This is a genomic window from Streptomyces sp. NPDC020983, assembly GCF_044333485.1.
In the GTDB taxonomy this organism is placed as follows: domain Bacteria; phylum Actinomycetota; class Actinomycetes; order Streptomycetales; family Streptomycetaceae; genus Actinacidiphila.
Map to the genome: position 1 here is coordinate 400,399 of NZ_JBIRRA010000004.1, position 114,100 is coordinate 514,498.

96 protein-coding genes and 1 pseudogene (2 of these 97 running past the window's edge) are annotated in these 114,100 nt (G+C 73.1%); 59 read left to right on the plus strand and 38 right to left on the minus strand.

Annotated features, from left to right (window positions below; all coding sequences use genetic code 11):
• From hrcA to ACH4SE_RS10810, 8 genes are all read left to right on the plus strand, one after another.
• A protein-coding gene (gene hrcA, locus ACH4SE_RS10775; RefSeq protein WP_398542972.1) for a heat-inducible transcriptional repressor HrcA crosses the window boundary here: on the plus strand, positions 1-166 show its 3' portion. The gene continues 851 nt to the left of window position 1, outside the view; only the last 166 of its 1,017 coding nucleotides appear in the window; its start codon lies beyond the left edge, outside the window; it ends in the stop codon at positions 164-166.
• The gene (gene dnaJ / locus ACH4SE_RS10780; protein WP_398542973.1) at positions 167-1,300 is read left to right on the plus strand and encodes a molecular chaperone DnaJ; all 1,134 of its coding nucleotides are present in this window, start codon (positions 167-169) and stop codon (positions 1,298-1,300) included.
• Positions 1,301-1,642: 342 nt separating this feature from the next.
• A complete protein-coding gene (locus ACH4SE_RS10785) occupies positions 1,643-2,710 on the plus strand; it encodes a nitronate monooxygenase (RefSeq protein WP_398542974.1) in 1,068 nt (355 codons plus the stop codon).
• Positions 2,707-3,450: a 16S rRNA (uracil(1498)-N(3))-methyltransferase gene (locus tag ACH4SE_RS10790; protein ID WP_398542975.1), complete on the plus strand. Its 744-nt coding sequence runs from the start codon at positions 2,707-2,709 to the stop codon at positions 3,448-3,450. The genes ACH4SE_RS10785 and ACH4SE_RS10790 overlap by 4 nt, the downstream gene beginning before the upstream one ends.
• Positions 3,451-3,799: 349 nt before the next feature.
• A complete protein-coding gene (locus ACH4SE_RS10795; RefSeq protein WP_398542976.1) occupies positions 3,800-4,183 on the plus strand; it encodes a hypothetical protein in 384 nt (127 codons plus the stop codon).
• A 19-nt stretch (positions 4,184-4,202) separates the two neighbouring features.
• Positions 4,203-7,511, plus strand: a complete 3,309-nt coding sequence (locus ACH4SE_RS10800) for a S41 family peptidase (RefSeq protein ID WP_398542977.1) — start codon at positions 4,203-4,205, stop codon at positions 7,509-7,511.
• Between the two features lie 88 nt (positions 7,512-7,599).
• On the plus strand, positions 7,600-7,956 hold the full coding sequence (locus ACH4SE_RS10805) for a histidine triad nucleotide-binding protein (protein WP_398542978.1): 357 nt from the start codon (positions 7,600-7,602) through the stop codon (positions 7,954-7,956).
• A 9-nt stretch (positions 7,957-7,965) separates the two neighbouring features.
• Positions 7,966-8,871 carry a ribonuclease Z gene (locus ACH4SE_RS10810; RefSeq protein ID WP_398542979.1) on the plus strand — a complete coding sequence of 302 codons (906 nt, stop codon included), beginning with the start codon at positions 7,966-7,968 and terminating at the stop codon, positions 8,869-8,871.
• A 26-nt stretch (positions 8,872-8,897) separates the two neighbouring features.
• Here the strand turns inward: ACH4SE_RS10810 and ACH4SE_RS10815 are convergent, their stop codons facing one another.
• Both ACH4SE_RS10815 and ACH4SE_RS10820 read right to left on the minus strand, forming a co-directional pair.
• A complete protein-coding gene (locus ACH4SE_RS10815; RefSeq protein WP_398542980.1) occupies positions 8,898-9,689 on the minus strand; it encodes an HAD family acid phosphatase in 792 nt (263 codons plus the stop codon).
• A 164-nt stretch (positions 9,690-9,853) separates the two neighbouring features.
• Positions 9,854-11,155, minus strand: coding sequence for a 6-phospho-beta-glucosidase (locus ACH4SE_RS10820; protein ID WP_398542981.1), 1,302 nt, complete (start codon positions 11,153-11,155; stop codon positions 9,854-9,856).
• Between the two features lie 58 nt (positions 11,156-11,213).
• On the opposite strand from ACH4SE_RS10820, the gene ACH4SE_RS10825 reads away from it, so the two are divergent.
• The 6 genes from ACH4SE_RS10825 to ACH4SE_RS10850 all read left to right on the plus strand — a co-directional run bounded on the left by ACH4SE_RS10825 (position 11,214) and on the right by ACH4SE_RS10850 (position 19,236).
• A complete protein-coding gene (locus ACH4SE_RS10825) occupies positions 11,214-12,335 on the plus strand; it encodes a PfkB family carbohydrate kinase (protein ID WP_398542982.1) in 1,122 nt (373 codons plus the stop codon).
• A 135-nt stretch (positions 12,336-12,470) separates the two neighbouring features.
• A complete protein-coding gene (locus tag ACH4SE_RS10830; RefSeq protein ID WP_398542983.1) occupies positions 12,471-13,547 on the plus strand; it encodes a PhoH family protein in 1,077 nt (358 codons plus the stop codon).
• A gap of 15 nt (positions 13,548-13,562) precedes the next feature.
• Entirely contained in the window at positions 13,563-14,057 is a 495-nt protein-coding gene (ybeY, locus tag ACH4SE_RS10835) for an rRNA maturation RNase YbeY (RefSeq protein WP_398542984.1), read from the plus strand.
• A gap of 33 nt (positions 14,058-14,090) precedes the next feature.
• Positions 14,091-15,431 (plus strand): hemolysin family protein, encoded by a 1,341-nt coding sequence (locus ACH4SE_RS10840; protein WP_398542985.1) that lies wholly within the window; start codon positions 14,091-14,093, stop codon positions 15,429-15,431.
• A gap of 107 nt (positions 15,432-15,538) precedes the next feature.
• Positions 15,539-18,220, plus strand: a complete 2,682-nt coding sequence (locus ACH4SE_RS10845) for an ATP/GTP-binding protein (RefSeq protein ID WP_398542986.1) — start codon at positions 15,539-15,541, stop codon at positions 18,218-18,220.
• Between the two features lie 50 nt (positions 18,221-18,270).
• Complete coding sequence (locus ACH4SE_RS10850; protein ID WP_398542987.1) at positions 18,271-19,236, plus strand: phosphotransferase; 966 nt, start codon at positions 18,271-18,273, stop codon at positions 19,234-19,236.
• A gap of 19 nt (positions 19,237-19,255) precedes the next feature.
• On the opposite strand, the gene ACH4SE_RS10855 is transcribed toward ACH4SE_RS10850, so the two are convergent.
• Positions 19,256-19,450: a hypothetical protein gene (locus ACH4SE_RS10855; protein WP_398542988.1), complete on the minus strand. Its 195-nt coding sequence runs from the start codon at positions 19,448-19,450 to the stop codon at positions 19,256-19,258.
• A gap of 127 nt (positions 19,451-19,577) precedes the next feature.
• Here ACH4SE_RS10855 and ACH4SE_RS10860 point away from each other — a divergent pair, with 127 nt between their 5' ends.
• Positions 19,578-19,955 (plus strand): cytidine deaminase, encoded by a 378-nt coding sequence (locus tag ACH4SE_RS10860; protein WP_398542989.1) that lies wholly within the window; start codon positions 19,578-19,580, stop codon positions 19,953-19,955.
• 84 nt (positions 19,956-20,039) lie between these two features.
• On the opposite strand, the gene ACH4SE_RS10865 is transcribed toward ACH4SE_RS10860, so the two are convergent.
• Together ACH4SE_RS10865 and ACH4SE_RS10870 are read right to left on the minus strand one after the other, a co-directional pair.
• A complete protein-coding gene (locus ACH4SE_RS10865; protein WP_398542990.1) occupies positions 20,040-20,378 on the minus strand; it encodes a P-II family nitrogen regulator in 339 nt (112 codons plus the stop codon).
• Positions 20,375-21,721 (minus strand): ammonium transporter, encoded by a 1,347-nt coding sequence (locus tag ACH4SE_RS10870; protein WP_398542991.1) that lies wholly within the window; start codon positions 21,719-21,721, stop codon positions 20,375-20,377. The genes ACH4SE_RS10865 and ACH4SE_RS10870 overlap by 4 nt, the downstream gene beginning before the upstream one ends.
• A gap of 176 nt (positions 21,722-21,897) precedes the next feature.
• Here ACH4SE_RS10870 and era point away from each other — a divergent pair, with 176 nt between their 5' ends.
• Positions 21,898-22,848, plus strand: a complete 951-nt coding sequence (era, locus tag ACH4SE_RS10875; RefSeq protein WP_398542992.1) for a GTPase Era — start codon at positions 21,898-21,900, stop codon at positions 22,846-22,848.
• Positions 22,849-22,966: 118 nt separating this feature from the next.
• Here the strand turns inward: era and ACH4SE_RS10880 are convergent, their stop codons facing one another.
• Positions 22,967-23,971, minus strand: coding sequence for an Lrp/AsnC family transcriptional regulator (locus ACH4SE_RS10880; RefSeq protein ID WP_398542993.1), 1,005 nt, complete (start codon positions 23,969-23,971; stop codon positions 22,967-22,969).
• A gap of 274 nt (positions 23,972-24,245) precedes the next feature.
• Between ACH4SE_RS10880 and ACH4SE_RS10885 the strand changes: the two genes are divergently transcribed.
• The 3 genes from ACH4SE_RS10885 (at position 24,246) to ACH4SE_RS10895 (ending at position 29,409) form a co-directional block, all read left to right on the plus strand.
• Positions 24,246-25,682 (plus strand): MFS transporter, encoded by a 1,437-nt coding sequence (locus tag ACH4SE_RS10885; RefSeq protein ID WP_398542994.1) that lies wholly within the window; start codon positions 24,246-24,248, stop codon positions 25,680-25,682.
• Positions 25,683-26,006: 324 nt separating this feature from the next.
• On the plus strand, positions 26,007-26,840 hold the full coding sequence (locus ACH4SE_RS10890; RefSeq protein ID WP_398542995.1) for a transglycosylase SLT domain-containing protein: 834 nt from the start codon (positions 26,007-26,009) through the stop codon (positions 26,838-26,840).
• A 172-nt stretch (positions 26,841-27,012) separates the two neighbouring features.
• Positions 27,013-29,409 carry an ATP-binding cassette domain-containing protein gene (locus ACH4SE_RS10895; RefSeq protein ID WP_398542996.1) on the plus strand — a complete coding sequence of 799 codons (2,397 nt, stop codon included), beginning with the start codon at positions 27,013-27,015 and terminating at the stop codon, positions 29,407-29,409.
• 61 nt (positions 29,410-29,470) lie between these two features.
• On the opposite strand, the gene ACH4SE_RS10900 is transcribed toward ACH4SE_RS10895, so the two are convergent.
• Positions 29,471-29,989, minus strand: coding sequence for a YcxB family protein (locus ACH4SE_RS10900; RefSeq protein WP_398542997.1), 519 nt, complete (start codon positions 29,987-29,989; stop codon positions 29,471-29,473).
• 43 nt (positions 29,990-30,032) lie between these two features.
• Positions 30,033-35,030 carry a LamG domain-containing protein gene (locus ACH4SE_RS10905; protein WP_398542998.1) on the minus strand — a complete coding sequence of 1,666 codons (4,998 nt, stop codon included), beginning with the start codon at positions 35,028-35,030 and terminating at the stop codon, positions 30,033-30,035.
• A 364-nt stretch (positions 35,031-35,394) separates the two neighbouring features.
• Here ACH4SE_RS10905 and ACH4SE_RS10910 point away from each other — a divergent pair, with 364 nt between their 5' ends.
• Positions 35,395-42,207, plus strand: a complete 6,813-nt coding sequence (locus tag ACH4SE_RS10910) for an RHS repeat-associated core domain-containing protein (RefSeq protein WP_398542999.1) — start codon at positions 35,395-35,397, stop codon at positions 42,205-42,207.
• Positions 42,208-42,219: 12 nt separating this feature from the next.
• The gene (locus ACH4SE_RS10915; RefSeq protein WP_398543000.1) at positions 42,220-42,627 is read left to right on the plus strand and encodes a hypothetical protein; all 408 of its coding nucleotides are present in this window, start codon (positions 42,220-42,222) and stop codon (positions 42,625-42,627) included.
• Between the two features lie 36 nt (positions 42,628-42,663).
• Here the strand turns inward: ACH4SE_RS10915 and ACH4SE_RS10920 are convergent, their stop codons facing one another.
• Entirely contained in the window at positions 42,664-43,032 is a 369-nt protein-coding gene (locus tag ACH4SE_RS10920; protein ID WP_398543001.1) for a VOC family protein, read from the minus strand.
• 76 nt (positions 43,033-43,108) lie between these two features.
• Here ACH4SE_RS10920 and ACH4SE_RS10925 point away from each other — a divergent pair, with 76 nt between their 5' ends.
• On the plus strand, positions 43,109-43,624 hold the full coding sequence (locus tag ACH4SE_RS10925; protein ID WP_398543002.1) for a DinB family protein: 516 nt from the start codon (positions 43,109-43,111) through the stop codon (positions 43,622-43,624).
• 73 nt (positions 43,625-43,697) lie between these two features.
• On the opposite strand, the gene ACH4SE_RS10930 is transcribed toward ACH4SE_RS10925, so the two are convergent.
• On the minus strand, positions 43,698-46,313 hold the full coding sequence (locus ACH4SE_RS10930) for a hypothetical protein (RefSeq protein WP_398543003.1): 2,616 nt from the start codon (positions 46,311-46,313) through the stop codon (positions 43,698-43,700).
• Between the two features lie 976 nt (positions 46,314-47,289).
• On the opposite strand from ACH4SE_RS10930, the gene ACH4SE_RS10935 reads away from it, so the two are divergent.
• The 3 genes from ACH4SE_RS10935 (at position 47,290) to ACH4SE_RS10945 (ending at position 49,921) form a co-directional block, all read left to right on the plus strand.
• Positions 47,290-48,114, plus strand: coding sequence for a helix-turn-helix domain-containing protein (locus ACH4SE_RS10935; protein WP_398543200.1), 825 nt, complete (start codon positions 47,290-47,292; stop codon positions 48,112-48,114).
• Positions 48,115-48,215: 101 nt separating this feature from the next.
• Positions 48,216-49,034: an SAM-dependent methyltransferase gene (locus tag ACH4SE_RS10940; protein ID WP_398543004.1), complete on the plus strand. Its 819-nt coding sequence runs from the start codon at positions 48,216-48,218 to the stop codon at positions 49,032-49,034.
• A gap of 68 nt (positions 49,035-49,102) precedes the next feature.
• Positions 49,103-49,921, plus strand: a complete 819-nt coding sequence (locus tag ACH4SE_RS10945) for an SAM-dependent methyltransferase (RefSeq protein ID WP_398543005.1) — start codon at positions 49,103-49,105, stop codon at positions 49,919-49,921.
• Positions 49,922-50,007: 86 nt separating this feature from the next.
• Here ACH4SE_RS10945 and ACH4SE_RS10950 read toward each other — a convergent pair whose 3' ends face one another.
• Entirely contained in the window at positions 50,008-50,280 is a 273-nt protein-coding gene (locus ACH4SE_RS10950) for a DUF397 domain-containing protein (protein WP_398543006.1), read from the minus strand.
• Complete coding sequence (locus ACH4SE_RS10955; RefSeq protein ID WP_398543007.1) at positions 50,277-51,140, minus strand: helix-turn-helix domain-containing protein; 864 nt, start codon at positions 51,138-51,140, stop codon at positions 50,277-50,279. Before ACH4SE_RS10955 ends, ACH4SE_RS10950 begins: the two co-directional genes overlap by 4 nt.
• 141 nt (positions 51,141-51,281) lie before the next feature.
• On the opposite strand from ACH4SE_RS10955, the pseudogene ACH4SE_RS10960 reads away from it, so the two are divergent.
• Positions 51,282-51,741, plus strand: a pseudogene (locus tag ACH4SE_RS10960) (ATP-binding protein).
• Between the two features lie 243 nt (positions 51,742-51,984).
• A complete protein-coding gene (locus tag ACH4SE_RS10965; RefSeq protein WP_398543008.1) occupies positions 51,985-52,917 on the plus strand; it encodes a hypothetical protein in 933 nt (310 codons plus the stop codon).
• Here ACH4SE_RS10965 and ACH4SE_RS10970 read toward each other — a convergent pair.
• Complete coding sequence (locus ACH4SE_RS10970; protein ID WP_398543009.1) at positions 52,908-55,472, minus strand: tetratricopeptide repeat protein; 2,565 nt, start codon at positions 55,470-55,472, stop codon at positions 52,908-52,910. The genes ACH4SE_RS10965 and ACH4SE_RS10970 overlap by 10 nt on opposite strands.
• Before the next feature lie 468 nt (positions 55,473-55,940).
• Here ACH4SE_RS10970 and ACH4SE_RS10975 point away from each other — a divergent pair, with 468 nt between their 5' ends.
• From ACH4SE_RS10975 to ACH4SE_RS10995, 5 genes are all read left to right on the plus strand, one after another.
• The gene (locus tag ACH4SE_RS10975; RefSeq protein ID WP_398543010.1) at positions 55,941-56,288 is read left to right on the plus strand and encodes a peptidoglycan-binding protein; all 348 of its coding nucleotides are present in this window, start codon (positions 55,941-55,943) and stop codon (positions 56,286-56,288) included.
• A gap of 207 nt (positions 56,289-56,495) precedes the next feature.
• Entirely contained in the window at positions 56,496-57,242 is a 747-nt protein-coding gene (locus ACH4SE_RS10980; protein WP_398543011.1) for a hypothetical protein, read from the plus strand.
• Complete coding sequence (locus ACH4SE_RS10985; protein WP_398543012.1) at positions 57,239-57,577, plus strand: winged helix-turn-helix domain-containing protein; 339 nt, start codon at positions 57,239-57,241, stop codon at positions 57,575-57,577. The genes ACH4SE_RS10980 and ACH4SE_RS10985 overlap by 4 nt, the downstream gene beginning before the upstream one ends.
• 628 nt (positions 57,578-58,205) lie before the next feature.
• A complete protein-coding gene (locus ACH4SE_RS10990) occupies positions 58,206-58,556 on the plus strand; it encodes a peptidoglycan-binding protein (protein ID WP_398543013.1) in 351 nt (116 codons plus the stop codon).
• A 37-nt stretch (positions 58,557-58,593) separates the two neighbouring features.
• Positions 58,594-58,944, plus strand: a complete 351-nt coding sequence (locus tag ACH4SE_RS10995; RefSeq protein WP_398543014.1) for a peptidoglycan-binding protein — start codon at positions 58,594-58,596, stop codon at positions 58,942-58,944.
• Positions 58,945-59,030: 86 nt separating this feature from the next.
• Here the strand turns inward: ACH4SE_RS10995 and ACH4SE_RS11000 are convergent, their stop codons facing one another.
• A complete protein-coding gene (locus tag ACH4SE_RS11000) occupies positions 59,031-59,960 on the minus strand; it encodes a hypothetical protein (protein WP_398543015.1) in 930 nt (309 codons plus the stop codon).
• Positions 59,961-60,155: 195 nt separating this feature from the next.
• Between ACH4SE_RS11000 and ACH4SE_RS11005 the strand changes: the two genes are divergently transcribed.
• Positions 60,156-60,620: an RICIN domain-containing protein gene (locus tag ACH4SE_RS11005; RefSeq protein ID WP_398543016.1), complete on the plus strand. Its 465-nt coding sequence runs from the start codon at positions 60,156-60,158 to the stop codon at positions 60,618-60,620.
• Between the two features lie 232 nt (positions 60,621-60,852).
• On the opposite strand, the gene ACH4SE_RS11010 is transcribed toward ACH4SE_RS11005, so the two are convergent.
• The 6 genes from ACH4SE_RS11010 to ACH4SE_RS11035 all read right to left on the minus strand — a co-directional run bounded on the left by ACH4SE_RS11010 (position 60,853) and on the right by ACH4SE_RS11035 (position 64,838).
• The gene (locus ACH4SE_RS11010) at positions 60,853-61,314 is read right to left on the minus strand and encodes a hypothetical protein (RefSeq protein ID WP_398543017.1); all 462 of its coding nucleotides are present in this window, start codon (positions 61,312-61,314) and stop codon (positions 60,853-60,855) included.
• Positions 61,298-61,579, minus strand: a complete 282-nt coding sequence (locus ACH4SE_RS11015) for a hypothetical protein (RefSeq protein WP_398543018.1) — start codon at positions 61,577-61,579, stop codon at positions 61,298-61,300. The genes ACH4SE_RS11010 and ACH4SE_RS11015 overlap by 17 nt, the downstream gene beginning before the upstream one ends.
• A gap of 2 nt (positions 61,580-61,581) precedes the next feature.
• Positions 61,582-62,979 (minus strand): C2 family cysteine protease, encoded by a 1,398-nt coding sequence (locus tag ACH4SE_RS11020; RefSeq protein WP_398543019.1) that lies wholly within the window; start codon positions 62,977-62,979, stop codon positions 61,582-61,584.
• Positions 62,976-63,296 carry a hypothetical protein gene (locus ACH4SE_RS11025; RefSeq protein WP_398543020.1) on the minus strand — a complete coding sequence of 107 codons (321 nt, stop codon included), beginning with the start codon at positions 63,294-63,296 and terminating at the stop codon, positions 62,976-62,978. Before ACH4SE_RS11025 ends, ACH4SE_RS11020 begins: the two co-directional genes overlap by 4 nt.
• A gap of 147 nt (positions 63,297-63,443) precedes the next feature.
• The gene (locus tag ACH4SE_RS11030; protein WP_398543021.1) at positions 63,444-63,707 is read right to left on the minus strand and encodes a protealysin inhibitor emfourin; all 264 of its coding nucleotides are present in this window, start codon (positions 63,705-63,707) and stop codon (positions 63,444-63,446) included.
• A 9-nt stretch (positions 63,708-63,716) separates the two neighbouring features.
• On the minus strand, positions 63,717-64,838 hold the full coding sequence (locus ACH4SE_RS11035) for a M4 family metallopeptidase (protein ID WP_398543022.1): 1,122 nt from the start codon (positions 64,836-64,838) through the stop codon (positions 63,717-63,719).
• A gap of 305 nt (positions 64,839-65,143) precedes the next feature.
• Here ACH4SE_RS11035 and leuA point away from each other — a divergent pair, with 305 nt between their 5' ends.
• From leuA to ACH4SE_RS11070, 7 genes are all read left to right on the plus strand, one after another.
• Entirely contained in the window at positions 65,144-66,907 is a 1,764-nt protein-coding gene (leuA, locus tag ACH4SE_RS11040) for a 2-isopropylmalate synthase (protein WP_398543023.1), read from the plus strand.
• A gap of 247 nt (positions 66,908-67,154) precedes the next feature.
• The gene (locus ACH4SE_RS11045) at positions 67,155-67,859 is read left to right on the plus strand and encodes a TerB family tellurite resistance protein (RefSeq protein ID WP_398543201.1); all 705 of its coding nucleotides are present in this window, start codon (positions 67,155-67,157) and stop codon (positions 67,857-67,859) included.
• A 335-nt stretch (positions 67,860-68,194) separates the two neighbouring features.
• The gene (locus tag ACH4SE_RS11050; RefSeq protein ID WP_398543024.1) at positions 68,195-70,189 is read left to right on the plus strand and encodes an MMPL family transporter; all 1,995 of its coding nucleotides are present in this window, start codon (positions 68,195-68,197) and stop codon (positions 70,187-70,189) included.
• A 95-nt stretch (positions 70,190-70,284) separates the two neighbouring features.
• On the plus strand, positions 70,285-71,589 hold the full coding sequence (locus ACH4SE_RS11055) for a sensor histidine kinase (RefSeq protein ID WP_398543025.1): 1,305 nt from the start codon (positions 70,285-70,287) through the stop codon (positions 71,587-71,589).
• Between the two features lie 13 nt (positions 71,590-71,602).
• Positions 71,603-72,301 carry a response regulator gene (locus ACH4SE_RS11060; RefSeq protein WP_398543026.1) on the plus strand — a complete coding sequence of 233 codons (699 nt, stop codon included), beginning with the start codon at positions 71,603-71,605 and terminating at the stop codon, positions 72,299-72,301.
• Positions 72,302-72,370: 69 nt separating this feature from the next.
• Positions 72,371-73,165 (plus strand): DNA repair protein RecO, encoded by a 795-nt coding sequence (gene recO / locus ACH4SE_RS11065; RefSeq protein ID WP_398543027.1) that lies wholly within the window; start codon positions 72,371-72,373, stop codon positions 73,163-73,165.
• A gap of 13 nt (positions 73,166-73,178) precedes the next feature.
• Complete coding sequence (locus ACH4SE_RS11070) at positions 73,179-73,997, plus strand: isoprenyl transferase (protein ID WP_398543028.1); 819 nt, start codon at positions 73,179-73,181, stop codon at positions 73,995-73,997.
• Positions 73,998-74,153: 156 nt separating this feature from the next.
• Here the strand turns inward: ACH4SE_RS11070 and ACH4SE_RS11075 are convergent, their stop codons facing one another.
• Genes ACH4SE_RS11075 through ACH4SE_RS11090 form a run of 4 tightly spaced genes read right to left on the minus strand, consistent with a single transcriptional unit; the run spans position 74,154 to position 77,200 of the window.
• Positions 74,154-74,630: a Fur family transcriptional regulator gene (locus ACH4SE_RS11075; protein ID WP_398543029.1), complete on the minus strand. Its 477-nt coding sequence runs from the start codon at positions 74,628-74,630 to the stop codon at positions 74,154-74,156.
• Positions 74,599-75,465, minus strand: a complete 867-nt coding sequence (locus ACH4SE_RS11080) for a metal ABC transporter permease (protein ID WP_398543030.1) — start codon at positions 75,463-75,465, stop codon at positions 74,599-74,601. The genes ACH4SE_RS11075 and ACH4SE_RS11080 overlap by 32 nt, the downstream gene beginning before the upstream one ends.
• Positions 75,453-76,217 (minus strand): metal ABC transporter ATP-binding protein, encoded by a 765-nt coding sequence (locus ACH4SE_RS11085; protein ID WP_398543031.1) that lies wholly within the window; start codon positions 76,215-76,217, stop codon positions 75,453-75,455. Before ACH4SE_RS11085 ends, ACH4SE_RS11080 begins: the two co-directional genes overlap by 13 nt.
• The gene (locus tag ACH4SE_RS11090) at positions 76,214-77,200 is read right to left on the minus strand and encodes a metal ABC transporter substrate-binding protein (protein WP_398543032.1); all 987 of its coding nucleotides are present in this window, start codon (positions 77,198-77,200) and stop codon (positions 76,214-76,216) included. The genes ACH4SE_RS11085 and ACH4SE_RS11090 overlap by 4 nt, the downstream gene beginning before the upstream one ends.
• 159 nt (positions 77,201-77,359) lie before the next feature.
• Between ACH4SE_RS11090 and ACH4SE_RS11095 the strand changes: the two genes are divergently transcribed.
• A complete protein-coding gene (locus ACH4SE_RS11095) occupies positions 77,360-78,742 on the plus strand; it encodes a glycine--tRNA ligase (protein WP_398543033.1) in 1,383 nt (460 codons plus the stop codon).
• A gap of 230 nt (positions 78,743-78,972) precedes the next feature.
• On the opposite strand, the gene ACH4SE_RS11100 is transcribed toward ACH4SE_RS11095, so the two are convergent.
• Positions 78,973-80,445: an MFS transporter gene (locus ACH4SE_RS11100; protein WP_398543202.1), complete on the minus strand. Its 1,473-nt coding sequence runs from the start codon at positions 80,443-80,445 to the stop codon at positions 78,973-78,975.
• A 110-nt stretch (positions 80,446-80,555) separates the two neighbouring features.
• Here ACH4SE_RS11100 and ACH4SE_RS11105 point away from each other — a divergent pair, with 110 nt between their 5' ends.
• Together ACH4SE_RS11105 and ACH4SE_RS11110 are read left to right on the plus strand one after the other, a co-directional pair.
• Entirely contained in the window at positions 80,556-81,488 is a 933-nt protein-coding gene (locus tag ACH4SE_RS11105) for a helix-turn-helix transcriptional regulator (RefSeq protein WP_398543034.1), read from the plus strand.
• Positions 81,489-81,497: 9 nt separating this feature from the next.
• Positions 81,498-82,100 carry a TetR/AcrR family transcriptional regulator gene (locus ACH4SE_RS11110; protein ID WP_398543035.1) on the plus strand — a complete coding sequence of 201 codons (603 nt, stop codon included), beginning with the start codon at positions 81,498-81,500 and terminating at the stop codon, positions 82,098-82,100.
• A gap of 21 nt (positions 82,101-82,121) precedes the next feature.
• Here ACH4SE_RS11110 and ACH4SE_RS11115 read toward each other — a convergent pair whose 3' ends face one another.
• Both ACH4SE_RS11115 and ACH4SE_RS11120 read right to left on the minus strand, forming a co-directional pair.
• Complete coding sequence (locus tag ACH4SE_RS11115; protein ID WP_398543036.1) at positions 82,122-82,616, minus strand: MarR family winged helix-turn-helix transcriptional regulator; 495 nt, start codon at positions 82,614-82,616, stop codon at positions 82,122-82,124.
• Positions 82,613-84,052 (minus strand): MFS transporter, encoded by a 1,440-nt coding sequence (locus ACH4SE_RS11120; protein WP_398543037.1) that lies wholly within the window; start codon positions 84,050-84,052, stop codon positions 82,613-82,615. Before ACH4SE_RS11120 ends, ACH4SE_RS11115 begins: the two co-directional genes overlap by 4 nt.
• Before the next feature lie 176 nt (positions 84,053-84,228).
• Here ACH4SE_RS11120 and dusB point away from each other — a divergent pair, with 176 nt between their 5' ends.
• On the plus strand, positions 84,229-85,398 hold the full coding sequence (gene dusB / locus ACH4SE_RS11125; RefSeq protein WP_398543038.1) for a tRNA dihydrouridine synthase DusB: 1,170 nt from the start codon (positions 84,229-84,231) through the stop codon (positions 85,396-85,398).
• 557 nt (positions 85,399-85,955) lie between these two features.
• Positions 85,956-88,667 carry a pyruvate, phosphate dikinase gene (gene ppdK / locus ACH4SE_RS11130; protein WP_398543039.1) on the plus strand — a complete coding sequence of 904 codons (2,712 nt, stop codon included), beginning with the start codon at positions 85,956-85,958 and terminating at the stop codon, positions 88,665-88,667.
• A gap of 181 nt (positions 88,668-88,848) precedes the next feature.
• On the opposite strand, the gene ACH4SE_RS11135 is transcribed toward ppdK, so the two are convergent.
• Positions 88,849-89,250: a MarR family winged helix-turn-helix transcriptional regulator gene (locus ACH4SE_RS11135; RefSeq protein WP_398543203.1), complete on the minus strand. Its 402-nt coding sequence runs from the start codon at positions 89,248-89,250 to the stop codon at positions 88,849-88,851.
• 204 nt (positions 89,251-89,454) lie between these two features.
• On the opposite strand from ACH4SE_RS11135, the gene ACH4SE_RS11140 reads away from it, so the two are divergent.
• The 3 genes from ACH4SE_RS11140 to ACH4SE_RS11150 all read left to right on the plus strand — a co-directional run bounded on the left by ACH4SE_RS11140 (position 89,455) and on the right by ACH4SE_RS11150 (position 92,325).
• The gene (locus ACH4SE_RS11140; protein ID WP_398543040.1) at positions 89,455-90,294 is read left to right on the plus strand and encodes a nitroreductase/quinone reductase family protein; all 840 of its coding nucleotides are present in this window, start codon (positions 89,455-89,457) and stop codon (positions 90,292-90,294) included.
• 149 nt (positions 90,295-90,443) lie between these two features.
• Positions 90,444-91,532, plus strand: a complete 1,089-nt coding sequence (locus tag ACH4SE_RS11145) for a LacI family DNA-binding transcriptional regulator (RefSeq protein ID WP_398543041.1) — start codon at positions 90,444-90,446, stop codon at positions 91,530-91,532.
• 232 nt (positions 91,533-91,764) lie between these two features.
• Positions 91,765-92,325, plus strand: coding sequence for a cellulose binding domain-containing protein (locus ACH4SE_RS11150; protein WP_398543042.1), 561 nt, complete (start codon positions 91,765-91,767; stop codon positions 92,323-92,325).
• A 27-nt stretch (positions 92,326-92,352) separates the two neighbouring features.
• On the opposite strand, the gene nirD is transcribed toward ACH4SE_RS11150, so the two are convergent.
• Entirely contained in the window at positions 92,353-92,727 is a 375-nt protein-coding gene (gene nirD, locus ACH4SE_RS11155) for a nitrite reductase small subunit NirD (RefSeq protein ID WP_398543043.1), read from the minus strand.
• Positions 92,724-95,318 carry a nitrite reductase large subunit NirB gene (gene nirB / locus ACH4SE_RS11160; protein WP_398543044.1) on the minus strand — a complete coding sequence of 865 codons (2,595 nt, stop codon included), beginning with the start codon at positions 95,316-95,318 and terminating at the stop codon, positions 92,724-92,726. Before nirB ends, nirD begins: the two co-directional genes overlap by 4 nt.
• Before the next feature lie 255 nt (positions 95,319-95,573).
• On the opposite strand from nirB, the gene ACH4SE_RS11165 reads away from it, so the two are divergent.
• The 5 genes from ACH4SE_RS11165 to ACH4SE_RS11185 all read left to right on the plus strand — a co-directional run bounded on the left by ACH4SE_RS11165 (position 95,574) and on the right by ACH4SE_RS11185 (position 99,726).
• Positions 95,574-96,158 carry a cysteine hydrolase family protein gene (locus tag ACH4SE_RS11165; RefSeq protein WP_398543204.1) on the plus strand — a complete coding sequence of 195 codons (585 nt, stop codon included), beginning with the start codon at positions 95,574-95,576 and terminating at the stop codon, positions 96,156-96,158.
• The gene (locus ACH4SE_RS11170) at positions 96,155-97,063 is read left to right on the plus strand and encodes a GlxA family transcriptional regulator (RefSeq protein WP_398543045.1); all 909 of its coding nucleotides are present in this window, start codon (positions 96,155-96,157) and stop codon (positions 97,061-97,063) included. Before ACH4SE_RS11165 ends, ACH4SE_RS11170 begins: the two co-directional genes overlap by 4 nt.
• Before the next feature lie 185 nt (positions 97,064-97,248).
• Positions 97,249-97,935: a vancomycin high temperature exclusion protein gene (locus tag ACH4SE_RS11175; RefSeq protein ID WP_398543046.1), complete on the plus strand. Its 687-nt coding sequence runs from the start codon at positions 97,249-97,251 to the stop codon at positions 97,933-97,935.
• A gap of 269 nt (positions 97,936-98,204) precedes the next feature.
• The gene (locus ACH4SE_RS11180) at positions 98,205-99,050 is read left to right on the plus strand and encodes a GH25 family lysozyme (protein ID WP_398543047.1); all 846 of its coding nucleotides are present in this window, start codon (positions 98,205-98,207) and stop codon (positions 99,048-99,050) included.
• Between the two features lie 112 nt (positions 99,051-99,162).
• Entirely contained in the window at positions 99,163-99,726 is a 564-nt protein-coding gene (locus ACH4SE_RS11185) for a hypothetical protein (protein WP_398543048.1), read from the plus strand.
• A gap of 19 nt (positions 99,727-99,745) precedes the next feature.
• Here ACH4SE_RS11185 and ACH4SE_RS11190 read toward each other — a convergent pair whose 3' ends face one another.
• From ACH4SE_RS11190 to ACH4SE_RS11200, 3 genes are all read right to left on the minus strand, one after another.
• A complete protein-coding gene (locus ACH4SE_RS11190) occupies positions 99,746-100,237 on the minus strand; it encodes an OsmC family protein (RefSeq protein ID WP_398543049.1) in 492 nt (163 codons plus the stop codon).
• A 14-nt stretch (positions 100,238-100,251) separates the two neighbouring features.
• The gene (locus tag ACH4SE_RS11195; protein WP_398543050.1) at positions 100,252-100,875 is read right to left on the minus strand and encodes a GntR family transcriptional regulator; all 624 of its coding nucleotides are present in this window, start codon (positions 100,873-100,875) and stop codon (positions 100,252-100,254) included.
• Positions 100,876-101,182: 307 nt separating this feature from the next.
• Complete coding sequence (locus ACH4SE_RS11200) at positions 101,183-102,112, minus strand: LysR family transcriptional regulator (RefSeq protein WP_398543051.1); 930 nt, start codon at positions 102,110-102,112, stop codon at positions 101,183-101,185.
• A 148-nt stretch (positions 102,113-102,260) separates the two neighbouring features.
• On the opposite strand from ACH4SE_RS11200, the gene ACH4SE_RS11205 reads away from it, so the two are divergent.
• On the plus strand, positions 102,261-103,172 hold the full coding sequence (locus ACH4SE_RS11205; RefSeq protein WP_398543052.1) for an SDR family oxidoreductase: 912 nt from the start codon (positions 102,261-102,263) through the stop codon (positions 103,170-103,172).
• 157 nt (positions 103,173-103,329) lie between these two features.
• Here the strand turns inward: ACH4SE_RS11205 and ACH4SE_RS11210 are convergent, their stop codons facing one another.
• The 3 genes from ACH4SE_RS11210 to ACH4SE_RS11220 all read right to left on the minus strand — a co-directional run bounded on the left by ACH4SE_RS11210 (position 103,330) and on the right by ACH4SE_RS11220 (position 105,934).
• On the minus strand, positions 103,330-104,628 hold the full coding sequence (locus ACH4SE_RS11210) for a deoxyguanosinetriphosphate triphosphohydrolase (protein ID WP_398543053.1): 1,299 nt from the start codon (positions 104,626-104,628) through the stop codon (positions 103,330-103,332).
• Positions 104,629-104,666: 38 nt separating this feature from the next.
• Positions 104,667-105,419, minus strand: a complete 753-nt coding sequence (locus tag ACH4SE_RS11215; protein ID WP_398543054.1) for a sirohydrochlorin chelatase — start codon at positions 105,417-105,419, stop codon at positions 104,667-104,669.
• 101 nt (positions 105,420-105,520) lie between these two features.
• Positions 105,521-105,934: a hypothetical protein gene (locus tag ACH4SE_RS11220; protein WP_398543055.1), complete on the minus strand. Its 414-nt coding sequence runs from the start codon at positions 105,932-105,934 to the stop codon at positions 105,521-105,523.
• A 1,146-nt stretch (positions 105,935-107,080) separates the two neighbouring features.
• Between ACH4SE_RS11220 and ACH4SE_RS11225 the strand changes: the two genes are divergently transcribed.
• From ACH4SE_RS11225 to ACH4SE_RS11245, 5 genes are all read left to right on the plus strand, one after another.
• The gene (locus tag ACH4SE_RS11225; RefSeq protein WP_398543056.1) at positions 107,081-108,343 is read left to right on the plus strand and encodes an NAD(P)/FAD-dependent oxidoreductase; all 1,263 of its coding nucleotides are present in this window, start codon (positions 107,081-107,083) and stop codon (positions 108,341-108,343) included.
• Between the two features lie 41 nt (positions 108,344-108,384).
• Positions 108,385-108,840 (plus strand): GNAT family N-acetyltransferase, encoded by a 456-nt coding sequence (locus ACH4SE_RS11230; RefSeq protein WP_398543057.1) that lies wholly within the window; start codon positions 108,385-108,387, stop codon positions 108,838-108,840.
• Between the two features lie 54 nt (positions 108,841-108,894).
• Entirely contained in the window at positions 108,895-110,814 is a 1,920-nt protein-coding gene (dnaG, locus tag ACH4SE_RS11235; RefSeq protein WP_398543058.1) for a DNA primase, read from the plus strand.
• Between the two features lie 181 nt (positions 110,815-110,995).
• On the plus strand, positions 110,996-112,156 hold the full coding sequence (locus ACH4SE_RS11240) for an RNA polymerase sigma factor (RefSeq protein ID WP_398543059.1): 1,161 nt from the start codon (positions 110,996-110,998) through the stop codon (positions 112,154-112,156).
• A gap of 79 nt (positions 112,157-112,235) precedes the next feature.
• A complete protein-coding gene (locus ACH4SE_RS11245) occupies positions 112,236-112,643 on the plus strand; it encodes an SgcJ/EcaC family oxidoreductase (protein ID WP_398543060.1) in 408 nt (135 codons plus the stop codon).
• 9 nt (positions 112,644-112,652) lie between these two features.
• Here ACH4SE_RS11245 and ACH4SE_RS11250 read toward each other — a convergent pair whose 3' ends face one another.
• Both ACH4SE_RS11250 and ACH4SE_RS11255 read right to left on the minus strand, forming a co-directional pair.
• Positions 112,653-113,513, minus strand: coding sequence for a DUF1684 domain-containing protein (locus ACH4SE_RS11250; RefSeq protein ID WP_398543061.1), 861 nt, complete (start codon positions 113,511-113,513; stop codon positions 112,653-112,655).
• 57 nt (positions 113,514-113,570) lie between these two features.
• Positions 113,571-114,100 carry the final stretch of an LLM class flavin-dependent oxidoreductase gene (locus tag ACH4SE_RS11255; RefSeq protein WP_398543062.1) on the minus strand. 610 nt of this gene lie beyond the right edge of the window, so only the last 530 of its 1,140 coding nucleotides appear in the window; its start codon lies beyond the right edge, outside the window — the gene reads right to left on this strand; the stop codon is at positions 113,571-113,573.

Genomic DNA, 114,100 nt, shown 5'->3' on the forward strand with positions numbered 1-114,100 from the left:
CGAGGGCCTCAACTCCACCTCGGTCGTGGCCGTCGGCTACGGTTCCGGCGACGAGGCAGTCGCCAAACTCGGCGTGGTCGGACCGACCCGCATGGACTACCCCGGAACGATGGGAGCGGTACGCGCAGTGGCACGTTACGTCGGACAGATCCTGGCGGAGTCGTAAGTGGCCACGGACTACTACGCCGTACTGGGCGTACGCCGCGACGCAGGTCCCGATGAGATCAAGAAGGCCTTCCGCCGTCTTGCCCGGGAGCTGCACCCTGACGTCAATCCGGACCCCAAGACGCAGGAGCGGTTCAAGGAGATCAACGCCGCCTACGAGGTGCTCTCCGACCCGCAGAAGAAGCAGGTCTACGACCTCGGGGGCGACCCGCTGTCCGCCACCGGCGGCGGGGCGGGCGGCGGCTTCGGCGGCGGTTTCGGAAACTTCAGCGACATCATGGACGCGTTCTTCGGCCAGTCGTCGCAGCGCGGTCCGCGCTCGCGCGTCCGGCGCGGCCAGGACGCCATGATCCGGCTGGAGATCGACCTCGAAGAGGCCGCCTTCGGCACCACCAAGGACATCCAGGTCGACACCGCGGTCACCTGCGGCACCTGCAACGGCGAGGGCGCCGCGCCCGGCACCGCCGCGCAGACGTGCGACATGTGCCGCGGCCGGGGCGAGGTGTCCCAGGTCACCCGCTCCTTCCTCGGCCAGGTCATGACCTCGCGGCCCTGCCCGCAGTGCCAGGGCTTCGGCACGGTCGTGCCCACCCCCTGCCCCGAGTGCGCGGGCGACGGCCGGGTCCGCTCGCGGCGCACCCTCACCGTCAAGATCCCCGCGGGCGTCGACAACGGCACCCGCATCCAGCTCGCGGGCGAGGGCGAGGTCGGCCCCGGCGGCGGCCCCGCCGGCGACCTCTACGTCGAGATCCGCGAGACCGCCCACCCGGTCTTCCAGCGCCGCGGCGACGACCTGCACTGCACGGTCACCATCCCGATGACGGCGGCGGCGCTCGGCACGAAGTGCCCGCTGGAGACGCTGGACGGGGTGGAGGAGATCGACATCCGGCCCGGCACGCAGTCCGGCCAGTCGATCCCGCTCCACCAGCGCGGCATCACCCACCTCCGCGGCGGCGGCCGCGGCGACCTCGTCGTCCACGTCGAGGTCGTGACCCCGAACAAGCTCGACGCCGAGCAGGAGGAGCTGCTCCGCCGCCTCGCCAAGGCGCGCGGCGAGGAGCGCCCCACCGGCCAGTTCGCCCCCGGTCAGCAGGGCCTCTTCTCACGGCTGAAGGACGCGTTCAACGGCCGCTGAGCGCGTGCCGCGGTGACCTGCCGCCCCTGCGGGGGCGGCGCGCCGTCCCCGCAGGGCGCGGCGCACGGCGCCGCCCCCGCCGCGCCGGGCAGCCACCAGGGGCGCGGGGACCGCGTGGGCAACCACCCACCGGGGCGCGCGGGCCGTCCCCGGCCCGAAGGGGCGGTCGCCGTCGTGTCCGGGCCTCCGGGCGGTGGCGGGCCGGTCACCTCCGGCTAGTGGTCGTGTCCGGGCCTCCGGCCGGTGGGCGCCGGTCACCACCGGCCGGTCCCGTAGTTTCCCGTGCCCCTGGCACCACCGCCCTCCGCGAGGGCGCCCCCGCGGGGCGCTTAGGGTAGGCGCATGGCTGCTGCGGCACACCTGCCGACATTCTCGGCACTTCCGATCGTGCAGGCCCCCATGGCGGGCGGCGCGGCGAATCCGCGCCTGGCCGCGGCGGTGGCCGCGGCCGGCGGGTTCGGCTTCCTGGCTGCCGGCTACAAGACGCCCGAGGCGATGTACGAGGAGATCCGCCAGCTCCGCGACCAGAGCACGCGGCCCTTCGGGGTGAACGTGTTCATGCCGCAGCTCCCGGCGACGGACCCCTCCGCCGTGGCGGTGTACGCCGAGCAGCTCGCGGGCGAGGAGGCCTGGTACGGGGTGCCGCTGGGCGACCCGGAGGCGGGCGGCCTCGACGACGCGTACGACGCCAAGGTCGCGATCCTGCTGGAGGACCCTGTCCCCGTGGTGAGCTTCACCTTCGGCTGCCCGGCCCGCAGGGTGCTGGACGCCTTCCGGAAGGCGGGCACGTACACCGTCGTGACGGTCACCACCGTGGCGGAGGCGCGGGCCGCGGAGGCCGCGGGCGCCGACGCGCTGTGCGTGCAGGGCGTGGAGGCCGGGGGCCACCGGGGCACGCATCGCGACGACCCGCTGCTCGACGGCACCGGCGACGGCCTGCTCGCGCTGCTGCCGCAGGTGCGCGAGGCGGTGGCGCTGCCGCTGTTCGCCGCCGGCGGGCTGATGCGCGGCGGGCAGGTCGCCGCGGTGCTCGCGGCGGGCGCGGACGCGGCGCAGCTCGGCACGGCGTTTTTGGTGTGCCCGGAGTCCGGGGCGAGCCCGCTGCACAAGCAGGCGCTGACGGATCCGGTGTTCACCCGCACCGAGATGACCCGGGCCTTCTCCGGGCGCCCGGCCCGGGCGCTGGTCAACCGCTTCGTCCGCGAGCACGGGCGGTACGCGCCGCCCGGCTATCCGCAGGTCCACCATCTGACCGCGCCGCTGCGCAGGGCGGCCGCGGCCGCGGGGGACGCGCAGGGCATGGCGCTGTGGGCGGGGCAGGGCCACCGGCTGGCCCGGGAGGAGTCCGCGGGGCGGCTCGTGGAGCTGCTCGCCGAGGAGATGCGGGCCGCGCAGGGGGCGGGGGCATGACCGCGCCGGTCTTCCTGGTCGGGCCGGACGCGCTCGACGGCGGCCCCGCGCTCGTCACCCTGGACGGGCCCGAGGGACGGCACGCCGTGTCCGTACGGCGGCTCCAGCCGGGCGAGGAGGTCGTCCTGACGGACGGGGCGGGGCGGGGCGCGTACGGCGTCGTCGCGGCGGCCCGCGGCAAGGACGAGCTCGACGTCGAGGTGCACGGGATCCGCGTCGAGGAGGAGCCGGTGCTCCGGATCACCGTCGTCCAGGCCCTCCCCAAGGGCGACCGCGGCGAACTCGCCGTCGAGACGATGACCGAGGCCGGGGTGGACGCGGTCGTGCCGTGGGCGGCGGGGCGCTGCGTCACGCAGTGGCGCGGGGAGCGGGGCGCGAAGTCGCTCGCGAAGTGGCGGGCGACCGCGCGGGAGGCCGCGAAGCAGGCCAGGCGGCTGCGGTTTCCCGAGGTCGCGGACCTCGCGTCGACGCGGCAGCTGTGCGGGCTGCTGCGTGCGGCGGACTTCGCCGGGGTCCTCCACGAGGAGGGCTCCCTGCCGCTGGCCACCGCGGCGCTGCCCGCCGCCGGGTCGGTCGTCCTCGTCGTCGGCCCCGAGGGCGGGGTGGCGCCCGAGGAGCTGGCCGCCTTCGCGGAGGCGGGCGCCTCCCCGTACCGCCTCGGCCCCACCGTGCTGCGCACCTCCACCGCCGGCGTCGCCGCCGTCTCCCTCCTCCAGACCCGCACCGGCCGCTGGTCCTGACGGTCCGGGCGCCGGGCCGCCCCGGGCGGTGACGTCCGCGATCCTCCCCCGGTGGGTGGCTTGTCGCGCAGTGCCCCGCGCCCCTGGCGGTCGCCCTCCGCGCGCAGGGTGAGCGTTCGCCCGGGGCGCGCTCAGGCCCACCGGGAAGCAGGCGCCATGCCACGTGGCGGTCACCCAGGGGCCCCGCGCGCGGAAGTCCGCGCAACGCACCTCGCGGGGCACCCGGTGGCGCGGAGCGGCACCCGCGGACGCGGCAACTCACCCCCGAAGGGGGGACCTTGCCCCGTAAGGGGTGAATCGGCCGCGCGGGGGATGGACCCGCGGGCAGCGCCGCAGCACCGTAGGGCGCATGGGAAAGGCCAGGAGAACGTGGGCGGTTGCCGCCCTCCTCACCGCGGCGGCGGCAGCCGCCACCGCGTGCGAGCCCGCCGACGGCCTCGGCAGCAGTGCCGTCTCCGTGACGACGGACCAGCTGGCGACGCACGCCCTCGAACACCGGGGCGTCGACGTCCAGTGGCTCTCGTGCAGCGCACGGTCCAGAACGCACAGCGCGGGCGTCGACTGCGTGGGGCGCACCGAGGACGACCGCAGGATCGCCGTGACGGGCAACGTCACCGAGCAGCTCGACGACCTGTGCGTGCGCGGCAGACTGACGGCGACGGTCGGCGCGGAGCGGGTCTTCTCCGTGGACGGGCTCGGGAACTGCGACGGACGGCATACTGCGGGGAGTTGATCGAAGTTAATGTGGTCGGGTGACGCAGCCGACACCGAATCACCAGCCTTCGTACCTGAGGCACCCGCACCCGCACGGTGAGCTGATCGCCTTCACGGCGGAGGACGACGTGTGGGTCGCGCCGCTGGACGGCGGCCGCGCCTGGCGGATCAGCGCGGACAACATGCCCGTGGGCCGCCCCCGTGTGTCGCCGGACGGCGCGTGCGTGGCGTGGACGTCGACGCGGGACGGCGCGCCCGAGGTGCACGTGGCGCCGCTGGACGGCGGCCCCTCTCGGCGGCTGACGTACTGGGGCGACCCGCGCACGGCGGTGCGCGGCTGGACGCCGGACGGCGCGCTGGTGGTGACGACGGGCCACGGCCAGGCGTCGGGCCGCCGCACGTGGGCCCGTACGGTGCCGCTGGACGGCGGACCGGGCGAGCTGCTGCCCTTCGGGCCGGTCGGCGACGTGGCGTACGGGCCGGACGGCGCCGTGCTGCTGCTCTCCGTGACGATGGGCCGGGAGGCGGCGTACTGGAAGCGCTACCGGGGCGGCACCGCGGGCAAGCTGTGGCTGGACGCGCGCGGTGACGGCGGCTTCGTGCGGGTGCACGCGGAACTGGACGGCAACATCGAGTGCCCGATGTGGGTGGGCGGCCGGATCGCGTTCCTGTCCGACCACGAGGGCGTCGGCGCGCTCTGGTCGAGCCTCCCGGACGGTACGGACCTGCGCCGCCACAGCGGCGCCGGGGACACCTCCCGGACAGGGCCCGGAGAGGGCTTCTACGCCCGCCACGCGGGTACGGACGGCTCCCGTGTCGCGTGGACGAGCGGCGGCGTCCTGCACGTCCTGGACAGCCTCGACGACGCGGAGCCCCGCCGTCTGGACGTCGCCCTCGGCGGGCAGCGCGCCGACCTCCAGCCGCACCCCGTGCGCGCGGCCCACTACCTGGGCGGTGCGCGGCCGGACCACACCGGGCGGGGCAGCGCGGTCGAGGTGCGCGGCACCACGCACTGGGTCACCCACCGCGGCGGCCCGGCCCGTGTGCTCGCGGCCGAGCCCGGGGTGCGCACCCGGCTGCCGCGGGTCTTCGCGCCGGGCGGCGCGGACGGCGAGCAGCACGTGGTGTGGGTGACGGACGCGGAGGGCGAGGACGCGCTGGAGCTGGCGCCCGCGCTGGGCCTGCCGCCCGGGACCGCGCCGCGGCGGCTCGCGGCGGGCCGGCTGGGCCGGGTGCTGGAGATGGAGGTGTCGCCGGACGGGCACCGGATCGCCGTCGCCTCGCACGACGGCCGGGTGCTGCTGGTGGAGACGCAGACCGGCGAGATCCGCGAGGTCGCCACGAGCGACGCCGGGGACGCGACGGGCCTGGCCTTCTCGCCGGACTCGGCGTGGCTGGCGTGGTCCGCGCCGGGACCGGGCGAGCTGCGGCAGCTCAAGCTGGCCTCGACGGCGGATCTGGCGGTGGTCGACGCGACACCGCTGCGCTTCGCCGACTTCGCGCCCGCCTTCACCTCGGACGGCCGCCACCTGGCCTTCCTGTCGGAGCGCTCCTTCGACCCGGTCTACGACGCGCACGTCTTCGACCTGGCCTTCACCAACGCCTGCCGCCCGTACCTGATCACGCTCGCGGCCACGACGCCCTCGCCCTTCGGCCCGCAGCGCCAGGGCCGCCCGTACGACGGCGAGGACGAGGCCCCGGGCGGCGCGGGCGAGGACGACAAGTCCCGTGACAAGGCCGAGGGCGAGGGGAAGGGTGACGGGCCGCGCGTCCCGGCGACCACCGTGGACACCGTGGGGCTCGCCGACCGCATCGTGCCCTTCCCCGTCGAGGCGGCCCGCTACTCGGGCCTGCGCGCGGCCAAGGGCGGCGTGCTGTGGCTGCGGCACCCGCTGACCGGCGTGCTCGGCTCGGGTCTGGCCACGCCGGAGGCGCAGCCGCCGGACACCGTGCTGGAGCGCTACGACCTGGCGCAGCTGCGGCTGGAGGAGATCGCCGACGACGCCGACGACTTCGCGGTCACCGGCGACGGCACCAGGGTGCTGCTGCGGGCGGGCGGGCGGCTGCGGGTGGTGCCCGCCGACAGCAAGGCCGACTCCGACGACGACTCGGGCAGCGCGGTCACCGTCGACCTGTCGCGCGTCCGGGTCACCGTGCGGCCGCAGGACGAGTGGCGGCAGATGTTCGCCGAGACGCACCGGCTGGCCCGGGACAACTTCTGGCGCCCGGACATGGGCGGCCTGGACTGGGACGGCGTCGCCGAGCGCTACCGCCCGCTGCTGGACCGCGTCGCGACCCACGACGACCTGGTCGACCTGCTGTGGGAGCTGCACGGCGAGCTGGGCACCTCGCACGCCTACGTCTCCCCGCCCGGCGGCTACCGCGACCCGCTCCAGCGGCAGGGACTGCTGGGAGCCGACCTGTCCCGTACGCCCGAGGGCCTGTGGCGGGTGGACCGGGTGCTGCCCGGCGAGTCCTCCGACCCGGCGGCCCGCTCGCCGCTGTCCGCGCCGGGTGTCGCGGTGCGCGCGGGCGACGTGCTGCTCGCGGTGGACGGCCACCCGGTGGACCCGGTGGCCGGGCCGGGGCCGCTGCTGGTGGGCACCGCGGGCAAGCCGGTGGAGCTGACGGTGCAGCCCGCGCAGGGCGGCGCCGTACGCCACGTGGTGGCGGTGCCGCTCGACGACGAGGAGCCGCTGCGCTACCACGACTGGGTGGCCGGCCGTCGCGCGCACGTCCACGCGGCGTCCGGCGGGCGGCTGGGCTATCTGCACGTGCCGGACATGGTCGGCAACGGCTGGGCGCAGCTGCACCGCGACCTGCGGGTGGAGGTGGCCCGCGAGGGCCTGGTGGTCGACGTGCGGGAGAACCGCGGCGGCCACACCTCGCAGCTGGTGGTGGAGAAGCTGGCCCGGCGGATCATCGGCTGGGACGTGCCGCGCGGCAGCCGGCCGATGAGCTACCCGCTGGACGCCCCGCGCGGTCCGGTCGTGGCGGTGGCCAACGAGTTCTCCGGCTCGGACGGCGACGTGGTCAACGCGGCCATCCGGGCGCTGAACATCGGCCCGGTCGTCGGCACCCGCACGTGGGGCGGCGTCATCGGCATCGACAACCGCTACCAGCTGGTGGACGGCACGGGCGTGACGCAGCCCAAGTACGCCTTCTGGCTGGAGGGCTACGGCTGGGACGTGGAGAACCACGGGGTCGACCCGGACGTCGAGGTGGTGTGCGCGCCGCAGCAGTGGGCGGCGGGCCAGGACCCGCAGCTGGACACCGCCGTGGAGCTGGCGCTGCGCGCCCTGGACGAGCGCCCCGCGAAGACCGCGCCGGAGCTTCCGCCGCTGTAGCCCGTACGGGCCGTACGCGCGCCGGGGGCACGCGTACGGCCGGTACGATGCGAAGCCCTGTAGCCCTGCGAGAAGGGAGCCCCGCGCCATGGCGGGAGAGCCCCAGGCCGACTGCCTGTTCTGCAAGATCGTCGCCGGTGAGATCCCGGCCACGATCGTCCGCGAGACACCCACCACGATCGCCTTCCGGGACATCGACCCGAAGGCGCCCACGCACGTCCTGGTCATCCCGCGGGTGCACTACCCGGACGCCGCCGCGCTCGCCGCGGGCGACCCGGGCGCGGTCGCGGACGTGCTGCGCGAGGCGGGCGAGGTCGCCGCGCAGGAGAAGGTCGACGGCACCGGCTACCGGATCATCTTCAACACCGGCTCCGGCGCGGGCCAGACGGTCTTCCACGCGCACGCCCACGTGCTGGGCGGGCGCGACCTCCAGCAGCTGGTCTGAGCCGACCCGATGCCCCGCGAACTCGTCGTCCTCGGCACCGCCAGCCAGGTGCCGACGCGGCAGCGCAACCACAACGGCTACGTGCTGCGCTGGGACGGCGAGGGCATCCTCTTCGACCCCGGCGAGGGCAGCCAGCGGCAGATGCTGCACGCCGGGGTCGCCGCGCACGACCTGACGCGGATCTGCGTCACGCACTTCCACGGCGACCACTCGCTCGGCCTCGCGGGCGTGCTTCAGCGCATCAGCCTGGACCGCGTCCCGCACCCGGTCACCGCGCACTACCCGGCCGGCGGCCAGGCGTACTTCGACCGGCTGCGGCACGCCACCGCCTACCACGAGGCGGGCGACATCCGCGAGCAGCCCGTCAGCGGCGAGGGCGGCGTCCTCGCCGTCACGCCCGCCTTCACGCTGGAGGCGCGCCGCCTGTCGCACCCCGTCGAGTCCTACGGCTACCGGCTCACCGAGCCGGACGGGCGCCGCATGCTGCCGGACAGGCTCGCCGAGCACGGCATCGCCGGGCCCGACGTCGGGCGCCTGCAGCGCGACGGCGAGCTGCGCGGGGTGACACTCGACGAGGTCAGCGAGCCGCGCCGGGGGCAGCGCTTCGCCTTCGTCATGGACACCCGGATGTGCCCCGCGGTGCCCGCACTCGCCGAGGGATGCGACATGCTGGTGATCGAGTCGACCTTCCAGGAGGCCGACGCCGCGCTCGCCGCCGAGCACGGCCACCTGACGGCGGGCCAGGCCGCGGCCGTCGCGCGGGACGCGGGCGTGCGCCATCTGGTGCTCACGCACTTCTCGCAGCGCTACCCCGGGCCGGACGGCTTCGCGGCCGAGGCCCGCGCCGCCGGCTTCGCAGGGGAGCTGACGGTGGCCGCGGACCTCGTGCGGGTGCCGGTGCCGCGCCGCGCCTGAGGGCTGCGCGGCACCGGACGTCCGGTCTACGGCAGGTAGTACATCGGGTTCGGCAGCTTGTAGGACGCGTCGGCGTGGCCGCCGGACAGGTCGCTGTACTGGTCGCCGAAGTTGCCGATGATGTCGTAGCCCAGCGACTCGATGTGCGCCCGCGTCCCGGACTTGTACTCGATCGTCGTGCACTTCGCGCCGCACGCCAGGTAGGCGGGCGGGTTCGCTGCGTTCTTCAGGTACAGGTGCGCGGTGTCGGGCGCCGCGGTGTAGCCGACCGCGGTCAGGTTCCGCACGGTGTCGGCGCGCTGCGCCTCGGGGCGGCCGGTGATCCAGAAGACCGTCACGCCCTGGTCCGCGGCCCAGTTGGCGAGGGTGTCCATGCCGAAGACCGGCGGCATGTCCTTGCTGTCCAGGTAGGCCTGGTTGCTCGCCGGCGTGTAGTTGAAGCCGACCTCCAGCTCGTAGTTGTACGTGAGCACGCTCGTGTCGTCGACGTCCAGCACGATCGCGGGCCTGGCGCCGTGCTTGTCGCCGTCGGAGTGCTTCAGCGCGTGCGTGAGGTCCGCCTTCGCCTTGGCCTCGATGCCCGCGAGCTGGCGGGCGTAGTTGCTGTCGGCGGAGGCGTAGTGCTCGCTGCCGACGACGGTGTCGCCGTAGTAGGCCTTGATGTCGTTGACGACGTTCGTGAGGTTGGGGATCTCCTTGTCGCTGCGCGGCACCGAGGGATCCGCCGTGGCGGCTCCGACGCCGTAGAAGGCGGCGCCCAGGGTGGCCGCGGCCGCGGCGAGCGCCAGCGTACGGCGGGAGGGACGGACGAGGGGCATGGCGGTGCTCCTTCAAACGCGGTTGGTGCGCGGCAAGTTAGACCCCCCGTTCCCGGCAGGTCAAGGATGGTCTACGCGCGTATCGTCACAACGCGGGTCAGATGGTGTTACCCCGGTGTTCCGGCGGGCGCCTTCCGTGCGCCCGCCGTGTGCCGTCGCGCGGCTCAGTACCCGGCCGCGTCGAGGATGCGGGCGGCGGCCGCGGGGGAGTCCACCAGCGGGTGCAGCGCCAGGGCGCGCAGTGCGGCCCTGCGGGAGCCGTCCAGCGCCGCCCCGATCGCCGCCCGCTCCACGGCCTTGACGGCCAGCATCAGGCCCGCCTGGTGCTCGTCCGGCGGCGCCACGGGCAGCGGGCGGGCCCCGGCGGCGTCCACCGCGCAGGGCACCTCCACGACGGCGTCGGCGTCCAGGAAGGGCAGCGCGCCGCCCGAGCGGACGTTGAGGATCAGCACCGTCCGCTCGTCGCGCGCGACGGCCCGCATGAGCGCGAGCGCGACCCGGTCGTAGCCGCCGCCGTCCAGGTCGTGCGCGTCGCGCTGCCAACCGCCGCTCGCCGCGCGGGAGTCGGCCCCGTAGGTCTCCTCGCGCTCGCGCCGGGTCGCTTCCCACAGCTCGTACGCGCGGCCGGGCTCGCGGGCGGCCGCGGCGAAGAACGCGCCCTGCTGCCGGTCCAGGAACTCCCCGCGGGTCTCGCCGGCCGACCGCACGGCGGCGAGCGTCTCGCGGCGGAAGTAGTAGTAGTGCAGGTACTCGTTGGGCAGTGCCCCCAGCGCGGCCAGGAAGTCCGGGCCGAAGAGCCGCCCCTCCTCGAAACCGCCGAGCGCCGCGGGGTCGGCGAGCAGGCCCGGCAGCAGGTCGCGGCCGCCGGAGGTCAGGCGGCGCAGCCAGCCGAGGTGGTTGAGGCCCACGTAGTCGTAGCCGAAGTCCGGTGCGTCGGGGTCGGCGCCCGCCGCACGGGCGGCCCGCCGCACCAGGCCCACGGGCGAGTCGCAGATGCCGGTGACCCGGTCGCCCAGCACCCGTGCCATCGCCTCGGTCACCATGCCCGCGGGGTTGGTGAAGTTGATCACGCGGGCGTCCGGCGCCAGCGCCCGTACGCGCTCGGCGATCCGCACCGCGACCGGCAGCGTCCGCAGCCCGTAGAGGACCCCGCCCGCGCCCACCGTCTCCTGGCCGAGGACGCCCTCGGCGAGCGGCAGCCGCTCGTCGCGCACCCGGCCCGCGGTGCCGCCCACCCGGATCGCGGAGAAGACGAAGTCCGCGCCGCGCACCGCGTCGTCGAGCCCGTCCGCGAGCCGCACCGCGGGGCCGCCCGCACCCGAGCCGGCGATCACCGCGGCGACGGCCCGCAGCCGCAGCGGATCCTCGTCGTACAGCACGACCTCGTCGATCAGGTCGTCGGCCGCCAGTGCCCGGTGCACGAGCGGCACCCGGAATCCGCCACCGCCCAGAACCGTGAGCTTCACCCGTACTCCGTTCCCTGGATGCTCGTCACTGTCAGTGTCATCGGGCACAGTGTCTTGCATGTACGACCAGCCCGTTCTCGATCCGCTCGGCGCGGTGCGCGCCGCGGGGGACCCGGCGACCGATGTCTACCTCACCGGCACCGTCTTCCTCGACATCATCTTCACCGGCCTGGACAGCGCGCCCGTACGGGGTACGGAGTCGTGGGCCCGCGGCATGGGCTCCAGCCCCGGCGGCGTGGCGAACATGGCGACGGCCCTGGCCCGGCTGGGCCTGCGCACGACGCTGGCCGCCGCCTTCGGGGACGACATGTACGGCGACTACTGCTGGGAGAGCCTGTCGCAGGGCGAGGGCATCGACCTCGGGCCCTCCCGCCGCATCCCCGGCTGGCACTCGCCGGTCACGGTGTCGATGGCGTACGAGGGGGAGCGCACCATGGTCAGCCACGGCCACCGGGCGCCGCCGCCCGAGAAGGAGCCGGTGCCCGCGTGCCCGCCGCCCGCGCGGGCCGCCGTCGCCTCGCTCGGGCAGCGCGACCGGGCCTCCGACGAGGAGCCCGCGCCCGACCCGGACCGCGAGTGGGTCGCCCGGGCGGCCGCGTCCGGAACGCAGGTCTTCGCCGACGTCGGGTGGGACGACACGGGCCGCTGGGATCCGGCGGATCTGGCCGAGCTGCGGCACTGCGCGGCCTTCCTGCCCAACGCCGAGGAGGCCATGCGCTACACCCGCACCGCGAGCCCGCGCGCGGCCGCGTACAGGCTCGCGGAGCTGGTGCCGCTCGCCGTCGTCACGCTCGGTGCCGAGGGCGCCGTCGCGGTGGACGCCGGCAGCGGGGAGACCGCGGAGGTGCCCGCGCTGATCGTGGACGCGCTGGATCCGACCGGCGCCGGGGACGTCTTCGTGGCCGCCTTCGTCACCGGCAGCCTCGCGGGCTGGCCGCTGACCGACCGGCTGGCCTTCGGCTCGCTGTGCGCCGCGCTGTCCGTCCAGGAGTTCGGCGGCTCGCTGTCCGCACCGGGCTGGACGGAGGTCGCCGCGTGGTGGACACGGGCGAAGGCCGACCCGGCCACCCCGGGCGAGGCCCTGCGCCGCTACGCCTTCCTCGACGCGCTGATCCCGCCCGCCCCGCGCCGCTGGCCGCTGCCCCGGGCGGTGCCCACGATCGGCTTCCGCCCGGCGTGAGCCCCGCCGGCTGCCGGGGGACAACGGCAAATCCCCTCGGCGGCCGACGCCCCACGTCGTAGGCTTGGGATACAAGGCCCCGACCGGGCTCCTCGACCAGCAGAAAGCGGGATGAGCAGGCCCTAGAGCCGGCCCATGACTCAGACACCGACAAAGCAGCAGCCGCAGCCGCAGCAGGCGCGCGCCCACTTCGTCGTACCGGCCAAGCACCCCATGGTGACCGTCCTGGGGTCTGGCGACGCTCTCCTCCGCGTGATCGAGCGGGCGTTCCCGGCTGTCGACATCCATGTGCGGGGCAACGAGATCACCGCCACCGGCGAGGCCGCCGAGGTGGCCCTCGTCCAGCGGCTGTTCGACGAGATGATGCTCGTCCTGCGCACCGGCCAGCCGATGACCGAGGACGCGGTGGAGCGCTCCATCGCGATGCTCCGCGCGAACGGCACGGCCGCCGGCCAGGACGCCGAGACCCCGGCGCAGGTGCTCACGCAGAACATCCTGTCCAGCCGCGGCCGCACGATCCGCCCCAAGACGCTCAACCAGAAGCGCTACGTGGACGCGATCGACAAGCACACCATCGTCTTCGGCATCGGCCCGGCCGGCACCGGCAAGACGTACCTGGCGATGGCCAAGGCCGTCCAGGCCCTCCAGTCCAAGCAGGTCAACCGCATCATCCTGACCCGCCCCGCGGTCGAGGCCGGCGAGCGCCTGGGCTTCCTGCCCGGCACCCTCTACGAGAAGATCGACCCCTACCTGCGCCCGCTCTACGACGCCCTGCACGACATGCTGGACCCCGACTCGATCCCCCGCCTGATGGCGGCCGGCACGATCGAGGTCGCCCCGCTGGCGTACATGCGCGGCCGCACGCTCAACGACGCCTTCATCATCCTGGACGAGGCGCAGAACACCAGCGCCGAGCAGATGAAGATGTTCCTGACCCGCCTCGGCTTCGACTCCAAGATCGTCATCACCGGTGACGTCACCCAGGTCGACCTGCCGAACGGCACCAAGAGCGGCCTGCGGCAGGTGCAGGACATCCTCGCGGACGTCGACGACGTCCACTTCGCGCGGCTGAGCAGCACCGACGTGGTGCGGCACAAGCTCGTCGGGCGCATCGTGGACGCGTACGAGCGGTACGACAACGCGCTCGCGGAGGCCGACCCCGCGGACGGCACCGGCGGCGGCAGCCGCGGCGCACGGCCCAAGAGAAAGTAGCCGGATCACACCATCATGGCGATCGACGTCAACAACGAGTCCGGCTGGGAGATCGACGAGCAGGCGGTGCTCGACGCCGCCCGCTACGCGCTGCACCGGATGCGCATCCACCCGCTGTCGGAGCTGTCGGTGATCCTGGTGGACGCGGACGCGATGGAGCAGCTGCACGTCCAGTGGATGGACCTGCCGGGTCCCACCGATGTCATGTCCTTCCCGATGGACGAGCTGCGGCCCGGCAAGGAGGACGAGGAGCCCGCGCAGGGGCTGCTCGGCGACATCGTGCTGTGCCCGGAGGTCGCCAAGAAGCAGGGCGAGGAGGCGCCGACCGGGCACAGCATGGACGAGGAGCTCCAGCTGCTCACCGTGCACGGCGTGCTGCACCTGCTCGGCTACGACCACGAGGAGCCCGAGGACAAGGCCGAGATGTTCGGTCTCCAGAAGGCGATCCTGGACGGCTGGCGGGCCGAGCGCGGCATGACGGGCCCCTCGCCGGCGCCCACCACCCACTGACGCGGGGGCACGGCTACCGCACGTGGACGCCTCATGATCGTCTCCGCCGTCCTGCTCGTCATCGTCGCCTGGCTCGCGGCCTGCGCCGAGACCGCGCTCGCCAGGATCTCCCGCTTCCGTGCCGAGGACGCGGTGCGCTCCGGCCGCCGGGGCGCCGCCAACCTGCTCGCGGTGGCCTCCGACCCGACCCGCTACCTCAACGTCGCGCTGCTGGTGCGGGTCGGCTGCGAGACCGCCGCGGCCGTGCTCATCACGGTCGTCTGCTACCGCGCCTTCACCGGCACGTGGGAGGTGCTGGTCGTCGCGACCGGCGTCATGGTGCTGGTGTCGTACGTCGCGGTCGGCGTCTCACCGCGCACCATCGGCCGCCAGCACCCGGTCAGCACCGCGACGGCCGCCTCGTACGTACTGCTGCCGCTGGCCCGGGTGATGGGCCCGGTGCCGGGGCTGCTGATCCTGCTCGGCAACGCGCTGACGCCCGGCAAGGGCTTCAGGCGCGGCCCGTTCGCGAGCGAGGCGGAACTGCGCGCGCTCGTCGACCTCGCCGAGTCGGAGTCGCTCATCGAGGACGACGAGCGCCGCATGGTGCACTCCGTCTTCGAGCTGGGCGACACCATCGTGCGCGAGGTGATGGTGCCGCGCCCCGAGCTGGTGATGATCGAGCGCTTCAAGACCATCCGGCAGGCCACCACGCTGGCGCTGCGCAGCGGCTTCTCCCGTATCCCGGTCACGGGCGAGAGCGAGGACGACGTCGTCGGCTTCGTCTACCTCAAGGACCTCGCCCGGCGCACCCACATCAACCGCGAGGCGGAGAGCGAGCCGGTCACGAGCGTGCTGCGCCCGGCGGCCTTCGTGCCCGACACCAAGAACGCCGGTGACCTGCTGCGCGAGATGCAGCGCGACCGCAACCACGTCGCCGTCGTCGTCGACGAGTACGGCGGCACCGCGGGCATCGTCACGATCGAGGACATCCTGGAGGAGATCGTCGGCGAGATCACCGACGAGTACGACCAGGAGACCCCGCCGGTCGAGGAGCTGGGGGAGGGCCGCCACCGGGTCACCGCGCGGCTCGACATCGGCGACCTGGGCGAGCTGTACGGGGTGCTTCTGGACGACGACGACGTCGAGACCGTCGGCGGCCTGCTGGCCAAGTCCCTCGGCCGCGTCCCGATCCCGGGCGCCACGGCCGTCGTCCCGCTCCCCGAGGACGGCTCGGGCGAGCGCCCCGCGGTCGCGCTGCGGCTGACGGCGGAGACGCAGGCCGGGCGCCGCAACCGGATCGGCACGGTGCTGGTGGAGCCCCTGACGGTGGAGGACCTGACACCGGAGCAGCCACCCCCACCGGACCCCGGGGAGGACGCGGCGGGGGAGTGAGCCGGGTGCCTGCCGCGTTCGGGCTGTCGCCGGGAGGGCCTGGTGCGCCCGCGCCGCAAGGCCTTCTCGGTTCCGGCCGGTGAAGCGGTCTCGTAAACTGACCGTACGTGGCTGTGTACGGTCAGCTGCCCCGCTCCTCGGAAGGGAACGCCGTGCCCCGGTCGGATCTTCGCTCGCTGTTCCGTTCCAACCACCCGGACCTGACCGCCGAGGACGTTTTCGCGGACCGCGTGGACGAGTGGGGCGCGGTCGCGCGCAGTCTGGCCTCGCACGCTGCTGCGATCCGCCAGCCCGGCTTCGATGTGGCGGACTTCGAGAGTCCGCGCCGCAACGTGCTCGTCTTCTACGGTGTCGGCGGCATCGGCAAGTCCACCTTTTCCCGGCGTCTGGAAGATCACCTGTCCGCCGACGGGCCGAGCACCACCCAGTGGGCACCGGTTCCGGACGGGGTGGGGCGCTTACTACCCGTGCGGATCGACCTCTCCCGGCAGTCCGGCCTCGACTTCGAGGACGTGGTGCTGGCGCTGCGGCTCACGGTCGGCCGGCTCGGGTGCCCCATGCCCGCGTTCGACCTGGCGCTGCGGCGCTACTGGGATGTCAATCACCCGGGCGACCCCTTGGAGGCGTATCTGCGCCGCCACGGCTATCTGCGGCGCTTCGCCACCGCCGTGTCCCTGCCCGAGCAGATCCAGTCCGTCCTGGGGGATGTCGCGCAGGCCGTCGCACTCCCCGGCACGCTCGGCGCACTCGTCGGTCAGAGCCTGCGTTCGGTGATCGGATCGCTCAGGGAGCACCGGCAGAACGTACGGGCGCTGGCCGGTTGCGCCCGGCTCGCGGATCTGCTGGAAGCCGACGCCGACCCGGACACGCTCTCGTACTACGCCCACCTGCTGGCATGGGATCTTGCCCAACTTCCCGCCGACAGGTCGGGGACCCCCGTGGTGATGCTCGACACCTTCGAGGACGTGGGGGACCGCAGCCACCGTGAGCTGGAGGGACTGATCCAGCGCGTCGCCTGGCTGATGCCCAACGCGCTCTTCGTCGTCACGGGCCGCAACCGTCTCCAGTGGGATGACGAACGTCTCGACGGCCAGCTCGACTGGGTCGGGCCGTCCGCCTGGCCGCAGCTCGCTCCCGGGACGACCGCGGAGCCCCGCCAGCACCGGGTCGGCTACCTCTCCGCCCAGGACTGCGAGCGCTACCTGTGCAGGCGCCTCACGCGCGACGGGCAGCCGCTGATGGCCGAGGGTACCCGCCACGAGATCGTCCGCCGCTCCCACGGGCTGCCCCTCTATCTCGACCTGGCGGTGATGCGCTACCTCGATCTGTATCAGCGCACCGGCCACCGGCCCGAGGCGGGCGAATTCCACTACGACTTCCCCGCGCTGGTCGCCCGCACCTTCCGTGATCTGTCCGCCGCCGAACGCCATGTGCTGCGTACGGTCAGCCTGTTCGATTCGTTCTCGGTCGACCTGGCGACCACCGCGTCCGGCATGGCGCAGGACGCACCCGCACTGCAACTGGTCGAGCGGCCGTTCATCGATTCCGACCCTGCGACACCCTGGCCCCACCACCTGCACAGCCTGATCCGTGAAGCAGTCCGCGATGCCGATGCCACTGCTGACGACCGCTGGTCCCCGGCGGACTGGAACCGGGCGGCGCAACGGGCGTTCGACGCGTTGGGCGCGCAGCTCCCGCGCCGCGGCGAGGACCGGGCACGAATGCTGGCGTGCCTCAACCAGGGGCTGCGGCTCGCCAGGGACCACGGGCTCGAACTCGGCTGGCTGGTGGACGCCGCGTACCGCTATGTCGCCGATTCCGTCTGGGAGCCCGTGGAGCTCCCGCCGGGTGCGGAGCCCGGTCCGGCGTCCGCGCTCGCAGCCACTCTCAGTGCGGTTGCGCGTCGGCAGCGCGTCCACCGGCAGGAGGTCGTCGACGAGCTCACCGCCGTTCTCGACGGCGGGCTTCTGCCGCAGCCCGCGCAGGATCTCGCCCGCTACTATCTCGCCGAATGCCAGCGGGACCTCGGCCGCCCTCGTGAGTCGGCCGCCGGTATGCGGCGGGTTGTCGCGGGGGGCGGCCCGCTGGCCGCGGACGCTGCCCGCGGACTCGTCCACCTCGGCCGCCGTATCGGTGACTTCCCCGCTGTGCTGTCCGCCGCCGAGAGACTCGGCACCGACAGCCGCCGCCACCGAACCCTCGGCGACCTGTGGTGGACCCAGGGCAGCATCGCTCTGGCCTGCTCCGCCTACGACGACGCCTGCCGCCAGGCGGAGGCCGAATCGGCCGACGGCGAGGCAGCGCTGAGCCGGGCTTGTCTCGCCTTCGCCTCCGCCTTCCAGGACAGGGCGCGTGCCGACCAGCAGATCCAGCTCGCGAGGCAGCTGCTTCAGAGCGCCCACATCCGCTGGGCCGACATCCAGACGGAGAACGCCACTTTGCTCAGGGACGCGGGCGCTGATCCCCACGTACCGGCACGGGCGGCCGAGGTCGAAGCCGAGGCCCGGGCCAGCGGCCTCACCTCGTCGGTGGCCTACGCCCGACTGGCCGTGTGCTTCCACCACGCCGTCCGGGCCGACGGGCCCGCACTGGACGCCGCCCGCGTGCGGCTCCGCAGCTGCGTCAACGGGGCGGAATTCGCCTACCTCGTGGAGATCACCCACTTCTTCGACTCCAGTGAACTCCCGGCCGACCTTCCCAGGGCGCGCTGGGTCGACGGGACGGCCGCGACAGCCGCCCGGTGGGCCGCCGTGGTGTCGGACCGCCGGGCCGCACTTGACCGACGCTGAATACGCCGCACCGCGTCCCGGCCGTTCCCGCGGGACGCTACGGTGCACTCGTGGCCACCTACACCGCTCTTGATGACCTCGATCTGCCTGCCATTGCTGCGCGGTACGGACTGCGGGAGCCGGTCGTACGGCCCATGAAGGGCGGTGCCGCGAACTCCAGCTTCCGCGTCGACACCCCGCACAACGGCCGTGCCTACGTGTTGAGCGCCCTGGACAATCACGATGAGGCCAGCGCACGCCACTTGGCAGCGGTCACTCGAGGAGTGGCGGCCTTCGGGCTGCCCACCGCGCAGGTCGTGGCCAACCAGGACGGCGAGGACGTGACCGTCGTCGGGGATCGGCCCTTTCTCCTCAAGGACCTGATCGCCGGCGAGGTCATGGACCCTCTGCCGAGCGCCCTGCTGCCGGCTGCCGGTGAGCTCCTCGCCACCCTGCACGGGTTTGCGCCGGAGAGCCTGGGCCTTCCCGTGGGAACGCGACGCCTCTCGCCCGGGCACCGAGCCGCCGCCGCGAGTTTTCCCGACCGGGAGTTCGCTGCGTGGCTGGACGGGCAACTGGCCGAGATCGACCGCCATGAAAGGGATCACCGGAGAAGGCCCACAGCGATCCACGGGGACCTGTTCGCGGACAACATCATTGTGCGGCCCGGCCGACGCCTGTCCGTCATCGACTGGGAGACGGCTTCTCTGGACGACCCGCTGCTCGATCTCGGCATGGCGGCGGTGGGGCTCTGCCAGGACGAGGCCGGGCGCCTTTCCCCGGACCGCCTGGAGCTGTTGGTGGAGGGGTACACAAGAGCACGGCCGCTGTCAGCCGAGGATCGGCGTGAGCTGCCCGTGGAGATCATCCACGCGGCAGTGATCATCGCCTTTCACCGCTACCACCGCCACAACGTGCGCTTTCCCGACCCTGAGCGCGCGGTGTACCACCGGCGGATGGTGGACTTCGTTCAGTCCGTTCCGCAGGCTGCGGGCGTCCGGGAACGGCCGCGGCGGCAGCTGGATGCGCAGGAGTGAGCAGCGCGCCCAGCCGGCCTCAGAGGGCGACGGTGCCGAGCATGCCCAGCAGGTTGGCGCTCGCGTCGTGGATCGAGCCCGCGAGGGCGGTGCCGGCCAGGGAGAAGCCGAGGGCGCCGCAGGCGAGGGCGTGGGTGGACTTGAGCGCGCTCTTGCGGGTGAGGAAGACCGTGGCGACGGCGAGCGCGAGGACGACGGGCATGTGCAGGAGCATGCGGATCACCCCGGACAAACTCATGGCGGATCTGCCCTTGCCAGGCTGGACGCGGGTCGCCGGGCGTGCATGTCCGGTGACTCGGCGCAATCCACAGGGGAGGAATGCGGGATGCGCGGAACGCCCTATGATCGCGCGTATGAGCGATCAGCAGCAGGCAGCCGAGCTGTCGGACCCGGAAGACCGCAAGCTCGTCACCCTCGCCCGCTCGGCCCGGGCGCGCAACGGGGTGGCCGAGGGCGCCGCGGTGCGTGACGAGACGGGGCGCACGTATGTGGCGGGCACCGTCGCGCTGGAGTCGCTGCGGCTGAGCGCGCTCCAGACGGCGGTGGCGATGGCCGTCGCGAGCGGCGCGAAGTCGCTGGAGGCGGCCGCGGTGGTGACGGAGGCGGCGGCCGCCGCCGACGCCGACCGCGCCGCCGTACGCGACCTGGGCGGCGCCGCCGTCCCGGTGATCGTGGCGGGCCCGGACGGCGCGATACGCACCACGGTCACGGCGGGCTGAGCGGGCGGCGGGCGCGCCGGCCGAACGCGGCGGCGTCCGGGTTCCGGCCCGGGGGCGCGGGGCGCGACGGCCCGTCCGGTGGGCTCAGAGGGCGTCGGGGCCGAATTCGCCGGTCCTGACGCGGACGGCCGTCTCGACGGGCACCGACCACACCTTGCCGTCGCCGATCTTGCCCGTGCGGGCCGCGGCGACCACGGCCGCGATCACCGCGTCCGCCTCCGCGTCCTCGACCAGCACCTCGATACGGGCCTTCGGCACCAGATCGACGCGGTACTCGGCACCCCGGTAGACCTCGGTGTGGCCGCGCTGCCTGCCATAGCCGCTGGCCTCGGTCACGGTCATGCCCTGTACGCCCATCTCCTGCAGGGCGGTCTTCACGTCGTCCAGCTTGTAGGGCTTGATGACGGCCGTGACCAGCTTCATCGCAAGGGGCTCCTGTCGTGCGCGGGGTGCGCGCCGGCGGCGTGCGCGGCAGCTGCGCCGTGCGACGTACCGTGCGTGAGTACGCCGTGATCGTAGGCGGTCTCGGCGTGCACGGTGAGGTCCAGGCCCCTCCTCTCGTCCTCCTCGCTCGCCCGGAAGCCCAGCAGCCGGTCGATGCCCTTGCCGATCGCGTACGTGACGGCGAAGGCGTACGCCCCGACCGCGCCGATCGCCGTGAGCTGGCGGCCCAGCTGCGCGAGGCCGCCGCCGTAGAAGAGGCCCTCCGGGCCGCCCGTCATGGACTCGGTGGCCAGCAGGCCGATCAGGGCGGTGCCGACGATGCCGCCCATCAGGTGGACGCCCACGACGTCCAGCGAGTCGTCGACGCCCCAGCGGAATTTCCAGCTCACGGCGTAGGAGCACAGCACGCCCGCGGCGAGGCCGACGAGTGCGGCGCCGGGGACGTCCACGCTGCCGCAGGAGGGGGTGATCGCCACCAGGCCCGCGACCGAGCCGGAGGCGGCGCCCAGCGTCGTGGCGTGCCCGTCGCGCCGTTTCTCGACCACCAGCCAGCCCAGCAGGCCCGTGCAGCCGGCGGCCTGGGTGTTGAGGAAGGCGGCGCCCGCCATGCCGTTGGCGCCGAGCGCGGATCCGGCGTTGAAGCCGAACCAGCCGAACCACAGCAGGCCCGCGCCCAGCAGCACCAGCGGCAGGTTGTGCGGCCGCATCGACTCCTTGCGGAAGCCCAGCCGCGGCCCCAGCACGATCGCCAGCGCGAGCCCGGAGGCGCCCGAGCACACCTCCACGACCGTGCCGCCCGCGTAGTCGAGGGCGTGCAGCTTCGCGACGACCCATCCGCCGTCGGCGAAGACCCAGTGCGCCACGGGCACGTATACGGCCAGCGTCCACACCGGGACGAAGACCAGCCATGCCCCGAACCGCGCCCGGTCGGCGACGGCCCCGCTGATCAGCGCGGCCGTGATGACCGCGAAGGTCAGCTGGAAGGTCGCGAAGAGCAGCGTCGGCACGTGCCCGTGCATCGCGGTCGGCCCGATGCCGTGCATGCCCAGGTGCCTCAGGTCGCCGATGAGGCCGAGGCCGCCCGCGTCGTGCCCGAAGGCCAGCGTGTATCCGGCGAGCAGCCACACCACCGTGACCAGCGCGATCGACACGAAGCTCATCATCAGCATGTTGAGGACGCTCTTGCTGCGGACCATGCCGCCGTAGAAGAGCGCGAGGCCGGGTGTCATGAGGAGCACCAGGGCGGTGGCGGCCAGCAGCCACGCGGTGTCGGCGGCGTTCACGGCCGTCTGGCCGGAGGGGCCGGAGGACAGCAGCAGCACGGGCGGGGTCCTTCCACGGGCGGGTACAAGGAAGCGTCACGGGTGCGCGTTTCCGGATGTGGGCGCGGGTGTTTCCGCCGTGTTTCGTGTTGCGTGGGCATTACGCCGTCCTCACGGTGCGTGGGCCTGCCGCTGCGGCCCGCGCCCGTCCGCGGGCGGCTCCGCCATCGGGGAGAATGAGGGCCATGAGCGCTCGCACCCCCGCCACCGGCCCCGCCCACCGGTCCGGCTTCGCCTGCTTCGTGGGCCGCCCCAACGCCGGTAAGTCCACCCTCACGAACGCTCTGGTCGGCCAGAAGGTGGCGATCACCTCCAACCGGCCGCAGACCACCCGGCACACCGTGCGCGGCATCGTCCACCGGCCCGAGGCCCAGCTCGTGCTGGTCGACACCCCCGGCCTGCACAAGCCCCGCACGCTGCTCGGCGAGCGCCTCAACGACGTCGTCCGCAGCACCTGGGCCGAGGTGGACGTCATCGGCTTCTGTCTGCCCGCGGACCAGAAGCTCGGGCCCGGCGACACGTACATCGCGCGCGAGCTGGCCGAGATCCGCAAGACGCCGAAGGTCGCGGTGGTCACCAAGACCGACCTGGTGGACCCCGAGGCCCTCGCCGGCCAGTTGCTGGCGGTGGACAGGCTCGGCCGCGAGCTGGGCGTCGAGTGGGCGGAGATCGTGCCCGTCTCGGCGGTCTCCGGCGAGCAGGTCGGCCTGCTCGCGGACCTGCTCGTCCCGCTGCTCCCCGAGGGCCCGGCCCTCTACCCGGAGGGCGACCTCACCGACGAACCCGAGCAGATCATGGTCGCCGAGCTGATCCGCGAGGCCGCGCTGGAGGGCGTACGGGACGAGCTGCCGCACTCCATCGCCGTCGTCGTGGAGGAGATGGCCCCCCGCGAGGGCCGCCCCGCCGACCGCCCCCTCGTCGACATCCACGCCAACGTCTACATCGAGCGGCCCTCCCAGAAGGGCATCATCATCGGCCCCAAGGGCGCCCGGCTGAAGGAGGTGGGCATGAAGTCCCGCCACCAGATCGAGGCCCTGCTCGGCACGCCGGTCTTCCTCGACCTCCACGTGAAGGTCGCCAAGGACTGGCAGCGCGATCCGAAGCAGCTGCGCCGCCTCGGCTTCTGAGGCGGCGGGGGAGGCCCCGTGCCGCTTTCGCCGCGCCCCCGGTGCGCCCGCCCGGCGGGCTCCCGGGGGAGGCCCGGTGCCGCTTTCGCCGCGCCCCCGGTGCGCCCGCCCGGCGGGCTCACCGCCCGGGCAGGAGGAAGGGCCCCGCGCCCTTCAGGGTGCGGTGGATGGGCGCCGTCTCCGTCCGGCGGACGCCGGGTAGCGCGGCCACCGGACCGGTGAGGTAGCGGTAGAGGGACGGCGCGTCCCGGCACAGCAGGCAGGCGTAGATGTTCGCCGTGCCCGTCGTCGCCGCGGCGAACGCCACCTCCGCGTGCCCGGCGATCGTCGCGCCCACCTCCGCGAGGTGCGCCGGTTCGACCTCCAGCCACAGGGACGTCCACAGCACGTTCGGATGCAGGCCCGGGCCGAAGTCGAGGTCGAAGTAGAGGACGCCGGACGCGCGCAGTTCGGCCATGCGGCGGCGGACCGTGGTGGGCGACCAGCCGGTGGCGGCCGCCAGTTCCGCCGCGGGGGTGCGGCCGTCGCGTGCCAGGAGCTCCAGCAGCCGCCGGTCGCCGTCGTCGAGGAGCGGCGGCTCGGCGCTCTCCGCCACGGCGGGCGGGCGCAGGGCGGCCACCTGGCCGGGGGTGAGCGGTCCGAGCCTGCCGTAGGGGCTGAGGTCGCCCCCGAAGAAGACGTGCAGCAGGGCGTGCGCGGTGACCTGGACCACGCGCGGGGTGCGCGGCAGCTTCTGGAGGAGCAGGGCGTGCGGGTCCTGGGCGGGGTCCGCGACATGGGTCATGCAGCCGATCTCGGTGCCGCCGGAGAGCAGGCTGACCCAGCGGGTGTCCGTACGCCGGGCCAGCGCCTCGCCGACCTGCTGGGCCGCGTCCGGCGCGCAGCGCACCCGGACGAACCAGGGCGTCAGCCCCATCCGCAGCGGTTCGGCCAGGCCGAGCACGCGCAGTCCCGCCGTCTCCCGGAGGCGGGCGTGGCGGCGGGCCACGGTCTGGTCGGAGACCCCGAGCACCTCGCCGATGCGCCGGTAGGGCGCGCGTCCGTCGAGTTGCAGGGCCTGGACGATCCGCTGGTCGAGCGGGTCGAATACGCGCAGGGGGGCCCACGTCGTGTCGGATTCCACGCGGGCAGCGTACTGCGTGTCGGATTACGCCGTGCAGGGCGGATCGGCCGAGGATTCCCGCCCCCGGGCCGCACGCTGGGACAGCCGGAGAGCGGGAGCAGCCGGGCGACCGCCGCGGAACGGCCGTCCGGCTGTCCGGGCGTGCGGCCCGGTACCGGAGCACCGGACCGCCGGCGCCACACGCACCAGCGGCCCACGACCCGGCCCGCACCCCGACCCGCACCCGCCCCGAGCCTGACCCGCACCGACCCGAGCCGAAAACGGAGCCCGTCCCATGCGCAAGTGGCTGCCCCTCGTGGCGATCTGCCTGGGCGCCTTCATCCTGCTGGTCGACGTCACGATCGTGAACGTCGCGCTGCCGCGGATGGCGTCCGATCTCGATGCACCCTTCTCCTCCCTCCAGTGGGTGGTGGACGTCTACGCCCTCGCCCTGGCCGCGCTGCTGCTGGTGGCCGGCTCGATGGGCGACCTCTTCGGGCACCGGCGGCTGTACGCGGCCGGGCTCGTCCTCTTCGCCGTGGCCTCCCTGGGCGCGGCCCTGTCGCCGAACGCCGCCGCGCTGATCACCGCGCGGGGCGTGCAGGGCGTCGGCGGGGCGGCGATGTTCGCCACCTCCGCCGCCCTGGTCGCCTCCAGCTACCAGGGGCGCGACCGCGGGGTGGCGTTCGGCGTGTGGGGCGCGGTCAACGGCGCCGCCGCCGCGGCCGGGCCGATCCTGGGCGGGCTGCTCACCCAGGGCTTCGGCTGGCAGGCGATCTTCCTGGTCAACCTGCCCGTCGCGGCGGTGGCCGTCGTCATCACGCTGCGTGTGCTGCCCCAGCGCGGCGGGCACGGCACGGGCCGCCTGGACCTCCCGGGAGCCGCGGCCTTCACGCTGTGCGTGGCCGCGGTCACCTACGCGCTGATCCGCGGCGGCGACGCGGGCTGGACGGACGGGCTGACCCTCGCTGCCTTCGCCGTGGGCGCGGCCGCCGCGGTCGGCTTCGTGGTGATCGAGGCGCGCTCGGCCCATCCGATGATCGACCTGGCGCTGCTGCGCCGCCCCGGCTTCAGCGGCCTGCTCGCGGGCGGCCTGCTCTACCAGGCGGCGGCCTTCAGCGGCTTCGTCTACTTCTCCCTGTGGCTGCAGAACGTGCTGGGCCTCAGCCCGATCCGCGGCGGCCTGGCCATGATGCCGATGGCGGCCACGGCCTTCGTGGTCGCGGCGCTCGCCGGGCGCGTGATGCACCGCTTCCCGGCGCGGCTGCCGATCGGGGCGGGCCTGATGATCATCGGGGTGGGCTGCGGCCTGCTCGCGCTGACCGTGCACACCTCGTCGGGCGCCGCGTCGCTGGCCGCCGGCTTCGCGGTGACCGGGGTGGGCGTCGGCCTGACCACGCCGGTGCTGGCCGCGGCCGCGGTGGACGCGGTGCCGCCGCACCGCGCGGGCATGGCGGGCGGCGCGCTGAACACCGCGCGTCAGCTGGGCATGACGCTGGGTGTGGCCGTCCTCGGCGCGGTCTTCACCGCCCGGCTGCGGCACGTCACCGGCGACGGCGGCTCCACGCACGCGGCCTACGCGGCGGCCCTGGACCGTATCTCGGTGTGGGCGGCGGTCGCGGCCCTGCTCGGCGGCCTGCTGGTGCTGGCGCTGGTCCGCCCCTCGCGTTCCGGTGGCAGGGCGGCGGCCGCACCCTCCGGTGCCCCGGAGCCCGAGCCCGCGGGCCGGTGAGGAAGGGGCCGCGCGCGGAATCCGGCGCCTTTTCCCATCCGTCCTGATTTCCGCGTGACCGCGGTCACAAAAACGGCTCCTTTTCGTTCACGGCGGGCGCCCCCGTTCTCACTCCCGGTGAGAGCGGGGGCGCCCCTTTGTGATGCCCTCGATAGGGCGTGGGTCACATACTAAGCCGCTTAGTGAACTCCGGCCGCCGTGTCACGGGGATATCCGGGGCCGCGCAATCGCACTACGAAAGCATGCCGTAGCGGGGGTCGTTGACCCGCGTATCGCCGGGCCCTAACAATTCAGGAGTCCCGCTACGGAAGAGGTAATTTCTCCATGCAGCTCCCCACGATCCCGAAGAAGCTCCCGACGTTCGCGAAGTTCAACCAGATGTCGAAGAAGCACAAGATCACCGCCGCCGGCGCAGTCGCCGCCGCAGCGGTCGTGCTGACCGTCACCGGGCTGGAAGCGACCGCCGGAGCCGGTTCGGCGACCGCGGCGGGCGACCCGACCGGGTTCTCCGTCTCCACCGGTACGCCCACCAAGGAACTGGGTGCGCAGACCGGTATGGCGTCGCAGAAGGCGATCAGCGGCTCCGCGCAGCAGAAGACCGCCCAGGCCGAGAAGGCGAAGAAGGAGGCCGCGGACGCGGCCGCCACGAAGAAGGCCGCTGTCGAGGCGAACGAGCGCGCGAAGGCCGGGGCCGCCGCGAACCGCTCGCACCAGCGTGCCGACGCCGTGCACAAGAGCACCACCGCGGCCGCGCCGAAGAAGGCCGCGGCCACCCCGAAGAAGCACACGACCGCGCCCCGGCACACCACGGCGTCCAAGCCGGCCGCCAAGAAGTACGCGAACAACCTGGACGGCTGGATCCGCGAATCGCTCGACATCATGCACAAGAAGGGGATCCCCGGTACGTACGAGGGAATCCACCGCAACATCATCCGCGAGTCGAGCGGTGACCCGAAGGCGATCAACCTGTGGGACATCAACGCCCGCAACGGCATTCCCTCGAAGGGTCTGCTCCAGGTGATCGACCCGACCTTCGACCGTTTCCACGTGGCCGGCACCTCGCACAACATCTACGACCCGGTCGCCAACATCACCGCGGCCTGCAACTACGCGGCCGACCGCTACGGCACGATGGACAACGTGAATTCCGCGTACTGATCCGTCACCGCCGGAAAGCGGCAGACGAAGGGCGGCGGGGCCTCACCGGCCCCGCCGCCCTTCGGCGTGCCCGCCCGCGCTGCGGCCGGAAGGTCAGGAACGGAGAAGCGTGCCGCGCCATTGCCCCGTTACGGTGTCGGGCAGCACAGCGGCACCGACGAGGGAGAGCAGGATGACGGGGACGGACGCAGGGACGGGCGCGGGGACCGGGCCGGACAGCCATGACGTGATCCGGGTGCACGGCGCCCGCGTGAACAACCTCAAGGACGTCCACGTGGAGATCCCCAAGCGCCGGCTGACGGCCTTCACCGGCGTGTCCGGCTCCGGGAAGAGCTCGCTGGTCTTCAACACGGTCGCCGCCGAGTCGCAGCGGCTCATCAACGAGACCTACAGCGCCTTCGTGCAGGGCTTCATGCCGACGCTCTCCCGCCCCGACGTGGACGTGCTGGAGGGCCTGACGACCGTGATCAGTGTCGACCAGCAGCGCATGGGCGCCGACCCGCGCTCCACCGTCGGCACGGCCACCGACGCCAACGCCATGCTGCGCATCCTCTTCAGCCGCCTCGGCTCCCCGCACATCGGCCCGCCCAGCGCGTACGCCTTCAACGTGCCCTCCGTCCACGCGGCCGGCGCGATCACCGTGGAGCGCGGCGCGAAGAAGGCCGTGAAGGCCACCTTCAACCGCACCGGCGGCATGTGCACCCGCTGCGAGGGCCGCGGCACCGTCTCCGACATCGACCTGACCCAGCTCTACGACGACTCGAAGTCGCTCGCCGAAGGCGCGTTCACGATCCCCGGCTGGAAGTCCGACAGCTTCTGGACGGTGCGGGTCTACGCCGAGTCCGGCCTGCTGGACCCGCACAAGCCGATCCGCGACTTCACCGCGCGGGAGATGCAGGACTTCCTCTACAAGGAGCCGACGAAGGTCAAGGTCGAGGGCGTCAACCTCACCTACGAGGGGCTCGTCCCGAAGATCCAGAAGTCGATGCTGTCGAAGGACAAGGAGTCCCTCCAGCCGCACATCCGGGCCTTCGTGGAGCGCGCGGTCACCTTCACCACCTGCCCCGAGTGCGACGGCACCCGGCTGGCGGAGGGCGCGCGGGCGTCGAAGATCGGCGGGGTGAGCATCGCGGACGCGTGCGCGATGCAGATCAGCGACCTCGCGGAGTGGGTGCGCGGCCTCGACGAGCCGTCCGTCGCCCCGCTGCTGGCGGCGCTGACGGCCACGCTGGACTCCTTCACCGAGATCGGTCTCGGCTACCTCGCGCTCGACCGGCCCGCGGGCACCCTGTCGGGCGGCGAGTCGCAGCGCGTGAAGATGATCCGGCAGCTCGGCTCGGCGCTGACCGACGTCACCTACGTCTTCGACGAGCCCACGGTGGGCCTGCACCCGCACGACATCCAGCGGATGAACGACCTGCTGCTGCGGCTGCGCGACAAGGGCAACACGGTGCTGGTCGTCGAGCACAAGCCGGAGACGATCGCGATCGCCGACCACGTCGTGGACCTGGGCCCGGGCGCGGGCTCCGCGGGCGGCACGGTCACCTACGAGGGCACGGTCGAGGGCCTGCGTGCCAGCGGCACGACCACCGGTCGCCACCTCGACGACCGCGCGGCGCTCAAGGAGGAGGTCCGCAAGCCGGCGGGCACCCTCGCGGTGCGCGGCGCGAAGGCGAACAACCTCCGGGACGTGGACGTCGACATCCCGCTCGGCGTGCTGTGCGTCGTGACGGGCGTGGCGGGCTCCGGCAAGAGCTCGCTCGTGCACGGCTCGCTCATGGGGAGCGCGCAGGCGGCGGAGGCGGGTGTCGTGTCGATCGACCAGAGCCCGATCCGCGGCTCGCGGCGCAGCAACCCGGCGACCTACACCGGGCTGCTGGACCCGATCCGCAAGGCCTTCGCGAAGGCGAACGGCGTCAAGCCCGCGCTCTTCAGCGCCAATTCCGAAGGCGCCTGCCCGGCCTGCAACGGGGCGGGCGTCGTCTACACCGACCTCGCGATGATGGCGGGCGTCGCGACACCTTGCGAGGACTGCGAGGGCAAGCGCTTCTCCCCGGAGGTGCTGGAGTACACCTTCGGAGGGCGCGACATCAGCGAGGTGCTGGCGATGTCCGTCGCCGAGGCCGCCGAGTTCTTCGCGGACGGCGAGGCCCGCACGCCCGCCGCCCACGCGGTCCTGACCCGCCTGGCGGACGTCGGCCTCGGCTACCTCACCATCGGCCAGCCCCTCACGACGCTCTCCGGCGGCGAGCGCCAGCGTCTCAAGCTGGCCACCCACATGGGGGAGAAGGGCGGTGTCTACGTCCTGGACGAGCCCACGACGGGCCTCCACCTCGCCGACGTCGCCCAGCTCCTCGCGCTCCTGGACCGCCTGGTGGACGCCGGCAAGTCCGTCATCGTCGTCGAGCACCACCAGGCCGTGATGGCCCACGCCGACTGGATCATCGACCTGGGCCCCGGGGCCGGCCACGACGGCGGCCGCGTCGTCTTCGAGGGCACCCCCGCCGATCTCGTCGCCACCCGCCCCACCCTGACCGGCGAGCACCTCGCCGCCTACGTGGGCGCCTGAGCCCGCGACGGCAGCGGGGCCCCGCCGGATCGCCCGGCGGGGCCCCGCTGCCGTGACCGGGTCAGAACCGCGGCATCCGCGGCGCGGGCAGCCGGGCCTTCCGGTACCTGCGCTGCGGCCAGCCCGACAGCAGCCGGGTGAACTCACCCGTCTGCGCCGGCGACAGGGCCCGGTGCGGCAGCATGAACACCTCCCGCGGATCCCTCGGCACGACGATCCATGCCGCGTCGGACCGCGTCACGTACGCGATCTCGTCCCACGGGTAGGCCGACTCGGTGCCGTTCTGGGCGAAGGCCGCCCGTGAGTCGGTGAACCGCACCGCGTACGGGTCGGCGAGCCGCACCGCGCTCTGCGCGATCCGCCGGGCGTCCCGCCGCCACTTCAGGTGCAGTCCCGCGACGACGAGGAAGGCCAGGCCGCACACGACGGCGACCACGGGCACGGTGAAGGCGGTGAGCACGGCCACCACCCCCAGGACCACGGCCCCGGGCAGCACGCGCATCACCTCCCACCGCTGGATGTGGAAGGAGGCCGCGGTGATGTCCTCCACCGTCATGCGGCTCTCGATCTGGATGTCCAAGTGTGTTGCCCTTCTCTGTACGTGGCCGGACGGGAGCGCCGGCTCAGCCGGCGAAGTAGCCGCTGCAGTCGACGATGAGAGCCAGCGTCCCGTTGCTGTGGTTGTAGAACGAGATCTCGCCGCCGTCGCTCGTGGGCACCACCGCGAGGTTCGCGTTGATGTCCCCTCCGGCCCAGTTCAGGTTGGACGTGACGGGACGGGTCCCGTCCGAGGGGTAGGCGGTGACGTACCCGGCGGCGGTCCCCGAGGCCTCGGTGAGCATCAGCGCCAGGGTGGGCCTGGGCGCCGTGGTGATCTCCCGGACGTCGGCCTGCGAGAGCACGTAGGTGTCCCCGCCCTGGATGGCGCCGACGGGTCCGCCGACCCCGTTCGCCGTCACCACCAGCCGGGTGGGGTTGACGGCGTGGTAGGTCTGCCCCGAGGTGCCCGCGACGTAGTAGCCGGAGACGTCCACGAGGACGGCGGTGACCCCGTTGTGGTTGTTGACGGTGATCTTTCCGTCGCTGCCCAAGGGGGTGTCCGCGGCCATGGACGCCTGGGGCCCGGCGGTGTCGTAGGTGAGGCTCGTGGTGAGGTCGGCCGGTGTGGTGCCGCTGGCGTACAGGCCCAGGTAACCGCCGCTCGTCGCGCCCGTGGTGGTGATGCTGAGGGCGGCCCCGGTGGCGTTGGCCGGTACGCCGTTCGCCCCGGCGACCTGGAGCGTGAACACCTTGCCGGCCGGCACGGTGCCGGTGGCGGTGAGACTGGTGCCGGCAGTGCTGCTGAGCGTGTTGAGGATCCGGCTCGCCGAGGTGAGCGGCACGTAGGTCTCGTCGCCGGTGAGCGCCGGATCGCTGGTGAAGTAGCCCGTCAGGTCGACGACGAGGGCGATGTTGCTGGTCGTGTTGCCGTGGGTGTAGAGGTCGATCTTGCCGTCCCCGCCGACGGGCACGATCTGGTACCCGGTCGTGGTGACCCCCGCGGCGAAGTTGGCGGACGAGCTCAGCGGCCGCTGGGCTCCGTCGGCGTAGGCGGTGACGTACCCGCTGTCCTGCTCGTTGGCCGCCGTCACGTCCACGGCGACGGCCGTGACGGAGGACGGCACCGCCTTCGGGGCCCCGGCGACCATGGGGGTGACGGCGTCACCGCTGATCTGGAGCTGGATGACGGAACCGCCGGGCACGGTGCTGGTGCCGGCCGTGATGTTGTGGCTCGCGTGGACGAGACCGGCCGTCGTGCGGGTGTCCAGGATCCGGGTGGGGGTGACGGCCTGGTGGTAGCCGGGCGGGGTCGAGGGCTGCGGGGGAGCGATCGCGTGGCCGGCCCAGATCTGGACGTCGGCCACCTGCCCGGCGTAGAAGTCGGCGCGGCTCTTGTTGACCAGGTCGCTGCCGAGGTGGAAGCCGCCGCTCGCGCCGGTGGCCGGTGCCGCGTGGGCGCCCGTGGCGACGTAGGTGTCGTTCACGTACAGGTCGGCGACCCCGATGGCGCTGTTGTAGGTGAGGGTCAGATGGGTCCAGGTGTTGAGCTGGGTCCGGCCGCCGGTGATGACGTCGGCGCCGCCGGCCGAGCCGTCACCGGTGTTGAGGCTCGCCTGCCAGCCGCCGGCGGTGGCGAGGATGCTGACGCCGGAGTAGGAACCGCCGTCCTGCGAGAGGACGGCCCCGCCGTACGCGGAAGGGTTCGCCCACAGGGAGACGGTGAAGCTCTGCTTCAGTCCGACGGCCGCGCCCGCGTGCAGGTCGCTCGCCGCGGTGCCGTTGAGGAGCACGTCCGGGCTGAACAGGTCGCCGGTGTTCCAGCGGGCGGCGGACGTTCCCGACGTCACCGGGGCGAGCGGGAGGGAACCGGTGCTGTCCGCGCTGCCGGTGAAGACCGCGCCGTCGTCGTTGTCGCCGATGTCCGCGAACTGCCAGGAGTGGTCGGCGGTGAGGAGCTTCGTGGTCGTGGCGTCGAACTGTGCCCCGTCGGCCAGCGCGGACGGGGTGGAGCAGGCGACCTCGCCGGTGGTGAGGTCGACGGCCCACAGTGACGGCACCCCGTTGCCGGTGAGGTCGGCGGCCCGCAGCGACAGGGGGCCGGACGGGTTCGTGTGCCAGCCGCTCTGCGCGATGCGGTACCGGCCGGTGGTCGTCAGGGAGGTGCCGTCCTGTGCCAGCGACAGGCCTGTCCACAGGTCGAGTTCGCCGGTGGACGGCTTCCACAGGTACATGGCGGTGCCGGATCCCAGCTGGGCGGTCGCGATCGTCCAGCTGCTCCAGTCCATGCCGCCGTCGGGGGAGGTGAAGGAGCTGAGGGCGTAGCAGTTCGCGCAGCCGCCCCAGTCGGGGTCGGACATGGTGCCGTACGCGTTGGCGGTGAAGCTGTAGGCGAGGTAGAGCTGGTCGCCGACGGTGGCGAGCAGGTCGGGGCGTCCCGTGCCGGCGCCGCTGGTGTCGCCCGCGGCGACGACCTGGGTGGCCGGGGTGCCGTCCGCGTCGGCGAAGGACCCCGCGGGGATCTCGTACGACGCCGACGACTGGCCGACCGTCGTGGGGCTGCCGGGTTCCAGCGGATCGCTGCTGCCGTCGTTGCAGACGATGTCGCCGCTGCCGTCGCCGCTGAAGTAGGCCAGGACGTCCTGGGCGCCGTTGCCGCAGAAGTCGCCGGTGACGGCCTGCGCGCCGTCCCAGTCGGCGGGTGGGGCGGTGGTGGCGAGACCGTCCTTCTGGAGGCCGTTGGCGCCGATGTCGGACGCCGCCTGGTTCACCGTGCCGTCCTGGTGGCCGGTGGCCAGCCACGCGCCCGAGGGCATGCCCGTTCCCGGACCGCCGACCGTCACGAGGTCGGGCGTGCCGTCCAGGTTGATGTCGCCGTCCCTGGCCGGCGGGGTGATCGCCGTCCCGGTGAACTCCACGAAGGTGGGCGAGCCCAGGTTCCCGCCGGGGGACACGGCGTTGACGGTGAGGGTGTTGACCAGCCGGCTGACCTGCACGGTGATGGTCGTCGGGCCGGTCGCGTCCACGGTGACGGGGGCCGACTGGTTGAGCTGGTACGCGTAGCCCGAGATGGTGCCGCCCGTGGGAGGGGTGACGTCGAACGAGCACCGGGCGCCGAGCGGCTGGGCCGATCCCGTGTCGGGCGCGTCGAGCGTCGGGCACGTGTGGCTGCCGTCGGGCGGCGAGGCCGCCGGATTCACGCCGGGCGCGCCGGGCCTGCTGGCGTCCCAGGAGAAGGCGCAGGTGGCGGACCAGGGCGAGGCGAGGGTGCCGTCGGAGGTCTGCACACGCCAGGTGAAGGACGTGTTCGCACCGGCCGCTTTGGCCTTGAAGAACGTTTCCGGAACCTTCAGCACGGCGTTCTGCCCCGAGGCGCCGTGGTACGTGTCGGCGGCGATCCCGTTCGCGGGCGTCAGCAGGTTGGTCTTCGCGGTGTCCGCGGTCTTGTAGAGCGTGAAGGTCGTCGTCAGTGCCGCGCCGGTCGGGGTGGAGACGGGGGCGTAAAGGCTGACGGCCGTGTCACCCAGGACCGTGTTCGAGCAGTTCGTGGGCGGTGAGGTGAAAAGGCCCTTGGGGGTGTTCGGGTATTTGTCGTAGGTGATGACGAGCTGCGCCGTCTTCGGGTTGAAGCGCTTGAGGGCGTAGTTGTCGGTACGGCTGTCCGCGCGCATGGCGAAGGTCTGTGCGGTGGTTCCGGCGGTTATGTCCTTCGTGATGGTGCTCGTGACGTCGAAGGGCGGTGCGCCGCCGGCCGGGCAGCTGCTGCTGTATCCCATGGCGAAGGACTGGGAGTCGACCTTGCTGCCGAGGCTGCCGGACCAGCTGTTCCAGGTGGCGTTGGAGGACGACAGGACTTTTGTGGGGGCGTAGAGGTCGACGGTCTGGTTGTGGCCGGACGTGAGGCACGCCCAGGAATACGTTTCGGTGATGTCGAAGTGGGCGCTGAAGATCTTCGCTGTTTTCAGGGCCGTGGTGACGGGGAAATTGAAAAGGCTTATCGCCTCGTCCTGGACGTCGCCGCTGGGGCCGACCTCCGCGTCTCCGGTGTAGGAAACGGAACTCTTCCAGAAGTTCTGGGAGGGCACGCCGGAGCCGGGGCTGGCCCAGCCGCTGGCGCCGTAGGCGGGCGAGTAGGTGGGGTCGAGGTAGACGGGCCAGCGGGTGTCGCTCGCGTCCAGCAGGCCGGCGGGCGGGGTCAGGGCGAGCTTGCCGCGTCCGGCGGTGACGCCGACTGGCAGGCTGCGGGCGGCGGCGCCGCGGCCGCGGGCCGAGGACGCGCGGGCGTCGGCGGTGCCGGGCTCGGCGGTGGCCGCCGTGGCGTCGGCGGAGTCCCAGGCCAGCGGGGTGGGGGCGGTGTAGACCGGGTGCCCGGCGGCGTCCCGGACCTGGACGTCGCCGTTGGCGTCGGCGGTCGTGGTGAGGCCGGGGGTGGTGGCGATGCCGGCGTCGAGCAGCGCGCCGAGCCGCGGGTTGTGGGCGGCCGCGGGGGTGTGGAGGGTGAGGACGTCGCTCACGCTGCCCGTGGGGCCGACGGTCACGGTGAGGTCGACACCGGGCAGGACGCCGGCATACACGGCGCTGGGCCCGGAGAGGGTGGGCCGGGGGAGCGCGGTGGGCAGGGTGAGGGTGAAGCCCTGGCCGCCCGTGTGCAGGGACAGCAGCGGACCGGTGCCGCCGCCGGAGAGGACCACGCTGCCCGGGACGGCCCCGGGCGAGAGGGTGCCGTCGCCGTTGGCGGTCAGGGTCGGGTCGATCGCGGTCCAGGCGCCGTCCTTCAGGACGCGGGTGGGGGCCGCCGTCTGGGTGAGGGTGAGGGTGCCGTCCGGATTGGCCGTGGTCTGCGAGATCGCGGTGGTGAGGGCCGAGGCGACCACCGGGCGGCCGGTCTTCTGCGCCTTCGCCGCCGCCTGGTCCGCCGAGAGGGGTCCGTGCGCGCTGCCGCCCGCGGACGGGGAGGCGGGAATTCCGCCCTCGGCCGCTGCGGGGCCGAGCGGAAGAGCCACGAGGAATGCCGCGGTGAGCGCACCGAGCGCGAGCCCGGCGGCCCCCTTTCTTGAGGCGTTTTTGCGTGGTCTGTTAGCCATGGTCCCTTCACTTCGCGATTGCCCGAGTTGGGCGCCTGGCATGTCGCGGCGAGTATTCCGGACCGCCTGCGGGGCCGATGAGTGTCCCGTGCGAAGGGGTGAGGAACGACGCCCCTTTTTGCCCCCGAATCTGCTCGGAATTTGGAGAGCGCTTTACTGTCGCCAGGGTTCGGCTTGAGATTTCCGCCGGTCGTCACGAAACGCTCACGAGAACTGCACGAAAGAGTGATGTACATCACAGGGATCATCTGATTCCATCCGCCCGGCGTCTGGCGATAACTTCCTCCGCTGATGCTCTGCGGCAAAAGCCTTGTGCCGCCGCGCAGTTGGTCCGGACGCTGTCCGGAGAAAGCGGGGGCGGGCTGTGCGGTCGAAGCTGTGGTGGAACAGAAACCGGTTCCTGTCGTTGCGGGTCGCACTGCTGGCGATCTTCGCGCTGGTCCTCCAGACCGCCGTCGCGTCCGCGCTGCCGGCCGCCCGGCCGCACGTGCACGCGCCGAAGCCGGTGCTCGGCGCGCCCGTCCCGGTGAGCGCGGTCCACCGCGCGGCCCCGAAGCCCGCCAGGCAGCCGAAGCCGTACAAGGCCACCGCGACCGCCTTCCCGTCCGCCGTGTCCGGCACCCTGGAGCTGACCTCCGCGCGGAGCAGCAGCCCCGGCAACCCGGTGTGGGCCCAGCGCGCCGACGCCGCTGGGGGCAAGGCCGGCGCGGCGGGCAGGAGCGGCGCCGACGGCGGCAAGGGCGGTCTGACGGCGCTGCACGTCAAGGTGCTCGACCGGAAGGCGGCCGCGAACGCCGGCGTCAGCGGCGTGGTCGCGCAGGTGACACCCGCCGGGGCGGGATCCGGCACGGTGCGCCTGGGCCTGGACTACGGGTCCTTCGCCCAGGCGTACGGCGGCGACTACGCCTCCCGCCTGCACCTCGTCCAGCTCCCGGCCTGCGCGCTGACGACCCCGCAGCTGCCCTCGTGCCGCAAGCAGACCCCGCTGCGGACCACCAACGACGCCGCCGCGCAGACGCTGTCGACCACCATGGCGCTGTCCGCCCCCGCCACCGGGGCCGCCGCCCCCGTCCTCCTCGCCGCCACCTCCGCCGCCTCCTCCGGTGACGGCGGCGGCGCGGGCGGCCAGTACGGGGCCACGTCGATGAAGCCGTCCGGCTCGTGGACGGCGGGCGGCTCGGCCGGCTCCTTCGACTACTCCTACCCGATCTCCGTGCCGCCCTCCGTCACCGATCTGGAGCCGACCCCCGACCTGTCGTACGACTCGGGGAGCGTCGACGGGCAGGTCGCCTCCACCCAGGCGCAGGCCTCGTGGATCGGCGACGGCTGGTCGGCCGCCGACTCCTTCATCGAGCAGTCCTTCACCTCGTGCGCGGACGCCGTCGCCGGCACGGAGCTGCCGAGCGCGGACGGCACGGGTGACATGTGCTACGCCGGCCCGCTGCTGACGCTCTCCCTCAACGGCTCGACCACCTCGCTGATCTGGGACGCCGCCAAGAAGGCCTACGAGCCCGCCAACGGCAGCGGCGACGTCGTCTCCCACAAGACGGACACCGGCAACGGCAGCGGCACGTACAACACCGACTACTGGACCGTCACCGACCGCTCGGGCACCGTCTTCTCCTTCGGCCGCAACGAGCTGCCGGGGTGGACGTCCGGCAAGCCCACCACCCACTCCGTCGACACCGAGCCGGTCTTCTCGCCGGACTCCTCCGGTCCCTGCCACAAGACCTCCAGCTTCGCCGACTCCGTGTGCACGATGGCCTACCGCTGGCACCTGGACTACGTCACCAACCTGCACGGCGGGGCGATGGCGTACTACTACAAGCAGGCCACCAACCACTACGGCGAGCGGGACGGCGCCGCGGACGGCAGCTACGTCCGGGACAGCTACCTCGACCACATCGACTACGGCTTCACGGACGGCAACGCCTACGGCACCGTGCCCGACCAGGTCGTCTACGCCACCGGCGACCGCTGCGGCCAGGACAGCTGCCCCGCGCTGACCAAGGACACCGCGTCCAGCTGGCCGGACGTCCCCTTCGACCTGCTGTGCGAGAAGACGTCCGGCTGCAACAGCTACAGCCCGGCCTTCTTCTCCACCGTGCGGCTCTCCTCGATCACCACGCAGCAGTGGGACGGCAGCACCTACCGCCCCGTCGACTCCTGGACGCTGGACCAGTCCGTCCCGACCACGGGCACCTTCAACACCTCCACCCTGTGGCTGAAGTCCATCGCGCACACCGGCTCCGACACCACCGCCGGCGGTCCCGCGGTCACCCTGCCCAAGGTGGTCTTCGCGCCGACGATGCTGGCCAACCGCGTCAACTTCACCTCCGGCACCGGCGGCGGCCTCGGCCCGTTCAACCGCTACCGCATCGGCTCGATCACCACCGAGACCGGCAGCGTCATCAGCGTCACCTACGGCCTGGTCTCGGCCTGCACGCCCAGCAGCATCCAGAACCTCGACCCCGCGGCCAACACCGCGTCGTGCTTCCCCGTCCGGTGGACCCCGGACGGGGTGTCGACGTCGTACCTGGACTGGTTCAACAAGTACGTCGCCACCTCGGTCGCGCAGTCCGACCCCTCCGGCGGCTCCGCGGGCCTGTACACGTCGTACAAGTACCTCGGCCCCGCCGCCTGGCACTACGACGACAACGAGCTGGTCAAGGCGAAGTACCGCACCTACGGCCAGTGGCGCGGCTACGGCGACGTCCAGGTCCGCACCGGCCAGGGCACCGATCCGCTCACGCTGTCCGAGTCCTGGTACTACCGCGGCATGGACGGCGACTGGCTGTCGTCGACGTCCAGCAGGTCCGTCACGCTCACCGACTCGCAGGGCGGCAAGCACCCCGACACCGACCAGTTCTCCGGCCAGACGCTGGAGAGCGCGACCTACGCGTACGACGGCGGCCCGGTCGAGCACTCCACCATCAACTCCTACTGGCTGTCGGCGTCCTACGCGAGCCGCACCCGCAGCGGGCTGCCGCCGCTGACCGCCCACGCCATGGGGCAGGTCGAGACGTGGGAGCGGCAGGCGGTCACCAGCACCAGCCCGACGACGTGGCGCACCACCGAGACGGACGTCAGCTTCGACACCGACACCGACTCGCCGACCTTCGGCCTGGAGAAGTTCTCCTACGCGCACGGCGATCTCGCGAAGGCCGGCACGACCGGCTCGCAGGAGACGTGCACGCGCACCACGTACGCCGCCGCGAACACCGCGCTCAACCTCACCGGCCTGGTCGCCGAGACCGAGACGGACGCCAAGCCGTGCGGCGGCTCCTCACCGGCCGGTGCCAGCGCGCCGACGGCCGCGCAGACCAACGCCCTGACCGCGCCGGCCGTACTGGACCGGGCCACCGACGTCATCTCGGACACCCGCACCTTCTACGACAGCCCGGCCATGGCGGCGACCTGGCCGCAGCCCGCGTCGCCGGTGTGGCCGCAGTCCGCCCCCACGCTCGGCGAATCGTCCGTGCAGCAGGACGCCGTCGGCTACGCGGCCGGGGCCTTCGTCTACCGGACGGATTCGGCCACCGTGTACGACGCGCACGGCCGACCGGTGGCCACCTACGACGGCAACGGCAACAAAACCACCACCGCCTACACCGACACCCCCTACCTGACCACCACCGCGGTCAAGGCCACGAACGCCCTCGGCCAGAGCACGACGTCCACGTACGACCCCGAGCGCGCGATCACGCTGACCGCCACGGACGTCAACGGCGTCGTCTCCACCGTCCACTCCGACGGGCTCGGCCGCACCGTCGCTGTCTGGCAGGACTCCCGCACCACCGACAAGCCCGCCAACCAGCTCTACAGCTACAGCATCCCGGCCGCGGGCACGACCGCGCCCGTCGTCGTCACGACCCAGGTGATGAACGACTCCGGCGGCTACACCTCGTCCACCAACCTCCTGGACGCGCTGCTGCGCACCCGGCAGACCCAGGACCAGGCGGTCACCACCGGCACCGGGCGGATCATCAGCGACACCTTCTACGACACGCACGGCTGGGTCGTCCAGACCAACGACGCCTACGAGGACGACACCTCCAACCCCAACGGGGTGCTGGAGCAGACCGCGGACAACAACGTCCACCAGCAGACGCTCACCTCCTACGACGGCCTGGGCCGCCCGACCGTCGTCACCGGCCTGGACGACAAGACCGTCCGGGAGGTCTCCTACAGCCAGTACCTCGGCGACCGCACCATCAGCGTCCCGCCGCAGGGGAAGACCGCGACCGCGGCCGTGTCCGACGCGATGGGCCGCACCACCGAGCTCGACCAGTACGACACCGCGCCCACGGTGACCACCGCGACCGCGGGCGGCTTCACCACCGCCAGGATCACCGGCGGCACCGTCCAGGCCACCCACTACACCTTCGACGCGCTGGGCCGCGCCTACCAGACCGTCGACTCCGCGGGCGACGTCTGGGGCACGCGCTACAACTTCCACGGCGACGTCGTCGGCTCGACCGACCCGGACTCGGGCAGCACCCCGGCGCAGTCCCCGATCCTCTACGACGGCGCCGGGAACCAGGTGCAGTCCACCGACCCGGCCGGGCACACCCTGTCGTTCGTCTACGACAAGCTCAACCGCAAGGTCGCCGAGTACGACGCGCCGCTGGCCGCGCAGTCGTCCACCAACGAGGTCGCCTCGTGGACGTACGACAACAGCGACAACGCCGTGCCCGGGATGACGTACGCCATCGGCCACCTCACGGCGTCGCGGTCCTACACCCCCGCGGGCGTCTTCGTCACCCAGGAGAAGGGCTTCAACATCTTCGCCGAGTCGCTCGGCGAGACGTACACCGTCCCCGGCACCAGCGCGCTCGCCGGCGACTACACCTACCAGCACAGCTACACCGACACCGTCGGGCGCCCCAAGGCGACGCTCGTCCCGGCGGCCGGCGGCATGGCCAAGGAGGTGCTGACCACCGGGTACTGCGGCTACAACGGCATCGACCAGGAGTGCACGCTCTCCGGCAGTCACGGCTACGTCCAGAACGTCGCCTACGACGCCCTCGGCCAGGCAGTGCAGCAGGTCGTCGGATCGGCGACGGCGAAGGCGCTCGTCACCAGCACCTACGACACGCACACCGGTGCGCTCATCGACCAGAACGTCGTCAACACCGCCGTCTCGGCGAGCCCGCTGGACCACACGAAGTTCGCGTACGACCCGTCGGGCAACATCACCTCGCAGACCGACATCCACGGCGGCGGTGCCACCGAGACCCAGTGCTACCGCTACGACGCGCTCGACCGGCTCACGCAGGCGTGGACCACCGGCAGCAGCGCCGCCGGCACCTGCGACACCGCGCCGACCCCGCAGACCGCCTCCGCCGTCGTCACCGACGGCATCGCGGGCGCCGCCTACTGGACGAGCTGGACCTTCGACGGCCTCGGCCAGCCGAAGCAGCAGGTGCAGCACTCGCTGACCGGCGGCGCCGACACCAGCACCGTCTACGCCTACGGAGGCAGCGCGTCCGGCTGCGCCGCCTCCAGCTCCGGCGCCCACACCCTCGCCACCGCCGCCACCACGACCGGCGCGACCACGACCACCAAGAACTACTGCTACGACAGCCTCGGCGACACCGTCTCCCGCCCCACCACCGCCGGGGCGCAGGCCCTCACCTGGGACGACGAGGGCCGCCTGAGCACCGCGACCACCGGCACCCGCACCACCGGCTACCTCTACGACGCCGACGGCGGCGTCGTCGAGCGCACCGATCCCGGCACCGTCACCGTCTTCCTGCCCGACCAGCAGATCACCCTCGACACCACCTCCGGCGCCCTGAGCAACGTCCGCTCCTACGACCTGCCCGGCGGCGGCCAGGCCGTCGTCACGAACAAGGGCTACGGCTTCGAGTACGGCGACCAGCACGGCACCGGCACCCTCGCCCTCGACGGCACCGCCGCCAACCCGTCCTGGCAGCAGTACACCCCCTACGGCGCCCCCCGCGGCCCGACGCCCGGCAGCAGCTGGCTCGACCCCAACGGCTTCCTCAACAGCCCGCAGGACCCCGACGACGAACTCACCACGATCGGCGCCCGCGAGTACGACACCGGCCTCGGCCGCTTCATCTCCCTCGACCCCGTCCTGGAATCCGACTCCCAGCAGCTCAACGGCTACACCTACGCGTCGAGCAACCCCGTCACCTTCAGCGACCCGACGGGCCTGGACAACTGGTGGGCCGACCCCACCATGAACGTCCCGACGGAGAAGGGCGGCAAGCCCATCTCCCAGAAGCTCGCCCACGACAACGGCTTCGGCGCCCTCTGCACCAAGAAGACCTGCAGCGGCTACAACGACGCCGTCGCCAAGGCCGACAGGCAGGCCGCGGACGCCGCCGCCAGGGCCTACGCCGCCGCCGTCAAGGCCGCCCAGGAAAGGGCCGAGGCCAAGGCCCGCGCCGCCGCGAGGGCCGCCGCGGCGAAGGCGGCCAAGCGCCACTGCGCCTGGTACAACGTCTCCTGCCAGGTCAAACGCCACCTGGACACGATCATCACCGCCGCCGCCATCGCGCTCGCGGCCGCCGCGATCGTCACGGCGATCGTGATCATGCCGGAGATCGCCTTCCCGATGGCGACCGCCTTCGCCGAGTCGTGGGTGGCATCCGGCTCCCTCGCCATGGCAGGCGTGGCCGCGGCCTCAGCCGGCCTGAGCGTGGCCGCGGAAGCCGCGGGCGCCACAACTTTGGCGGCGGGCGCCGCCGTGATGGCCAACCTGGCCGGCGCGGGCCACGCGGCGGGGGAGGGCGGTGGTGGAGGAGGTGGCCGGCCGAGTACCGCAAGCGTGGCGCACCCCGAGGACGATCGGCCGGACTTCAACTCCGACATGTCCGCCGGAGTCCATTACGCCAAACACGTCAAGGGCGTGGATATCAAGATCAGGAGGGGTGTGCAGCGCGAACCGCGAGCGGTTGACGCTGACATGCCCGAGTTCGACCGCCTCGGCGGTCGCAAGGCCTACCGTGACGCAGCACGCGACTTCATGGCCGGTGACGGTCCGGACGGATCCATCAATGTCTACACTCAAGGCGGGGGAGTCCACAGGTACGACCCCGCCACCGGCTACTACGGATATCGAAACAGCAGCGGAACCATCTCCACCTTCTTCCGCCCCGACGACGGCCTTTCGTACTTCCGTCGTTCCACGATGAAGTATCGCTAGTGGCATCCCCTGGTGCCGGAGGTCGAAGTGTCCTTCGTTGAACTTTTCAACGACGTTCTGCGGGAACTCGGCCGCCGTCAGCCGAGAACTCCCGGGCGCGCTCTGGAGATGTGGTCCGATTTCGTGGAGGACTGCGAGGAGGGATATTCCGCCACGCTTTTCGAGTACTGGGACGACCTGTCCGTGCGACGGTTCCTGCAGGCCGTGGTGGCCAGCCCGGGCATCGGGGACATGCCGGACGCGGCCTGGTTCCTCGACGAGGTGGCCGGGCTGGATCTCCGCCTCAAGAGCGTGCTCGAAGGGGGATTTGAGATGCACGGGGGTTGGGGTTGGTGGGAGCGGAGGATCCCTCGGTTCGCGGGCGAGGAAATGGCGAGGGACGTGCGGGAGCAGTTCGGGTTCGAGATGGAAGTGGTGTGACGCCCGGCGGAGGGGGGCCGCGTCGCAGGCGCCGGATCACCCCGCCGGGACCGGCTGGGTGAGGTTCAGGGGGTTGCCCTCGGGGTCCTTGGCGTGGGCCACGCGCTGGCCCCAGGGCATGTCGGTGGGGCCGCCGGTGTGCTCGCCGCCGAGGGAGACCAGGCGGGCGAGGGTGGTGTCCACGTCGTCGACGGCGACGCTGAGCAGCATCCGGGGAGCCGCCCCGAGGTCCGCGTCCGGCCTGGCCACCAGGCCGAGGTCGGTGTCGCCCACGCGCAGGCCGACGTAGAAGGCGGGGCCCTTCTCCGGGGTGCGGAAGGTCTCCTCGGCGGCGAACAGCCGCGTGTAGAAGCCGAGCAGGACGTTCAGGTCGGCGGCGAGGATCACGGGCTGGATGGTGGACATGGCACTCCTGTCGGGAACGGTCGCAACATCCGGTAGACCGTTCGGGGACGGAGAACTCATCGGAAGGGCTGGGGCCATGACGTGGAGGGCGCCGGAGGTCGAGCGGGGTGGGTGGATCGGGGAGCTGGCCGTCGTCCCGGAACGGGCCATGCTGGAGGGCTGGCTGGACTGGCAGCGGGACACGCTGCTCGCGAAGTGCGCGGGGCTGGACGGCGAGCAGCTCGCGCGGGTCGTGGCGGAGCCGTCCTCCCTCAGCCTCCTGGGCCTGGTGCGGCACATGGCGGAGGTGGAACGCGCCTGGTTCCGGCGCCGGGTCGCGGGGGAGGACGTGGGGGACGTGTTCGAGGGCGACGAGGGCTTCGCCGGGGTCGAGGCGGCCCGCGCCGAGCGGGATTTCGGGCGGTACCGGGAGGAGGTCGCGGCCGCGCGGGCGGCGGTGGCCGGGCGCGGGCTCGACGAGACGTTCGCCGCGTCGTCGGGGAAGCGGCTGAGTGTGCGGTGGGTGTACGTCCACATGATCCAGGAGTACGCCCGCCACAACGGCCACGCCGACCTGCTGCGCGAGCGCACGGACGGACGCGCGGGCACCTGAGGCGCCTTCAGCGCGCAGGCCCCCGCCCGTGGTGCGGGCGGGGGCCTGGCGGGGTGGCGGGGCGGTCACGGGGTCACGCGGCCGCCTTCGGGGGGCAGGGCTTGCCGTAGGTGTCGTGGCAGGGTTCCGGTGTCGGCCTCGGCTCCGGCGGGCAGGGCTTGCCGTACGTGTCGTGGCAGGGTTCCGGCTTCGGCTCCGGCGGGCACGGCTTGCCGTACGTGTCGTGGCAGGGCTTCGGCGGGCACGGGTGTTCCGCGGGCTCGACGGTGACCGTCGCCTGGTCCTGGTTGGAGCGCACGGTGCCGTTCTCGGCGGTGGCGACCGCGGTGTTGGTGACCGATCCGGCGTCGGCGTCCTCGGCCGTGACGGTGTACGTGCCCGTGCAGGTGGTCGTCGCGCCCGCGGCGAGGGTCGTCTCGGCGCAGGTCACGCCGGTGACGCGGTCGTCGGTGACGGTGATGCCGGTCAGCTCCGTGTCGCCGGTGTTGGTGACGGTGTAGGTGTAGGTCACGTCGTCGCCCACCTGGTGGGTGCGCGGGTCGTCGACGGACTTGGTGAGCCGGAGTGCCTGGCGGGCGGCGGCCCGGAGGGTCACGCTGTCGGGTTCGGAGACGACCTCCCGGTCCCCGTACCGCCCGTGTGCGGCGGCCACGTTGACGACCGTCCCGCGCGCCGCGTCGTCGGCGGTGACGGTGTAGGTGCCCTCGCAGGTGGTGGTGGCGCCCGGGGCGAGGGTGTCGGCGGCGCAGGTGACGTCCTGCACGAGGTCGTCGTCGACCCCGATCCCGGTCAGCGTGCGGTTGCCGGTGTTGGTGACGGTGTAGTGGTACGTCACCTCGTCCCCGGCGTGGTGGACGCGGCTGTCGTCGGCCGACTTCTCCAGCCGCAGCCCCAGTTCGGAGGCGACGATCACGGTCGCGTGGTCGGGCGGCGAGGTGACCTGCACGTCGTCGGCCTGCCCCTGCGCGGTGGCGGTGTTGGTGACCGACCCGGCGTCCGCGTCCGCGTCGGTGACGGTGTACGTGCCCTCGCAGGTGGTGCTGTCGCCGGGCTCGCCGGCCGGTGCGAGGGCCGTCGTGGCGCAGGTCACCGTGGCCACGCGGTTGTCGGTGACGGCCACGTCGGTGAGCGTCTGCGGGCCGGTGTTGGTGACGGTGTAGTGGTACGTCACGTCGTCGCCCGCCTGGTACTCGCGGCGGTCGTCCACCGACTTCTCCAGCCGGATCCCGGGCCCGGACTGGACGGGGAGCGTGACGCTGTCCGGGGGCGACTCCACGGGTGTGTCGTCGGCCCGGCCGTGCGCGGTGGCGGTGTTGGTGAGCGTGCCCGCGGCGGCGTCCTCGTCGGTGACGGTGTACGTGGCCGTGCAGGTCATGGTCTCACCGGCCGCGAGGGTGGTCCGCGGGCAGGTGACGTCGCCGGCCCTGTCGTCGGTGACGGTCACGCCGGTCAGTTCCGTGGTGCCGCTGTTGGTCACCACGTACTGGTACGGCACCTGGGTGCCGGGCACGAGCGGCAGTGGCAGCGGCTGGTTCTCGGAGACCTGCTTGACGAGGTTGAGCTGCGGCAGCGCGGCCGCGGGCCGGACGGTGACGTTCCGGATGAGGTGGACGTCGGTGAACAGTCCCGTCGAGGCCGCGAAGCCGAATTTGTACGTGCTCGGCACCGGTTGCGGCGCGGGGGCGGAGAGCACCTGCTGCGTGCCCTGGCCGTCGTGGAAGTCGATGGAGACGGTGATCACCGGGTTCGGTGCCGGGGAGATCTCGACGGTCACCGTGCGCCGCGAGGGTTCCAGGAGCGCTTCGGCCTGCTCCGGGGTGGCGTCGGCGGGGAGCGAGGTCGTCGGTCCCTGGAGCTGGCCCGGCAGGGTGGAGGGCCAGGGTCCGGTGGTGGAGAAGTTGCTGGTCGTCGCGGTGAGGAAGCAGTAGCCCTCGGTGCCGTTGCCGGGCCCGCGCAGCGTGACCATGTTCTGGCCCGGTGCGGGGATGCGGAAGACCGTCCCCGCGGGGGAGCGGGTGGCGCAGCCGTTGCCGCGGTGCTCCCAGTCGCCGAAGTAGTTGCCGAGGACGTCCAGGCCGACGCCGACGTAGCCGTGGTTGACGCCCGGCAGGAAGGGCGCGTCCGGGTTGTCGTCGGGAAGCTTCTGCGCGTAGCCGAGGCTGCCGCCGAAGGCCCCGGGTGCGGTGAGGGAGGCGGCGCCGTCGATGAGGAAGAAGGAGATGCCGTCGGCCGGCGGGTTGGTCGTCGCGCCGTACTGCCACTGGTCGAAGGTTGTGACCAGGCCCTGGTTCGCCGGGAGGGCGTGGTTGTAGAGGGCGGCGGCGGTGCGGTCGTTGCCCGCGTCGGTCAGCCGCAGGTAGCCGTGGGGCGCGGCGTCGTCCGGCGGCACCGGGCCCACCGCGCCGGGCGGGCAGCCGGTCAGCGGGTGCGCACCGGGGCCGGGGGCCGGGGCCTGGGGTGCGCCGGTCAGGCACGCGTCCCCGTAGCCCTCGAACTCCGCGTCCGCCGTGGCCCCGGTGAACGTCTCGTTCACCAGCGGCACGCCGACGCCCTGCGCGGCGGCCGTCTGGGCCGGCAGCCCCATCCCGGCAGCCACCAGCCCCAGCAGGCCGAGCCCGCCCGCGGCCCACCGCCCGATCCGATTCCGTCCCCGCCGCGGAGCGGGAGCGGCTGCATTTCTCAGGTCCATACCGGGCAACGTAGAGATCCCGTCCGGCCCCCGGGCGTGACACACGCCCGCCCCTCGATCCGCCATTCTTCCGGCCTACGCATCCGCATGACGCCCCGCGTCCCGGACCGGGCGGAGCGCCGGGACGATGCTGCCCGCGGGAAAGGACAGCCGGGCCACCGGCAGGACCCACTCGCGCCAGGCCGCGAGGGGAGCGGGGAGGGGGAGTCCGTGGGCGGCGGCGTCCCGGGTGACGTGGGTGAGGGCTGCACGGAGGGCGTCCCACTGGGCGCGGGTGTCCGCGGCCGCCGAGGGGCAGGAGCACGCGCCGGCCGTCCCGCACCCATGTGACCGACAGGACCCCTCCCAGGGAGGGGGCCGTGAATCTGCCGAGGGGGAGGAGCCGGAGCGGCCGGGGTGGGGAGCCGGGTGCGGAGCCGGTGTCGGTCACCGTCCGATGATGCGGCAGCGCGCACGGGCCGGGGAAGAAGTTGCGCAACCGCGACATCCGGGGCCGACCGGTGCGCGGCCCCGGGGCGCGGCGCCCGTCGGCGCTCCGTGCCGCCCTGCGCTTCGGCCCGGCGGAAAGTGGGCGTCCACCGCTGCCACGGGTCTCCGGATCCGCCTGCGGACGGCGGTTGCCGGCCCTCGGCCCCGATGAAGCCTGCGGGCGCGTCCCGCACGGTCTCGTCGGCGAGGACGAGCCTGAGACGTACGTGCTGTCACCCCGCTCGCGCGCGGCGCCCCCCGCCCGTCCCCACCCTGTGGCCGAAGTGGCTGGATCGCGCGCACCGCGGGCAGCGGGGCCGCCCTGATGGGCAGGGTGAGGGGGATGGGGACAACGGCGGGCAATGTCCGGTCTGCGCTGTGCAGATGCGGCCCGACATCGCTGTCCCGCGCCGCTAACGCCATGACAGACTGCTTTCCGGCCACGGCAGTTGGAGAAGGAGAAAGCGTGATGGACCCCCGGCCGGGCGGTGCCCCCACCGTCCTGCGCATGGTGCTGGGCAAGCGCCTGCAGGACCTGCGCGAGCAGGCCGGACTCAGCTTCGAGCAGGCCGGCCGGGCGCTGGACGTCACGCACGCGACCATCCGCCGCATGGAGAAGGCCGAGGTCGGGCTCAAGATCCCGTACGTGGAGAAGCTGCTCATGACCTACGGCGTCACCTCGCCGGAGGAGATCAGCGGCTTCCTCGCGCTCGCCCGCGAGGCCAACCGCCCCGGCTGGTGGCACAGCTTCCGCGACGTGCTGCCGGACTGGTTCAGCGCGTTCGTCAGCCTCGAAGGAGAGGCGTCGATCATCCGCGCCTACGAGCCGCACTACGTGCCGGGCCTGCTCCAGACCCCCGACTACGCCCGCGCCACACTGCGCGCGGGCCAGCCGCACGCACCGGCCGCCGAGATCGACCGGCTGGTCACGCTGCGGACCGAACGGCAGGCGCTGCTGAGCAAGGAGAAGGCGCCGCTGCTCTGGTTCGTCATGGACGAGACCGTGCTGCGCCGCCCCATCGGCGGCCGCAAGGTCATGCGCGAGCAGATCGACCGGCTCATCGAGGCCACCGAACTGCCCAACGTCCGGCTCCAGATCATGCCCTTCGCGGCGGGCCCGCACCCGGCCATGTACGGGCCCTTCCACATCTTCCGCTTCCAGCTCCAGGAGATCCCGGACATCGCCTACGTCGAGAGCCTCGTGAGCGGCGTCTACTTCGACGAGCGCGACGACGTCTCGGCCTTCCTGGAGGCACTGGACCGGATGTGCGCACAGGCCGCGCCCGCGCGCAGCACCAAAGCCATGCTTGAGGGCATGCGCAAGGACTTCTGACCGATGCACCGCGCTGGCGACGACGGCACGTGCGGCAACCAGGACGACGAGTACACCGTGGGCTCGCGCAACGGCGAGGCCACCACGAACCGGAGGACGGCGTGACCGACCAGGGATTCAGCGTCGAGGAGATCGACACGACCAGGCCGCACCCGGCCCGTATGTACGACTTCTACCTCGGCGGCAAGGACAACTACGAGGTGGACCGCGAGGCCGCCCAGCAGGTGATCCAGCTGCTGCCCGACGCGGTGCCGTCCGCGCGGGCGAACCGCGCCTTCATGCACCGGGCCGTGCGCTTCGTCGCGGAGAGCGGCATCCGGCAGATCATCGACATCGGCACCGGCATCCCCACCGCGCCCAACACCCACCAGGTCGCGCACGCGGTCTCGCCGGACGTCCGGGTGGCGTACGTCGACAACGACCCGATCGTGGCCACCCACGCGGGCGCCCACCTGCTGGGCGCGGGCAACACCGGCTTCTTCCTCGGCGACCTGCGCGACCCGCAGAGCATCCTCGGCCACCCGACCATCGGCCAGCTCATCGACTTCGACCAGCCGGTCGGCCTGATGCTGGTCGCGATCCTGCACTTCATCCGCGACGACGAGGACCCCGCCGGGCTCGTCGCCGCCTACCGCGACGCCCTGCCCAAGGGCAGCTACCTCATCTTCAGCCACGTCACGGCCGACTTCCACGAGCCGGGTACGGGCTCGGAGGAGGCCGCCGACGTCTACCGGCAGAGCCGCGCCACCGCCACCTTCAACCTCCGGTCGTACGACGAGCTGACGGGCCTGCTGGAGGGTTTCGACCTTGTGGACCCCGGACTCGTCCAGCTGCCGCTGTGGCGCCCGGACGGCCCGACGCCCGGCAAGCGCGACCTCGCCGGGATCGGCGGTTACGGCGGGGTCGGCGTGAAGCTCTGACCGGTCCCGGCCCCGCCCGCACACCACCTCGTGACGAAGCACGACCGCACCACCGGAGGACAGCAGCCTTGGCCGACCAGGGATTCAGCCTTGAGGAGATCGACACCAGCAGGCCGCACCCGGCCCGCATGTACAACTACTACCTCGGCGGCAAGGACAACTACGAGGTGGACCGCGAGGCCGCCCAGCGCGTCATCGACCTGGCCCCGGAACTCGTGCCCATGGCCCACGCCAACCGGGCCTTCATGCAGCGCTCGGTGAAGCTGCTGGTGGAGAGCGGTGTCCGGCAGATCATCGACATAGGCACCGGCATCCCGACCTCCCCCAACACCCACGAGGTGGCGCAGTCGGTGGCGCCGGACGTCCGGGTCGCGTACGTCGACAACGACCCCATCGTCGCCACGCACGCGGGCGCCCACCTCGTCGGCGCGGGCAGCACCGGCTTCTTCCTCGGCGACCTGCGGGACCCCCGGAGCATCCTGGAACACCCCACCATCGGCCGGCTCATCGACTTCGACCAGCCGGTCGGCCTGATGCTGCTGGCGATCCTGCACTTCGTCCGCGACGACGAGGACCCGGCGGCGCTCGTCGCCGCCTACCTCGACGCCCTCCCGGCGGGCAGCCACCTCGTCATGACCCACTCCACCCCCGACTTCCACCAGGCGGACGCCAACTGGGCGCAGGCGCGCGACGTCTACAAGGACCGCCACGCCACGGCCGTCCTGAGCCTGCGCTCGCACGACGAGATCCTGCGCTTCTTCGACGGCCTGGAACTGCTGGAGCCGGGCATCGTCCAAGCCCCGCTGTGGCGCCCGGACGGCCCGGTGATGCCCGCGGAGGAGCTGGCGCACATCGGCTTCTACGGCGGGGTCGGCGTCAAGCGCTGAGCCCTGCGGGCGGCTGTTCTCGTGTCGGTGGCTTCCGGTGGATGTGGCGGCCCTTCGCGGAAGGGCTGGGCCGCCACGCCGGGGCGTCAGACCTGCTGCTCCGCCGCGTAGGCGAGGAACGCCGACCATGCGGCGGGGGCGAAGGCGAGCTGGGGCCCCTCGGGGTCCTTGGAGTCCCGTACGTGGACGGTGCCGGGAGAGGTGGCGACCTCGACGCAATCAGCGCTCTCGTTGCTGCTGTAGCTGGACTTGTGCCAGGAGAGGGCGACCTCGACGCAGGCAGCGCCTTCGTTGCTGCTGTAGCTGCTCTTGAACCAGCGCAGTTCGGCAGTGCTCGTAACCGTGGGCTCCGTCGTCATGTCTCTCCCAGGACCTTTTCGATGAACGCCAGGGACTCCCGCGGAGTGAGAGCCTGCGCTCGGATAATCCCATACCGGGCCTCCAGCGTCATGATCTCGTCCCGTTGAGTGGTCAGACGGTCGAAGTGCTGCACGGAGACATGGCCGACGGTGGGACCGCTCTTCCTGTAGAACAAGCGGAACTCTCCACCCATGCCCGCGTGGTCCTCGCGGTCTGTGGGCATCACCTGGATCTCGACGTTTCGCAACTTACCCAGCTCCAGCAATCGTCGCAGTTGGCGTTGCATTACCGCTCGCCCGCCAAGTGGGCGCCGCAGGGTCACCTCCTCCTGCACGAAGCTCAAGATGGGCGCGGGCCACCGCCTGAAGACGTCCTGCCGGGCCACGCGCGCGGCGACGTACCGCTCGATGGTGTCCTCGTCCAGCAGCGGGCGGCGCATTTGGTACAGCGCCCGCGCGTAGTCCTCGGTCTGGAGCAGTCCCTGGATGTTGTGGTTGCTGTAGGCGCCCAGCGAAACCGATTCGGCCTCGATCTTGGCGAGGTCACGGACCTTCTGCGGGTACCGCGCCCGCTCCACGTCCTTCTTGAAGTCCTTGAGCAGCCCGCCCGCGCCTGTCGCGTCGTCCGTTGCGTCCAGGAACTCCGGCTTCGGGGACCGGCGACCCCGCTCCACGGACGACACCGTCTCGTCGCTGTAGCCGATGAGCTTGCCCAGCTCGGGCTGGGTCAGCCCGGCGCGCTCGCGCCAGAGCTTGATCTGCCTGCCGACCGTCTTGAGCAGGTCTGTCGAGACCCCGTCCTCCTCCCAGTCGCGTTCCTCGTTCGTGTCGTCCTCCGTCTGCCCCGACATCATCGTCATGGGGCTCACCTCCGCCGCTTGCGTACGTTCCGGACCCACCGGACGCACCGGATCGGGCAACGGACAGGTCAGAGGGTGTCCGTTGCTGACTGCTTCTCAGCGTAGATACGTTCGGCCACGCTCTGTCACGTGAACAGTGAAATCTCCACCCACGAAGCGTTCTCCGAGTCGGAGCTCGTGCTCCGGCTCTCGTCCACGCGCTGCGGCGCCCGGCTCGCGCGGCATCTGGCCGTGCGGCAACTGCACGTCTGGGGAGTGCCGTACGGCAGCTCTGCCTCGGACGACGTCGCGGCGGTCGTCGCCGAACTCGCCGCGAACGCGGTCACGCACGGGCGGGTGGCGGGGAGGGACTTCGAGTTGCGGGTGTGTCTCGTGCCCGGGGCGGTGCGGGTTGCGGTGAGTGACACGCGGACGGAGCGACGGCCTCCGGAACCGGGGGAGTTGGCGGCGCCGGAGGGGGAAGCGGAGTCCGGGCGGGGGGCTGCTGCTCGTGCAAGCGCTGTCGCGGGCGTGGGGGGTGCTGCCGCGTGTGCCCGGCAAGACGGTGTGGGCCGAGGTCGCGCGGACGCCCTTCGCCGAGGTCGTGACCGGGGCGCGGTAGGCCGCGCCCCGGTGGTGCGGGGCCCGGCGGGGCACGCGCCTTCCTTCAAGGACCGTTTTCCGAGGAACGAGGACAAGGACCCTCTCCCCACCTGCCCCGGCACTCATCCGAAAGGGTGACGGGTGATCAGTTTGTCGGGCCGGGTGGGGTACGGTCGGCGCTACAACCGCACATGAAAAGGGCCCCCGGCAGGACGGCAATCCTGGTCGAGGGCCTGACCACCAAGGAAGAAGCAGCTTCCCCATGGCTAGCACCGAGTCTAACGCGGGCATGCCCGCCGCGCCCCTGCCTCCGGGGGCGCCGCCCGCCGGAGTGATCCACGTACGGCACCGGCACGCCGACCGTTTCACCGTGGTCGGCAACCACCTCGCCCAGCATCCCCGCCTCTCGGCGGTCGCGATCGGGCTCGCCGTCCACATCCAGTCCCTGCCGGACGGCGCCCCGGTGAGTGTGAAGGCCCTCGCCGCCCGCTTCCCGGAGGGCGAGGTCACCGTCCGCAGGGCGCTCAACGAACTCCAGGCGGCCGGCTATCTGGAGCGGCGGCGCGTCCCGCTCGGGGGCGGGCACTTCGCCACGCGGGCCTTCGCGTACGACCGGCCGGGCGGCGCGGCGGCCTCCGGCCCGGGACGGCGTACGGACCGGGCCTCGCGCCTCGGGGCGGGGCGTACGGGGCCGGGCGGCGCGTCCCCGCGCGGGTCTGCCGCTCGTACGGGCCCGGGCCGTACAAAGCCGTCCCGTCCGGCGGCGGAGGGGGCCGGGGCCGTGACGACGCAACCGCCCGCCGTGTCGGGCGCCGCCGCCGAACTGCTGGCCCGGCTGCGGCTCGCCGACCCGCGGCTCCTCCTGTCCGCCGGGGACATCGCGCGCCTCGCGCCCTCCGTGGAGACCTGGCTCGCCCGCGCGGTGCCCGCGGCCGAGGTCGCCCGGGTGCTGAGCACGGGCCTGCCGCCGTCCCCGATCCCGATCCACGCCCCGACCCGCTTCCTGGCCCACCGCCTGACCGTCCACCTCCCGCCGCCGCTCCCGCCGGAACCCGCCGGGGCGCCGCGTCCGGCCCCGCTGCGTACGTGCGACGGCTGCGAGCGCGCCTTCCGCACGGAGGACCCGGCCGCGCGCTGCGCGGACTGCCGGAGGGCGGGCGGGCCAGGGGCGCGGGTGGCCGGGCGCTACGCCTGAGAAGCGTCGGCCAGGATCCGCCACCGGGCGAGTGCCCTGCGGCAACTGCGGGTGTCGGGGTGGTCCGGGCCGAGTATCCGCAGCATGTCGTCGAGGAGTTCGGTGTGTCCGGCGACGGCCCCGGCGGCGTCACCGGCCAGCCCCCGGTACATGGCGAGGCTGCTGCGGATCATGAGGGTGTGGGGGTGGTCCGGGCCGAGTATCCGCAGCATGTCGTCGAGGAGCTCGCTGTATTCGGCGGCAGCCCCCGCGAAGTCCCCCGTGCTGCCCCGGTGGTGGGCGAGGTTGCTGCGGGTGGTGAGGGTGCGGGGGTGGTCCGGGCCGAGCACCCGCAGGCGGTGCTGCAGGAGATCGGTGTGGATCGCGGCAGCCCCCGCGAAGTCCCCCGTCCTGGCCAGGTGCTGGGCGAGGTTGCTGCGGGTCGTGAGGGTGCGGGGGTGGTCCGGACCGTATATCCGCAGCGAGTCCTCAAGGAGGGCTGCGCACTCGGCGACTGCTCTGACGGCGTCCCCCGCGATGGCCCGTTCGTAGGCGAGGTTGCCGCGGGCGGTGAGGGTGTCGGGGTGGTCCGGGCCGAGTATCCGCAGCATGTCGTCGAGGAGTGCGGTGTATTCCGTGACGGCCCTGGCGGGATCTCCCGCTTCTCCGTGGAAGAAGGCGAGGTGGCTTCGGGTGACGAGGGTGTCGGGGTGGTCCGGGCCGAGTATCCGCAGCTTGTCGTCGAGGAGTGCGGTGTATTCGGCGAGTGCTCCGGCGGCATCTCCCGCCTCCCCGCGGAAGTAGGCGAGGTGGCTTCGGGTGGCGAGGGTGTCGGGGTGGTCCGGGCCCAGCGTGCGGAGTTGGGCGTCGAGGATTCCCGCGTACGTCGCTGTCGCCGCGGCCACGTCGCCCGATTCACCCTGCCAGCGGGCGAGATGGCCGCAGGCGGCGAGCGTGAGCGGGTGCTCGGGGCCGAGGTGCTCGGCGGTCGCGGAGGCGAGGTGCCGGAGGTGAGCCAAGGCGGCGGCGACCTGGCCGGATTCGCCCAGGCTGCGTGCGACGACGTAGAGCACCAGGTGGGGGCCGGGCTTGTACAGGCACGCCGGGTCCCCACCGCCCTCCTCGGTGCAGGCGACCACGGCCGCCGTGCACTCCCGCAAGGCCCTGACCAGGGGCGTGTCGCGTTCGACGTCCGGCCACACCGCCAACAGGGCCTCGGCGAGCAGGCGGGCCGTGCGGCCGTGCCGCTCCGGGGGCAGCGTGTCGCGGGTCGCGCGCTGGACGACCTGATGGACACGAGCGAGGCCTCCCCCCTCCGCCTCGTCGGCAGCGGGGCCAGGGGCCCTCAGGAGGCTCAGACGGTGCAGCGCCCGCAGCGCACCGGCAGCGTCGTCCGGTGTGACCGGCGGCCTGTCCTCTCCGCCCCAGTAGTGAGCGGCGAGGTAGGCGAGCGCGGGCTCGCCGGTGAGGTCTTCCTTCCGGATGCCGTCCGGGGTCACGAACGGTTGCAGCTCCGCCATGGAACGCAGCAGGACGCGGGGGCTCCCGTCGGGCTGGGTGAGCGGCGGGACATCCCCGCCCGCCCGGTGGGCGGCGAGGTACGCGAGCGCGGGCTCGCTCGTGAGGACGGCGACCGGGATGCCGTTCGGGGCGAGGAAGGACGCCAGTTCCAGCATGGGCCGGGCCAGGCCTTGGGGGCGCAGCCCGTCCGCGCGCTCGACGGACAGCTCCCAGGCGGCGGCCATGGTGTGGGGCTGGTCGTCGGGGAGGACGTCCGGGCTGACGTCCGCCAGCGTGCGGACCCGGCGGGCGAGCAGGTCGCGGTACTTCGCCACGGGGATGCCGGCGTCCACGACGTATGCCGCGGCCTGCGACAGGGCCAGCGGCAGGCAGCCCAGGTCCTCCGCCAGGTTGGTGAGTTCAGCGGCCGGTTCCGCCCGGCCGGCTTCGCCGAGCACCGAGGCGAGGTAGGCGGTGGCCTCCTCCGCCGTGAAGGTGCCGACCCGCACCACCCGGCGGCCGCCCCCGGCGAGCGCGGCGTCCCGGCGGCGGGTCGTCACCACGGTCCTGCCGTGGGGGACGGCCGGGGGCCACAGGCCCTTCAGATCCGACGGGTCGGCGAGGTCGTCGAGGACGACCAGCCACCGCCGCGGCGCCGCCCGCAGCCACCCGAGGAACGTGCGCGACGCCTGCTCCGGGTCGGCCGGATCCGCCCCGCACACCTCGGCCCCGGCCTGCGCCAGCCCGGCGACGACCGCGGTGCGGCTGCCCGCGGAGAGCCACACCAGCAGGTCCAGGCCCTCGGCCCAGAGCTCCTCCGCCAGGTCGGCGGCGAGCTGGGTCTTGCCGACGCCGCCCATGCCGCTGAGCACCTGGCACAGCACCGCGGTGCCGCCGCCGCGGACGGCCTCGCGCAACCGCGCCCGCTCCGCACGGTCCTGGAAAGCCCCCGCCCGCGGCGGGACGACACCCACCGAGTGCGGCCACGTCACGGGAGCGCGGAGGGGCAGGTGCATGTGGACGTCCCGCATCGTGTACGCGGCGACCGCCCCGGCGCCCTCCGCGCGGATCGTCACGTCCCCGTCCCCGCCTTGCGCCACCTCGCCCACCCCCACGGCCGTACGACTGCCCTCGACTCTAGGCCGCCCCGTCGCCCGTCACCCCGCCATCGGCGGGAAGAGGTGCGGCCCGCCACGGGCGGGTGCCCGCCGCATTCGGCACCTGCCAACCGCTCTTTTCGCCGCGACCGTTTTCGGCCAGCCCGGCGCTCGCATTTCGCCCGGCTCCTTGCCGCGCCGAGGGTCCACCTCACTGATCCGGTTCACCCCAGGTCGTGGCCGCGGGAAGGTGTACTCGGGAGTAGTGGGCGAAATTCCCGGCAGTCAGGGGGTCGCCCGCTCCGGTGAATTCCCTTGCACCTGCAAGCGTGGATTGTTTCCTGATGCACGCACCGTAGTTGACCAAAGGATCACTGTTGGCGCGAGGCGTGTGGGTGATCGAATTTCCCACGGCCCACCGAGGGCCCCACACGGAGGAGTTCACCCATGAAGAAGCAGATCGCCGCGGCCGTCGCGACCGCCGGGCTCGCCCTGTCGTTCGGTGTCGCGGTGGCGCCCAGCGCCTCGGCCCAGTCGTCCAGCTACTGCAGCTACACCGACAGCCAGCCCCAGGTGGGCTACGGCAGCACCGGGGCGGCCGTCCAGCAGGTGCAGTGCGAGCTGTTCTACTCGGTGGCGTCCAGCTACCTCACCCGCGACGGCATCTTCGGCGACGCGACCAAGGCCGACGTGAAGAAGTTCCAGGGATGTGCGGGCCTGACGGTCGACGGCATCGTGGGCCCCAACACCTGGAACGCGCTGAACTACTGGACCACCGCCGGCTTCGTCTGCTGACGCCTTGTCCTGACGCCCCGCTGAAGTACCCGCAGAGGTCCGTCGGCTGCCCGTGGCCGGCGGCCTTCCGCATGTCGTGCGACGGCTGCGAGCGCGCCTTCCGCGCCGGAGGAGCCGAGCGCGCGGCGCGGGAGTGCCGGAGGGCGAGCGGGAGCGGTGGCGCGGACGTCTCTTGCGATAACTAGTTTGTAATGCAAAGCTGACTGCATGACAGATGCGTCGGTGCCCTCGCGGGGCACGCCTCATGAAGTCCTCGCCGCCCTCGGTGACCTGACCCGGCGGGTCCGTGCCGCCCAGCGCGGTGCCTGGTTCCCCCTCCTGCTGTTCGGCGTGCTCACGCTGGGCGCAATCGTGGCGAGTCGTCTCACCTTCCGGATCGAGTCCGTTCCCTGCCCCACCGGCGACCCCACGGCAGGCACCGGATGCACCGAGGTCACGCAGGGCTCGCCCGTCTACTGGCCCGTCGGGCTGGCCCTGGCCTACGCGGCGACGGCGTTCTTCTACATCCGCCGCTCCCGCAACCGCGGCGTAGGAACCCCGGTCCGGCCCTACATCCTCACCGGGATCGTCCTCGGCGGCCTGGTGACCGCCACCACGCTCTGGGCCGTCCGCCACGGGATGCCGGAGCCCGGCTGGCCGCTCGACATCTGGGGCCTGCACCTCGACCCCGCCTCAAGGGCGGCGGCGCTCCTCCACCGCATCATCGGGAACGCCACGACCATCGGGTTGCCGCTGCTGGTGCTGTGCTGGGTGGAACGCAGCCGCGCCCTGCTGCTCCTCACCGCCGTGTACCTGGCCGTCGATCTGGTGCCGCTCACCGACGGCTGGGCCGGGGTCCCGCCCACGTCACCCTGGTCGTCCCTGCCCCACTACGGCGTCCAAGGCGTCCTCCTCCTGCTCGGCGCCCTCGGCTTCGGCCTGGCCGAGCTGACCGCCGAGCGTGCCCGCTCATGAGCGAGCAGACCGACCAGCACCCCGTCAACGGCCTGGACGACGTCGTCCACCAGCGCGTCCGCCTCGGCATTCTCACCGTCGCCCACCAGGCCCGCCGTGTCGAGTTCGGCTTCCTGCGGACCACGCTCGGCCTCACCGCCGGAAACCTCAGCCAGCACCTGGCCACCCTGGAGAAGGCCGGACTGATCGACATCGAGAAGGGCTACGAGGGCAAACGCGCCCGCACCTGGCTCTCCCTCACCCCCGCAGGCGCCCAGGCCCTCCGGGACGAAGTCATCCAGCTCAAGCGGCTCATCCAGCAGATCGAACAGGACGGCCCGGACCCACAGCCCTAGGGCGTGTCCGCAAAGTCCCGTCGTCCGCCCGGAGGGCGGGGCAGACGGTGTCTGGTGCGTGCGATCGCAAGGCGGAGGGTCGTCCTCGTAGTGGGCCTACTCGGACGAGCCCGACAACGTAGCGAGCGTGCGTGCCAGGCGCCGTGTGCCAGGCGGGACTTTGCGGACACGCCCTAGCGGCGGCCGCGGAGGGCGCCCCCTCGACGGCCCGAGCGCGGCCTTCCCCGAGGTGCGGTTCATCCGGTGAAGCGCTCGGCGGAAACAGCCGTGGCCCGCAACGGGCAGGTGCCCGCCGCATTCGGCACCTGCCAACCGCTCTTTTCGCCGCGACCGTTTTCGGCCAGCCCGGCGCTCGCATTTCGCCCGGCTCCTTGCCGCGCCGAGGGTCCATCTCACTGATCCGGCCCGTCCCAGGTCGTGGCCGCGGGGAGGTGTACTCGGGAGTAGGGGGCGAAATTCCCGGCAGCCAGGGGAGTCGCCCGCTCCGGTGAATTCCCTTGCACCTGCAAACGGAGATTATTTCCTGATACACGCACCGTAGTTGGCCAAAGGATCACTGTTGGCGCGAGGTGCGCGGGTGATCGACTTGCCCACGGTCCACCGAGGGCCCACACGGAGGAGTTCACCCATGAAGAAGCAGATCGGCGCGGCCGTCGCGACCGCCGGGCTCGCCCTGTCGTTCGGTGTCGCGGCGGCGCCCAGCGCATCGGCCGCGGCGTCCAGCTACTGCAACTACACCATCAACCAGCCCCAGCTGGCCTACGGCAGCACCGGGGTGGCCGTTCAGCAGGTGCAGTGCGAGCTCTTCTACTCGGTGCTGACCAGCAACCTCACCCGCGACGGCATCTTCGGCGCGGCGACCCAGGCCGATGTGAAGAAGTTCCAGGGATGTGTGGGCCTGACGGTCGACGGCATCGTGGGCCCGAACACCTGGAACGCGCTGAACTACTGGACCACCTCCGACGCCCTCGCCTGCTGACACCCGTTACGCCACCCGTCAACGAAGGATCCCACCTGTGAAGAAGCAGATCGGCGCGGCCGTGGCTACCGCCGCCCTCGCCCTGTCGTTCGGCGTCGCGGTCGCGCCCAGCGCGTCGGCGGAGTCGTCGTACGAGTGCAACTACACCAGCAGCGAGCCCTTGGTCGGCTACGGCAACGCCGGGGCGGCCGTCCAGCAGGTGCAGTGCGAGCTCTACTTCTCGCTGCTGTCCAGCAACCTCACCCGCGACGGCATCTTCGGCGCGGCGACCCAGGCCGACGTGAAGAAGTTCCAGGGCTGCGCCCGCCTCACGTCCGACGGCATCGTGGGCCCCGCCACCTGGGCGGCCCTGGACTACTGGACCGACGTGTCCGGCTTCGTCTGCTGAAGCCCGGCCCCGGCCACCCGCCGGAGCACCCGCAGGAGTCCGCCGGTCGCCCGTGACCGGCGGCCTTCCGCATGCTCGGGGCCGGGTCAGTCGTGGTCGTGGAAGAAGCCCGCCTCGCGCGGCTGGAGATCCGCGGCCAGGGCCAGGATGTCCTTCTCGGGGACGGCCGTGCCCTCCGTGCGGAGGAACACGAGCGCGTCGCGGCCGGGCGGCCGGACGACGTACCACCGCGTGCCGTAGCGCCGGACGCGCCACACGTGCGCGGCGACCGGGGTGCACGAGGAGACGTGGGGCGCGACGCCGTCCACGCCGGCGTCGCAGTGCCGCGGCGGGGCGAAGGAGGCCGGGCGGGGCTCGACGGTCACCCAGGCGCCGTGCCTGTCGCGGTCGTCGGCGCTCGCCGGGGTGCCGTCGGCCAGGAGCAGGTACGCGAAGCCCTTGCCGTCACTCGCGGGGAGCGGGAAGAGGGCCCGGTAGCCGGGAAGGCCGGGAGCGAGGAGCGGCACCGAGACGCCGTCGAGGGCGTGGCGCTCCGCGTGGTCGACGGCGCCGGCCCGGACGGCGGCGGACAACGGCCAGACGGCGAGCAGGGCGGCGCCCACCCCGGCCCGTACCCGCGGTGAGGTCCCGGCGGCGACCAGCACGTGGGCCAGGCCGTACCCGGCGGCGAGCAGCACGGCGTCGTCGGTGACGGCGCCGAACAGGTGCAGGGAGTCGGCCACGTAGTCGTGCGCCCACACGAGCAGGAGGCACACCCCGAATCCCGCCCCGGCCGTCCGCGTCGCCCGCGGCACCCGGAAGAGCGCCAGCAGCGCCCATGCCAGCAGCCCCCCGGCGAGCGCGGCCGCGGGCCGGAAGACCAGCGCGATCCCCAGGCACCCGTAGTCCTCCGCGTCGGCCCCCGAGGAGTGGCACAGCCCGTCCGACACCGGCACGGCGGCACTCACCCACACCGCCCCGAGCACCGCGCCCACCAGCACCGCCCGTACCCCGCCGCCGATTCCCTTCCCCGCCATCGCGCCCCCCTTCGGCAGTGACTCCCCCGAGTCTGCGGCGGGGTGGGGGCGGTGTCGTGAGTACGTGTACTCAGCCGCCGGTGCGCCGAACGGAAAGTCGGGCCGGGTTCAGCCCGTTGGCGCGCCCCCGGCCGGTGTCCCCTGTTTACTGTTCGGTGATGTGCGTCACACCCGAACGCGTCGAAGGAGACTGCCATGTTGAAGAGGGTTGCCGCGGTGAGCGCGGCTGTCGCGCTGGGATGGGGACTGGGCACCGCGCCGGCGAGCGCGTCGTCGGCGTACGTGCACTTCAAGAACGCGGCCACGGGCAACTGTCTGGACTACCGGTCCGACTACGGGCCCTACGCGACAGGGTGCAACGGCGGTGCGTACCAGACGTGGCTGATCAACAACGCGCCCCTGGAGCTCTCCGAACTGCGGCAGAACGCGGGCGACAGGCTGTGCATGGTCGCCCGCAACGGTGAGGCCGTGATGCGGCCCTGTCTGGCCGACGACGCAGCAGCCCTGTGGGTTCTGGCCCCCACGGCCGTGGGCTTCGAGCTGATCAACAACGTGACCGACACGTGCCTCGGCGAGCAGCCGCCGGACGCGAGCGGCGTCCGCCACGTGAAGCTCACCAGGTGCACCGGCGGCAACTCCCAGCAGTGGGCCATGTCCTGACCGCGCGATGCCCCGTGGGCGCCGAGGACGGCCGCAGGCTTCGTGCGGACAGGGCCTAGGGCGTGTCCGCAAAGTCCCGTCGTCCGCCCGGAGGGCGGGGCAGACGGTGTCTGGTGCGTGCGATCGCAAGGCGGAGGGTCGTCCTCGTAGTGGGCCTACTCGGACGAGCCCGACAACGTAGCGAGCGTGCGTGCCAGGCGCCGTGTGCCAGGCGGGACTTTGCGGACACGCCCTAGTGCGGCCCGTCGTCCGGGGCGGACGGTGACGGCGTCGCCGACGTGGGCTGCGGCGTGGGGCGGGGGCCGTCGAGGGTGAAGGTGACGTGGCGGTCCTCGCCGGGGATCACGTCGATGAAGCGGACGGTGTAGCGGCCGACGTGGAGGGTCTGCCCCGCGTGCACCCGGTAGACGTCCCCCGAGTCCGTGCCGTTGTCCCGCAGGGACACCCGGTCCCAGGGCTCGCCGGGGGCGTCGCCGCTGGTGGACATGATGCCCGCGAAGAAGTCGCCGTAGCGGAACGCGCCCCGGCCCAGCTCGTGCACGTCCGAGGCCCGCACGCCGGGCGGCAGCGGGTGGTGGACGTAGGTGCGGTGCGAGGAGCCGCCGGTGAGGGCGACGGCGAGGTACGCGGCCGCGCCCGCGGCCACGAGGGCGGCGGCCGCGATCGTCAGGGTGTTCCTAGCGGGCCGTCGCATCCGCATCCTCCGGTCCCTCCACCGTGAAGGTGACGTAGCCGTCCCGCGAGCCCGGCACCACCTCCGCGACCGTCAGGGCGTAGCGGCCGACGCGGACGGTCTCGCCGGGGCGCACGGTGGGATCGGCCCGGGCGTCCGTGCCCTTGTCGCGGAGGGCCAGGTGGGCCCACGGGTCGGCGGGGTCGTCGCTGGTTCCTGCGATGCCGGCGACGAGGTCACCGCGCCGGAAGAGCGCCCGGCGGCCGAGGCGGCGGACAGCGGGCATGGTCAGACCACCTCCGGGGTGAAGGAGACCTCGTCGTAGAGCTTGCGGTACTGGTCCTCGGTCAGCGTGACCAGATGGTCCTTCGAGCCGTCGGCGCCCCAGGGGTTCATCACGGTGACGGTCGGCGGATGCGCGTTCATGTCCACCGACCGCACCGTGTACTCGTGGTCGCTGACCAGCCGCGGGTCCTTGTCGGCCTTCGACGTGCTGCCGATCGTGACCGCCTCGCCCCTGGACAGCCGGTGGTCGATGTCGGCGAGGGACACGTCCCCCGGGTCGTGACGCTCGGCGTCCTGGCCGGTGATGATGTCCATGCTCTGGTCGCCGAAGCCGCCCTCGATGTTGCCGTAGCCGCCCTTGTACTGGGCCAGGGCCTTCTCGTAGACCAGGGGCCACAGCACGTCGGAGGACGGCTGGGCGTACACGAGGCCGTCGTCGTTCATCGGCATCTTGTTGTCGACGGTCACCTCGACCGGCTTGCCGGACTTGTCGTAGAGGGTCACCGTGTACGTGCCGTTGGGGTTCTCCCGGATGTGCCGGCGCGGGAAGTCCGGGTCCTGCTCCGTGACGGCCGCGAGGGACGCCATGAACCAGCAGTCGCCCACCTGGCCCATGGAGATGTCCGCCTCGATGTCCGGCGGTTGGCCGTCCGGAGGGAAGAGCGGCAGGTCGACGGGCCCGTAGTGGGCGTCCTCGACGCTGTCGGTCTTCGGGTCCGGCTGCCAGGGGAGGTTGGTCAGCCGGCCCTGGAGGCGGGTGAGCGTCTCCGGGCCGCACTCGGACAGCAGCATGTTCTCCCACTTCTGCTGCACGCCGCCGTCCGCGTCGCCGCCGCCCCACCAGGACGAGCCCTCGCCGAGCTGGTCGTTGAGCTTCTTCAGCTGGGCGTCGCTCATCCGCGACATCACCGCGTCCAGCTCGGTCGGGGTCAGCTTCGCGAAGTCGTCGTACACCTCCCCGGCGCCCTGGGCCGAGTTGGACCACAGGAAGCCGCCGGAGTCGTCGATGTGGCCGTCGAAGTACCTGAGGGCGTTGTCGATCTTCGTGCGGTCCGGGGGCGCCTCGTCGGAGAAGTCCAGCGCGGGATCGGTGCCGTAGCCGGCCTTCTGGAGCGACTGGACGGTGTCGAGCTGGTCGCAGCGGCGGCCGAGCGACGACGAGGTGTCGTCGAGGTTCGGCTGCAACGACGCGGGCAGCCCGTGGTAGAAGGCCGGGAAGACCTGGCCGACCAGCGGTTCGAGCAGCGGGCTCGTCGTCGCCGGCTTGCCCTTCATCAGGCCCTGGACCTCCAGCAGCAGGCCGGCGAGGTCGCGGTGCATCGTGCGGGCCTGCGGGCTGATGGCCTTCATGTGGCCGGCCATGGTGCGGATCTGCGGGGTGTCGAAACCGTGGAAGCTCAATGCCCGCCCCCCGCCGGGGACGCGGCGCCGTCCTTGGCCGCCTCCTCCTCCAGCCGGTCGGCCTCGGACGTCCAGCGCCTGGCCTCGGCGAGCAGGTCGTTCGCCATCGTGCCGAGCGTCCTGTGGCTGCCGGTGAGTTCGGCGGTGGTCCGCTGCGCGTAAGGCCCCTGCCAGATCGGCGGGTTGACCGTGGCCTGCTTCACCGTCGAGGTGAGGTAGTCGCCCAGGGAGGACGCGAGCGTCCTGGCCCGGGCCGCACAGGAGCGCAGATCGGCCGCGCGCTGCTTCTTCTGGGCAGGTGTCTCCTCGGCGCTCACCGGTTCCCCCCGACGGGACGCTACGGACCGGCCGGGGCCGGGGCGTCCCGGGAGAGGACGCCACCTGTTCGGACTGCCCGGGTGCCCGAACGGTTCCCGCGCCCGCCGGGGTTGGCGCAATGGCGCCGCCCCCCGGCCGCAGGGGGCTCACGCCCCCTCGCCCAGCACCTCCGCGATGAGTTCGCGCTGCGCCGGGGTCAGGGTCGGGTCGGCGGCCTCGATCGTGCGGCCGTCGATCGTGACGGTGTACGTGAAGCCGTCGCGGGTGGGGGTGGGGACGGTGGGGGGCGCGGCCAGTGCGGAGTGGGCCAGGGCGTGGAGGTGATCCGCGTCCGGACGGGCTGCTGTGTCCAGTACGGCACGGCGGGACAGGCCCGCGAAGCCGCCGGATCGGGTCACCTCGATACGCATCGGCTGCGTTCACACCTCCTGGGGCTGGCCGGGCTGCTGGCGGGGGAGGCCGCTGCCGTGGTGCGCGGCGGGCTTGACGCCGACCTCCTGCCAGGCGGCCTGGACCGCGCGGCTCTCGTCCCCTTCACCGTAGCGGGCGGTGGCCGCGGCGACGGTGGCCGCGGCGAAGTCGGCGAACTGCGCCTGGGCGGAGAGGGATCCGCCGGTCAGGGTGTCGTACCAGATCTGGCCGGCCTTCTCCCAGGCGTGGCCGCCGATCGCGGTGGCGGCGAGGTAGAAGGCGCGGTTGGGGATCCCGGAGTTGATGTGCACCCCGCCGTTGTCCTGCGAGGTGTGCACGTAGTGCGCCATGTCCGCGGGCTGCGGGTCCTTGCCGAGCTGCGGGTCGTCGTACGCGGTGCCGGGCGCCTTCATCGAGCGCAGGGCGACGCCGTGGACGCCGGGGGCGAGCAGCCCCGCGCCGATGAGCCAGTCGGCCTGGTCGGCCGTCTGCCCGGCGGCGTACTGCTTGATGAGGCTGCCGAAGACGTCGGACACCGACTCGTTGAGCGCGCCGGGCTGGCTCTGGTAGTCCAGGTTGGCGGTGTACTGGGTGACGCCGTGCGTCAACTCGTGGCCGATCACGTCCAGCGGCAGGGTGAAGTCGAGGAAGATCCGGCCGTCGCCGTCCCCGAAGACCATCTGCTCGCCGTTCCAGAAGGCGTTGTTGTAGTCCTTCAGGTAGTGCACGGAGGCGTTGAGCGGCAGGCCCTCGCCGTCGATCGAGTGGCGGCCGTAGGCCTTCAGATACGTCTCGAAGGTCGCCCCGAGCGCGTCGTAGGCGCGGTTGACGCTCGCGTCGGCGGAGGGGTCGGCGCCCTCCGCGCGCACCTTGCTGCCGGGCAGGTCGTCCTGGTGCCCGGCGTCGTAGACCGTGCGCTGCGGCTTGTCGGACGCGGCCCCGCCGGGGTGCCGGACGGTGGGCCCGAGCCGTGCGGACAGGTGCCGGCGGGTGCGCTCGCGCGCGTCGTGCTCCAGGGTGCGGCGGGCGGGGCCGGAGAGCGCCGGGTCGTCGTGGCCGGCCAGTTTGTCCAGGACGTGCGGCGGGATGATCGTGCAGAAAACGGGTGTGATGGCAGCAGAGGTGTCCATATACGCAATGTGGCACTCAACACACACTCTGTCACCACTTTTGCCGCGGATTGACGAGAAGGAGCGAAAGAGCCGTACGGGGGTGGACACGGACGGTCATCTTGCATGCTGAGAGGAAGCACACATCGGCTGCGCGGATCCGCCCCGCTCGGGTTAAGGTCGTGTCCGTCATGAGTTTCGGGCTGCTTCTCCTTAGCTGCCGCGGCGAGGGCCTGTAGTCGTAGGCCGACCCCCTCCCCGCGGAGTTCGGCGTTTCCCAGCCGTCGGCCGTTCTCGAAGCGGACCCCGAGGAGTCGAAAGCCCCCATGAGCACCCCCCAGCCTGTCGGCAAGCCCACGCCCGTCACCGCCGCGAGCGTCACCCAGAAGCCCAGCGGGATGCCGATCCACAAGTACGGCCGCTACGAGCAGGTCGACCTGCCCGACCGCACCTGGCCCGACGCGCGCATCACCAAGGCCCCGCGCTGGCTGTCCACCGACCTGCGGGACGGCAACCAGGCCCTGATCGACCCCATGTCGCCCGCCCGCAAGCGCGAGATGTTCGACCTGCTGGTACGCATGGGCTACAAGGAGATCGAGGTCGGCTTCCCGGCCTCCGGCGCGACCGACTTCGACTTCGTGCGCTCCATCATCGAGCAGGGCGCGATTCCCGAGGACGTGACGATCTCCGTCCTGACGCAGGCCCGCGAGGAACTGATCGAGCGCACCGTCGAGGCACTGCGCGGCGCCCCGCGCGCCACCGTGCACCTCTACAACGCCACGGCCCCGGTCTTCCGCCGCGTCGTCTTCCGCGGCAGCCGCGAGCAGGTCCGGCAGATCGCGGTGGACGGCACCCGGCTGGTCATGGAGTACGCCGACAAGCTGCTGACGGACGAGACGGTCTTCGGCTACCAGTACAGCCCGGAGATCTTCACCGACACCGAGCTGGACTTCGCGCTGGAGGTCTGCGAGGCCGTCATGGACGTCTGGCAGCCCGAGGCCGGCCGCGAGATCATCCTCAACCTGCCCGCGACCGTCGAGCGCTCCACCCCCTCCACGCACGCCGACCGCTTCGAGTGGATGTCGCGCAACCTGTCGCGGCGCGAGTACGTGTGCCTGTCCGTGCACCCGCACAACGACCGCGGCACCGCGGTCGCCGCCGCCGAGCTGGCGCTGATGGCCGGCGCCGACCGCGTCGAGGGCTGCCTGTTCGGCCAGGGCGAGCGCACCGGCAACGTCGACCTGGTCACCCTGGGCATGAACCTCTTCAGCCAGGGCGTGGACCCGCAGATCGACTTCTCGCAGATCGACGAGATCCGCCGCACCGCCGAGTACTGCAACCAGATGGAGGTCCACCCGCGCCACCCCTACGCGGGCGACCTGGTCTACACCTCCTTCTCCGGCTCCCACCAGGACGCCATCAAGAAGGGCTTCGAGGCGATGGAGGCCACCGCTGCCGCCGCCGGGAAGACCGTGGACGACATCACGTGGGAGGTCCCGTACCTGCCCATCGACCCCAAGGACGTCGGCCGCTCGTACGAGGCCGTCATCCGGGTCAACTCGCAGTCCGGCAAGGGCGGCGTGGCGTACGTGCTGAAGAACGGGCACAAGCTGGACCTGCCGCGCCGCATGCAGATCGAGTTCTCCAGGATCATCCAGGCCAAGACCGACGCCGAGGGCGGCGAGGTCACGCCCGAGCAGATCTGGTCCGTCTTCCGCGACGAGTACCTGCCCACGCAGGACAACGCCTGGGGCCGCATCACGCTGCGCTCGGCCCAGACGTCAACGTCGAGCGACGGCACGGACGCTCTTACGGTGGAAGCCGTCGTGGACGGCGAACCGACCGTGCTGAGCGGCAACGGCAACGGCCCGATCTCCGCCTTCTTCGACGCCCTGGGCAAGATCGGCGTGGACGCCCGGCTGCTGGACTACAGCGAGCACACCATGAGCGAGGGCGCCTCCTCGCAGGCCGCCTCCTACATCGAATGCGCCATCGACGGCCGCGTCCTGTGGGGCATCGGCATCGACGCGAACACCACGCGGGCCGCGCTCAGCGCCGTCGTCTCGGCGGTCAACCGCGCCGGTCGCTGACCGGGCCGGATCCACTCCGCGAATCCGGCGGAACGGTACGAATCACCCTGCGCGTACGGGGGCGGTGGGGAATTGCCCCCGTACGCGGTACTGACTGCGCCTCACTGCTGTGGCTAACATCACGGCGTACGGCACCGTCGCCGGGCTTCACCGCGCACGCAGCGCATGATGCAGCGCACGCACGGGCCGATGCGGGCGATGCGAGTGCGTACCGGGACGAGGACGGGCCGGAGGGTGCAGCGTGAAGATGCTGGGGCTGATGATCTGGGGTGTGCGTACGTCCTGGCACACCGAGGACGACGGTGAGTTCTTCTGCCCCGACTGCGGGGGCGACCGCAGCTACCACCGCAGAACGGGCACCCGCCGCCTGACCGTCCTCAGCGTGCCGCTGCTCAGCCGCGGCAGCGCGGGCTCCGTGATCGAATGCGCCGCCTGCCACCGGCACTACGACTCCGGCGTGCTCCTCACCCCCACCACCACCCGCTTCTCCGCGATGCTGCGCGACGCCGTCCACACCGTCGCGCTCGCCGTGCTCACCGCGGGCGGCACCGGCGGCCGCCAGGCCCGCGAAGCCGCCGTCGGCGCGGTCCGCGCGGCCGGCTTCAGCGACTGCACCGAGGACCAGCTGCTCGGCCTGCTCGCCGCGATCGTCGCCGACGAGGGCCGCTACGGCGGTGCGCAGGAGCTGGGCCACTACTCCTTCGCCGACCAGCCCATCGACGGCTGCGGCAGCTGGCTGTCCATCGAGCTGCACGAGGCGCTCGAACCGCTCGCCGACCACCTCGACGACCTCGGCCGCGAGCGGGTCCTCCTCCAGGGCGCCCACATCGCCCTCGCGGACGGCCCCTACCTGCCCGCCGAGCGCGAGGTGCTGGAGGCGGTCGGCCGCTGCCTGTCGCTGAACCGCGAGGACATCGACCGGCTGCTGGCCGCGGCTGCGACCACGGGCTGACCCTCCGGGGCACCGGCTACCTCCCCGCGTCTACTCCGCGGGGAGTAGCGGCCCCCCGCGGCCGTCGCCGGGAGTAACGCCCACTTCACTCCTCAGCCCGATGATCCACGCTCCCCGTGACGGGACGCTGGTGTGGTGAACCAGCGCACGTCGGAGGGGAGGCCCGCATGAGGGCCACGGATCGTAACAGCGCAGACAGCGACAGCAGCACGGCCGCACCGGGCCCCGCGCCCGGGGGCGGGACGGCGACCGCGCAGCGGCGGGCCGCCGGTGACGCGAGCCCACCCGCACGCGGCGGCGGAAGGTCCACGGGGCGGCGGGGGCTGCCGTGGGCCGTGATCGGACTGTGGATCGTCGTCCTCGCCGTCGCCGGCGTCTTCGCGGGGAAGCTCAACGGCGTCAAGCACGACGAGGCCGTCGACTACCTGCCCGCGAGCGCCCAGTCCACGCAGGTCGCCAAGATCCAGCAGCGGATGGCCGGCGGCAGCGCCACCGACCTCCTGCTCGTCTACGACCGGGCGGGCGGCCTCACCGCCGCGGACAGGGCCGCCGCCGCACGCCAGGCAGCCGAAGTGGGCCGCGCCTACCCGCTGGCCGCCCCCACCCCCGCGCCCGTCACCTCCGCGGACGGCCGCACCCTGATGATCCCGGTCTCCCTGGCGGAGAGCGCCGGCAAGCCCGAGGACATCGTCAAGGACGTCCGCGACCGGCTCGCCACCGGCCGCCCCGCCGGCCTCACCCTCGACATCGGCGGACCCGGGGCCGCCCAGGGCGACGCCAAGGCCGTCTTCGCCAGCATCGACGGCACGCTGCTCTACACCACCGCCGGGATCGTCGCCCTGCTGCTCATCCTCACCTACCGCAGCCCCTTCCTGTGGCTCGTCCCGCTCGGCGTCGTCGGCGTCGCCGCCGGCACCTCGATGGCCATCGTCTACGGGCTGGTCAAGGCCTTCGGGCTCACCGTCTCCGACATGAGCTCGTCCGTCATGACCGTGCTGATCTTCGGCGCGGGCACCGACTACGCCCTGCTGCTCATCTCCCGCTACCGCGAGGAGCTGCGCCGCGAACCCGAACCGTACGCGGCGATGCGCTCCGCCCTGCGCGGGGTCGGCCCCGCCGTCCTCACCTCCGCGGCGACCGTCGTCGCCGGCCTGCTCTGCCTGCTGGCCGCCGACCTCAACAGCAGCCGCGGCCTCGGGCCCGTGGGAGCCGTCGGCATCGTCTGCTCGCTGGCCGCCATGACCACGCTGCTGCCCGCCGTGCTCGTCCTGCTCGGCCGCCGCGTCTTCTGGCCGCTGATCCCCGCCTACGGCAGCGCGCCCCGCTCCGAGCGCGGCGTCTACCGGCGCATCGGCCTCTTCGTCACCCGCCGCCCGGTCGCGGTGCTCGCCGCCTCCACCGTCGCGGTCGGCGCCCTCGCGCTCGGCATCGGCAACCTGCCCGGCGCCCTCCACCAGGACGACACCTTCACCAGCACCCCGGAATCCGTCTCCGCCGACCACATCCTGCACCGGGCCTTCCCCCAACGCAGCGCCCAGGCCATCACCGTCGTCGTCCCCACCGCGAAGGCCGCCACCGCCAAGGCCGCCGCCGCGGCGACCGACGGCGTCGCCGGCGCCGCCACCGGCCGCACCGGCAACGGCTGGACGGAGATCAACGTCTACGCCGCCGCCGCGCCCGACACCGCGGCCGAGAAGGCCACCATCAAGCGGCTGCGGGCCGCCACCGCCGCGGACCACGGCCTCGTCGGCGGGCTCAGCGCCCAGACCATGGACACCGCGACGACCTCCTCGCGCGACCGCGATCTGGTCATCCCGCTCGTCCTGGCCGCCGTCTTCCTGCTGCTCACCGCCCTGCTGCGCAGCCTCGTCGCCCCGCTGCTGCTCACCGCCGCGATGGTCCTCGTCTGGGCCGCCGCCCTCGGCATCGGCGGCCTGATCTTCGGCCCCGTGCTGGGCTTCCACGGCATCGACCCCGGCCTGCCGCTGCTGAGCTTCGTCTTCCTGGTGGCGCTCGGCGTCGACTACGGCATCTTCCTGATGCACCGCATGCGCGAGGAGGCCCGCGCCGGGGCGGGACCAAAGGACGCGGCGGTCGCCGCACTCGACAGGACCGGCGGGGTCATCGCCTCGGCGGGGATCGTGCTCGCCGCGACCTTCACCGTCCTGGCGTCCCTGCCGCTGGTGATGATGGTCGAGATGGGCCTCGTCATCGCCCTCGGCGTCCTCCTCGACACCTTCGTCGTCCGCCCCTACCTCGTCCCCGCGGCCACCACCCTGCTGGGCAACCGGGTGTGGTATCCGTCGTCCCTGCCGCCGGCCCGCCGGTAGGGTCCGCGACGTCCCCCGCGGGGTGCACCCCGCGGGGACGGCCGCGCATCCCCCGCGCCCCTCCGGGGCGCACCCCGTCCGTGGAAGATGGAGCCGTGCTCAAGAGCCTCGACCTCGGCGTGAGGTCCCCCAGAGCGGCGGAGCCGCACGGCGCGGAAGCGCCCGGCCCGGCGGCACCGCCCGAGGTGTCAGGGCAGGACATCGCGCTGGCGGTCATCGTGCTCGCCGCGCAGGCCGCCATAGCGCTGGGCTTCCCGGAAGGAGTCCGCAGCCACCGGCCCGACGCGGTCGGCTGGATCCTGCTGGTGTCCAGCGCCGCCGTCCTCGCATGGCGGCGCCGCGCGCCGATGTGGTGCCTGCTCGGCATGCTCGTGGTGGTCGCGCCCTACCACTACCTGGAGAACATCCAGGAGGCCCCGCTGCTGTCCAGCGTCGTCGCGCTGTACTCCGTGGCGGTCGCGGGCCCGCCGCTGCGGACGTTCCTCGCGGTGCCGGCCGTCTTCGGCCTGATGGCCACGGTGATGACGACGATCGGCAAGGCCGCCGCCGGCACCGCGATGCTCCAGGGCGCGGGCTGGATAGTGGCGGTCGCGGTGGTCGGCGAGGTCGTCCGGATGCACCGGACGTACATCGCCGCGATCAAGGAGCGCGCCGACCGCGCCGAGCGCACGCGAGAGGAGGAGGCGGCCCGCCGGGTCGCCGAGGAGCGGCTGCGGATAGCGCGGGATCTGCACGACCTGCTCGCGCACAGCATCACCCTCATCGGCGTGCAGACGTCCGTGGCCGCGCACATCCTGGTCGCCGACCCCGAGCGGCTGGACCGTACGGCGGTGGCGGGCGCGCTCGACGCGATCGCCGAGACCTGCCGGGAGGCACGGGCCGAGCTGCGGACGACGCTGAAGGTGCTGCGCGCCGACAGCAACGGGCCGCTGCCGGACCTCGAAGGGATACCGGCACTGACCCGGGCCGCCGAGGCCGCGGGCGCCAAGGTCGACCTGGACCTCGACACCAAGCCGCTGCCCGTTCCGCCCGCCGTGGGCGCGGCGGCGTACCGGATCGTGCAGGAGGCGCTGACCAACGCCGTACGCCACTCCGGGGCGCTCTCGCCGCAGGTGCGGGTGAGTGTCGTGCGCGAGGGCGACGCCGTGCACGTGTGCGTCGAGGACGACGGTCCCGCGCCGGTCAAGCCGCCGGAGGCCGGGCGGCCCGAGGGCTTCGGGCTGGTCGGCATGCGCGAGCGGGCCCGCAGCGTCGGCGGCACCTTCACGGCGGGCCCGCGGGCCGACGGCGCCCCGGGCTTCACCGTCCTCGCCGTGCTGCCCTGCGGCGGAGCCGAACCGGGCGGGGCGGCCGCCCGGATCCCCGGACCCGCCGCCGAAGCCGCCACCGACCAACCGTGAGGGAGAGCCACAGATGACCACACCCGAACCGATCCGGGTGCTGCTCGCCGACGACCAGACGCTCGTGCGGGCGGCGTTCGCGATGCTCGTCGAATCGGCCCGCGACATGGAGGTGGTCGGCGAGGCGGGCAACGGCGCCGAGGCGGTGGCGGCGGCCCGCACGTCGCGCGCCGACGTCGTCGTCATGGACATCCGCATGCCGGTGATGGACGGCATCGAGGCCACCCGCACGATCGCCGCCGACGACGACCTCGCCGGGGTGCGCATCCTGGTGCTCACCACCTACGACGACGACGAACACGTGGTGGCGGCGCTGCGCGCGGGCGCGTCCGGCTTCATGGTCAAGGACACCCGGCCCGCCGAGCTGCTGGACGCGATCCGTACCGTCGCCGCCGGTGACGCGCTGCTGTCGCCCGGCCCCACCGCCCGGCTCATCGCCCGGGTGCTGCGGCTGCCCGACCGCCCGCCGGTCGCGGCGCCGGCGCCGGCCGCCGAGCGGCTCGCCGGGCTGTCCGACCGCGAGCGCGAGGTGCTCACCCTCGTCGCCCGCGGCCTGAACAACACCGAGGCCGGTGAGGCGCTGGGCCTCAGCCCGCTCACCGCCAAGACCCATGTGAGCCGCATCATGGGCAAGCTGGGCGCCCGCGACCGGGCCCAACTGGTCATCGCCGCCTACGAGTCCGGCCTCGTCGCGCCGGGCGCCGAGCGCTGAGCCGGCCCGCGCGGCGGCCGGCCCGGGGAGACGGCCCGCGGCGGTCGCGGCGTAGGCGAGAATGGCCGTATGAGTCTGTTCCGCGACGACGGCATCGTGCTGCGCACCCAGAAGCTGGGTGAGGCGGACCGGATCATCACGCTGCTGACCCGGCGGCACGGCCGGGTCCGCGCGGTCGCCCGCGGGGTGCGCCGCACGAAGTCGAAGTTCGGCGCCCGGCTGGAGCCCTTCAGCCATGTCGACGTGCAGTTCTTCGCCCGCGGCGGCGAGCTCGTCGGCCGCGGGCTGCCGCTGTGCACGCAGAGCGAGACCATCGCCCCGTACGGTGGCCCCATCGTCGCCGACTACGACCGCTACACCGCGGGCAGCGCCATGCTGGAGACCGCCGAGCGCTTCACCGACCACGAGGGCGAGCCCGCGGTGCAGCAGTACCTGCTGCTGGTGGGCGCCCTGCGCACGCTCGCCGCCGGGGACCACGACGCCCGGCTCGTCCTGGACGCCTTCCTGCTGCGCTCCCTCGCCGTCAACGGCTACGCCCCCAGCTTTGACGACTGCGCCAGGTGCGGCATGGCCGGTCCCAACCGTTTCTTCGCCATCGGCGCGGGCGGTGTGGTCTGCGGGGAGTGCCGCGTACCGGGAAGCGTCGTACCCTCGCGGGAGTCGCTGGAACTCCTCGGCGCGCTGCTCGGCGGCGACTGGGAGACCGCCGACGCCTGCGAGCCGCGGCACTGCCGTGAGGGCAGCGGCCTGGTCGCGGCCTACCTCCAGTGGCACCTGGAGCGCGGCCTGCGCTCCCTGCGGTTCGTCGAGAAGAACGAGAAGTCCGAGAACACCGGCAAGGCCGCCGCCCCGGCCGAGATGTAGGAGAAGCACGAGCATGGCACGTCGCGGGATTCTGGCCCGGAACCGGACCTCCTACCGCACTCCCGACCCGCACCCCTCCGGTGCCAGGCCGCCGAAGCTGCCCTCGGAGCTGGTGCCCAAGCACGTCGCGATCGTCATGGACGGCAACGGCCGCTGGGCGAAGGAGCGCGGTCTGCCCCGCACCGAGGGCCACAAGGTCGGTGAGGGCGTCGTCCTGGAGGTGCTCAAGGGCTGCCTGGAGCTCGGCGTCAAGAACCTGTCGCTCTACGCCTTCTCCACCGAGAACTGGAAGCGCTCGCCCGACGAGGTCCGCTTCCTCATGAACTTCAACCGCGACGTCATCCGCCGCCGCCGCGACGAGATGAACGAGCTCGGCATCCGCATCCGCTGGGCCGGCCGCATGCCGCGGATGTGGAAGTCCGTCGTCCAGGAGCTCCAGGTCGCCCAGGAGCAGACCGTCGGCAACGACGCGATGACGCTGTACTTCTGCCTCAACTACGGCGGCCGCGCGGAGATCGCCGACGCCGCCCAGGCCCTCGCCCGCGACGTCGCCGCGGGCAAGCTCGATCCGGGGAAGGTCAACGAGAAGACCTTCGCGAAGTACCTGTACTACCCGGACATGCCGGACGTCGACCTCTTCCTGCGCCCCAGCGGCGAGCAGCGCACGTCCAACTACCTGCTCTGGCAGAGCAGCTACGCCGAGATGGTCTTCCAGGACGTCCTGTGGCCCGACTTCGACCGCCGTGACCTGTGGCGGGCCTGCCACGAGTTCGCCAGCCGCGACCGCCGCTTCGGCGGCGCCCTCCCGAACGAGGCCCTCCCCACCACGTAGGGCGGTACGCCCTGGGCGGCGCGGGGGACTGCGCGGGCCACCGCGGCAACGACGGCAGTTGCTCCTCCGGGCCGGCGACGTCCCGCGCCGCGTGGGTGGCCGAGCGGTGCGTGCTTCCCGCGCCCCCGGCGGGCACCGCCCCGGGCGGGGGCCCGCTCAGGACTGCTGCGCGCAGTCGCGGCAGGTGCCGAAGATCTCGACGGTGTGGGCGACGTCCACGAAGCCGTGGTCGGAGGCCACCGCCTCGGCCCACCGCTCGACCGCGGGGCCCTCGACCTCGACCGCCTTGCCGCAGGAGCGGCAGACGAGGTGGTGGTGGTGCCCGCCGCCCGAGCAGCGGCGGTAGACGGACTCGCCCTCGCCCGTGCGGAGGACGTCGATCTCGCCCGCGTCGGCGAGGGACTGGAGCGTGCGGTAGACGGTCGTGAGGCCCACCGAGGCGCCGCGGTGCCTGAGGATGTCGTGCAGGTCCTGCGCGCTGCGGAATTCGTCGACCTCGTCGAGCGCGGCGGCCACGGCCGCCCGCTGCCGGGTCGCGCGCCCGGCGACCGGGGGAGCGCCGGCGGGCGCGGACTGCTTCGTGGTGGTCACCGGTGCCTCCTCATGACGGCGTGCGCGTCCCGACGCCCCCATTGTGCCAGCCCCGGCGCCGCCGGCAGAGCCGCCGGAGCGCGGGGGAGCCCGCGGCGGCGAACAGCACGAAGAGGGCCAGCGCGGCGAGCACGATGCTGGAGCCGGGCGGCACGTCGGCGTAGTAGGAGAAGACCGTGCCGGACAGCGCCACCGTGACCCCGATCAGCACGGACACCGCGAGCGTCCACGCGAAGCCCCGGGTGACCTGCTGGGCGGCGGCGACGGGGATCACCATGAGGGCGCTGACGAGCAGCAGGCCCACCGCCCGCATGGCGACGGTGACGGTGACGGCCGCGGTCACCGCGAGCAGCAGGTTGAGCGCGCGCACCGGCAGCCCGCCGACGTGCGCGAACTCCTCGTCGTGGCAGACGGCGAACAGCTGCCGCCGCAGCGTGAGCACCACGAGCAGCACGAAGGCGGCGAGCGCGGCCATCGGCGGGATGTCCTGCGGGGAGACGGTGCTGATGGAGCCGAACAGATACGTGGCGAGGTTGGCGTTGGAGCCGTTGGGCGCGAGGTAGATGATCATCACGCCGCCCGCCATGCCGCCGTAGAACAGCATCGCGAGCGCCAGGTCGCCGCGGGCCTTGCCGTAGGAGCGGATCAGCTCCATCGCGAGGGAGCCGGCCACCGAGACGGCGACGGCCGTCCACACCGGGCTGACCTGGAGCAGGAAGCCCAGCGCGACACCGGTGAGCGCGACGTGGCCGATGCCGTCGCCCATGATCGCCTGCCGCCGCTGCACCAGGAAGACGCCGACGGCGGGGGCGGTCGTCCCGACCAGCAGCGCGGCGAGCAGCGCGCGCTGCATGAAGGCGTAGTTCAGGAGGTCCATCGGTCCAGCGGTCCTTTCACCGGAGCGGCCGCCGGGTCGGCGTGCGGGTGGACGACGGCCTGCCCGGGGAGCGCGGGCCCGCGCGGCGGCCCGGTGTGCTCGACCCGGCCCTCGCGCAGCAGCACCGCGCGGTCGATGAGCGGTTCCAGCGGTCCCAGCTCGTGCAGGACGAGCAGCACGGAGGTGCCGGCCGCGGCCTGCGTGCGGACGGTGGCGGCCAGCACCTCCTGCGCGGCCAGGTCGACGCCTGCCATGGGCTCGTCCATGACGAGCAGTTCGGGCTCCCCGGCCAGCGCGCGGGCGATCAGCACCCGCTGGTGCTGGCCGCCGGACAGCGCGTCGACGCTCTCCCGGGCCCGGTCGGCGAGCCCCACCAGCTCCAGCGCGCGGGTGACGGCCGCGCGGTCGGCGCGGCGCGGAGGGCGCAGCCCGGTGCGGGCCAGCCGCCCGGAGGCGACGACCTCCCGTACGGTCGCGGGCACCCCGGCGGCCGCGGTCGTGCGCTGCGGCACGTAGCCGAGCCGGGCCCACTGCCGGAAGCGCGGGCCCGGCGTGCCGAACAGCTCCCACGCGCCCGCCGTCAGCCGCACCCGGCCGACCGCGGCGCGTACGGCCGTGGACTTGCCCGAGCCGTTCGCGCCCAGCAGCGCCACCACCTCGCCGGCGCCCACGGCCAGGTCGACGCCGTGCAGCACCTCGCGGCCGCCCAGCTCGGCGTGCGCCCCGCGCAGGCTCAGGACGGGGCCGCTCACGAGCGGACGCCCAGCGCCCGCTGGAGCGCGGCGAGGTTGCCGCGCTGGACGGCGAAGTAGTCCCTGCCGCGGGATTCGTCCGTGATGCCCTCGACCGGGTCGAGGACGTCGGTGCGCAGGTGCAGGTCGCCCGCGACGGTCCTGGCCGTCCTGTCGCTGACCAGCGTCTCGAAGAAGACGGTCGTGACGTGCTCGCGCCGGGCCAGGTCGTGCAGCGCCTTCATCCGGGCGGGGCTCGGCTCGGACTCGGGGTCGAGGCCGTTGATCGCCTCCTCGACCAGTCCGTAGCGCTCGGCGAGGTAGCCGAAGGCGGCGTGGGTGGTGACGAACGTGTCGGTGGAACGACGGCGCAGCCCGTCCCGGAAGGCGGTGTCCAGCGCGCCGAGCTGCGCCACCAGCGTGCCGGTGTTCCTCCCGTACGCGGCCGCGTGCGCCGGGTCGGCCGCCTCCAGGGCCTTGCCGACGCCCCTGGCCACCTCGGCGTAGCGCACCGGGTCCAGCCATATGTGCGGGTCCGAGCCGGCGTCCTCGCGGCTCGCGCCGCCGGAGCCGTCGTCGCCGGTGGTGTGGTGGCGGCCGTCCACCTCGGTGCCGTGGTCCTCCAGCGTGGTGAGCCGTGCGGCGTCCACGGTGTGCCCGACACCGGACTGCGCGACGGCGTCGTCCACGGCGGGCTGGAGGCCGTGCAGCGAGATGATCACATCGGCCTTCGTCAGCGCCGCGATCTGCTGCGGGGCCAGCTCCAGGTCGTGCGGCTCGACACCGGGTTTGGTCAGGTCCGTGACCCGCACGTACGGGCCGCCGATGCGCTCGGCGAGGAATGCCAGCGGATAGAAGGAGGCGGTGACCTCCAGCTTTCCGCCGCCCTTCGCGTCGCCGCCGCCGGAACCGGAGGTGCCGGAGCAGGCGGCCAGGGCGGGCACGGTCAGGGCGGCGGCAGCGACGAGCGCGACGGCGGGGATCACCCGGCGACTGGTGTTCATGACAGTCATTTTCATCTTAGATGGAAACGATTGTCAATTGCGTCGCGCACGGTACCGCCCGGGCCCGTCCTTGCAGGCCGCCCGACGGATTTGATAAGCGCCCCGTCCCCGCCGGTAATCTGGGGCAACTGACCCCTTCGTCGCACTGAAGAGAGCACCGTGGCCGCCGACAAGATCGACACCATCGTCAGCCTGAGCAAGCGCCGTGGCTTCGTATTCCCGAGCAGCGAGATCTACGGCGGCTCGAAGGCCGCCTGGGACTACGGGCCGCTGGGCGTCGAGCTGAAGGAGAACATCAAGCGCCAGTGGTGGCGGGCGATGGTCACCTCGCGCGAGGACGTGGTGGGCATCGACTCCTCGGTGATCCTCGCCCCCGAGGTGTGGGTCGCCTCCGGCCACGTCGCCACCTTCTCCGACCCGCTCACCGAGTGCACCTCGTGTCACAAGCGCTTCCGCGCCGACCACCTGGAGGAGGCGTACGAGGCCAAGCACGGCAAGCTCCCCGCCAACGGCCTCGCCGACATCAACTGCCCCCACTGCGGCACCAAGGGCGCCTTCACCGAGCCCAAGCAGTTCTCCGGGATGCTCCAGACGCACCTGGGCCCGACCCAGGACGCCGGCTCGCTCGCGTACCTGCGGCCCGAGACCGCGCAGGGCATCTTCGTGAACTTCGCCCAGGTGCAGATCGCGTCGCGCAAGAAGCCGCCGTTCGGCATCGCGCAGATGGGCAAGTCCTTCCGCAACGAGATCACGCCGGGCAACTTCATCTTCCGCACCCGTGAGTTCGAGCAGATGGAGATGGAGTTCTTCGTCAAGCCGGGCGAGGACGAGAAGTGGCACGAGTACTGGATGCAGGAGCGCTGGAACTGGTACACGGGCCTGGGCCTGCGTGAGGAGAACATGCGCTGGCTGGAGCACCCGAAGGAGAAGCTCTCCCACTACTCCAAGCGCACCGCCGACATCGAGTACCGCTTCAACTTCGGCGGCCAGGAGTTCAGCGAGCTGGAGGGCGTCGCCAACCGCACGGACTTCGACCTCGCCGCGCACTCCAAGGGCTCCGGCCAGGACCTGCTGTACTTCGACCAGGAGGCCAACGAGCGCTGGTACCCGTACGTCATCGAGCCGGCGGCCGGCGTGAACCGCGCGATGCTCGCGTTCATGCTCGACGCGTACAACGAGGACGAGGCGCCCAACGCGAAGGGCACCATGGAGAAGCGCACCGTCATGCGCCTGGACCCGCGGCTCGCCCCGGTCAAGGTCGCCGTCCTGCCGCTGTCCCGCAACGCCGAGCTGTCCCCGAAGGCGAAGGGCCTCGCCGCCGCGCTGCGGAAGAACTGGAACATCGAGTTCGACGACGCCGGCGCCATCGGCCGCCGCTACCGCCGCCAGGACGAGATCGGCACGCCGTTCTGCGTCACGGTGGACTTCGACACGCTCGACGACAACGCGGTGACCGTGCGCGAGCGCGACACCATGACGCAGGAGCGCGTCTCCCTCGACCAGGTCGAGACCTACCTCGCGGGCCGGCTGCTGGGCTGCTGAGCCGGGTCCGGCGGGGCGGGTCCCTCCGCCCCGCCGGACCGGGCGGCCGCCGGGACCTCTCCCGGTGGCGGACCGGCCGCGCGGTCTCCCCGCGCCCCGGTCCGTTGCCCTCTGCGGCAGGCGCACCCCGGCGGGGTGCCCCTGCGGCAGAGGGCTGACGTGTTCCAGGAGCACGGGGAGACCACGCGGCCGGCAGCGGCACCCGCCCGGCGGCGGAAGGGGGCGCCCCCTCAGGCGACCGTACGCGGCAGCCGGAAGCTCAGGGCGACCTGGGCCGCGACCGCCGCGAGCTGGGCCAGCAGGGTCCAGACCAGGGCGTCCCTCACCCCCACGGACGTGGAGAGCGTCAGGAAGAGCGTGCCCAGCGTGGCGACGCCCAGCGCGAGGCTGGCCTGCTGGGTGGTGGCCATGGCGCCGCCGCCCACTCCCGCCCGCGCCGCGGGCACCTCGCTCAGGACGATGCGGAAGACGACGGGCAGCAGGAAGCCCTGGCCGAAACCGGTCAGCGCCATGCCCGGCGCGAGCGCCCAGACCCCGAGGTGGGGCCAGCCCCAGAAGAAGGTGCCGGTGAGCGTGAGCAGGCCCGCGGCCTGGACCAGGGAGCCGCCCGTGACCGTGAGCCGCCCGAAGCGGGCCACGACGCGCGGGCCCAGCAGCGAGGCCGCGAAGAAGGCGGCGGACAGCGGTGCGAGCGCGGCGCCCGCCGAGAGCGCCCCAAAGCGCAGCCCGTCCTGCATGGCCACGGCGAGCACGAACATGAAGCCGCCGAAGCCGACGCACAGCGGCAGGATGAGCAGCAGCCCGCTGCGCACGCTGTGTATCCGCAGCAGCGACGGCGGCAGCAGCGGGTCGCCGCCGGTCCGCTCCCCGCGGCGCTCGACGGCGACGAACGCCGCGCCCGCGAAGGGCGAGACGCCCAGCAGCACCCACGACCACAGCGGCCAGCCGGCCGCGCGCCCCTCGGTGAGGGGCAGCAGCAGGGCGACGAGCGTCACGGCGAGCAGGACGGTGCCGGGCCGGTCGACACGCGCCGGGTTGTCCGAGCGCGTCTCGGGCACGGACTTCCACGCCAGCGCCAGCGCGACCGCCGCGATGGGCACGTTGACGAGGAAGACCGACCGCCAGCCGGTGCCCGCGATGTCCGCGGAGACCAGCACCCCGCCGAGCACCTGCCCGACGACGCTCGCGATGCCCGCGGTGGCGCCGTAGTAGCTCAGCGCCCGGCCGCGGCTGCTGCCGGAGGTGGCGGCCTGGATGGTGGCGAGCGCCTGCGGCAGCAGCAGCGCGGAGGCCGCGCCCTGTGCGATGCGGGCGGCCACCAGCGTCCAGGCGGTCGGGGCGAGCCCGCACGCGAGCGAGGTCACCGCGAAGAGGCCGAGGCCCCACAGGAAGAGGGTGCGGCGGCCGAACAGGTCGCCCAGCCGGCCGCCGAGCACGAGCAGGACGGCGTAGGCGACGCCGTACCCGGCCACCACCATCTCCAGCACCGCGGGTCCCGCGGCGAGATCGCGGTCGATGGTCGGCAGAGCCACGTTGACGATGAAGAAGTCGACCATCGGGAGGGCGGCGCCGAGCAGTACGGTCAGCAGTCCGAGCGCGCTCAGCACGGGTGCCGCGGGCGGCGCGGCGGGAACGGGGGCCGGTGCCGCGATGCGGGTCACGCGGGGCAGCACCTGGGCCCGGGAGGCGAGGGTCTTGTTCATGTCGGTCACGTCATCCACACTGGACCCGCGCTCAAGGGGGTACCAGAGAGCGTTTATCCAGGTATACCGAGCACCTGGCAACTGGCTGCCGCATCGGGCACGCTGGACGCATGACCACCTCACCGGCCCCCGCGCCCCCACCGACCGCGCTCGTGCCCGCGCACGTACCCGGGGCCGGGCCGGACAAGGAGTCCGGGGAGAGCCGGCGGCGCGAGCTGGCGCACTTCCTGCGCAGCCGCCGCGAACGCATCTCGCCCGAGCAGGTCGGGCTGCCGCCGGGGCGCCGGCGGCGCACGCCGGGGCTGCGCCGCGAGGAGGTCGCGCAGCTCGCCGCGGTCGGGGTCACCTGGTACACGTGGCTGGAGCAGGCCCGCGACATCAGGGTGTCGGGGCAGGTCGCGGACGCCATCGCCCGCGCGCTGATGCTCGACGTGGGGGAGCGCAGCCACCTGTTCACGCTGGCCGGCGTCACCGACCCGCACCCGCACCTGGACGGTCCGGCCATGTCCCCGGGCATGCGCGCCATGCTCGACCAGCTGGAGCCGCTGCCCGCCGCGGTCTTCAACAGCCGTTTCGACATCGTCGCGTACAACCGCACCTACGGGCGGCTGGTGACGGACCTGGACGCGCTGCCCGCCGAGGACCGCAACGTCATGTGGCTCGCCTTCACCCACCCGCTGTGGCGCGAGCGGATGCTCGACCGCGAGCAGAACACCCGGCTGATGGCGGGCAAGTTCCGTACGTCGATGGCCCAGCACATCGGTGAGCCCGGCTGGAAGGAGCTGCTGCGCCGGCTCCAGCAGAATTCGGCGGAGTTCCGCGAGGCCTGGGAGCGGCACGACGTGCTGCGGCCGGGCAGCCACGTCAAGCGCTACGTCAACCCCGATGTGGGCCTGCTCGCCTTCGACTTCAGCCACCTGTGGCTCGGCCCGCAGGACGGCCCGCGGATGACCGTCTACTCCCCGGCGGACGCGCGGACCCGCGAGCGGCTGGACCAGCTGATGCGGATCGTGACCGCCGAACGCCGCCCCGCCGCGGTCTAAAATCACCGGATGACCCCCACCCGCGCCACCGCGTCCGGTCTGCGTGAGCTGACCCGCGCGACGGTACGTGCCCAGATCGCCGAGCGGGCGATGGAGCTCTTCCTCGCCCAGGGCTTCGAGGAGACCACGGTCGAGCAGATCGCGGCCCAGGTCGGCATGTCGGCGCGCAGCGTCTTCCGGTACTTCGCGACCAAGGAGGACATGGTCGTCGGCAGCATGCAGGAGTCCGGCGCGGTGCTCGCCGCCGCACTCGCCGAGCGGCCCGCGGAGGAGAGCCCGTGGGAGGCGCTGCGCGGCGCCCTCGGCGTCCTGCTCGCGGGCATCGCGCAGAACAGGGAGAGCGCGCTCGCCCGGTCCCGGATGTTCGCGAGCACTCCCGCGCTGCGCGCCGCCCGCCTGCAGAAGCACGCCCGCTGGCGCGAACTCCTGGAGCCCGGCGTGCTCTCGCGGCTCCCGGAGGGTCCGGCCGCCGAGCGTGAACTGCGCGCCGCCGCGATCACGACCGCCGTTCTGGGCTGCTTCGACATCGCCCTGACCCGCTGGTCGGCGGCGGGCGGTACGGGCGACGCGGGTGAACTGCTGGACGCCGCGATCCGCGCGGTGCGCGAGTGACGTGGGGGCGGGGCCGGCGGATCAGCCGTCCTGCCGGAAGGCGGCCAGGCCGGCGGTGATCCGGTCCAGGGTCGCGAGATCGTCCGGCGGGAGGGCGAGGAGGGCCGGGGGAGGGGTGCCGAGGATCGCGTTGGCGCGGGCCGCCGCCGCCAGCCCCTCCGGGGTGGCGGACACGATCTTGGACCGCCGGTCCGCCGGGTCCTGGGTGCGCTGGACGAGGCCGCGCTGCTCCAGGTCGTCCACCAGGAGCGTCATGTAGGGCCGGTCGGAGGCCAGTTCGGCGGCCAGCTCGCTCATCCGGTAGGGGTGCTTGGCGATCCGGCGCAGCGCCTTGACGCGGTAGAAGCTCATGCCGAGGGCGTCGGCGACCTCCTTGCGGCGCTCGTTGCGCTCCAGCACGAGCGCGCGCAGGTGGCCCCAGACCCGCTCGGCCGCGGTCTGCTCCTCCCCGCCCTGCGCCTGCGGGGGATCGCTCGGGGGATCCACCTCGTGCCGTGCCGTCGCCGCGCTGGTCACGTCTTCACCGCCATCCGGTTCTCCGCCGCCTCGGGGGCCATGAGCAGCCCGGCCGTACGATCCGCCGTGCGCCTGGCCCACCGGCCGGTCGTGAGCGTACCGAGCGCGAGCACCGCCGCACCACAACCGGTGATGATCCACCACGCCCCCTGGTGCAGTCCGGCCGCCAGCGCCGCGCCCAGCACCGCGACGCCGAGGGACTGCCCCACCTGGCGGCTCGTCGACGCGACCGCCGCCGCCACGCCCGCCTGGGCGCGCGGCATGCCGGACACGGCGGTGTTGGTGATCGGCGCGTTCACGAAGCCGAAGCCGATGCCGAACAGCACGTAGGCCGGGAAGAGCAGCGCGTTCGCCGACTGGGCGTCGAAGCCCGCGAAGAGCACGCCGCTCGCCGTCATCGTGGCGCCCGCCAGCACCAGCGGGATCCGCGGGCCGCGCGAGCCGACGAGCCGGCCGGACAGCGGGGCGAAGACCAGCGCCATCGCGGCCATCGGCAGCATGTACAGGCCCGCGTCCAGCGCCGACAGCCCGCGGGTGTTCTGCAGGTAGAGGGTGTTCAGGAAGAGGAAGCCGCCCAGCGCGGCGAAGCCGCACACCGCGATGACGGTCGCGCCGCTGAAGGGGACGCTGCGGAAGAAGCGGGTGTCGATGAGCGGGTCGTCGCGCCGGGACTCGTAGCGCGCGAGCGTCACCGCGGCCGCGGCCGCCACGACGAAGCAGGTGAGGATCTCCGGTGAGGTCCAGCCCGCGCCGGAGCCCTCGATGATGCCGTACGTCAGGGTGCCCAGCAGCGCGACCACGAGCACCTGCCCGACCGGGTCGATCCGGCGGGCGCGCGGTGCGCGCGACTCGGGCACGAAGCGGGCGGTCAGCAGCAGCGCGGCCAGCCCGATCGGCACGTTGATCCAGAAGATCGCCCGCCAGCCGACCGACTGCACGAGCGCGCCGCCCACGATCGGCCCCGCAGCCATCGAGATGCCGACGACCGCGCCCCACACGCCGATCGCCCGAGCCCTCTCGCGCGGTTCGTGGAAGGTGTTGGTGATGATCGACATCGCCACCGGGTTGAGCATCGAGCCGCCCACCGCCTGCACCATCCGGAAGACGATGAGCCACCCGAGGCTCGGCGCGAGGCTGCACAGCAGTGATCCGGCGGTGAAGACGGCCAGTCCGGTCTGGAAGATCCGCTTGCGCCCGACGCGGTCGGCGGTCGAGCCGGAGAGCAGCAGCAGCGAGGCGATGACCAGCAGATACGCGTCGATCGTCCACTGGAGGCCGGAGACGGAGGAGTGGAAGTCCTTCTGCAGCGACGGCAGCGCGACGTTGAGGATCGTGTTGTCGAGGCTGACGATCAGCAGGCTCATGCAGCAGATCGCGAGGATGAGCATGCGGCGGCGGGAGGTCGTGGTGTCCGGTGCTTCCGCGGCGTCCGGCATGTTGATGGCAAGTCCAATGGTTGTAGGGATGTAATCGTTACTACTGTACAACCATTCGTGCGGCCGGTGACCGGCGCCCGCGGAGCACGCGGGCGCACCCCGGCGCACGGGGGGCGGGACCGCACCCTGCGGCGGAGCACGCGGGCGCACTTCGCGGGTACGGGACAATGGACCCCATGACCGCTGACACCACCCCGGCCCCGGCCCCGACCGCGCCCGGCGCCCTGCGGATCGGCCCGCACACCGTGTGGCCGCCGGTCGTGCTCGCGCCCATGGCCGGCATCACCAACGCGCCCTTCCGCACGCTGTGCCGGGAGTCCAGCGGCGGCAAGGGGCTCTTCGTCAGCGAGATGATCACCACCCGCGCCCTGGTCGAGCGCAACGAGAAGACGATGCAGCTCATCCACTTCGACCCGGCCGAGACGCCGCGCTCCATCCAGCTCTACGGCGTCGACCCGGCGACCGTCGGCAAGGCCGTGCGGATGATCGTCGACGAGGACCTCGCCGACCACATCGACCTCAACTTCGGCTGTCCCGTCCCCAAGGTCACCCGCAAGGGCGGCGGCTCCGCGCTCCCGTACAAGCGGCCGCTGCTGCGGGCCATCCTGCGCGAGGCCGTCACCAACGCGGGCGACCTGCCCGTCACCATCAAGATGCGCAAGGGCATCGACGACGACCACCTCACCTACCTCGACGCCGGGCGGATCGCCGTCGAGGAGGGCGTCACCGCGGTCGCCCTGCACGGCCGCACCGCGGCGCAGCACTACGGCGGCACCGCCGACTGGGACGCCATCGCGCGCCTGAAGGAGCACGTGCCCGAGATCCCCGTCCTCGGCAACGGCGACATCTGGTGCGCGCAGGACGCGCTGCGGATGATGCGGGCCACCGGCTGCGACGGCGTCGTCGTCGGCCGCGGCTGCCTCGGGCGGCCCTGGCTCTTCGGCGACCTCGTCGCCGCCTTCGAGACGCCGGACGAGCCGCCCGCCGCCCTCGGCTTCGGCCAGGTCGCCGCCGTCATGCGGCGGCACGCCGAACTCCTCGGCCGCTGGCTCGGCGACGAGGCACGCGGCGTCATCGACTTCCGCAAGCACGTGCCCTGGTACACCAAGGGCTTCGCGGTCGGCTCCGAGGCCCGCCGCGCCCTGGCCTCCGCGTCCTCGCTCGCCGAACTGGACGCCCACCTCGCGGGCCTGGACCTCGACCAGCCGTGGCCGGCCGGGGCGGACGGGCCCCGCGGCCGGACGGCGCCGGGCAAGCGGGTCGTCCTGCCGGACGGGTGGCTGGACGACCCCTTCACCTGCGACGTCCTCTCCGAGGACGCGGAGTCCGCCACCTCCGGCGGCTGAACCGCGCCCGCCCCGCGGGGCACACCGGGGGCGCCGGGAACCGAGCGGCCGGCCTGCCGCCGTGGCCCACGCCGTCACCGGCCGCACAGGGCGGTCCGGTTCTCCCCCGGGTGCCCCCAGGACCACCGGCCGGTGGGTGGTTGCGCGGGCGGTTCCCCCGCGCCCCTGGCGTGCCCCGCGGGCGCGTTCGCAGGGTCCGAACGGTGGGACACGCGAGGGTGATTCCGCTCACAAGGCGAGTCACCGCGCTCATGTGAGCGCGCAACTGAGCGCGTCACCTCTCGAATGACGCCTGCGGCCACCGGGCCGGCCCGCGTGCAGAGGCTCACCGCAACGGTCACGCTCCGCCACCACGGCCCATGAGTCGCTCGCGCAGGGGAACCGTGGCTTCGGCTTGTGAACGCGGGGTGAAGCCCCGTTGAAGGGGCGGGGACTTTCGATGTGAACGCAGACGGGGGTCTGCACCCGTGTGTCGTACGGATGGACGCCTTGCGAAGCCTTCGAGATGGGTACGCTCCCCGCCGTCAGGGCAACCCGTTGCGAGGAGTCGAGGCCCAGTGTCGGCACGGCAGAAGCAGCAGAAATTCGTCTACGACTTCACTGAGGGCAACAAGGACCTCAAGGACCTGCTCGGCGGGAAAGGTGCGAACCTCGCCGAGATGACCAACCTCGGCCTCCCGGTCCCTCCCGGGTTCACGATCACGACCGAGGCGTGCCGGGTCTACCTGGAGTCCGGCGCGGAGCCGCCCGCGCTGCGCGACGAGGTGAGTGCGCACCTCGAAGCGCTGGAGCAGCGGATGGGCAAGAAGCTCGGCCAGGCCGACGACCCGCTGCTGGTGTCGGTCCGCTCGGGGGCCAAGTTCTCGATGCCGGGGATGATGGACACCGTCCTCAACATCGGGCTGTCGGACGCGTCCGTCGCGGGGCTGGCCGCACAGGCGGACAACGAGCGCTTCGCGTGGGACTCGTACCGCCGCCTGGTGCAGATGTTCGGCAAGACCGTGATGGACGTCGACGGCGACCTGTTCGAGGACGCGCTGGAGGCGGCCAAGCGCGCCAAGGGCGCCGCCAGCGACCTCGACCTGGACGCCGCCGACCTGCGGCAGCTCGTCGCGGACTTCCAGAAGATCGTGAAGGCGGAGACCGGACGGGACTTCCCGCAGGATCCGCGCGAGCAGATGGACCTCGCCGTACGGGCGGTCTTCGCGTCGTGGAACGGCGAGCGGGCCCGCCTCTACCGCCGCCAGGAGCGCATCCCCGGCGACCTGGGCACCGCCGTGACCATCTGCTCCATGGTCTTCGGCAACCTCGGCGCCGACTCCGGCACGGGCGTGGCCTTCACGCGCGACCCGGCGAGCGGTGCGCAGGGCACGTACGGCGACTACCTGCAGAACGCGCAGGGCGAGGACGTCGTCGCCGGTATCCGCAACACCGTGCCGCTCGCCGAGCTGGAGACGATCGACAAGACGTCGTACGACCGGCTGACGGCGATCATGCAGACGCTGGAGGAGCACTACAAGGACCTGTGCGACATCGAGTTCACCATCGAGCGCGGGCAGTTGTGGATGCTCCAGACCCGGGTCGGCAAGCGGACGGCCGCGGCGGCGTTCCGTATCGCGACGCAACTCGTCGACCAGGGCGTCATCGACGAGGCGGAGGCGCTGCGGCGGGTCACCGGGGGGCAGCTGGCGCAGCTGATGTTCCCGCGGTTCGACGACGAGGTCGCCGACAGCGGCCAGGTGCGGCGGATCGGCTGGGGCATCGCGGCCTCGCCGGGCGCGGCGGTCGGCAAGGCGGTCTTCGACTCCTACACCGCGGTGAAGTGGTCACGCTCGGGTGAGCAGGTCATCCTCATCCGCCGGGAGACCAACCCGGACGACCTCAACGGCATGATCGCCGCCGAGGGCATCCTCACCTCCCGCGGCGGCAAGACCTCGCACGCCGCCGTGGTGGCCCGCGGCATGGGCAAGACGTGCGTGTGCGGCGCGGAGGAGCTGGAGGTCGACACCAAGCGGCGCCGGCTGACGGCACCGGGCGGCCTGGTGATAGAGGAGGGCGACCTCATCTCGATCGACGGCTCGTCCGGCAAGGTCTACCTCGGCGAGGTGCCCGTCGTGCCGTCGCCCGTCGTCGAGTACTTCGAGGGCCGCATGCACGCCGGGGAGGACGAGGCCGACGGGCTGGTGCAGGCGGTGCACCGGATCATGGCCTACGCCGACCGGATCCGCAGGCTCCAGGTGCGGGCCAACGCCGACAACGCCGAGGACGCCGCGCGGGCACGGCGGTTCGGCGCGCAGGGCATCGGGCTGTGCCGCACCGAGCACATGTTCCTGGGCGAGCGGCGGGAGCTGGTCGAGCGGCTGGTGCTCGCCCACACCGACGCCGAGCGCGAGGACGCCCTCGCCGCGCTGCTGCCGCTGCAGAAGGCCGATTTCATCGAGCTCTTCGAGGCGATGGACGGACTGCCGGTCACCGTACGGCTGCTGGACCCGCCGCTGCACGAGTTCCTGCCCGACATCACGGAGCTGTCCGTGCGCGTCGCGCTCGCCGAGTCCCGCAAGGACGCCAACGAGAACGACCTGCGGCTGCTCCAGGCCGTCCACAAGCTGCACGAGCAGAACCCGATGCTGGGCCTGCGCGGGGTGCGCCTCGGCCTCGTCATCCCGGGCCTGTTCGCGATGCAGGTACGGGCCATCGCGGAGGCCGCCGCGCACCGCAGGGCCGCGAAGGGCGACCCGCGCCCCGAGATCATGATCCCGCTGGTCGGCACGGTGCAGGAGCTGGAGATCGTCCGCGAGGAGGCCGACCGCGTCATCGCCGGCGTGGAGGCGGCCACCGGGACGCGGCTGAAGCTCGCCATCGGCACGATGATCGAGCTGCCGCGCGCGGCCCTGACCGCGGGCCAGATCGCGGAGGCCGCGGAGTTCTTCTCCTTCGGCACCAACGACCTGACCCAGACCGTCTGGGGCTTCTCACGCGACGACGTGGAGGCGTCCTTCTTCACCGCCTACCTGGAGAAGGGCATCTTCGGCGTCTCCCCGTTCGAGACGATCGACCGCGACGGCGTCGGCTCCCTCGTCCGCAGCGCGGCCGAGGCCGGCCGGGCCACCCGCCCCGGCCTCAAACTCGGCATCTGCGGCGAGCACGGCGGCGACCCGGAGTCCGTCCACTTCTTCCACCAGGTGGGCCTGGACTACGTCTCCTGCTCCCCCTTCCGCATCCCCGTCGCCCGTCTGGAGGCCGCCCGCGCCACCACCCTGACCCCCTGACCGGGCCGGCCCGCGGGCCCACCGCCGGCGGCCCCATGCCCTGGGGGCCGAACCCTCACCGACCGGTGGCCCGCCCCGGCCCACCCCGCCGGGGACGGCACTTCGTGCGGAGGTGCCGTCCCCGGCTTTTTCGCTGCCCGGAGGCGGCGGACGGGGGGACTTGGGCGAGGCGGGGCGGGGCTCACGGCTCGTCGGTGAGGGCGTCCTCGTAGGCGCTGAGGGTGCGGATGAACAGGCTGCGTTCGGCCGGGGTCAGGGGGGCCAGGGCGGTGCGCCAGGCGGTGGCGCCGCGGGCGAGCCAGGTGTCGATCGCGGGGCGGTGGGCGGGGGCGATCGTGACGATGGTGCGGCGGCGGTCCGCAGGGTCGGGGGTGCGGTCCAGGATGCCCTGGCGGCCGAGGTCGCTGACCATGAGGCTCACCGTGGCGGGGGCCACTTCGAGGCGGGTGGCCAGTTCGTTGACGGTCAGGGGGCCGTCGAAGAGGAGGTAGGAGAAGAGGGAGAGGTGCCGGGGGGCCAGCGAGAAGCCGCTCAGCTCCGCGGGGACCTTGATCCTCTTGGCCCGGCCCACCATCCGCGGCATCAGCAGCAGCAGGCTGCGGATGCCGTCCTCGACGCTGACGCCGGCCTCACCGCTGCTGCGGGGGGTGCCGCCGGGGGCCGTCTCCGGGGGCTGGGCGCCGTCCGCGCTTGACACACGTCTCTCCTGCCTTTTAGCTATGCATGCAAAACTTCTTTGCTTGCAAAGCAAAATCGTCTGACGGTCGAGCTTATCGGAGGGCCTGCCATGGCCGACTGGAACGCAACGATCATCGCGGAGTTCCGCGCCCGCGGAGGCCGCGTCGGCGGTGTCTTCGAGGGCGCGGACCTCGTCCTGCTCACCACGACCGGCGCGCGCAGCGGCCTGCGGCGCACCTCGCCCCTCGGGGTCGCGCGGGAGGACGGGCGGCTGCTGGTCTTCGGCTCCAACGCCGGCGCCGACCGGCACCCGGACTGGTACCGCAACCTGCTCGTCCACCCGCGGGCCGAGGTCGAGACGGCGGACGGGCGCGGGGGAGTGCGCACCCTCGCCGTACGGGCCGAGGTGCTGGAGGGGGCCGCGCGGGACGCCGCCTACGCGCGGCAGGCGGCGCGCGTCCCGGCCTACGGGGACTACCAGCGCAGGACCGCGCGCGTCATCCCCGTGGTGGCGCTGCACCCCCTGGACCTCACCGTGCCGGACGCGGCGCGCAACCGCGCCATCGCCGCCCAGCTGCTGACCGTGCACGCCGAACTGCGGGCCCAGCTGGCGCGGCTGAGGGAAGGGGGTGCCGCGGCGGGCGGGCCCGCCGTGCACTGCCTGGCCTTCTGCGAGGCCCTCGGTGCGCACCACGCCTCCGAGGACGCCGTCCTCCCCGCCTTCGACGAGGCCTTCCCCCACCTCGCCCCGGTGCTCGCCCGGCTGCGCGCCGAGCACCGGGAGGTGGCCCGTGAGCTGGCCGGGCTGCGGTCGGCTGCGGGGGAGCCGGGCGCGGACCTGGCGGCGCGGCTGGACGCCCTCGCCGGGCGCATGGAGGAGCACTTCACGTACGAGGAGGAGCACCTCATACCCGTACTCACCGGGCAGGGGGCCGGGCCGGAGGACTGAACGGCCGCTGGTACGGACCACTTTCCGGCAGCCCCGCCCAGGATTTCCGAAGCTTTCGGCTGCCTATTCGAATCTTTTGGTGCCCCTGCGGTGAATCAGGTGTGACACGGTGCGGACGGGCCCCATCCCGCCCGGCTACGATCCCTCCCATGAGTGCCACGATTCCCCAGCCCTCGCGCGATGACCAGTCGGGAGCCACCGGCGAGGGCACGGCGACGCTTGCCGAGATCGCCCGCGCCGCCGGGGTCTCGGCTCCGACTGTTTCGAAAGTCCTCAACGGCCGGGGTGACGTCGCCCCCGCCACCCGCAGCCGGGTCGAGGACCTGCTGCGGCGGCACGGCTACCAGCGCCGCCGCGGCAGCATGCAGCCCGCCCCGCTGCTGGACCTGGTCTTCCACGAACTCGACAGCTCCTGGGCGATGGAGGTCATCCGGGGCGTCGAACGCGTCGCGGGCCAGGAGAGCCTGAGCGTGGTGCTCTCGGAGTCCGCGGGCCGCCTCAGCCCCGGCCAGACCTGGGTGGACGGCGTCCTCGCGCGCCGCCCGACCGGCGTCATCCTGGTGCTCTCCGGGCTCGACCCGGCCCAGCGCTCGCAGCTCATCAGCCGCGACATACCGTTCGTCGTCCTCGACCCGGCCGGCGACCCCGGCGAGGACGTGCCGGCGATCGGCGCGACCAACTGGCAGGGCGGCCTCGCCGCCACCCGCCACCTGCTCGACCTCGGCCACACCCGGATCGGCGTGCTCGGCGGCCCCCCGGGCATGATGTGCAGCCGCGCCCGGATCGACGGCTACCGCGCCGCGCTGGAGACCGCCGGTGTCCGCTTCGACCCCGGCCTCGTCGTCACCGGCAACTTCCACCACGAGGCGGGCTACGCCGCCGGCCTGGAGCTGCTGCGCCGCCCCGACCGCCCCACCGCGATCTTCACCGGCAACGACCTCCAGGCGGTCGGCCTGTACGAGGCCGCGCGCGAGCTGGGCCTGTCGATCCCGCGCGACCTGAGCGTGGTCGGCTTCGACGACCTGCCGCTGGCCACCTGGATCAGCCCGCCGCTGACCACCGTGCGGCAGCCGCTCACGGAGATGGCCGAGGCCGCCGCCCGGCTCGTCCTCGACCTCAGCCGCGGCCGCGAGCCCAGCACCCTGCGGGTGGACCTGGCGACCAGGCTGGTGGAGCGCAGCAGCACCGCCGCCCCCGCGGCCGCGGTCCCGGAACAGGCGGACGGCGCCGCCAACTGACGGCCGCCGCAGGGGATTTCACCCTTCGCACGCGCGTACGGTCTACGCGCGTGGGCGGGGCGGGGGAAGGTCTCGCGACACGTTGACGCACTCCGGCGGCGCCCGTAATCTCGCGGCGCGGATCGGGACCACGTCCGGAATTTTCGGAAGATCCCCTTCCGTGCGCACCACGCATGCGCAACGAGTACGGAATGCCTGATCCCATCCCCTGTGGAGAGAGGTACCGACTCCCATGCCTTCGAAGCGAGTGCTGAGATCCGCCGCGGGCGGATCCGCCGCGGCGCTGCTCGCGGCGGCCGTCGCACTGGCGGCCGCCGCGGTGCCCGCCGCCCACGCCGCCGGCACCACGCCCACCCCCGCGCCGGCATCGGCCACCGCCCCGCCGCCGACCTCGCCGGCCCCGACGGCACCGCCCGCCACGATCCCGCCGACCACCCCCACGGGCCCCGTGACGCCGACGCCCCCGCCGCCCGGCTCGACCTGCGCCGTCGACTACCGGGCCACGCAGTGGGCCACCGGCTTCAGCGCCCGTGTCACCCTGACCACCACCGGCCAGGCCAACGGCTGGCTCGTCACCTGGGAGCAGCCGTCCGGCCCCCAGACCGTCACGCACGCCTGGAACGCCACCGTCACCACATCCGGGACCACCTACGCGGCCCGCAGCCTCGACCGCAACGCCGTGATCCCGCGCGGCGGCGGCACCGTGACCTTCGGCTTCACCGCCACGTGGTCCGGCTCCAACCCGCCGCCGACGGGATTCGTCTTCAACGGCCTTCCCTGCACGTCGAACTGACGTACCGGCCGGCCGCCAGGGCCGTGCTCAGCTCACCCGTACCGGGTAGCTGGCCACGGCCACCCCCTCGTCGTCCAGGCAGCGCCCGTCCGCGAGTCCGAAGCGCTGCTTGAGCAGCGGCGAGGCCACGTACGGCCGGTCGCCGTCCGAGCCGGTCAGCCCGTGGCTCAGCACCGCCGCCCCGGTGAAGGGGTCGACGTTGCCGATCGCGTAGAGGCGCCCGGTCCGGTCGCGGAAGAGCGCGGCCTGCTGCCCGTCCGGCAGCAGCGCGGCCACCCCGCGGCCGGGCTGGAGGGCGTCCGCCGGGCAGACGGCGAACCAGCCGCGGGCGGTGTGCAGTTCGACGGTGCCGCAGGTCGCGGCGGCGGGCAGCGTGGACGTCAGGTCGGTCGTGGCAGTCATGCGGTCACCGTTTCCGTGAGGCTCAGGAGCACAGGCTCGGGCTTGATCTGGCCGCGCTCCGGGACGAAGCGGACCGTGGGGTCGGGGGTGTCCGGGGCGTTGACGAAGGACACGAAGCGGCTCAGCCGCTCCGGGTCGTTGATGGTGTCGGCCCACTCGTCGCGGTATCCGGCGACGTGCGCGGCCATCAGCGCCTCCAGCTCGTCGCAGATGCCCAGCGAGTCGTGCACGACGACGTCGCGTACGTGGTCCAGGCCGCCGGGGATGCGCTCCAGCCACACGCTGGTGCGCTCCAGCCGGTCGGCGGTGCGGATGTAGAACATCAGGAAGCGGTCGATGAGGCGGACGAGTTCGGCGTCCGACAGGTCCTGCGCCAGCAGGTCCGCGTGCCGCGGGGTGGCGCCGCCGTTGCCGCCGACGTAGAGGTTCCAGCCGTTCGCGGTCGCGATGACCCCGAAGTCCTTGCTCTGCGCCTCCGCGCACTCCCGCGCGCAGCCCGACACCGCCGACTTCAGTTTGTGCGGCGACCGCAGGCCGCGGTAGCGCAGTTCCAGGTCGATCGCCATCCGCACGCTGTCCTGCACGCCGTAGCGGCACCACGTCTGCCCCACGCAGGACTTCACCGTCCGCAGCGCCTTGCCGTACGCGTGGCCCGACTCGAACCCGGCGTCCACCAGCCGCGCCCAGATGAGCGGCAGCTGCTCGACGCGGGCGCCGAAGAGGTCGATCCGCTGCCCGCCGGTGATCTTCGTGTAGAGGCCGAAGTCGCGGGCCACCTCGCCGATCACGATGAGCTTGTCCGGGGTGATCTCACCGCCGGGGATGCGCGGCACGATCGAGTAGGAGCCGTTCTTCTGCATGTTGGCGAGGAAGTGGTCGTTGGTGTCCTGCAACGCCGCCTGCTCGCCCTCCAGGACGTGCACGCTCGCGCCGATCGTGGGAGCCAGCGACGCCAGGATCGACGCGACGGCCGGCTTGCACGTCTCGCAGCCCTCGCTGCCGCGCGCGCCCTCCCGGCCGTGGCCGTCGAGCAGTTCGCGGTAGGAGGAGATCCGCAGCGCGAGCACGATCTCGTACAGCTCGGCGCGGGTCTGCGCGAAGTGCGGGCACAGGCCCTTGTCGACCTCGACGCCCGACGCCTCCAGCTCGGCGTCCACCAGCTGCCCGAGCACCTTCAGGCAACTGCCGCAGTTCGTACCGGCCTTGGTGCACTTCTTGACCTCCGGCACGCTCGTGCAGGAGTGGTCGGTGACGGCCGCGCGGATCGTGCCCTTGGTGACGTTGTTGCAGCTGCAGATCACCGCGTCGTCCGGCAGCGCCGCCGGCCCCAGCGCGACGGGTGCGCCCGCGCCCGCCGGGAGCACCAGGTGCTCGGGCGCCACCGGCGGCACCGAACCGGTCAGCGGCCGCAGCACCCCGTAGGACTCCACGTCGCCCACCAGGACGCCGCCCAGCAGCGTGCCGTCCGCGGCCACCACGAGCTTGCGGTAGACGCCCGACCGTGCGTCGGAGTAGCGGACGTCGAGGCAGCCCTCCGTGGTGCCGTGCGCGTCGCCGAAGCTCGCGACGTCCACGCCGAGCAGCTTCAGCTTCGTCGACAGGTCGGCGCCGGTGAACGAACCGGCGTCCCCCGCGATGGCCCTCGCCGCCGTCTCCGCCATCTCGTTGCCCGGCGCGACGAGGCCGTAGACCCGCCCGTCCGCCGCGAGCGCGCACTCGCCGATCGCGAAGACCGCCGGGTCCCCGGGCGTACGGCACTGCTCGTCGACGACGATCCCGCCGCGCTCGCCCACCGGCAGCCCGCACTCGCGCGCCAGCTCGTCGCGCGGCCGCACGCCCGCGGAGAACACGACCATCCCGACGGGCAGTTCGGAGCCGTCCGACAGCTCCATGCCCGCCACCCGGCCGCCCTCGCCGACCGTGACGCGCTGCGTGCCGACACCCGTGTGCACGCTCACGCCCAGGCCCTCGACACGGCGCCGCAGCGCGTCCCCGCCGCCCTCGTCGACCTGCACCGGCATCAGCCGCGGCGCGAACTCCACGACGTGCGTGTCCAGTCCGAGTCCCTTGAGCGCGCCCGCCGCCTCCAGGCCCAGCAACCCGCCGCCGACGACCGCGCCGCTCGACACGCCCTGCGCGTACGCCTCGATCGCCAGCAGGTCCTCGATCGTGCGGTAGACGAAGCAGCCCGCCGCGTCCTTGCCGGGCACCGGCGGCACGAACGGGTACGACCCCGTCGCGAGCACCAGCGTGTCGTAGCCCACCACCAGCCCCGAACGGGCCGTCACCGTGCGGGCGTCGCGGTCCACCGCCACCGCCGGATCGCCCACGTGCAGCTCGATGCCGTGCCGCTCCATGAAGCCGTCCTCGACCATCGACAGCTCCTCCGGGCTCGCGCCCTCGGAGAAGTACGACGTCAGGTGGACCCTGTCGTACGCCGGGCGGGGCTCCTCGCACAGCACGACGACCCGCGCCCATGCGGTCACGCCCCGGTCCGCGAGTGCCTCCAGGAAGCGCTGGCCGACCATGCCGTGGCCGACGAGCACGATCGTGGTGTCCGGTGTGTCCGCGATAGCGGTGGTGGCAGCCATGGTCAGAACCTTCCGTCGTCGCCCGTGCCACCACGGTGGGCCGCGGCTGTTACCCACCCGGATCCCCGCCATTACCCCGAGGGAACGGTGCGCTCATCCGCTCTCACCGGCTGCTGTGAGCGGGTGAGCGGCAGTGGTCCGGCCTGACCGGATCGTTCCGCCCCGGGTCGTGATCGTGCCTGGCGGCAGCGGCGCCGGGCAGCGGAGGATCGGGCCATGACACACACCGACACCCCCGCGGGCACCCCGGACACCGTGCCCACCGCGCTTGTCGTCATCGATGTCCAGGAGTCCTTCCGGCAGCGTGAGAGCTGGCAGGCCGCCTCCGACCCCGACGTCGCGGAGAAGGTCGCCCGGCTCGTCGGCCTCGCCCGCGAGCGCGGCCACCTCGTCGTGTGGGTGCTGCACTCCGAACCCGGCACCGGCACCGTCTTCGACCCGGACAACGGCCACGTCCGGCTCATGGACGGCCTCACCCCGCAGGCCGGCGAGCCGCAGCTCACCAAGACCGCGCACAACGCCTTCACCACCACCAACCTCCAGCAGATCCTCACCGCCCACGGCGTCCGCGCGCTCATCACCTGCGGCATCCGCACCGAGCAGTGCGTCGAGACCACCACCCGGCTCGCCTCCGACCTCGGCTACGACGTCACCTTCGTCACCGACGCCACCGCCACCGAGCCGATCGAGCACCGCGACGCGCCCGCCGGACGGCCGCTCGCCGAGGTGCTCGCCGATCCGCGTACGCTGCTGCCCGCGGACATCATCGCCCGGACCGAATACGCGCTCGCCGGACGATTCGCCACCGTGACGACCCTCAAGGAGCTGACCGGATCGTGACCCGGGTGGTCTTCCTGCTGGTACCCCAGCTGCACCTGCTCGACCTCGCCGGACCGGCGCAGGTCTTCTCCACCGCGGCCGACCACGGCCTCGGCCACACCCTGCACTACGCGGCCGAGCAGGAAGACATCCCCACCTCCCAGGGCGTCGTGCTGCGCGCCGACCCCGTCCTGCCCGGCCTCACCGCCGACGACCTCGTCGTCGTCCCCGGCTGGCGCTCGCAGGGCCTGCGGGACAACGGCGCCCTCACCCCCGCCACCCTGCGCTGGCTGCACGGCCACCACGCCGCCGGCGGCACCGTCGCCAGCGTCTGCGCCGGCGCCGACGCGCTCGGCCGCGCCGGACTCCTCGACGGCCGCCGCTGCACCACCCACCACGACCTCCAGGACGAACTCGCCCTGCGCTACCCGCGCGCCCACGTCGTACGCGACGTGCTGTACGTCGTGGACGGGCGCGTCGTCACCTCCGCCGGCATCGCCAGCGGCATCGACCTCGCGCTGCACCTCGTCGCCGTCCAGCACGGGGCGGGCGCGGCCGCGCGCGTCGCCCGGCAGATGGTCGTGTACGCGCGGCGCAACGGCGACGAGCAGCAGGCCAGCGCCATGCTCAGGCACCGGGGGCACGTGAGCGACGCGGTGCACCGCGTCCAGGACGTCCTGGACGCGCGGTTCACCGCGCGCCTCGCACTCGCCGACCTCGCCGCCGCGGCCGGGCTCAGCGAGCGCACCCTCACCCGCCGCTTCACCGCGGCGACCGGGCTCACCCCGCTGCGCTACCAGCAGGAGCTGCGCATCGAGCGCGCCGAGCACCTCATCGCGCGGGGCGCGACCGTCGAGTCCGCGGCCCGCGCCGTCGGCTTCCAGGACGCCCGCATGCTCCGCCGGCTGCGCTCGCGCACGGGCTGACGCCACGGGGCGGGGCCGCGGTCCGTCGCGCGGTCGTCCGCCGGCCGGGGCTTGCCGCGCGGCTCCCCGCGCCCCCGTGGTAGGCGGGGGCCGGGCGGAGGAGGCCGCGGCGCACTCCGCGGGAGACGGCCCGGGGGTGCAACCCCGGGAAGGGCCGGGTGCGTCAGAGAGGTGAGGGGGTGGGGATGGGACTCAAGGCGTGGGGACGGGCGCTGCGGACGCGGAAGGGGCAGCGCCGTTTCGTGCAGGCCGTCGCGGGCCTGTGCACGGTCGGGCTGCTGCCCGCCGTGTGGGTGCAGCTCGCGGGCGGCGGACGGGTCCGGGATCTCGCGGACGTGCCGGCCGCCCCGGTGGGCGTCGTGTTCGGCGCGGGCCTGACACCCGCCGGGCACCCCTCGCCGTACCTCGCGCACCGGCTGGACACCGCGCTCGCGCTCTACCGCGCGGGCAAGGTGCGGGTGCTGCTCGTCACGGGCGACAACAGCCGTACGACGTACGACGAGCCGGGCGCGATGCGGACGTACCTGGTCGCGCACGGCGTCCCCGCGGCCAGGGTCGTGGTGGACGACGCCGGCTTCGACACCTGGGATTCGTGCAGCCGCGCCAGACGCGTCTTCGGGGTCAGGAAGGCGATCCTGGTGAGCCAGGGCTTCCACATCAGGCGGGCCCTCGCGCTGTGCGAGTCGGCGGGCCTGAGCGTGTACGGCGTCGGCGTCGACGAGCCGCACGACGCGACGTGGTACGCGGGCGGCACCCGCGAGCTGCTCGCCGCGGGCAAGGCGGCGGTGGACGCGACGCTGCACCCCGCCCCGCGCTTCCTGGGGCCGAAGGAGCCGGGCGTCACGCGCGCCCTGGAGGCCCCCGCCGGATAGCGGCCGCGGGCCCCGCGGGACTTTCACCGCGGTGAAACTTCTACGCGCGTTGCGACACCCTTGCACGCCCGCCGCTTCTCCCCTGGTCCAGACCTCTGCTGGTATCCCGCAACCCCTTTACGGCACAGGACACTTCATGCCTCACTCATGACGCGTTCACAACAACGCCACGTCCGCGGTCAAAGATCCGCAGCGAACAGCACGCCCGTGTTCCGTGCCACACAGACGCGCTCAGGAGGAAAGCGATGCTTCCCCGTACCCGGAATCTGATGGCGATTGCAGCGGTGGGGGCGAGCGTGGCGCTCGCCACGACCCTCTCGGCCGGCGCCGCGGGCGCCGTGCCCGCCCCCGCCGGCGCCCAGATCTCCCAGGGCAACAACATCCCGCTCGGCCAGGGCTACATGGGTGCCGGCTACGACCAGGACACCAAGGGCCGGCTCGCCGCGCCCGCCGGTGACGACCTGGTGATGTCACCCGCCACCACCTACCCCGCCGGCATCGACGTCTCGCACTACCAGGGCTCCATCAACTGGTCGTCGGTGAAGTCCGCGGGCATCCAGTTCGCCTACATCAAGGCCACCGAGAGCACCTCCTACAAGGACCCGACCTTCAACGCGAACTACCTCAACGCGTACAACGCCAAGGTGATCCGCGGCGCCTACCACTTCGCCCGCCCCGACCTGTCCACCGGTGCGGCGCAGGCCACCTACTTCGCCTCCAACGGCGGCGCCTGGTCCGCGGACAACCTCACCCTGCCGGGCATGCTCGACCTCGAGGGCGGCTGCTACGGCAAGTCCGCCGCGTCGATGCAGTCCTGGATCCTGGACTTCTACAACACCTACAAGTCCAGGACCGGGCGTGACGTCGTGATCTACACCAGCCCGAGCTGGTGGAACAGCTGCACCGGCGGCTGGAGCGGGATGTCCGCGCGCAGCCCGCTCTTCGACGCGCACTGGACCACCGCGGCCAGCCCCACCATCCCCACGGGCTTCCCGTACTGGACCCTCTGGCAGTACTCCGACTCCGGCTCGGTCTCCGGCATCTCCGGCGCCGTCGACCGCGACCGCTTCAACGGGACCGCCACGCGCCTGCTGGCGCTGGCCAACAACACCTGAGCCGCCGACCGCTGCTCGCCCGGGGGGCGCACCCGGCGCAGAGCCGGGGGCGCCCCGCGGGGCGGGCTGACGGCCCGTTGAACACCGCCGTACCCCGTGCGAAGGTGGGGCGGTGGACGTACACGGCAAGGTCCCGGCCCCGGCCCGCCGCGGCGGGGAAGATCCCCCGGGCCACGCCCTCCCGGTGGGCGTACCGGGCGGCGGGGTGGCCCTTCGCGGGGCCACCCTCGCCGTGTGGGTCGGCTCGCTGCGGGCCTTCCCCAACGGCTTCGACTTCGTCCTGCGCTCCGTGCGGGCACCTGGGCAGCCGGCGGTGGGGCGCCCGGGCTGGATGCCCCGGGACGACACCCCGCCGGTCAGGATCACGTACGCCGACGGCAGCGCGGTCCGGACCCTCGGGTCCCCCGAGGACACGGCCGGTCCGACCAGGATCGGCGTGCGGGAACTGGGCGGCAGCGGCCGCGGCACGCTCTGGGAGGCCCGCTACTGGGTCGACCCCCTGCCGCCGGACGGGCCCGTCACCCTGACCGTCCACCCTCCCGGAGGGCCGTGCGGGAGCGTGGAGTTCAGCGGCGCCGCGATCCGCGAGGCGGCGGCGCAGTGCGAGCTGCCGTGGCCGGAGGAGGACTTCGACGACGGCGGTCACGGCGTCCTCTCCTCCGCCTCCGGCGGCTGACGCGCCGCCGTCGCCCCCCTCAGCCGCCCGCGACCGTCACCGAAGCCTCGTGCCGCACGGGGAAGTTGACCGAGTTCGCGATGAAGCACAGCCGGTGGGCCTGCTCGTGCAGCTCGGCCGCGAGCGCCGCCGAGGCCGCGTCCGCGACCTCCACCACCGGATGCAGCACCGCCTCGGTGAAGTGGCCGCCCCCGTCCGGGGTCTGCGTCATCGTGGCCCCGGCACGGTCCGAATAGGCCGTCACCGTCACACCCTTGACCGCGCACACATGCAGATACGACAGCATGTGGCACTGCGACAGCGCCGCCAGCAGCAGAAGTTCGGGATTCCAGCGCGACTTGTCGCCCCGGAAGGCCGGATCCGACGATCCGAGCAGCACCGGTACGTCCGGCGCGTCCGGCGCCGACACCTCGTGGCCGCGCTCGTAGGCCCGGTAACCGCTCGTGCCCGTACCGAGATTGCCGGTCCACACCAGGTCGGTGCGGTAGGAGTGCACATTCGCTGACGCCATGGTGGCGGGTCCTTTCAGCCGCAGGTGTCGAGTACGTGCTGCCGCGCGACCGCGGCGGCTTCCGCGGCCCGCCCCCCGGCGATCGCCGACACCAGCTCACGGTGCTGGGCGTTCACCTGCGCGGGGCGGTGCGGAGGGTCGAGGGACGCGCGCGTCGAGACCACGATCTGGTCCCACAGCCGGTCGAGGGCGGCCTGCGCGGGGGCGTTCGCGGCGAGGGCCGCGACGCGGCAGTGGAAGGCCCGGTTGCGGACCACCGCCTCGGCGAGGCGGCCCGCGAGGGTCGCCTCCTCCGTGCGGTCCGCCTCCGCGGCGAGCGCGGTCAGCTCCGCCGGGGCGATCAGGCCCGCGGCCTGGCGCTCCGCCGCGAGCTCGGCGGTCAGCGCCTCCAGGGCCGCGCGCACGCGGTACGTGTCCCGGAGCGCCGCGGGATCCAGCGCGGCCACCACGACGCCGCGCCCGCCGGCGCTCCTGACCAGGCCGTCGGCGGTGAGGCCCCGCAGGGCCTCGCGCACCGGGGTGCGGCTCATCTCCAGGGCGGCGGCGACCTGGGTCTCCGTGAGCCGCTGGCCGGCGGCGTACTCGCCGCCGAGAATCATCGCGCGCAGGCGCGCGCGGGCTTCTTCCGTCTGCTGCACGGGTGAAGTATTGCATGCAGGGCATGCACTGTATGCAAAGCCCTGGCCGGGGGCGTTCGCGGCCGTGCCGGCGGGACCCGCGGTGCTCCCCGCACCCCTTCGGGCGCTGCCGCTCGCGGCGGGCGGTTCGCCTGTCGCTGGGGGTTGCTTGCGCCGTTCCCCGCGCCCCGGGTTGCCCGGCGGGGCATCGCGCTGTCTGTGCGGGGGTGCCCAGGGAATCGGCGTCGTCGCGTGACGTCCGTTGCGTGATCAGGTCCGAGGAGGGCGAAGGGCGGTCCGCGATGTCGCAAGCCGTTGTCTGGCTCTGTCAGTGCACTTTCCCGAGGTTCGGGGAGCGCGTCGCGCCCCTCCTGATGAGCTGGTTCACCGCGATGCCGAGGAAGTCCTCGACGAGCGGTCCACGGTCTTCGGCCCTGGTCGCCAGCACGACTCGGCACGGTGCGATTCCTTCCACGGGAATGGCCGCGAGGTCGTGTCGAAGGGGGGTGTGCTCGCCGTGGGCCGGCGCGAGGGCGAGGGCCTGGCCGCCGGCGACGAGTTCGAGTTTGTCTGCCGCGGATGTGACGAGTGGGCCTTCGGGCGCCGGACGTCCGTTCGGGCGTGGGTCGAGACGCCAGAATGCGTCATAGGCCGCGTCGGTGTACCGGACCAGGGCTTCGTCCGCAAAGTCGTCAACGGTGACCGACGTGCGGCCGGCGAGGCGATGGAAGGTGGGCACCAGGAGCACCCGGGGCTCCTCGTAGAGGGCCGTCACGCGCAGTTGGTCGGTCGGGAACGGTTCTCGGGTGAGGACCACGTCGACCCGGTAGTCCAGGAGGGCCGCCCTTACCTGGCTGAAGTCCAGATGCAGGGTGCGCACCTCGGCGTCGGGACGCCGGTTGCGCAGTTCGCGCGCCGCGGCGGTCACGACGAGGCCGCCCGTGTATCCGATGGTGAATTCGTCGGGGCCGACGGTGGCGCGGGTCGTCGCCACGGCTTGCCGGGCGGCGTGCAGGAGGGCGTGCGCCTGGGGCAGGAAGATCCGGCCCGCCTCGGTGAGGTGGCTGCCCTGTTTCGTGCGATCGAGCAGGCGGACGCCCATGCGTTCTTCGAGACGCTGGATCTGTCGGCTCAGTGACGGCTGGGCGAGGTGCAGGGCATCGGCCGCGCGGCGGAAGTTGCGGTGCTCGGCGACGACCGTGAAGTACCGCACCAGGCGCAGGTCGAGATCCGCCGAGGGGGAGGGGTGGCCGGGCACGCCGCCAGGTTACTCGTGATACCCGTTTCGCATCACGTGGTGCGGAACAGGACTTGGACGCGGAGTGCCTGCGGTTCCTAGCGTTGAGGCACAAGCCCACCCCTCTCCACAGGCCGGGCTGAATCGAAGCCACAAGAGGATTGTCATCGTGCGCATTTTTGTCACCGGTGCCACCGGGTACATTGGATCCGCGGTGGTCCGCGAGCTCCTCGGAGCAGGCCATCAGGTCATCGGCCTCGCCCGCTCGGACTCGGCCGCCGCGACGTTGTCGGCGGCCGGCGCAGATGTGCACCGCGGCGAACTGGAAGACCTCGACAGCCTGCGTGCCGGCGCCACCGCGGCGGACGGGGTCGTTTACGCGGCCAACCAGCACATTACCGAGACCACGGATCCGGCCGCTCGCGCCCGGGTCGAACTGAGCGCCGTCGAGGCGATCGGGGCAGCACTTGAAGGCTCCGGCAAACCCTTCGTCGTGACCTCGGGAACCTTGGGCCTGACGTCCGGTCGCCTGGGCACGGAAGCGGACACCCCCGACGGAGAAAGGCTGGGGGCGTGGGCCCTGCGGGTTCCGGCCGAGCACGCCGTGATCGCGATGGGAGAGCGCGGCGTGCGCTCAGCTGCGCTACGGCTCGCGCCGCTGGTGCACGGCGAGGGAGACCTGAAGGGTTTCACCCCGACTCTCATCGGCATCGCCCGCGCGAAGGGCGTGTCCGCCTACGTCGGCGACGGATCGAACCGGTGGCCCGCGGTGCACCGGCTGGACGCGGCGCACCTGTACCGGCTGGCTGTGGAGGCCGCCCCTGCCGGTTCGCGTCTGCACGCGGTCGGCGACGAGGGGGTGCCGTTCCGGGAGATCGCTGAGGCCATCGGCCGTCGTTTGGAGGTGCCGGTCGTCAGCGTCGCAGCCGAGGACGCAGGCAGCCACTTCGGTTTTCTCGGCCCCCTGGTGTCGATCGACAGCCCGGCGTCGAGCGCAGTGACGCGCGAACGCCTGGGATGGCGGCCGACGCGTCCCACGCTGATCGCGGACATCAAGGAAGACCACTACTTCAACGATTGACGATTCCGCACGGGTGGTGGGAACACCCCGCGCCGGCAACCGGGCACCGCCGGAGCGGGAAACCCCCGCGGAGAGGGAGCCGCAAGCCCCACCGCACAAGGGCACCGCCCGCCGTCGCACCGCCCGAAGCGGCGCCGTCAGGGGCGGAAGGTGCGGCTCATGGGGGAGGGGGGCCGCCCGCTGGGGTGAGGCGGGCGTGGAGGGCCGTGGCGGCGGCATCCGTGAGGGACGCGATCTGGTCGACGACGACGCGGCAGCGCGTGCGGTCGTCCGGCGCGGCAGCGAAGAGCGCGGCGAACTGGGGGTCGAGCCCCTCGGGGGCCCGGGCGAGGAGGGCGGCGGCGAGTTCGGCGATGACGACGCGCTGCTCGGCGCGCCGCCGGGCCTGGGCGGCGCGCTGCATGACGTACCGGTCGGCGACAGCCTTGAGCACCGCGCATTCGAGCCGCTGCTCGCGCGGCACGACGAGTTCGGCGGCGTAGCGGGTGAGGCGGGCGGTGCCGTAGCGCTCGCGGGTGGCGCCCTCGGCGGCGAGGCAGAAGCGGCCGATGAGCTGGGAGGCCGCGTCCTTGAGACGGGCCTGTGCGAGGGCGGTGCCGTCGTAGTGGTCGGGCCACCAGGGCTGGGCGAGGAGCCGGTCGAGGGCGCCGGCGAGTTCCTCGGGGGCGGTGCCGGGCGGGGCGTAGCGGGAGGCGGCGCAGGCGAAGACGTCGGCGCGTTCGGGGGCGGACCGCAGCGCGCGGGGGTCGATGTGGCCGGCCTGGAGGCCGTCCTCGACGTCGTGGACGGAGTACGCGACGTCGTCCGACCAGTCCATGACCTGCGCCTCGAAGCACTGCCGTCCCTCGGGCGCGCCCTCGCGGGCCCACCGGAAGACGGGCAGGTCGTCCTCGTAGACCCCGAATTTCGGGCTTCCCGGCAGCCCGCCGCGTGGCCAGGGGTACTTGGTGGCGGCGTCGAGCGCGGCCCGGGTGAGATTGAGGCCGACGCTGACGTCGGGGGAGGCGAAGCGTTTGGGCTCCAGGCGGGTGAGCAGCCGCAGGCTCTGCGCGTTGCCCTCGAAACCGCCGCAGCCGGCGGCGAATTCGGCGAGGACCAGCTCGCCGTTGTGCCCGAAGGGCGGGTGTCCGAGGTCGTGCGCGAGGCACGCGGTCTCGACGAGGTCCGGGTCGCAGCCGAGCGCCGCGCCCAGTTCGCGCCCGACCTGCGCGCATTCGAGCGAATGCGTCAGCCGGGTGCGCGGGCTGGTGTCGGGTACGGCCCCCGAACTCACGCCCGGGTCGACGACCTGCGTCTTCCCGGCGAGCCGCCGCAGGGCGGCGGAGTGCAGGACACGCGCCCGGTCGCGCTGGAAGGCCGTCCGTCCGGGCCGCTTGTCGGGCTCGGGCACGTACCGTTCGGCGTCCGCGGCCCGGTAACCGCCGTGCGGCTCGCCACGTGCGTCGTCCCTGTCCATACCGTCGACGGTAACCGTCCGGCGGGGTGAACGGGGATTCAGCCGGCGTGGGCGAAGCGGCGCGAACCGGTACGGGGCAGGGCGGCCGTGGCCTCGTCGTAGCGGTGCAGCACCAGGCGGGCCATCGCCGGGTGCGCGCCCAGCGGGGCCGCCGCGATCCAGGGCGCGGCCGCCGCGGTGTGCGTGGCGAAGCGGCCGGGCGCGGTGAAGTACGAGGCCACGGCGATACGGTCGCGGGCCACCCCCCGGCCGGCGAGCGCCGCGACCGCCTCCGGCACGCTGGGCGCCGCCGCGGAGGCGTAGGCGGGCACGACCGGTACCCCGAGCCGCTCCGCCAGCAGGGCCGCGGTACGGGCGGTGTCCGCCGCCGATTCCGGGTCCCGCGAGCCGGCCGCCGCCATTACGACCGCCTGACCCGCGCGGCTCCACCCGGCCGCCCGCAGCCGGTCGTGCAGCGCCTCCGCGAGCAGCCGGTGCGGCCCGAGCGGCGCCGCGACCACCCCCGTCACCCAGGGGGCCGCCGCGAGCGCCGCGGGCAGATCGTGCTTCACGTGATAACCGCGGCCCAGCAGCAGCGGGACGAGCACCACAGGCCCGCGCACCGCCGCCAGCGTGTCGTCCAGCAGCGGTTCGTCCAGCTCCACGTGCCCGAGCCGCACCTCCAGCCCCGGCCTGGCCCCCCGCACCCGCTCCACCAGCGCCCGTACGGCGGGCAGGGCCCGGGGGTCGCGGCTCCCGTGTGCGACGGCCACGAGCGTGGGTCGCTGCGTCATCCTCATACCTCCGAGCATGCCGCCCGCCGGTTGCCGCCGGATTTCCCGCGGGATCTCACCCCTTTACCCGCGCCTCACCCCGCCCCCGCCCGGGCGGTGAGGGCGCTCGCCCGGGAGCCTCAGGTGTCCATGGCGACGTCCCAGTTGTACGCGGTGTTCAGATTCCCCGCGTACCCCGCCCCGTAATGCACGTAATACCCCGCCGGAACGTACACATTCACGAAGTGATCGGTGTTGTTGACAATGGATGCCGCGTGCATCGCTATGACCACGTTGTAGCCCGACCCGTTCCCGGTGTGCGTGAACCGGAAGAGTGACAGGTTGAGGCCGTGCTGGCCGGGGGAGAAATTCTCCCAGGACCCCCAGCCGTATTCCGGCGAGTTGTAGTAAAGGCACACGGCATTGCTCGGACACGCCTCGTTCCCGCCGGGCCCGGCCGCCTGCGCGCCACCGGTCGCCAGCCCCACCATGCCGAGGCTCATCGCCCCCACCACCGCGGCCTGCGCCGCGCGGCGCCCGATCCTGATGCGCATTGTCTTTCCCCTCCGAATCCACCGTGCACGACGAACGGACGGAAAGAGGCCAAAATTGCGCGTGGCGCTCCCCCTGTCCGTGAGCGTAGGCGTCCCCGTGCCCCCGCGACAACCACCCCGCGCCCCGCCGGGCGCGCCCCCTTGCGACCCCCCACCGCGGTCGTCTCCCACCCCTCACGACGCTGCTGCGGGCGGTGTCCGCCGGGGGCCGTGGGCGGCTGTCCCGCCGCCGTGGTGCCCGCGCCTGGCGGCGCTGCTTCGGGCGGTGGCCGCCCGGGGTGCGTTTGCGGCTGCCCCGCCACGGTGGTTTCCCGCGCCTGGCGGCGCCGCGCTCGGGCGGCGCCCGCCCGGGGTGCGTTGGCGGGTGTCCCGCCACGGTGGTGCCCGCGCCTGGCGGCGCGGGGTGTTCCCACCCCCACCACCCGTGCGGGACAGATGTCGGCTGACGGTTCACCTGTGGGGCACATTCGCCGTCGGGGGCGAACCGCAGTCCCCGAACCACATTCACCCCCACCGGCAGGCAGCCGCCACACCGGCCCGGGAGGGGGACGATCCGGGGGTGCCCCCGCAGGAATGCGCACCCACTCCCCGCCACCTACGTCATGACGTCAGACGCGCATTCCGAGGAGGTACCCCCGGAGTGGCACCCGACCCCACCCCCGCAGGGACAGCGCGATGCCCCGCCGGGCAACCCAGGGGCGCGGGGAACTGCGCGACCAGCCCCCACCGGCAGAAGATCGCGCGCACGACCGCAAAAGGCACCCCGCAGCGCAAAGGCCCGCAGGGAACACCACGCGCACCCCCCCGGGGAGCGGCACCCCGGGGCCCCCGCGAGGCCCTCCCGCGCGCACCCCCCGAGGCGCCCCCGCGAGGCCCTCCCGCGCGCACCCCCCGAGGCGCCCCCGCGAGGCCCTCCCGCGCGCACCCCCCGAGGCACCCCCGCGAGGCCCTCCCGGGGGGCGGCCCCCGGGCCAGAGGGAGGTCCGGGCCCGGCCCGGGAGGGGCCGGGGGAGAGGGGCGCCGGGGACCCCCGGAGTGGACGGACGCCGAAGCGGTCACAATGATCGTTCGGCGCGGCACACTTCCCGACGGCCCCGCCGTAAGGGACGCTCGCGTATAAGGAAAGACCGGCAGGGGAGGCGCACAGTGGTGGACGCACACCAGACCTTCGTGATCGTCGGGGCGGGGCTCGCCGGGGCGAAGGCCGCGGAGACGCTCCGCTCCGAGGGTTTCACCGGCCGGGTGATACTGATCGGCGACGAGCGCGACCACCCCTACGAACGGCCACCCCTGTCGAAGGGCTATCTCACCGGCGGCGCGGAGCGCGACTCCGTGTTCGTGCAGCAGCCGGGCTGGTACGCCGAGCACGACGTCGAGCTGCACCTGGGGCAGCCGGTGGTGCACCTGGACAAGGACGCCCGCAGCGTCAGCCTCGGCGACGGGACCACCCTGCTGTACGACAAGCTGCTGCTCGCGACGGGTTCGGAGCCGCGCCGCCTCGACATCCCGGGTACGGACCTCGCGGGGGTGCACCATCTGCGGCGGCTGGCGCACGCCGACCGGCTCAAGCACGTGCTGACGTCGCTGGGCCGGGAGAACGGCCACCTGGTGATCGCGGGCGGGGGCTGGATCGGCCTGGAGGTGGCCGCGGCGGCCCGCGGGTACGGCGCCGAGGTCACGGTCGTGGAGCCGGACCCGACGCCGCTGTACGGGGTGCTGGGGCCGGAGCTGGGGGCGGTGTTCACCGACCTGCACACCGAGCACGGTGTCCGCTTCCACTTCGGCGCGAAGCTCACGGAGATCACCGGTCAGGACGGCATGGTGCTGGCCGCGGTGACGGACGACGGGCAGGAGCACCCGGCGCACGACGTGCTCGCGGCGATCGGGGCGGCCCCGCGGACCGCGCTCGCGGAGGTGGCGGGGCTGGCGCTGGCGCCGCGTGAGGAGGGCGGCGGCGTCGCGGTGGACGCGGGCCTGCGCACCTCGGACCCGCACATCTTCGCGGCCGGTGACGTCGCGAACGCCGAGCACCCGCTGCTGGGCCGCAGGCTGCGTGTCGAGCACTGGGCGAACGCGCTGAACGGCGGCCCGGCGGCCGCCCGCGCCATGCTCGGGCAGCAGGTGTCGTACAACCGCATCCCGTACTTCTTCTCCGACCAGTACGACCTGGGGATGGAGTTCTCCGGGCACGCCGCCCCCGGGTCGTACGACCAGGTGGTGTGCCGCGGGGACGTCGGCAAGCGGGAGTTCATCGCGTTCTGGCTGCGCGAGGGCCGGGTGCTGGCGGGCATGAACGTCAACGTGTGGGACGTGACCGAGCCCGTCCAGCAGCTCATCCGCTCGGGCCGGGCGGTCGACGCCGAGGCGCTGTCGGACCCGGCCGTCCCGCTACCCTCGTTCCTGGAGTAGACCACTGGGGAGACCCAGGCCTGACCAGGAGGGACAGCCCCGTGCCCGTTTCGCGTACCGCCGTCGTCGCGGTCGAGGAGATCTTCGCGCTGCGCTGGGCCGTCCTGCGCACGGGACTGCCGCGGGAGACGGCCGTCTATCCCGAGGACGCGCTCCCCGGCACCTTCCACATAGCCGCCTACGACGAGACCGGGGCGGTCGGCGGCTGCGCCACCTTCTTCCCGGACGCCTTTCCCGGCGAGGCGGCCACCGCCTACCGCTTCCGCGGGATGGGCAGCGCCCCCGAGGTCCGCGGCCGGGGCTTCGGCGGCGCCGCGCTGACCGCGGGTCTGCGCGAGTGCGCGGCCCGCGGCGCGGCCCTGGTCTGGTGCCACGGCCGCACCTCGGCGACGGACTTCTACCGCCACATGGGTTTCGAGCGCGTCGGCGAGGAATTCCTGCTGGAGCCGAGCGGCCTGCACTACGACTTCGTGACGAAGGACCTGCTGCGCGGCTGATCCGCGCCGCGCCGGCGGTCCTGAGCTGTCCGGGCCGGGTCGTAGACTTCTGGCGTGGCGGGCAGGATCAGGGACGAAGACGTGAAGGCGGTACGGGACGCCGTCCCTATCGACGCGATCGTCTCCGAGTACCTCCAGCTCAAGTCCGCCGGCGGCGGCAACCTGAAGGGCCTGTGCCCCTTCCACGACGAGAAGTCGCCGTCCTTCCAGGTCAGCCCGTCCAAGGGGCTCTTCCACTGCTTCGGCTGCGGCGAGGGCGGCGACACGCTCGCCTTCGTCATGAAGGTCGACCACCTGTCCTTCACCGAGGCCGTCGAGCGGCTCGCGGGGCAGGCCGGGATCACCCTGCGGTACGAGGAGGGCGGCCACGTCCCCGGCCGCCAGCAGGGCGAGCGGATCCGGCTGGTCGAGGCGCACCGCGCGGCGGCGGCCTTCTACGTCGAGCAGCTCGCGGGGGCCGAGGCGGAGATCGCCCGGCGGTTCCTGGCCGCGCGCGGCTTCGACCAGGCCGCGGCGGGGCATTTCGGGGTCGGCTACGCGCCCGCCGGGTGGGACGCGCTGGTGCGCTTCCTGCGCGGGAAGGGCTTCAGCGACCGGGAGCTGATCACCGCGGGGCTGGCGCTGGAGAGCCGCCGGGGCGGGGCGATCGACCGCTTCCGGGGACGGCTGATCTGGCCGATCCGGGACATCACCGGCGAGGTGATCGGCTTCGGCGCGCGCAAGCTGCGCGACGACGACCAGGGGCCGAAGTACCTGAACACCTCGGAGACCCCGCTGTACCGCAAGTCGCAGGTGCTGTACGGGATCGACCTGGCCAAGAAGGAGATCGCGAGGACGGGCCGGGCGGTCGTGGTCGAGGGCTACACCGACGTCATGGCGTGCCACCTGGCCGGGGTGACGAACGCGATCGCGACCTGCGGCACGTCCTTCGGCGGCGACCACATCAAGATCCTGCGCCGGCTGCTGATGGACAACGCCACCTCCGAGGTCGTCTTCACCTTCGACGGTGACGAGGCGGGGCAGAAGGCGGCGCTGCGGGCGTTCGAGGACGACCAGAAGTTCGCCGCCGAGACGTCGATCGCGGTCACCCCGGGCGGTATGGACCCGTGCGAACTGCGGCTCGCCGAGGGTGACGCGGCGGTGCAGCGGCTCATCGAGGGGCGCACCCCGCTGTTCGCGTTCGCGCTGCGCTCGATCGTGTCGCGCTACAACCTGGACACCGACGAGGGCCGGGTGGCGGCGCTGGACGCCGCGGTGCCGGTGGTCGCGGCGATCAAGAACCAGGCGCTGCGCGACCGTTACGCGATCCGGCTGCTCGGTATGGCGGGCATGGCGACGCAGGCCGAGGAGCAGTCGGTCATCCGCCGGGTCCGGGCGCTGGCGCGTGCCCGTGCCGCGGGTCAGGGAGCCCCCGTACGGCCGGACTTCGCGGGGCGGCCGGCCCCCGAGCGGCGACCGGCGGGCCCCCCGCAGAACGTGCCGCGCGGCCCGCGGCTGGACCTGCGCAGCCCCGCGCACCGCCTGGAACGCGAACTGCTCAAGCTGGCGCTCCAGTTCCCCGCGCTCGTCTCGCCGGCCTTCGACGCGTACGGCGAGGACGAGTTCACCGGGCCGCCCTACGCGCAGGTGCGCCGGGTCATCGCCGAGGCCGGCGGGGTGGAGTTCGCGGACGCCGAATTCCTCACGCGGGTGCGGGAGCTGGCGCCGGACGACGCGGTGCGGATGATGGTCACCGAGCTGGCGGTGGAGCCGGTCATGCACAAGAGCCCGGAGTTCTACGCGGGCGAGGTCCTGGTGCGGGTGCGGATGAACGCGGTGGAGCGGCGGGTCGCCCAGGTCCTCGCGACGCAGGCGCGGCTCGGCGCGCAGGGGGTGCGCGAGGACGCGCCGGAGTTCGTCGCCGCGCAGAACGAGCTGTGGGCGCTCCAGCAGTACGGGCAGCGGCTGCGCCACCACGGGGCCGCCGCGCTCTAGGACGTGTCGGCCCGTACGCGAAGCGTGACGGAGAACCGAAAAACCGCCCGCACGACCCTCGTGGCGGAAGCGGTGTGTGCGCCACACTGAAGGACGGCCCAGAGCCCGCCTCGGCCCCTCCCGAGCCCTCTCCGAGCCCGCTGAAGAGCCCAATGTCGCGCTCACCGCGGAGGTCGATTCCGTGCAGACGCACACGCACTCCCAGGCGCAGATGCCGGTGCCGCCCCTGCGGCCGGTGCTCACGCCGGTGCCCGATCCGCCGCCGGACCCGCCGCACGCCCCCGTGCCCGGGGCCGACGCCCGCGTGCCGGAGCAGCGGGCCGCGGGCCCGCAGGCGCATCCGGCGGACGCCGAGCCCGGAACCGCGCCGTACGACGAGGGCGAGGCGGTCGACGTGCCGCTCCCGGCCCGTCCGCGCGCCGATCCGTCGGGCCCGTCCGCCGATCTCTTCCGGCAGTACCTGCGCGAGATCGGCCGCATCCCGCTGCTCACCGCCGCGCAGGAGGTGGAGCTGGCCCGGCAGGTGGAGGCGGGGCTCTTCGCCGAGGAGAAGCTCGCCGCCTTCCCCGCGCTGGACTCGCAGCTCGCGGTGGACCTGGACCGCATCGTGGTGCAGGGCCGGATGGCCAAACGCCGGCTCATCGAGGCCAACCTGCGGCTGGTCGTTTCGGTGGCGAAACGTTACATCGGACGCGGCCTGACGATGCTCGACCTCGTCCAGGAGGGCAACCTCGGCCTGATCAGGGCCGTCGAGAAATTCGACTACACCCGCGGCTACAAGTTCTCCACGTACGCGACCTGGTGGATCCGGCAGGCCATGTCGCGTGCCCTCGCCGACCAGGCCCGGACGATCCGCGTCCCCGTCCACGTCGTCGAGCTGATCAACCGCGTCATCCGCGTCCAGCGCCGCCTGCTCCAGGAGCGCGGCCACGAGCCCACCGCCGAGGACGTCGCCGCGCAGCTCGACATCACCCCCGAGCGCGTCGGCGAGGTGCTGCGGCTCGCCCAGGAGCCCGTCTCGCTGCACGCGCCGGTCGGCGAGGAGGACGACGTCGCCCTCGGCGACCTCATCGAGGACGGCGACGCGGTGTCCCCCGTCGAGACGGCCGCCTTCATGCTGCTGCGCGAGCACCTCGAAGCGGTCCTGTCGACCCTCGGCGAGCGCGAGCGCCGCGTCGTCCAGCTCCGCTACGGCCTCGCCGACGGCCGCCCCCGCACGCTGGAGGAGATCGGCGGCCTGTTCGGCGTGACCCGCGAACGCATCCGCCAGATCGAGTCCAAGACCCTCAACAAGCTCCGCGACCACACTTTCGCCGACCAGTTGCGCGGCTACCTCGACTGACGCCGCCGCACCCGACCGTTTTCCGCCGCCGGGCGGGTCTTCATTCGTGACAGCAGCGAACGCCACGGAAGGACCCGCCATGAGCACCAGCACGCCCGGCACCGCCGACGACACCGCGATCCGCGACGTCTTCCGCGCGGCCACCGACGCCTGGGCCGCGGGCGACGGCGCCGCCTTCGCCGCCCGCTACGCCCCCGACGCCACCGTCCTGCTGCCCGGCACCCGCCTGGCGGGCCGCGCGCAGATCGGGGCCACGATGTCCGCCGCCTTCGCGGACGCGCTGCGCGGCACCCGGCGCGTCCACGACGTGCGTACCGTCCGTCTGGTCACCCCGGACGTCGCCCTCGTCCACACCGTCAGCGCCACCCTCGGCCCCGACCAGTCCGAACCCGCCCCCGGCCAGCGCGAAGCGGTCACCTGGGTGCTCGCCCGCCACGCCGGCGAGTGGCTGGTCGAGGCCTACCACAGCAGCCCGGCCGCGGGGTGAGCCGCCCCGTCAGGACGGGACGGAGCGGGTGGCCGCCGCGGGCTTCACCGGGGTCAGTTCGCCGGCCTCCACGGCCAGGGGGAGGCGGTTCTCGGCCGGCGGGAGGGGGCAGGTGGCGAGGTCGGTGTAGGCGCAGGGGAGGTTGGTGGCGCGGTTGAAGTCGAGGACGACGTTGCCGTCGGCGTCGGGGGCGGCGACCGAGAGGGAGCGGTTGGCGGCGTAGGTGGTGACGCCGGAGGTGGCGTCGGTGAAGAGGACGTGCAGGGTGCCGGGGGCGGCGCCCTCGAAGGCGGTGAGGGCGTAGGAGGTGCCGTCGACGGCGAAGTCGATCCGGCCCACGGCGTCGTACACGTGCTCCAGGCCCTCCACGACCGCGCCGACCTTCGTCGGGCGGGGGGCCGCGAAGGCCTCGTAGCGGCCGGGCACGGCCCAGCGCGGGTCGGGGTCGTAGGCGGGTGTGCCGGTGAAGGAGCGGCGCAGCTCGCTGTCGGGGTGCCGGGGGCGGAGGATGTCGTGGCCGCCGCGCTTGGCGACCTCGAACACCGCCTCCCCGGCGGCGGGGTAGATGCTGGAACGCTCGGCGAGGACGCCGAAGTCGTGGCGGCCGCGCAGGACCTCGCCGTCGAGCAGCAGCTCCTCGCCCTCGCCGAGCTCGACGGTGACGCCCTCGGCGGTGCTGGACCACAGGCCCGGCGCGTCGGGGAAGCGGGTCGGGTTCTCGTCCAGCCAGTTGAGGCTGGTGATCGCGAGGAAGCCGTGCGGGCCGGCGAAGGTCTCGTCCTTCTGCCGGTGCCAGGCCTCCCATTCCTCGGCGAAGGCCGCCTTGCCGGTGGCCGTGGTGTTCCCGGTGTGCTGTGCGGGTGCGCTCATGGGTTCTTCCTGTCGGTGTCGGTGGCGGTGCGGTGTCAGCGGGGGCGGGGGGGCACGTCAGCGGCGCTGCCACTCCTCGGCGAGCAGCTGGTAGGAGCGCACGCGGTCGGCGTGGTCGTGGGTGATGGTGGTGACGACCAGCTCGTCGGCGCCCGTCGCGTCGCGCAGCGTCTCCAGCTGGTCGGCGACCTGCCGCGGGCTGCCGACGAACTGCGTCTCGACGCGGTCGGCGACCAGCTCCCGCTCCCGCGGCGTCCAGTCGTGCGCGGCCGCCTCCGCCGGGGTGGGGAAGGGGATCGCGCCCGCGCCGCTGCGGATGCTGTGCACCCACAGCCCGTACCCGGCGGCCAGCTCCCGTGCCCTGGCCTCGTCCTCGGCGACGACGACGTCCGCCGACACGCTCACGTAGGGGCGGTCCAGCTCCGCGGACGGGACGAAGGCGGCCCGGTAACCCTCCACCGCCTCCAGCACGCCGGCCGGGCTGACGTGGTAACTGGCCGCGAAGCGCAGGCCGTTGGCCCCCGCCGTCTGGGCGCTGAGCCCGCCGCTGCTGCCGAGGATCCACACCTGGAGGTCCGCGCCCTCGC

What these genes read in the sequence shown, in the direction of transcription:
- ACH4SE_RS10785 (WP_398542974.1), top strand. Translation starts at nt 1,643, where the DNA reads ATGGCTGCTGCGGCACACCTGCCGACATTCTCGGCACTTCCGATCGTG.
- ACH4SE_RS10790 (WP_398542975.1), top strand. Translation starts at nt 2,707, where the DNA reads ATGACCGCGCCGGTCTTCCTGGTCGGGCCGGACGCGCTCGACGGCGGC.
- ACH4SE_RS10795 (WP_398542976.1), top strand. Translation starts at nt 3,800, where the DNA reads ATGGGAAAGGCCAGGAGAACGTGGGCGGTTGCCGCCCTCCTCACCGCG.
- ACH4SE_RS10805 (WP_398542978.1), top strand. Translation starts at nt 7,600, where the DNA reads ATGGCGGGAGAGCCCCAGGCCGACTGCCTGTTCTGCAAGATCGTCGCC.
- ACH4SE_RS10810 (WP_398542979.1), top strand. Translation starts at nt 7,966, where the DNA reads ATGCCCCGCGAACTCGTCGTCCTCGGCACCGCCAGCCAGGTGCCGACG.
- ACH4SE_RS10815 (WP_398542980.1), bottom strand. Translation starts at nt 9,689, where the DNA reads ATGCCCCTCGTCCGTCCCTCCCGCCGTACGCTGGCGCTCGCCGCGGCC.
- ACH4SE_RS10825 (WP_398542982.1), top strand. Translation starts at nt 11,214, where the DNA reads ATGTACGACCAGCCCGTTCTCGATCCGCTCGGCGCGGTGCGCGCCGCG.
- ACH4SE_RS10830 (WP_398542983.1), top strand. Translation starts at nt 12,471, where the DNA reads ATGACTCAGACACCGACAAAGCAGCAGCCGCAGCCGCAGCAGGCGCGC.
- ybeY (WP_398542984.1), top strand. Translation starts at nt 13,563, where the DNA reads ATGGCGATCGACGTCAACAACGAGTCCGGCTGGGAGATCGACGAGCAG.
- ACH4SE_RS10840 (WP_398542985.1), top strand. Translation starts at nt 14,091, where the DNA reads ATGATCGTCTCCGCCGTCCTGCTCGTCATCGTCGCCTGGCTCGCGGCC.
- ACH4SE_RS10855 (WP_398542988.1), bottom strand. Translation starts at nt 19,450, where the DNA reads ATGCTCCTGCACATGCCCGTCGTCCTCGCGCTCGCCGTCGCCACGGTC.
- ACH4SE_RS10860 (WP_398542989.1), top strand. Translation starts at nt 19,578, where the DNA reads ATGATCGCGCGTATGAGCGATCAGCAGCAGGCAGCCGAGCTGTCGGAC.
- ACH4SE_RS10865 (WP_398542990.1), bottom strand. Translation starts at nt 20,378, where the DNA reads ATGAAGCTGGTCACGGCCGTCATCAAGCCCTACAAGCTGGACGACGTG.
- era (WP_398542992.1), top strand. Translation starts at nt 21,898, where the DNA reads ATGAGGGCCATGAGCGCTCGCACCCCCGCCACCGGCCCCGCCCACCGG.
- ACH4SE_RS10885 (WP_398542994.1), top strand. Translation starts at nt 24,246, where the DNA reads ATGCGCAAGTGGCTGCCCCTCGTGGCGATCTGCCTGGGCGCCTTCATC.
- ACH4SE_RS10890 (WP_398542995.1), top strand. Translation starts at nt 26,007, where the DNA reads ATGCAGCTCCCCACGATCCCGAAGAAGCTCCCGACGTTCGCGAAGTTC.
- ACH4SE_RS10895 (WP_398542996.1), top strand. Translation starts at nt 27,013, where the DNA reads ATGACGGGGACGGACGCAGGGACGGGCGCGGGGACCGGGCCGGACAGC.
- ACH4SE_RS10905 (WP_398542998.1), bottom strand. Translation starts at nt 35,030, where the DNA reads ATGGCTAACAGACCACGCAAAAACGCCTCAAGAAAGGGGGCCGCCGGG.
- ACH4SE_RS10920 (WP_398543001.1), bottom strand. Translation starts at nt 43,032, where the DNA reads ATGTCCACCATCCAGCCCGTGATCCTCGCCGCCGACCTGAACGTCCTG.
- ACH4SE_RS10925 (WP_398543002.1), top strand. Translation starts at nt 43,109, where the DNA reads ATGACGTGGAGGGCGCCGGAGGTCGAGCGGGGTGGGTGGATCGGGGAG.
- ACH4SE_RS10930 (WP_398543003.1), bottom strand. Translation starts at nt 46,313, where the DNA reads ATGGACCTGAGAAATGCAGCCGCTCCCGCTCCGCGGCGGGGACGGAAT.
- ACH4SE_RS10935 (WP_398543200.1), top strand. Translation starts at nt 47,290, where the DNA reads ATGGTGCTGGGCAAGCGCCTGCAGGACCTGCGCGAGCAGGCCGGACTC.
- ACH4SE_RS10950 (WP_398543006.1), bottom strand. Translation starts at nt 50,280, where the DNA reads ATGACGACGGAGCCCACGGTTACGAGCACTGCCGAACTGCGCTGGTTC.
- ACH4SE_RS10955 (WP_398543007.1), bottom strand. Translation starts at nt 51,140, where the DNA reads ATGACGATGATGTCGGGGCAGACGGAGGACGACACGAACGAGGAACGC.
- ACH4SE_RS10965 (WP_398543008.1), top strand. Translation starts at nt 51,985, where the DNA reads ATGGCTAGCACCGAGTCTAACGCGGGCATGCCCGCCGCGCCCCTGCCT.
- ACH4SE_RS10975 (WP_398543010.1), top strand. Translation starts at nt 55,941, where the DNA reads ATGAAGAAGCAGATCGCCGCGGCCGTCGCGACCGCCGGGCTCGCCCTG.
- ACH4SE_RS10980 (WP_398543011.1), top strand. Translation starts at nt 56,496, where the DNA reads ATGACAGATGCGTCGGTGCCCTCGCGGGGCACGCCTCATGAAGTCCTC.
- ACH4SE_RS10985 (WP_398543012.1), top strand. Translation starts at nt 57,239, where the DNA reads ATGAGCGAGCAGACCGACCAGCACCCCGTCAACGGCCTGGACGACGTC.
- ACH4SE_RS10990 (WP_398543013.1), top strand. Translation starts at nt 58,206, where the DNA reads ATGAAGAAGCAGATCGGCGCGGCCGTCGCGACCGCCGGGCTCGCCCTG.
- ACH4SE_RS11000 (WP_398543015.1), bottom strand. Translation starts at nt 59,960, where the DNA reads ATGGCGGGGAAGGGAATCGGCGGCGGGGTACGGGCGGTGCTGGTGGGC.
- ACH4SE_RS11005 (WP_398543016.1), top strand. Translation starts at nt 60,156, where the DNA reads ATGTTGAAGAGGGTTGCCGCGGTGAGCGCGGCTGTCGCGCTGGGATGG.
- ACH4SE_RS11010 (WP_398543017.1), bottom strand. Translation starts at nt 61,314, where the DNA reads ATGCGACGGCCCGCTAGGAACACCCTGACGATCGCGGCCGCCGCCCTC.
- ACH4SE_RS11015 (WP_398543018.1), bottom strand. Translation starts at nt 61,579, where the DNA reads ATGCCCGCTGTCCGCCGCCTCGGCCGCCGGGCGCTCTTCCGGCGCGGT.
- ACH4SE_RS11030 (WP_398543021.1), bottom strand. Translation starts at nt 63,707, where the DNA reads ATGCGTATCGAGGTGACCCGATCCGGCGGCTTCGCGGGCCTGTCCCGC.
- ACH4SE_RS11035 (WP_398543022.1), bottom strand. Translation starts at nt 64,838, where the DNA reads ATGGACACCTCTGCTGCCATCACACCCGTTTTCTGCACGATCATCCCG.
- leuA (WP_398543023.1), top strand. Translation starts at nt 65,144, where the DNA reads ATGAGCACCCCCCAGCCTGTCGGCAAGCCCACGCCCGTCACCGCCGCG.
- ACH4SE_RS11045 (WP_398543201.1), top strand. Translation starts at nt 67,155, where the DNA reads ATGCTGGGGCTGATGATCTGGGGTGTGCGTACGTCCTGGCACACCGAG.
- ACH4SE_RS11060 (WP_398543026.1), top strand. Translation starts at nt 71,603, where the DNA reads ATGACCACACCCGAACCGATCCGGGTGCTGCTCGCCGACGACCAGACG.
- recO (WP_398543027.1), top strand. Translation starts at nt 72,371, where the DNA reads ATGAGTCTGTTCCGCGACGACGGCATCGTGCTGCGCACCCAGAAGCTG.
- ACH4SE_RS11070 (WP_398543028.1), top strand. Translation starts at nt 73,179, where the DNA reads ATGGCACGTCGCGGGATTCTGGCCCGGAACCGGACCTCCTACCGCACT.
- ACH4SE_RS11075 (WP_398543029.1), bottom strand. Translation starts at nt 74,630, where the DNA reads ATGGGGGCGTCGGGACGCGCACGCCGTCATGAGGAGGCACCGGTGACC.
- ACH4SE_RS11080 (WP_398543030.1), bottom strand. Translation starts at nt 75,465, where the DNA reads ATGGACCTCCTGAACTACGCCTTCATGCAGCGCGCGCTGCTCGCCGCG.
- ACH4SE_RS11090 (WP_398543032.1), bottom strand. Translation starts at nt 77,200, where the DNA reads ATGAACACCAGTCGCCGGGTGATCCCCGCCGTCGCGCTCGTCGCTGCC.
- ACH4SE_RS11100 (WP_398543202.1), bottom strand. Translation starts at nt 80,445, where the DNA reads ATGAACAAGACCCTCGCCTCCCGGGCCCAGGTGCTGCCCCGCGTGACC.
- ACH4SE_RS11105 (WP_398543034.1), top strand. Translation starts at nt 80,556, where the DNA reads ATGACCACCTCACCGGCCCCCGCGCCCCCACCGACCGCGCTCGTGCCC.
- ACH4SE_RS11110 (WP_398543035.1), top strand. Translation starts at nt 81,498, where the DNA reads ATGACCCCCACCCGCGCCACCGCGTCCGGTCTGCGTGAGCTGACCCGC.
- ACH4SE_RS11120 (WP_398543037.1), bottom strand. Translation starts at nt 84,052, where the DNA reads ATGCCGGACGCCGCGGAAGCACCGGACACCACGACCTCCCGCCGCCGC.
- dusB (WP_398543038.1), top strand. Translation starts at nt 84,229, where the DNA reads ATGACCGCTGACACCACCCCGGCCCCGGCCCCGACCGCGCCCGGCGCC.
- ACH4SE_RS11135 (WP_398543203.1), bottom strand. Translation starts at nt 89,250, where the DNA reads ATGCCGCGGATGGTGGGCCGGGCCAAGAGGATCAAGGTCCCCGCGGAG.
- ACH4SE_RS11140 (WP_398543040.1), top strand. Translation starts at nt 89,455, where the DNA reads ATGGCCGACTGGAACGCAACGATCATCGCGGAGTTCCGCGCCCGCGGA.
- ACH4SE_RS11145 (WP_398543041.1), top strand. Translation starts at nt 90,444, where the DNA reads ATGAGTGCCACGATTCCCCAGCCCTCGCGCGATGACCAGTCGGGAGCC.
- ACH4SE_RS11150 (WP_398543042.1), top strand. Translation starts at nt 91,765, where the DNA reads ATGCCTTCGAAGCGAGTGCTGAGATCCGCCGCGGGCGGATCCGCCGCG.
- nirD (WP_398543043.1), bottom strand. Translation starts at nt 92,727, where the DNA reads ATGACTGCCACGACCGACCTGACGTCCACGCTGCCCGCCGCCGCGACC.
- nirB (WP_398543044.1), bottom strand. Translation starts at nt 95,318, where the DNA reads ATGGCTGCCACCACCGCTATCGCGGACACACCGGACACCACGATCGTG.
- ACH4SE_RS11175 (WP_398543046.1), top strand. Translation starts at nt 97,249, where the DNA reads ATGGGACTCAAGGCGTGGGGACGGGCGCTGCGGACGCGGAAGGGGCAG.
- ACH4SE_RS11180 (WP_398543047.1), top strand. Translation starts at nt 98,205, where the DNA reads ATGGCGATTGCAGCGGTGGGGGCGAGCGTGGCGCTCGCCACGACCCTC.
- ACH4SE_RS11190 (WP_398543049.1), bottom strand. Translation starts at nt 100,237, where the DNA reads ATGGCGTCAGCGAATGTGCACTCCTACCGCACCGACCTGGTGTGGACC.
- ACH4SE_RS11210 (WP_398543053.1), bottom strand. Translation starts at nt 104,628, where the DNA reads ATGGACAGGGACGACGCACGTGGCGAGCCGCACGGCGGTTACCGGGCC.
- ACH4SE_RS11215 (WP_398543054.1), bottom strand. Translation starts at nt 105,419, where the DNA reads ATGCTCGGAGGTATGAGGATGACGCAGCGACCCACGCTCGTGGCCGTC.
- ACH4SE_RS11220 (WP_398543055.1), bottom strand. Translation starts at nt 105,934, where the DNA reads ATGCGCATCAGGATCGGGCGCCGCGCGGCGCAGGCCGCGGTGGTGGGG.
- ACH4SE_RS11245 (WP_398543060.1), top strand. Translation starts at nt 112,236, where the DNA reads ATGAGCACCAGCACGCCCGGCACCGCCGACGACACCGCGATCCGCGAC.
- ACH4SE_RS11250 (WP_398543061.1), bottom strand. Translation starts at nt 113,513, where the DNA reads ATGAGCGCACCCGCACAGCACACCGGGAACACCACGGCCACCGGCAAG.